At 71.0% G+C, this 115,343-nt stretch carries 88 protein-coding genes and 1 riboswitch (1 of these 89 only partly in view); of the genes, 41 read left to right on the top strand and 47 right to left on the bottom strand.

What is annotated here, in order from left to right:
- Window positions 1-298 precede the first annotated feature (298 nt).
- Window positions 299-3,127, top strand: a complete 2,829-nt coding sequence (locus ACFYPG_RS18820; RefSeq protein WP_387353082.1) for a BTAD domain-containing putative transcriptional regulator — start codon at window positions 299-301, stop codon at window positions 3,125-3,127.
- A gap of 58 nt (window positions 3,128-3,185) precedes the next feature.
- Here ACFYPG_RS18820 and ACFYPG_RS18825 read toward each other — a convergent pair whose 3' ends face one another.
- From ACFYPG_RS18825 to pseB, 7 genes are read right to left on the bottom strand one after another with little or no spacing between them, the layout of a single operon-like run.
- Entirely contained in the window at window positions 3,186-3,821 is a 636-nt protein-coding gene (locus tag ACFYPG_RS18825; protein ID WP_387353084.1) for an alpha-ketoglutarate-dependent dioxygenase AlkB, read from the bottom strand.
- A gap of 34 nt (window positions 3,822-3,855) precedes the next feature.
- Window positions 3,856-4,959: a PseG/SpsG family protein gene (locus ACFYPG_RS18830; RefSeq protein WP_387353438.1), complete on the bottom strand. Its 1,104-nt coding sequence runs from the start codon at window positions 4,957-4,959 to the stop codon at window positions 3,856-3,858.
- Window positions 4,956-5,684, bottom strand: a complete 729-nt coding sequence (locus tag ACFYPG_RS18835; RefSeq protein ID WP_387353439.1) for a cytidylyltransferase domain-containing protein — start codon at window positions 5,682-5,684, stop codon at window positions 4,956-4,958. Before ACFYPG_RS18835 ends, ACFYPG_RS18830 begins: the two co-directional genes overlap by 4 nt.
- 41 nt (window positions 5,685-5,725) lie before the next feature.
- Window positions 5,726-7,552, bottom strand: coding sequence for a class I SAM-dependent methyltransferase (locus ACFYPG_RS18840; protein WP_387353086.1), 1,827 nt, complete (start codon window positions 7,550-7,552; stop codon window positions 5,726-5,728).
- Window positions 7,542-8,390: a hypothetical protein gene (locus ACFYPG_RS18845; protein WP_387353089.1), complete on the bottom strand. Its 849-nt coding sequence runs from the start codon at window positions 8,388-8,390 to the stop codon at window positions 7,542-7,544. Before ACFYPG_RS18845 ends, ACFYPG_RS18840 begins: the two co-directional genes overlap by 11 nt.
- Before the next feature lie 10 nt (window positions 8,391-8,400).
- On the bottom strand, window positions 8,401-9,558 hold the full coding sequence (locus tag ACFYPG_RS18850; RefSeq protein ID WP_387353091.1) for a DegT/DnrJ/EryC1/StrS family aminotransferase: 1,158 nt from the start codon (window positions 9,556-9,558) through the stop codon (window positions 8,401-8,403).
- Entirely contained in the window at window positions 9,555-10,538 is a 984-nt protein-coding gene (gene pseB / locus ACFYPG_RS18855) for a UDP-N-acetylglucosamine 4,6-dehydratase (inverting) (RefSeq protein ID WP_366611567.1), read from the bottom strand. Before pseB ends, ACFYPG_RS18850 begins: the two co-directional genes overlap by 4 nt.
- A gap of 365 nt (window positions 10,539-10,903) precedes the next feature.
- On the opposite strand from pseB, the gene ACFYPG_RS18860 reads away from it, so the two are divergent.
- Window positions 10,904-12,640 carry an ArnT family glycosyltransferase gene (locus tag ACFYPG_RS18860; protein ID WP_387353093.1) on the top strand — a complete coding sequence of 579 codons (1,737 nt, stop codon included), beginning with the start codon at window positions 10,904-10,906 and terminating at the stop codon, window positions 12,638-12,640.
- A gap of 101 nt (window positions 12,641-12,741) precedes the next feature.
- On the opposite strand, the gene ACFYPG_RS18865 is transcribed toward ACFYPG_RS18860, so the two are convergent.
- Window positions 12,742-13,251: a GNAT family N-acetyltransferase gene (locus tag ACFYPG_RS18865; RefSeq protein ID WP_355007096.1), complete on the bottom strand. Its 510-nt coding sequence runs from the start codon at window positions 13,249-13,251 to the stop codon at window positions 12,742-12,744.
- 100 nt (window positions 13,252-13,351) lie between these two features.
- On the opposite strand from ACFYPG_RS18865, the gene ACFYPG_RS18870 reads away from it, so the two are divergent.
- From ACFYPG_RS18870 to ACFYPG_RS18885, 4 genes are read left to right on the top strand one after another with little or no spacing between them, the layout of a single operon-like run.
- Window positions 13,352-13,603 carry an acyl carrier protein gene (locus ACFYPG_RS18870; RefSeq protein ID WP_091401397.1) on the top strand — a complete coding sequence of 84 codons (252 nt, stop codon included), beginning with the start codon at window positions 13,352-13,354 and terminating at the stop codon, window positions 13,601-13,603.
- Window positions 13,600-14,862, top strand: a complete 1,263-nt coding sequence (locus ACFYPG_RS18875) for an AMP-binding protein (RefSeq protein WP_387353096.1) — start codon at window positions 13,600-13,602, stop codon at window positions 14,860-14,862. Before ACFYPG_RS18870 ends, ACFYPG_RS18875 begins: the two co-directional genes overlap by 4 nt.
- A complete protein-coding gene (locus tag ACFYPG_RS18880; protein WP_355007098.1) occupies window positions 14,855-15,610 on the top strand; it encodes an SDR family NAD(P)-dependent oxidoreductase in 756 nt (251 codons plus the stop codon). Before ACFYPG_RS18875 ends, ACFYPG_RS18880 begins: the two co-directional genes overlap by 8 nt.
- A complete protein-coding gene (locus ACFYPG_RS18885; protein ID WP_387353098.1) occupies window positions 15,594-16,121 on the top strand; it encodes a hypothetical protein in 528 nt (175 codons plus the stop codon). The genes ACFYPG_RS18880 and ACFYPG_RS18885 overlap by 17 nt, the downstream gene beginning before the upstream one ends.
- Before the next feature lie 237 nt (window positions 16,122-16,358).
- Here ACFYPG_RS18885 and pseI read toward each other — a convergent pair whose 3' ends face one another.
- The gene (gene pseI, locus ACFYPG_RS18890) at window positions 16,359-17,411 is read right to left on the bottom strand and encodes a pseudaminic acid synthase (RefSeq protein ID WP_357233773.1); all 1,053 of its coding nucleotides are present in this window, start codon (window positions 17,409-17,411) and stop codon (window positions 16,359-16,361) included.
- A 133-nt stretch (window positions 17,412-17,544) separates the two neighbouring features.
- Window positions 17,545-18,708, bottom strand: a complete 1,164-nt coding sequence (locus tag ACFYPG_RS18895; RefSeq protein ID WP_387353099.1) for a glycosyltransferase family 2 protein — start codon at window positions 18,706-18,708, stop codon at window positions 17,545-17,547.
- Between the two features lie 299 nt (window positions 18,709-19,007).
- Between ACFYPG_RS18895 and ACFYPG_RS18900 the strand changes: the two genes are divergently transcribed.
- The 5 genes from ACFYPG_RS18900 (at window position 19,008) to ACFYPG_RS18920 (ending at window position 24,099) form a co-directional block, all read left to right on the top strand.
- On the top strand, window positions 19,008-20,243 hold the full coding sequence (locus tag ACFYPG_RS18900) for an acyltransferase family protein (RefSeq protein ID WP_387353101.1): 1,236 nt from the start codon (window positions 19,008-19,010) through the stop codon (window positions 20,241-20,243).
- Between the two features lie 93 nt (window positions 20,244-20,336).
- The gene (locus ACFYPG_RS18905) at window positions 20,337-20,819 is read left to right on the top strand and encodes a hypothetical protein (protein ID WP_387353102.1); all 483 of its coding nucleotides are present in this window, start codon (window positions 20,337-20,339) and stop codon (window positions 20,817-20,819) included.
- 133 nt (window positions 20,820-20,952) lie between these two features.
- Window positions 20,953-21,723 (top strand): hypothetical protein, encoded by a 771-nt coding sequence (locus ACFYPG_RS18910; RefSeq protein ID WP_387353104.1) that lies wholly within the window; start codon window positions 20,953-20,955, stop codon window positions 21,721-21,723.
- Window positions 21,724-22,007: 284 nt separating this feature from the next.
- A riboswitch (cyclic di-AMP (ydaO/yuaA leader) is annotated at window positions 22,008-22,148 on the top strand.
- Between the two features lie 232 nt (window positions 22,149-22,380).
- Window positions 22,381-23,229 (top strand): C39 family peptidase, encoded by an 849-nt coding sequence (locus ACFYPG_RS18915; protein WP_355007105.1) that lies wholly within the window; start codon window positions 22,381-22,383, stop codon window positions 23,227-23,229.
- A gap of 123 nt (window positions 23,230-23,352) precedes the next feature.
- Window positions 23,353-24,099, top strand: a complete 747-nt coding sequence (locus ACFYPG_RS18920; protein WP_355007106.1) for an alpha/beta fold hydrolase — start codon at window positions 23,353-23,355, stop codon at window positions 24,097-24,099.
- A gap of 4 nt (window positions 24,100-24,103) precedes the next feature.
- Here ACFYPG_RS18920 and ACFYPG_RS18925 read toward each other — a convergent pair whose 3' ends face one another.
- The 4 genes from ACFYPG_RS18925 to ACFYPG_RS18940 form a co-directional block, all read right to left on the bottom strand.
- Window positions 24,104-25,774: a CDP-glycerol glycerophosphotransferase family protein gene (locus tag ACFYPG_RS18925; protein ID WP_387353106.1), complete on the bottom strand. Its 1,671-nt coding sequence runs from the start codon at window positions 25,772-25,774 to the stop codon at window positions 24,104-24,106.
- Between the two features lie 33 nt (window positions 25,775-25,807).
- Entirely contained in the window at window positions 25,808-27,325 is a 1,518-nt protein-coding gene (locus ACFYPG_RS18930) for a D-ribitol-5-phosphate cytidylyltransferase (RefSeq protein WP_387353108.1), read from the bottom strand.
- A gap of 146 nt (window positions 27,326-27,471) precedes the next feature.
- Window positions 27,472-28,248, bottom strand: coding sequence for an ABC transporter ATP-binding protein (locus ACFYPG_RS18935; RefSeq protein WP_112585647.1), 777 nt, complete (start codon window positions 28,246-28,248; stop codon window positions 27,472-27,474).
- A 34-nt stretch (window positions 28,249-28,282) separates the two neighbouring features.
- Window positions 28,283-29,176, bottom strand: coding sequence for an ABC transporter permease (locus ACFYPG_RS18940; RefSeq protein ID WP_355007110.1), 894 nt, complete (start codon window positions 29,174-29,176; stop codon window positions 28,283-28,285).
- A 180-nt stretch (window positions 29,177-29,356) separates the two neighbouring features.
- On the opposite strand from ACFYPG_RS18940, the gene ACFYPG_RS18945 reads away from it, so the two are divergent.
- The 3 genes from ACFYPG_RS18945 to ACFYPG_RS18955 all read left to right on the top strand — a co-directional run bounded on the left by ACFYPG_RS18945 (window position 29,357) and on the right by ACFYPG_RS18955 (window position 34,217).
- Entirely contained in the window at window positions 29,357-29,995 is a 639-nt protein-coding gene (locus ACFYPG_RS18945) for a TetR/AcrR family transcriptional regulator (protein WP_355007111.1), read from the top strand.
- Window positions 29,996-30,119: 124 nt separating this feature from the next.
- Entirely contained in the window at window positions 30,120-32,231 is a 2,112-nt protein-coding gene (locus ACFYPG_RS18950) for a DUF6077 domain-containing protein (RefSeq protein WP_387353110.1), read from the top strand.
- Window positions 32,232-32,459: 228 nt separating this feature from the next.
- Complete coding sequence (locus ACFYPG_RS18955) at window positions 32,460-34,217, top strand: CDP-glycerol glycerophosphotransferase family protein (protein ID WP_387353111.1); 1,758 nt, start codon at window positions 32,460-32,462, stop codon at window positions 34,215-34,217.
- 121 nt (window positions 34,218-34,338) lie between these two features.
- Here the strand turns inward: ACFYPG_RS18955 and ACFYPG_RS18960 are convergent, their stop codons facing one another.
- Window positions 34,339-34,677, bottom strand: coding sequence for a DUF952 domain-containing protein (locus tag ACFYPG_RS18960; RefSeq protein WP_357200336.1), 339 nt, complete (start codon window positions 34,675-34,677; stop codon window positions 34,339-34,341).
- 113 nt (window positions 34,678-34,790) lie between these two features.
- Here ACFYPG_RS18960 and ACFYPG_RS18965 point away from each other — a divergent pair, with 113 nt between their 5' ends.
- The 3 genes from ACFYPG_RS18965 (at window position 34,791) to ACFYPG_RS18975 (ending at window position 37,296) form a co-directional block, all read left to right on the top strand.
- Complete coding sequence (locus ACFYPG_RS18965; RefSeq protein WP_355007115.1) at window positions 34,791-35,102, top strand: hypothetical protein; 312 nt, start codon at window positions 34,791-34,793, stop codon at window positions 35,100-35,102.
- A 97-nt stretch (window positions 35,103-35,199) separates the two neighbouring features.
- Complete coding sequence (locus tag ACFYPG_RS18970; RefSeq protein ID WP_355007116.1) at window positions 35,200-35,856, top strand: response regulator transcription factor; 657 nt, start codon at window positions 35,200-35,202, stop codon at window positions 35,854-35,856.
- Window positions 35,857-35,865: 9 nt separating this feature from the next.
- Window positions 35,866-37,296 (top strand): ATP-binding protein, encoded by a 1,431-nt coding sequence (locus tag ACFYPG_RS18975; RefSeq protein ID WP_387353114.1) that lies wholly within the window; start codon window positions 35,866-35,868, stop codon window positions 37,294-37,296.
- Between the two features lie 10 nt (window positions 37,297-37,306).
- Here ACFYPG_RS18975 and ACFYPG_RS18980 read toward each other — a convergent pair whose 3' ends face one another.
- The 4 genes from ACFYPG_RS18980 to ACFYPG_RS18995 all read right to left on the bottom strand — a co-directional run bounded on the left by ACFYPG_RS18980 (window position 37,307) and on the right by ACFYPG_RS18995 (window position 41,741).
- Entirely contained in the window at window positions 37,307-38,206 is a 900-nt protein-coding gene (locus ACFYPG_RS18980) for a TAXI family TRAP transporter solute-binding subunit (protein ID WP_387353441.1), read from the bottom strand.
- Between the two features lie 120 nt (window positions 38,207-38,326).
- Window positions 38,327-39,079 (bottom strand): hypothetical protein, encoded by a 753-nt coding sequence (locus ACFYPG_RS18985; RefSeq protein WP_387353116.1) that lies wholly within the window; start codon window positions 39,077-39,079, stop codon window positions 38,327-38,329.
- Between the two features lie 107 nt (window positions 39,080-39,186).
- Entirely contained in the window at window positions 39,187-39,984 is a 798-nt protein-coding gene (yaaA, locus tag ACFYPG_RS18990) for a peroxide stress protein YaaA (protein WP_387353118.1), read from the bottom strand.
- A 65-nt stretch (window positions 39,985-40,049) separates the two neighbouring features.
- Entirely contained in the window at window positions 40,050-41,741 is a 1,692-nt protein-coding gene (locus ACFYPG_RS18995) for an ArnT family glycosyltransferase (RefSeq protein ID WP_387353119.1), read from the bottom strand.
- 174 nt (window positions 41,742-41,915) lie between these two features.
- Between ACFYPG_RS18995 and ACFYPG_RS19000 the strand changes: the two genes are divergently transcribed.
- Complete coding sequence (locus ACFYPG_RS19000) at window positions 41,916-42,956, top strand: App1 family protein (RefSeq protein ID WP_387353121.1); 1,041 nt, start codon at window positions 41,916-41,918, stop codon at window positions 42,954-42,956.
- Between the two features lie 66 nt (window positions 42,957-43,022).
- Here the strand turns inward: ACFYPG_RS19000 and ACFYPG_RS19005 are convergent, their stop codons facing one another.
- Window positions 43,023-47,480, bottom strand: coding sequence for a LamG-like jellyroll fold domain-containing protein (locus ACFYPG_RS19005; RefSeq protein WP_387353124.1), 4,458 nt, complete (start codon window positions 47,478-47,480; stop codon window positions 43,023-43,025).
- Window positions 47,481-47,885: 405 nt separating this feature from the next.
- On the opposite strand from ACFYPG_RS19005, the gene ACFYPG_RS19010 reads away from it, so the two are divergent.
- Together ACFYPG_RS19010 and ACFYPG_RS19015 are read left to right on the top strand one after the other, a co-directional pair.
- A complete protein-coding gene (locus ACFYPG_RS19010; RefSeq protein WP_387353126.1) occupies window positions 47,886-54,218 on the top strand; it encodes an RHS repeat-associated core domain-containing protein in 6,333 nt (2,110 codons plus the stop codon).
- A gap of 78 nt (window positions 54,219-54,296) precedes the next feature.
- Window positions 54,297-54,551, top strand: a complete 255-nt coding sequence (locus ACFYPG_RS19015; RefSeq protein ID WP_387353127.1) for a hypothetical protein — start codon at window positions 54,297-54,299, stop codon at window positions 54,549-54,551.
- Between the two features lie 119 nt (window positions 54,552-54,670).
- Here ACFYPG_RS19015 and glgB read toward each other — a convergent pair whose 3' ends face one another.
- The 4 genes from glgB to ACFYPG_RS19035 form a co-directional block, all read right to left on the bottom strand.
- Window positions 54,671-56,770, bottom strand: a complete 2,100-nt coding sequence (glgB, locus tag ACFYPG_RS19020) for a 1,4-alpha-glucan branching protein GlgB (RefSeq protein WP_387353129.1) — start codon at window positions 56,768-56,770, stop codon at window positions 54,671-54,673.
- Window positions 56,758-58,983: a maltotransferase domain-containing protein gene (locus ACFYPG_RS19025; protein WP_387353130.1), complete on the bottom strand. Its 2,226-nt coding sequence runs from the start codon at window positions 58,981-58,983 to the stop codon at window positions 56,758-56,760. Before ACFYPG_RS19025 ends, glgB begins: the two co-directional genes overlap by 13 nt.
- A gap of 175 nt (window positions 58,984-59,158) precedes the next feature.
- Entirely contained in the window at window positions 59,159-59,956 is a 798-nt protein-coding gene (locus tag ACFYPG_RS19030) for a hypothetical protein (RefSeq protein WP_387353132.1), read from the bottom strand.
- Window positions 59,957-60,090: 134 nt separating this feature from the next.
- A complete protein-coding gene (locus tag ACFYPG_RS19035) occupies window positions 60,091-60,660 on the bottom strand; it encodes a helix-turn-helix domain-containing protein (protein WP_355007126.1) in 570 nt (189 codons plus the stop codon).
- Between the two features lie 100 nt (window positions 60,661-60,760).
- Here ACFYPG_RS19035 and ACFYPG_RS19040 point away from each other — a divergent pair, with 100 nt between their 5' ends.
- The 3 genes from ACFYPG_RS19040 (at window position 60,761) to ACFYPG_RS19050 (ending at window position 63,102) form a co-directional block, all read left to right on the top strand.
- Complete coding sequence (locus tag ACFYPG_RS19040) at window positions 60,761-61,177, top strand: nuclear transport factor 2 family protein (RefSeq protein ID WP_355007127.1); 417 nt, start codon at window positions 60,761-60,763, stop codon at window positions 61,175-61,177.
- Window positions 61,174-62,049 carry an ergot alkaloid biosynthesis protein gene (locus tag ACFYPG_RS19045; RefSeq protein ID WP_355007128.1) on the top strand — a complete coding sequence of 292 codons (876 nt, stop codon included), beginning with the start codon at window positions 61,174-61,176 and terminating at the stop codon, window positions 62,047-62,049. The genes ACFYPG_RS19040 and ACFYPG_RS19045 overlap by 4 nt, the downstream gene beginning before the upstream one ends.
- 99 nt (window positions 62,050-62,148) lie before the next feature.
- Window positions 62,149-63,102, top strand: coding sequence for an inositol-3-phosphate synthase (locus tag ACFYPG_RS19050; protein ID WP_355007129.1), 954 nt, complete (start codon window positions 62,149-62,151; stop codon window positions 63,100-63,102).
- 12 nt (window positions 63,103-63,114) lie between these two features.
- On the opposite strand, the gene glgA is transcribed toward ACFYPG_RS19050, so the two are convergent.
- The gene (gene glgA / locus ACFYPG_RS19055) at window positions 63,115-64,320 is read right to left on the bottom strand and encodes a glycogen synthase (RefSeq protein ID WP_387353135.1); all 1,206 of its coding nucleotides are present in this window, start codon (window positions 64,318-64,320) and stop codon (window positions 63,115-63,117) included.
- 72 nt (window positions 64,321-64,392) lie between these two features.
- Here glgA and glgC point away from each other — a divergent pair, with 72 nt between their 5' ends.
- Window positions 64,393-65,625, top strand: a complete 1,233-nt coding sequence (glgC, locus tag ACFYPG_RS19060) for a glucose-1-phosphate adenylyltransferase (protein WP_355007131.1) — start codon at window positions 64,393-64,395, stop codon at window positions 65,623-65,625.
- 31 nt (window positions 65,626-65,656) lie between these two features.
- The gene (gene pgm, locus ACFYPG_RS19065) at window positions 65,657-67,300 is read left to right on the top strand and encodes a phosphoglucomutase (alpha-D-glucose-1,6-bisphosphate-dependent) (RefSeq protein ID WP_355007132.1); all 1,644 of its coding nucleotides are present in this window, start codon (window positions 65,657-65,659) and stop codon (window positions 67,298-67,300) included.
- A gap of 113 nt (window positions 67,301-67,413) precedes the next feature.
- Here pgm and ACFYPG_RS19070 read toward each other — a convergent pair whose 3' ends face one another.
- The 3 genes from ACFYPG_RS19070 to ACFYPG_RS19080 all read right to left on the bottom strand — a co-directional run bounded on the left by ACFYPG_RS19070 (window position 67,414) and on the right by ACFYPG_RS19080 (window position 73,615).
- A complete protein-coding gene (locus ACFYPG_RS19070) occupies window positions 67,414-68,337 on the bottom strand; it encodes an NAD(+)/NADH kinase (protein ID WP_387353443.1) in 924 nt (307 codons plus the stop codon).
- 100 nt (window positions 68,338-68,437) lie between these two features.
- Window positions 68,438-71,542, bottom strand: a complete 3,105-nt coding sequence (locus ACFYPG_RS19075) for a M14 family zinc carboxypeptidase (protein WP_387353137.1) — start codon at window positions 71,540-71,542, stop codon at window positions 68,438-68,440.
- Window positions 71,543-71,740: 198 nt separating this feature from the next.
- The gene (locus tag ACFYPG_RS19080) at window positions 71,741-73,615 is read right to left on the bottom strand and encodes a nucleoside-diphosphate sugar epimerase/dehydratase (protein ID WP_355007135.1); all 1,875 of its coding nucleotides are present in this window, start codon (window positions 73,613-73,615) and stop codon (window positions 71,741-71,743) included.
- A gap of 305 nt (window positions 73,616-73,920) precedes the next feature.
- On the opposite strand from ACFYPG_RS19080, the gene ACFYPG_RS19085 reads away from it, so the two are divergent.
- Window positions 73,921-75,240, top strand: coding sequence for a hypothetical protein (locus ACFYPG_RS19085; protein WP_355007136.1), 1,320 nt, complete (start codon window positions 73,921-73,923; stop codon window positions 75,238-75,240).
- Window positions 75,237-76,493 (top strand): hypothetical protein, encoded by a 1,257-nt coding sequence (locus ACFYPG_RS19090; RefSeq protein WP_355007137.1) that lies wholly within the window; start codon window positions 75,237-75,239, stop codon window positions 76,491-76,493. The genes ACFYPG_RS19085 and ACFYPG_RS19090 overlap by 4 nt, the downstream gene beginning before the upstream one ends.
- Before the next feature lie 73 nt (window positions 76,494-76,566).
- On the opposite strand, the gene ACFYPG_RS19095 is transcribed toward ACFYPG_RS19090, so the two are convergent.
- From ACFYPG_RS19095 to gmd, 3 genes are read right to left on the bottom strand one after another with little or no spacing between them, the layout of a single operon-like run.
- Window positions 76,567-77,691, bottom strand: a complete 1,125-nt coding sequence (locus tag ACFYPG_RS19095; RefSeq protein ID WP_387353140.1) for a DegT/DnrJ/EryC1/StrS family aminotransferase — start codon at window positions 77,689-77,691, stop codon at window positions 76,567-76,569.
- On the bottom strand, window positions 77,688-78,908 hold the full coding sequence (locus tag ACFYPG_RS19100) for a glycosyltransferase (RefSeq protein WP_387353142.1): 1,221 nt from the start codon (window positions 78,906-78,908) through the stop codon (window positions 77,688-77,690). The genes ACFYPG_RS19095 and ACFYPG_RS19100 overlap by 4 nt, the downstream gene beginning before the upstream one ends.
- Window positions 78,905-79,918 carry a GDP-mannose 4,6-dehydratase gene (gene gmd, locus ACFYPG_RS19105; RefSeq protein WP_355007140.1) on the bottom strand — a complete coding sequence of 338 codons (1,014 nt, stop codon included), beginning with the start codon at window positions 79,916-79,918 and terminating at the stop codon, window positions 78,905-78,907. The genes ACFYPG_RS19100 and gmd overlap by 4 nt, the downstream gene beginning before the upstream one ends.
- Before the next feature lie 187 nt (window positions 79,919-80,105).
- Between gmd and ACFYPG_RS19110 the strand changes: the two genes are divergently transcribed.
- Complete coding sequence (locus ACFYPG_RS19110; RefSeq protein WP_387353143.1) at window positions 80,106-81,386, top strand: glycosyltransferase family 4 protein; 1,281 nt, start codon at window positions 80,106-80,108, stop codon at window positions 81,384-81,386.
- Window positions 81,383-82,507: a non-hydrolyzing UDP-N-acetylglucosamine 2-epimerase gene (gene wecB, locus ACFYPG_RS19115; protein WP_387353146.1), complete on the top strand. Its 1,125-nt coding sequence runs from the start codon at window positions 81,383-81,385 to the stop codon at window positions 82,505-82,507. Before ACFYPG_RS19110 ends, wecB begins: the two co-directional genes overlap by 4 nt.
- Here the strand turns inward: wecB and ACFYPG_RS19120 are convergent.
- Window positions 82,436-83,149, bottom strand: coding sequence for a NeuD/PglB/VioB family sugar acetyltransferase (locus tag ACFYPG_RS19120; RefSeq protein WP_355007320.1), 714 nt, complete (start codon window positions 83,147-83,149; stop codon window positions 82,436-82,438). The two genes, wecB and ACFYPG_RS19120, sit on opposite strands and share 72 nt — an antisense overlap.
- A gap of 228 nt (window positions 83,150-83,377) precedes the next feature.
- Between ACFYPG_RS19120 and ACFYPG_RS19125 the strand changes: the two genes are divergently transcribed.
- Both ACFYPG_RS19125 and ACFYPG_RS19130 read left to right on the top strand, forming a co-directional pair.
- Window positions 83,378-84,511: a glycosyltransferase family 4 protein gene (locus tag ACFYPG_RS19125; RefSeq protein WP_387353148.1), complete on the top strand. Its 1,134-nt coding sequence runs from the start codon at window positions 83,378-83,380 to the stop codon at window positions 84,509-84,511.
- A gap of 117 nt (window positions 84,512-84,628) precedes the next feature.
- Complete coding sequence (locus tag ACFYPG_RS19130; RefSeq protein ID WP_355007144.1) at window positions 84,629-85,168, top strand: acyltransferase; 540 nt, start codon at window positions 84,629-84,631, stop codon at window positions 85,166-85,168.
- Window positions 85,169-85,181: 13 nt separating this feature from the next.
- Here the strand turns inward: ACFYPG_RS19130 and ACFYPG_RS19135 are convergent, their stop codons facing one another.
- Complete coding sequence (locus tag ACFYPG_RS19135) at window positions 85,182-87,209, bottom strand: hypothetical protein (protein WP_387353150.1); 2,028 nt, start codon at window positions 87,207-87,209, stop codon at window positions 85,182-85,184.
- A 169-nt stretch (window positions 87,210-87,378) separates the two neighbouring features.
- Between ACFYPG_RS19135 and ACFYPG_RS19140 the strand changes: the two genes are divergently transcribed.
- From ACFYPG_RS19140 to ACFYPG_RS19155, 4 genes are read left to right on the top strand one after another with little or no spacing between them, the layout of a single operon-like run.
- On the top strand, window positions 87,379-88,344 hold the full coding sequence (locus tag ACFYPG_RS19140; RefSeq protein WP_355007146.1) for an NAD-dependent epimerase/dehydratase family protein: 966 nt from the start codon (window positions 87,379-87,381) through the stop codon (window positions 88,342-88,344).
- Window positions 88,341-89,756 carry a lipopolysaccharide biosynthesis protein gene (locus tag ACFYPG_RS19145; protein WP_387353152.1) on the top strand — a complete coding sequence of 472 codons (1,416 nt, stop codon included), beginning with the start codon at window positions 88,341-88,343 and terminating at the stop codon, window positions 89,754-89,756. Before ACFYPG_RS19140 ends, ACFYPG_RS19145 begins: the two co-directional genes overlap by 4 nt.
- On the top strand, window positions 89,753-90,940 hold the full coding sequence (locus ACFYPG_RS19150; RefSeq protein ID WP_387353153.1) for a glycosyltransferase family 4 protein: 1,188 nt from the start codon (window positions 89,753-89,755) through the stop codon (window positions 90,938-90,940). The genes ACFYPG_RS19145 and ACFYPG_RS19150 overlap by 4 nt, the downstream gene beginning before the upstream one ends.
- Complete coding sequence (locus ACFYPG_RS19155; protein WP_355007149.1) at window positions 90,937-92,190, top strand: glycosyltransferase; 1,254 nt, start codon at window positions 90,937-90,939, stop codon at window positions 92,188-92,190. Before ACFYPG_RS19150 ends, ACFYPG_RS19155 begins: the two co-directional genes overlap by 4 nt.
- Window positions 92,191-92,230: 40 nt before the next feature.
- Here the strand turns inward: ACFYPG_RS19155 and ACFYPG_RS19160 are convergent, their stop codons facing one another.
- Genes ACFYPG_RS19160 through ACFYPG_RS19170 form a run of 3 tightly spaced genes read right to left on the bottom strand, consistent with a single transcriptional unit; the run spans window position 92,231 to window position 95,791 of the window.
- Entirely contained in the window at window positions 92,231-93,700 is a 1,470-nt protein-coding gene (locus ACFYPG_RS19160; protein ID WP_387353155.1) for an O-antigen ligase family protein, read from the bottom strand.
- A 58-nt stretch (window positions 93,701-93,758) separates the two neighbouring features.
- The gene (locus tag ACFYPG_RS19165; RefSeq protein WP_355007151.1) at window positions 93,759-94,751 is read right to left on the bottom strand and encodes an SDR family oxidoreductase; all 993 of its coding nucleotides are present in this window, start codon (window positions 94,749-94,751) and stop codon (window positions 93,759-93,761) included.
- Complete coding sequence (locus ACFYPG_RS19170) at window positions 94,748-95,791, bottom strand: polysaccharide biosynthesis protein (RefSeq protein WP_355007152.1); 1,044 nt, start codon at window positions 95,789-95,791, stop codon at window positions 94,748-94,750. Before ACFYPG_RS19170 ends, ACFYPG_RS19165 begins: the two co-directional genes overlap by 4 nt.
- A 418-nt stretch (window positions 95,792-96,209) precedes the next feature.
- On the opposite strand from ACFYPG_RS19170, the gene ACFYPG_RS19175 reads away from it, so the two are divergent.
- From ACFYPG_RS19175 to ACFYPG_RS19185, 3 genes are read left to right on the top strand one after another with little or no spacing between them, the layout of a single operon-like run.
- Entirely contained in the window at window positions 96,210-96,797 is a 588-nt protein-coding gene (locus tag ACFYPG_RS19175) for a sugar transferase (protein WP_355007153.1), read from the top strand.
- The gene (locus tag ACFYPG_RS19180; RefSeq protein WP_387353158.1) at window positions 96,794-97,720 is read left to right on the top strand and encodes an NAD-dependent epimerase/dehydratase family protein; all 927 of its coding nucleotides are present in this window, start codon (window positions 96,794-96,796) and stop codon (window positions 97,718-97,720) included. The genes ACFYPG_RS19175 and ACFYPG_RS19180 overlap by 4 nt, the downstream gene beginning before the upstream one ends.
- Before the next feature lie 5 nt (window positions 97,721-97,725).
- Window positions 97,726-98,967, top strand: coding sequence for a glycosyltransferase family 4 protein (locus ACFYPG_RS19185; RefSeq protein ID WP_355007155.1), 1,242 nt, complete (start codon window positions 97,726-97,728; stop codon window positions 98,965-98,967).
- On the opposite strand, the gene ACFYPG_RS19190 is transcribed toward ACFYPG_RS19185, so the two are convergent.
- On the bottom strand, window positions 98,880-99,077 hold the full coding sequence (locus tag ACFYPG_RS19190) for a sugar transferase (protein WP_387353160.1): 198 nt from the start codon (window positions 99,075-99,077) through the stop codon (window positions 98,880-98,882). The two genes, ACFYPG_RS19185 and ACFYPG_RS19190, sit on opposite strands and share 88 nt — an antisense overlap.
- A 107-nt stretch (window positions 99,078-99,184) precedes the next feature.
- Here ACFYPG_RS19190 and ACFYPG_RS19195 point away from each other — a divergent pair, with 107 nt between their 5' ends.
- Window positions 99,185-100,132, top strand: a complete 948-nt coding sequence (locus ACFYPG_RS19195) for a DUF389 domain-containing protein (protein ID WP_387353162.1) — start codon at window positions 99,185-99,187, stop codon at window positions 100,130-100,132.
- Here the strand turns inward: ACFYPG_RS19195 and ACFYPG_RS19200 are convergent.
- Both ACFYPG_RS19200 and ACFYPG_RS19205 read right to left on the bottom strand, forming a co-directional pair.
- A complete protein-coding gene (locus ACFYPG_RS19200) occupies window positions 100,062-100,598 on the bottom strand; it encodes a hypothetical protein (RefSeq protein WP_387353445.1) in 537 nt (178 codons plus the stop codon). The two genes, ACFYPG_RS19195 and ACFYPG_RS19200, sit on opposite strands and share 71 nt — an antisense overlap.
- Window positions 100,599-101,073: 475 nt before the next feature.
- Window positions 101,074-103,641 (bottom strand): Tex family protein, encoded by a 2,568-nt coding sequence (locus ACFYPG_RS19205; protein WP_387353164.1) that lies wholly within the window; start codon window positions 103,639-103,641, stop codon window positions 101,074-101,076.
- 155 nt (window positions 103,642-103,796) lie between these two features.
- Between ACFYPG_RS19205 and ACFYPG_RS19210 the strand changes: the two genes are divergently transcribed.
- Window positions 103,797-105,308, top strand: a complete 1,512-nt coding sequence (locus ACFYPG_RS19210) for a deoxyguanosinetriphosphate triphosphohydrolase family protein (protein WP_387353165.1) — start codon at window positions 103,797-103,799, stop codon at window positions 105,306-105,308.
- Window positions 105,309-105,403: 95 nt separating this feature from the next.
- Here the strand turns inward: ACFYPG_RS19210 and ACFYPG_RS19215 are convergent, their stop codons facing one another.
- From ACFYPG_RS19215 to ACFYPG_RS19245, 7 genes are all read right to left on the bottom strand, one after another.
- Window positions 105,404-106,543: an MBL fold metallo-hydrolase gene (locus ACFYPG_RS19215; RefSeq protein ID WP_387353167.1), complete on the bottom strand. Its 1,140-nt coding sequence runs from the start codon at window positions 106,541-106,543 to the stop codon at window positions 105,404-105,406.
- 124 nt (window positions 106,544-106,667) lie between these two features.
- A complete protein-coding gene (locus tag ACFYPG_RS19220) occupies window positions 106,668-107,672 on the bottom strand; it encodes a serine hydrolase (protein WP_387353169.1) in 1,005 nt (334 codons plus the stop codon).
- 112 nt (window positions 107,673-107,784) lie between these two features.
- Entirely contained in the window at window positions 107,785-108,714 is a 930-nt protein-coding gene (locus tag ACFYPG_RS19225) for an SDR family NAD(P)-dependent oxidoreductase (RefSeq protein WP_387353171.1), read from the bottom strand.
- Between the two features lie 13 nt (window positions 108,715-108,727).
- Window positions 108,728-109,912: a zinc-dependent alcohol dehydrogenase gene (locus ACFYPG_RS19230; RefSeq protein ID WP_387353447.1), complete on the bottom strand. Its 1,185-nt coding sequence runs from the start codon at window positions 109,910-109,912 to the stop codon at window positions 108,728-108,730.
- Between the two features lie 258 nt (window positions 109,913-110,170).
- Window positions 110,171-110,935: a succinate dehydrogenase/fumarate reductase iron-sulfur subunit gene (locus tag ACFYPG_RS19235; protein ID WP_355007162.1), complete on the bottom strand. Its 765-nt coding sequence runs from the start codon at window positions 110,933-110,935 to the stop codon at window positions 110,171-110,173.
- Complete coding sequence (locus ACFYPG_RS19240) at window positions 110,932-112,869, bottom strand: fumarate reductase/succinate dehydrogenase flavoprotein subunit (protein ID WP_355007163.1); 1,938 nt, start codon at window positions 112,867-112,869, stop codon at window positions 110,932-110,934. Before ACFYPG_RS19240 ends, ACFYPG_RS19235 begins: the two co-directional genes overlap by 4 nt.
- Before the next feature lies 1 nt (window position 112,870).
- Entirely contained in the window at window positions 112,871-113,554 is a 684-nt protein-coding gene (locus ACFYPG_RS19245; RefSeq protein WP_355007164.1) for a succinate dehydrogenase cytochrome b subunit, read from the bottom strand.
- Window positions 113,555-113,637: 83 nt separating this feature from the next.
- Between ACFYPG_RS19245 and ACFYPG_RS19250 the strand changes: the two genes are divergently transcribed.
- Window positions 113,638-114,570 (top strand): LysR family transcriptional regulator, encoded by a 933-nt coding sequence (locus ACFYPG_RS19250; RefSeq protein ID WP_355007165.1) that lies wholly within the window; start codon window positions 113,638-113,640, stop codon window positions 114,568-114,570.
- A 79-nt stretch (window positions 114,571-114,649) separates the two neighbouring features.
- Here ACFYPG_RS19250 and hrpA read toward each other — a convergent pair whose 3' ends face one another.
- Window positions 114,650-115,343, bottom strand: the final stretch of a protein-coding gene (gene hrpA, locus ACFYPG_RS19255) for an ATP-dependent RNA helicase HrpA (protein WP_387353174.1). 3,371 nt of this gene lie beyond the right edge of the window; the window shows 694 of its 4,065 coding nt (coding positions 3,372-4,065); the start codon falls outside the window, past its right edge; it ends in the stop codon at window positions 114,650-114,652.

Genomic DNA, 115,343 nt, shown 5'->3' on the forward strand with positions numbered 1-115,343 from the left:
CGCGCCTTGCCGGATCGCCGCCCGGACTCCGCCTCGGCTCGACTGCCCTTATGAAACAGGCCTCAGGGCCTGTTTGCTTTCTTGAGGACGCGGCGACCAGTCCCGGCGATCGGTGGTTGTGGATGGGGCGGTGAGGACGGTAGGACCGTCCTCACCGCGCCAGGGTCCCCCGTGGAGAAGGTACGGTGGGGCCGGTACAACCGCCGCACAACTAACGCATAGATCATTTACTCGCCCGCGATGTCCGGGTGTTGTTCGCGCTGCGGTACACGGCTGTGCCCACATGTGAGGTGCCTGGTTGCGTTTCGAACTCCTTGGCCCGTTCCGGGTGTACCGCGACGACCGGTCGGTTCCACTGGGCTCGGTGAAGCAGCGTCTCCTGCTGGCGACCCTGCTGCTGCGCCCGAATGAGGTCGTCGGCACCAACGAGTTGGCCGCGATGCTGTGGGGCGACGACGAGCCGGCGTCGGCCGCCGCGAATCTGCGTACCTATGTGCGCGGGTTGCGGCGGTCGCTGGGTGATGGAGCGAACTGGGATGGGATAACCGCTGCGGCAGGCGGCTACCTGCTGCGTGTGGGCCCAGGCGAACGGGACCTGGACCTGTTCGACGATGCGGCGGCGCGGGGCCGCGAGGCGCTCGCCGCGTCCGATCTGGACCGGGCTGAGGCCGAACTCTCGGCCGCAATGCGCCTGTGGCGTGGTGTTCCGCTGTCCGACCTGCCGCTGCGCTCGGCGCTGGCTCGGCGGGTGGCGCAGTTGGAGGAGCGTCGGCTGCTCGTCGAGGAGGACTACGCCGAGGCCATGCTGGCCCGCGGCGCGTCGGCCGACGTCGTGCACCGGTTGCGCGGCCTGCTCGACCGGCATCCGTTGCGGCAGCGGGCATGGGGTCAGCTGATGGTGGGCCTGTACCGCAGCGGAGACGTAGCCGGCGCACTTGATGCTTTCCGGCAGGCAAGACAGAGGCTCGCGGAGGAGACCGGCCTCGACCCCGCGCCCGAGCTCGTCAGGCTGTACGACGACATCCTGCATCACCGCCCGAGCCTGACGGCGCAACCGCAAACGGGGCCGGACCGGCCGGCGCCGGAGACGACAGGGGGGCCGCTCATTCAGCGCCCCGAGCAACTGCCGCGTGCGGTGCCGGAGTTCGTCGGACGCAGCGTCGAGTTGGCGGGCCTCGACGGGCTTCTGCACGGCGGGGCTGAGGGGCCGACGAGCGTGGCCATCTCCGTGGTGTCCGGCATGGCCGGAGTCGGCAAGACGGCCCTGGCGTTGCACTGGGCGCACCGGGTTGCCGACCGCTTTCCGGACGGTCAGCTCTATGTGAACCTTCGCGGCTACGACGAAGCCGGCGCGGTGTCCCCATCCGACGCTCTGTCCGGCTTCCTCGAAGCGCTCGGCGTGCAGCCCGCCCGGATACCTTCCGACATGGAGGCTCGGACCGGTCTCTACCGCAGCCTTCTGGCTTCGCGTCGGATGCTCCTGGTGCTGGACAACGCTCGCGACTCCGCCCAGGTGCACGCCCTGCTGCCCGGTGCGGGCAGCTGTATGGTCGTGGTCACCAGCCGTGATCGTCTCGGCGGCCTGATCGCCGCCGAGTGTGCCACGCCGTTGACACTGGACGTGCTCACGGCGGAGGAGTCGAGGAGCCTGCTCGCCAGACGTCTCGGGGTCAGCCGGCTCGCCTCCGAGTCGGTGGCGGTGGCCGACATCATCGAGGCTGCGGGCCGGCTTCCGCTGGCACTGTCGATCGTGGCGGCGCGTGTCGCGACCCATCCCACGTTCCCGCTCGGTGCGATCGCCGCCGAACTGCACTCGGCCGAGGCGACGCTTGACGCGTTGGCCGACGGTGACGTCCGGCGCGTCTTCTCGTGGTCGTTCCTGGCCCTGGGGGCGGACGCGGCGCGGCTGTTCACCCTGCTGGGGCTGCATCCGGGCCCGGACCTGACCACCGCCGCGGCCTCGGCGCTCGCCGGTGTTTCGGCTGCTGCGATCACACCGATCCTGCGGGAACTGACCCGGCTCCATCTGCTGGCTGAGCACGCGCCCGGCCGGTTCGCCTTCCATGATCTTCTGCGCGCCTATGCGGCCGAGCTCGCACAGTCGTCGGAGCGCGGGGACGAACACGTCGCGGCCCGACAGCGCCTGTACGACCACTATTTGCACGCCGCCTATCCAGCCGCCCTGCTGCTCCAGCCGCAGTGGCCCCCGATCCAGCCGGTGGCACCGCTGCCGGTACCCGCCCGGCAGCCGGTGACCGACCACGACGGCGCGCTCGCCTGGTTCACGGCGGAGCATCGGGTGCTGCTCCGCGTGGTCCGGCAGGCCGCCGAGAACGGCTTCGAGGCGTACGCCTGGCAGATCGCCTGGGCGCTGACCACCTTCGCGGCACCGCGCGGTCTCTGGCAGGACCAACTCGACAGCCAGAGTGTCGCCCTGAGGGCCGCCGAGAAGATCGACGACCTCGCCGGTCAGGCCGTCGCCAACCGGCTGCTCTCCCGCGCGCTGACCCGACTGGGCGACCGCACCATGGCCGAGTACCGGCTCAAGCGTGCGCTCGACCTGCACGAACGTCTCGGCGACCCGATCGGCCAGGCCCAGACGCTGCACAACTACTGCGAACTCTGCTACCTGGACGGCCGGCTCGACGAGGCGCTCGCACACGGTCGCGAGGCGCTGCGGCTCTACCGGCTGGTCGGCAATCACGCGGGCGAAGCCCGGACGCTCAACGCGCTCGGTTGGCTGCTCGCCAGCACAGGCGATTACGTCCAGGCCATCGCCAGCTGCACCGAGGCCCTCGACCAGCAACGACGGACCGACGACCGCAATGGTCAGGCTGCGACGCTCGACAGCCTCGGCTTCGCCTACGACCGCCTGGGTGAACGCGACCGCGCGGCCAACTGCTACGAGCAGGCGATCGAACTCTTTCGCGACTCCGCGGACCGGTATCACGAGGCGGAGACCCTCATCCGGCTCGGCGACACCCGCGAAGGGATGGGCGATCGCGACGCCGCCGCTGCCGCTTGGCGGCTGGCCGCGCGGATCTACGAGGACGTGGGCGACCCCGCAGCCGAGGAGGTCCGCAGCCGCCTTGAACGTCTGGTTCCGTCCTTGAGGCCTGTTTCATAAGAACTGGCCGGCCTCGGCTCGACCGCCCTTATGAAACAGGCCTTAGTGCGCTCCGAGGTCAGGCGACGTTGTGGGGGCGGAACTGGACGCTCACCCGGGGGCCCACCGGGCGGGTGGTCTTGGGGATGGCGTGTTCCCAGGTGCGTTGGCAGGAGCCACCCATGACGATCAGGTCGCCGTGGCCCACCGGGAAGCGCAGGCTCTCGCCGCCGCCGCGTGGGCGTAAGAGCAGCGGTCGGGGTGATCCGAAGGAGACGATCGCGACGACGGTGTCGGTATGCGCCGAGCGACCGATGGTGTCGCCGTGCCAGGCCACGCTGTCGCGCCCGGACCGGTAGAGGCACATGCCGGCGGTGACGAAGGGCTCGCCCAGCTCGGGCGCGTAGTGCTCGGTGAGTGCGGCCCGTGCGGAGGTGAGGACGCGGTGGGGGAGCTGCCTCGCGCCGTCGTACCAGCAGAGCAGGCGGGGCACGTCGACCTCGGCGTCATACATGGTGCGTCGTTCGGCACGCCAGGGCACCTCGGTGAGCAGGGTGTCGAGGACGGTGTCGGAGCCGCGCACCCAGCCGGGGAGGTGGTCGACCCAGGCACCGCGGCTGAGCTGGTGCCGGCGGATCTGGCCGGGCAGTGGCCCCAGGGTCGGCCCGGCGTCGGCAAGGTCGAGCATCGACGGCTGGTAGGCGGCCTGCGTCATATGGCCACCCTAGCAGCACTTTCGTACACCCGTGCTAGTAGCGTCTGGCGTCGACGCGTACGGCGTCGAACACCGCGTCCACCACCCGCGCCCGGCCCTGGCCGTCGACGGTGGACCAGGCGCGCGCGGCGAGCGTCGCGCGCCGCTGCGGCGAGCTGAGCAGCCCGTGCAGGGTCCGCGCCGCCGTCGCGCGAGCGGCTCGTCCGGCGACGCCACTCGCGGTCAGTTCCGGCAGCTCGCCGAGGCCGGCGGCCAGGCCGTGACGGACCACCCGGGTGTAGGACTCACGTTGGTTGTCGACCACGCAGACCAGTGCGCTGGGTGCGCCGAGGCAGCAGAGTTCCCAGGTGGACGTGCCGGCGGCGCTCACCACCAGGTCGGCTTCGGTGATCAGTGCCGGCAGCGAGGTGGTGGGCGGGACCGCTCGGATGGTCTGCCCCCGGCCGGGGGCGACATCGTCGACCTCCGCCTCGATCTCGGGTCGGCCGACGATGACAGTGAGGTCCATCGGGTGACCGGTGGCCGCCAGCACCCGGGTCAGGACCGGTGCCGCGCCGACCGCGTCGGTGCCGCCGAAGAAGGCCAGCACCCGGGGGCGGCTGACCGCCGTGGCGGGCGGGGCGACCGGCGGCCGGGCGCTGATCACGGTGTCCCGCAGCAGGGCGTACCCGCTCCCGGCGAGCAGCCGGCCGGGCAGCGCCGCGGTGGACCCCAGCTCGGGCAGGTCCGCCCCGGAACTCAAGCGGGGCAGCTCCGCTCCGAAGTTCTGGTCGAGGTAGAGGTCCGCGACCTGGCCTCGGCTGTCGCCGTCGATGATGGCGAGGGTGTGGACGCCGGCGGCGCGCACGGCGCCGGCTCCGGCCGGGTCCAGTTCGTAGGAGTCGAGGACCAGCACGTCCAGGTGGTGTCGGCGGGCCGCCTCGACCAGGTCGGCCGCCGACTCCGGGCCGGGGAGTAGCGGGATGCCCCGCGCGGCCAGCTCCGCGGTTGCCCAGTCGAGCCGTTCGACGGTGCCGAACACGCTGACGTCGGCGCCCCGGGCGAGGAACTCCTCGGCGAGCGCCAGGCAGCGGACGAGGTGGCCGACGCCGCGTCGTGGCCCGGCGTCGCAGCGCAACCCGACCCTCAGGGTGCTCAGGATTCCTCCAGGTGCTTCTGTCGTACGTCGGCGTTGAGCGCGCGCAGCCGAGGCTGGCCGTCGAGCCAGTCGGCGAGCTTGGCCAGCGGCACGCTGACGTCACCGAAGTGGTCGATGATCGCGCTGACCAGCGCCCAGTCCTGCTCGGTGTCGAGGGTGAGCCGCAGCGCGGAGCGGTCCGGGGTGAGCGTCACCCCGAGCACCCGGAACAGCTCCGGATGGGTGTACGCGTACGAGGTGACGTGCACCCGGTGGTGGTCGGTGGCGAGCCGGCCCAGGGTGCGCAGCGTCTCCGCTCGGATGATCTCGACGTCGAGCCCTCGGGGCAGGGTCCGGGCGATGGACGTGCTGGCGTAGTCCAGCCCGGGGACCGCCCGGTACACCGATGCGACCAGGGTGATGATCTCCGGGTCGAGCAGGGGGCAGTCGGCGGTGAACCGCATGACGGCGTCTCCCGGGTGCGCCGCGAGGGCGCCCACGAAGCGGTCGAGCACGTCGTCGACCGGCCCGCGGTGGCACGGCACGTCGAGCCGCGCGCACTCGGCGGCCACCGCGTCGTCGACCGCGTCGGTGCTGGTGGCAACGACCAGGTCGGCCAGGACGCCGCTGTCGGAGGCGGCGCGTACGACCCGGCCCAGCACTGAGCGTCCGGCGAGCGGGCGGAGCACCTTGCCGGGCAGCCGGGACGAACCCATCCGAGCCTGCACGATGCCGACGATCCGCAGCCCCGCGTCGTCCGTGGAGGCCTCGGGCACCGGTACGCCGGTCACTGCTGCTCCTCCTGCTTGGGGGCGAGCACCGCGGTGGCCCGGCGTTTGGCGGCGCGGGCACCCCGTTTGGCCAGCCGGGCCGGGGTGATGGCGAGCCGGCCCACCCGGTAGCTGATCGACCCGCTGAGCAGGCTGATCGTCGTCTCGGCCCGGCGCAGCGCCCGTTCCCGCGAGGTGAGCAACTCCTCGGTCCACGCGGCCAGCGCCGCCAACCGGGTGAGTTCCTCGCGCTGGCGCAGCCACGCCTCGCGTAGCTGCTGGTAGCTGTGCCCGCCGAGCGGCGCGTCGGTCGGCGTGACGGCGTGCAGTTCGGTGGCGAGGCCGACAGTGCCGTCGGCGTCCAGCCCGTGCAGCGCGGCGGCGATGGCCGCCTCGGCGTCGATCGCCTCGCTGACTGTCGCGCGGTCGAGGTCGTGGCCGGCGAGTCCGCCGAGCACCACGGTCAGGCCCGCGACGTCGAGAGTGGACGACCATGGGTGGGCGTACCCGCCGGTGAGCAGGCTCGCGGTGAAGCGCCACAGCCCGCGGGCGAGCACCACGTCGGCGGGCAACGCAGCGGTGGCCCGCCAGCTGGGGTCGAGCACCGCGTACCGCTCGCCGTCGACCACCACGTTGTCGGTGCCGGCCAGCGCCGCCGCTCCGGCGATCCGGCCGTCGGCGTCGGCCTGGCCGGCGAGCCAGCCCGCGTACCCGTGCAGCAGCGTGCGCAGGGTGGCCAGGTCGCGGCGCAGCGAGGCGTCGAGCAGCAGGGTACGCAGCAGCCGGCCGGACGGCACCGGTCCGGACAACGCGTCGGCGTCGCGGTAGGCGGCCTCGCGGCTGGCGAACGGCGCGGCGGCCGGCGTCGTCGCGTTGGTGGCCGGGATGAGCCCCCAGCGCCAACCGGACGGGCCGTGCAGCACCTCCAGCACGCCGATGCCGGGGCGACCGGTCTGCACGAGAGCCACCGGCAGGTCCGCCTCGACGACCGGCGTGGCCGGGTCCGTGGGTTCGGCGGGCCGGTGGGCGAGGGTCAGCCAGCCCGGTGCGAGGTCGGCGGCACGCCCGGCGTGCAGGGCGTCCACCGCGAGCCGGGCCGGGTCCTGCAGCACTGTGGCGCTGGTGAAACCGCCGGCGCAGGCGCCATGCAGCACCGCGTCGAACAGGCCGGAGCCCGCGTCCCGGTCGAGGTGGTCGGCGTCCAGCAGCGCCGTCGGGGTGCTGACATCGGGGTACGCGGCCCAGCACGCGGCCGGCCGCAGCCCCGCCGCGCCCAGCCGCTCGCGCAGTTGGTCCCGGTTGGCCGGGTGGGCGCGGTCCAGCACGCCGCCGATGGTCCAGGCGGAGTCGTCGCGGCGGGCGTACCAGGGGCTGGTGTCGACGAGCCGGTGCAGGCCCAGCGGGTTGTCCAGGCGCAGCAGCAACGCGCCGCCCGGCCGGATCGCGGCGACGAGTCGTGCCAGCACGGCGTCCCAGCCGAGGCGGGTGCCCTCCACCGACTCCACCGGGTCCAGCCCGGCAGCCGCGATCACCACGTCGTACGTCTCGTCGTCGGGTAGCCCGGCCGGGCCACCCACCACCACGCGGGCGGCCCGGTCCGCCAGCGCCACCGCGTCCGGGTGGCTGCGCAGCAGGCAGGTGACCTCGGCGTGGGTGAGCTGGTCGAGCAGTGCCGGGTCGTGTGGACCGGCCACCAGGACCCGGGCGCCGGGCGGCACCAGCAGTGCGGCCAGCGCGGCGAGCGGCCCACCGTTGGCCAACCGTTCCTGCGGCAGGTCCGACCAGGCCAGCATCTCGCCGCCCGGCAGGGTGATCCGGTCCGCGGGTGCCGTCTCAGTCGTCACTGTCTTCCTCTTCCTCCTGGAGGTTCGCCCAACCGAGCAGCTCGCGAAGCTCGGCGGGGGTGCAGCGGTGGTCGGTGCCCAGCTCGGCGCGGGCGATCTCGACGGCGGTGGGGAGGTCGAGAGTGGTGCCGTGCAGCTGCGGCCACTGCCGTCGGATCCGAGCGGTGCCGCCGAAGGTGGGGTCCTCGTTGGACAGGATCATCGGGTCGCCGTAGACCGCCGGCTCGCATCCGGCCGCGATGCCGTAGAAGATCGCGCTGGTCAGCCGATTGGATGCGACCCGTCGGTGACGGCGCAGTTCGGTGAGCTGTCGGTCGAGGAACTCCGGATCGGTGTCCTTCCACCAGTGTCCCCGGTAGCCGTGGCAGATCACCCGGAACCCGGCGCGCTCGTAGAGCCGGCGTACGTTGCGCATCCGGTACTCGTGCCAGTACAGGCAGACCGTGACCGGGCCGGGCTCGGTGTCCTGGATGAGGGCGATCAGTTTGCGGTGGTCGCCCTTGACGTGTTGACCCTCCCAGCCGTGGAACGGGTACCAGATGGTGCCCTGTCGCTCCTCGGCCGGTGGTTCCTCGGGTCGCATGGCCAACAGGTAGCTGAACGGCGCGCCGATGACCACCACGTTGCGTCGCCCCACCGACCAGGCCCGGCGGCGGGTCTGCTCCGACCAGAGCAGGCTGGGGGTGCCTTCGGCGTACGGGTGGCCGGGGGCCAGGCCGTCACCGATGTTCCAGCCGTGCTGCACGTACCCGTTGATCCGGGGTGGGTGCCGGTCGCCGAGACCGGCGTAGCGGGCCAGCACGTGCGCGTGGCCGTAGAAGTGGTTGGCGTGGTGCATCAGGTTCCCATCAGACGGCGAGACGCACCGGGCCGCCGCGCACCGCGGCGATCAGCGCGTCGACGACGCGGTCCTGGTCGGCGTCGCTGAGCCCCGGGTACAGCGGCAGCGACAGCTGCTGGGAGTAGAACGACTCGGCCACCGGGCAGGATCCGCGCCGGTAACCCAGGTCGGCGAAGGCCGGGTGCCAGTGCACCGGGATGTAGTTGACCTGGACACCGATGCCGGCGGCGCGCATCCGGTCGTACACCTCGCGGCGACGTCCGTCGAGCACCCGGATCGGGTAGAGGTGCCAGGCCGGCTCGGCCCACGACCGGCGGCTTGGCAGCAGCACGCCGTCCAGGTCGGCCAGCGCCTCGTCGTAGCGGGCGACCAGGGCGCTGCGGCGGGCCGTGAACTCGCCGAGCCGACGCAGTTGGCTGCGGCCCAGGGCGCAGAGCACGTCCGGCAGCCGGTAGTTCAGCCCGAACTCGTGCACCTCCTGGTGCCAGCCGCCCTCCTCCGGGAATCGCAGGTCGTCGCGGTCGCGGACCACGCCGACACCACGGAACCGGCGGGCCCGCTTCAGGATCTCCGGGTCCAGCGCCGCGACGGCGCCACCCTCGGCGGTGGTCAGGTTCTTCGTGGGAAAGAACGAGAACGTGGTGAGGTCGGCGAGCGAACCGACCGGCCGACCGTGGTACGTCCCGCCGATGGAGTGCGCCGCGTCGGCGAGCAGCAGCGTGTCGCTGCCCACGATCGACGTGCGTAACGCGTCGTAGTCGGCGGGGTGGCCGGCGTAGTCGACGGCGGCGACGACCTTCGTGTGCGAGGTGACCGCGGCGGCGGCCGCCGCCGGGTCGAGGCAGAACGTCTCGTCGTCGACGTCGGCGAACACGATCTTCGCGCCGAGGGCGACCGCGCTGCTGGCGGTCGCCACGAACGTCATCGGCGGGACGACCACCTCGTCGCCCGGCCCCACCCCGGCCGCCGCGTACGCCACGTGCAGCGCCGCGGTGCCGTTGGAGACGGCGGCGACACCGACTCCGCCGGTCCACCGGGCGAGGTCGGCCTCGAAGGCGTCGACCTGCGGACCGGTGGTGAGCCAGTCGCCGCGCAGCACGTCGGCGACGGCTGCGACGTCGTCCTCGCTGATCGACTGCCGGCCGTACGGGAGCATCCCCGTCATCCGTTGATGCCGAGCATGTCGCGCAACTGCTCGACGGTGAGCCACTCGTCGTTGGTGTCCGACTGGTAGGCGAAGCCGTCCGGCACCGGGTCGCAGTCGATCGGCGCCTGGTAGCCCCACGTGGCGATGGTCGGTTGGACGATGAACCGGCCGTCGGCGCGCAGCGTCCGCCGGCTGTCGTCGGGCGCGATCATCTCCTCGTGCAGCTTCTCGCCCGGCCGGATCCCGATCTCGTGGGTGGTGGCGTCCGGAGCCACGGCCTCGACCAGGTCGAGGATGCGCATGCTCGGGATGCGCGGTACGAACAGCTCGCCGCCCTGCATCTGGTCGAACGAGTCCATGACGAACTGCACGGCCTGGTCCAGGGTGATCCAGAAGCGGGTCATCCGCTTGTCGGTGATCGGCAGGCTCTTGCCCTCGGCGGCCAGCCGGCGGAACAGCGGGACCACCGAGCCGCGGCTGCCCACCACGTTGCCGTAGCGCACAACCGAGAACCGGGTGGGGTGCTGGGCGGCGTAGTGGTTGGCCGAGACGAACAGCTTGTCGCCGACCAGCTTCGTCGCGCCGTACAGGTTGATCGGGCTGGACGCCTTGTCGGTGGAGAGCGCGATGACCTTCTTGACGCCGGCCTCGATCGCCGCGTCGACGACGTGCTGCGAGCCGGTGATGTTGGTGGCGATGTACTCCGAGGGGTTGTACTCCGCGGTGTCCACCTGCTTCAGCGCGGCGGCGTGCACCACGTGGTCGACGCCGTGCATGGCCCGGGTGAGGCGGTGCCGGTCCCGGATGTCGCCGATGAACCAGCGCAGCCGCGGGTCGTCGCCGAGCTGCTGGCGCAGCTCGTACTGCTTGAGCTCGTCGCGGGAGAACACCACCACGCGGGCGGGGTCGGCCTCGTTGAGGATGTGCCGGAGGAACGTCCTGCCGAAGGAACCAGTTCCCCCGGTGATCAGAATGGACGATCCATTCAACTCACTCAATGTGGTGCTCCCGTGTTCGTGGATGAACGAGCGGCCCTGGGCCGGCCGACCGGGGTGACACGCTAGCCATGGCGGGTTAACTCCCCGGCGCTCGCGGATGAACCGCAACCTCTGCTCCCGTGAATGCCGAACACCGCGCAGGCGAACACTTTCGACCGCCCGGAATGCGGGCTGACCTGGCCGGACCGGGCCGTTACAGTGACCGCGCGAACGACCCGGCGGCCCGGCGCGCAGCCGGGTCAGGCGTTCACCCGACATCCACACCGGCTCGGTGCGAGCGGGCCACCCCGATCGTCTCCGACGCCGGGCGGTGGGCCCGTCGAATCCGCGCGGGCCCGGTACGGCCGGCAATTCTGGAGACGTCCATGGCACCCGGTAGTGACGTGATCGAAAGGCCGCTGGTGGCGGCTGGGACGCCGAGCGGCCTGCCCGCCCGACGGTGGCTGGTGCCGCTGCTGCTGGTCGTCGGTTGGGTGCTCAGCGTGGCCTGGCGCATGTGGTGGTCCCGGCACACGGTGCTGCCCATCGCGCACACCGACGAGGACAGCTACCTGAACACCGCCCGCGCGTTGGCCGGCGGTCCGGGGGGCTTCAGCAGCGAGAACGACCTGCTGCGCCGGGTCGGCTACCCGATGCTGATCTCGCCGGCGTTCCTCGGGGACCGGGACTTCACCGACAGCTACCGGGTCGTCCAGCTGATCAATGCGATGGTGAACTCGACGCTGCTGCCGCTGGCGTACCTGTTCGGTCGTCGTCTGTTTCAGCTGCGCCGCTCGTACGCGCTGCTCGGCGCGGTCGCGGCGGCGACCCTGCCGGCCACCGCCTTCTACGCGGGCGTCGCCATGATCGACGCGGTGATGGCGCCGCTCGTGGTCGCCTGGCTGCTCGCCGTGCACCGCTGGATCACCCGGCCCGGCCCGCTCGCCGCTGCCACAGTGGGCCTGCTCGTCGGCGGGTTCCACCTGCTGCACTCCCGCGGCCTGGTGATCGTGGCCGTGCACGCCGGGCTGGTCCTGCTGCTGTTCGTCCGCCGCCGGATCAGCCCGCCCGTCGTGCTCGCGGCGCTGCTGCCGGTGCTCGCCATGGCACTCGTCAACGAGGCCGCCATCCGCTACCTCGGCGGCAAGGTCTACCTGCTCGGCAGCACTCCCGGCGGCAGCACGCTCGACGCGATCGCCTCCGCCCAGGGCGTGGTCCGGGTGAGCGCCGCGGTCACCACCCAGCTCTGGTACCTCGTGGTGATCACGTTCGGACTGGCCGGGGTGGCCTGGGCCGGGGCAGTCCGCGAGCTGTGGCGTCCGCGGCACGGCGACGCGGCCCGCTGGACGATGGGCGTGGCACTGGTGGTGACCGTCGGGGTGGCCGGCGGCGCGTCGGTGATCCTGTCCGGCATCACCGGCAAGCCGCTGGACGCGATCTACGGCCGGTACGTGCAGATGCTCGCGCCGTTCTGGCTGCTGGTCGGCGTGGGGGTGCTGTTCACCGCCGGCTGGCGGGTGGTGCTGCGCCGGGTCGCGGTCGCGGTGGCGCTGCTGGTTGGTGGCGGCGCGCTGATCGCGGCCCGACTCGCGTACGTGGCCAGCCAGGGCCACCAGCTGCGCTACGGCGGTTTCAGCGCGCCGGACCTGGTGGCGTTGACCGGGGGCTGGCGAGAGTTGCGACCGGTGGTCGGGTCGCTGGTCGGCATCGCCGGCTGTGTGCTGCTCGTCGCCGCGGCCCGGGTGCCCCGCCTGCGGCTGCCGATCCTCGGCGCCCTCGTGGTGGCCAACCTCGTCACGATGCAGGTGATCGACCAACGGATCGTCCGACCGGCCGCCGAGAGCACCGCCCCGACACCCCTGGTGGCCGACGTCGGCGTACGCCCCGGCGAGCGCGTGTGGGCCTCGACCGGTGTGCACTACGTCCTGCGGTTCAACCTCAGCCACCAGGTGACCTGGACCGACGTCCGGTGGTTCGGCGACAAGCAGCCGCCGGCGGCGGCGCAGGTCGTGTTCGCCCGCTGGGCACCCGGGCAGGCCGACGACTGGGACGGGGCGGCCTACGGCTTCGTTCGACTCGGCGGTAACCCGGCGCAGCACTGGGCCGCCTGGCGGCGCGTCTGACCCACCGCGCCCGGTGGAAACCGCTATTCGTGAACGGCGGATGTCCACCGGGAGCACTATCGGTTAATGGTTCCCATCCATTTCGGAAAATGGTCCGCCAATCAGCGCTGGCGGCGGTCGGCCCGAGCGAGGGAAATCGGGACGACGGTGATTTCCCGGCCGTCGGACAGTTCCTGTCGCGGCGTGCCCTCGACGAATCGAAAACGTCGGTTCATCTGCCGTACGACGGTATTGTGGCCGAGCACCTCGCCGTCGAGTCGATCCAGGTGCAGCCCGTCGAAGGCGTACTCGACGGCCTCCCGCATGACCCCCAGCCAGGCCGGCAGGGTCTCGCCCCTGGCGTCCAGGCCGTCGGCGTCGAGATAGAAGCCCCACGCGCCGGTCCGAGGGCCGTCCAACCGCAGGTCGAAGAAGGTGACCACACCGCAGGGCCGGTCGTCGCGGACGTACACCAGCACCCGCCGGGACGGGTCGTCGCGGACCGCCGACCACCAGCGGGCGTGCTCCGCGGCGGTGATCTCGTGGCTGGTCTTGCTGACCTGTCGATTGGTTTCCTGATTACGCCAGGACAACATCAGATGAACGTCGTCCGCCGTCGCTTCGCGCAGCACGTGCGTCTCGCTTTCCTAGCCGTTCACTTCGGGTCCCGGCACCTTACCCGGGCCTACCGGGAAATCAGATATGCATTCGTTGGGTTGTAGACTGCGGCGCATGAACGAATTGAGTCGCGCGCAGATCCGCGACCTCATGGCTCAGGTGCTGAAGAATCAGGACAAGGAGCTGCCCGCTGACGACGCGGCGCAGTTGCGGGAGATCGGCTTCCGGTCGCTCGACTTCTCCGAGCTGGCCCTGCGGGTGGAGGACGAGACGGGGGAGGAGCTCAACTTCGACGCCCCCGGGCTGCGTCGCATCGCCACCGTCGGGGATGTCCTCGACTTCCTCGTCGAGCTTCAACACCAGTGACCGTCGCGACGTCGCGCCACCCGACCCCCGCCAGCCCGGAGCCAGCCGGTGCCGACAACCGGCTCGTCGTCGGTGGCGCCACGCTGGCCTGGCGTTCGCTGCCGACGCCCACACTGCCCGACCCGGCGGCGGTGCTCGCCCGCTCGGCCGTGCACGCGCTCACCGCGGCGCGGCAGCACGCCGTGCACGGCACCGAGTTGCTGCTCAGCACCGCGAGTCGGGTCGACGCGGTGATGCGCACCGAGCTGCTGGAGGCCGGGTTCACCGTCGGCGTCCTCGACGCCGACGGCGTGCACCCGAGCGCACCGGCCCGGCCGCGAGTCGCCGAGCCGGGCCGACTCTGGCTGCTCACCTCGGGCTCCACCGGGCGTCCGAAGCGGGTCGGGCACACCCTCGACACGTTGACCACAGTGCGTGCCGACCAGCCCGACCGGACCTGGCTCTGCCCGTACGCCCCGGGCACGTACGCCTGGTGGCAGGTCGTCACCCTGTCGCTGACCCAGCCCGGCCAGCACCTGGTGGTGGTCGAGCCCGACGAGTTGGACGACTGGCCCACCGTCGCGGCCACCCACGGGGTGGACGCGGCCTCCGGCACCCCGACCTTCTGGCGGCGCACCCTCTACCGCGACGCCGAGGCCCTCGCCCGGGTTCCGCTGCGCCAGATCACCCTCGGCGGGGAACCGGTGGACCAGGCGATCCTGGACCAGCTGCGGGAGGTCTTCCCGACGGCCCGGATCTCCTGGATCTACGCGTCCTCCGAGGTGGGGGCGTCCATTGTGGTGCACGACGGGCGGGCCGGGTTCCCGGTCGACTGGCTGGGCCGGGACATCCCGGGCCGGCCGACGCTCTCCGTCCACGACGACGAGCTGGTGGTCACCTCCCCGTACCACGGGGCCGGTCTCGCCGGCCCGATCCGCACCGGGGACCGCGTGCAGGTGCTCGACGGCCGGGTGCTGATCACCGGCCGACTCGACTCCGACGAGATCAACGTCGGTGGTAGCAAGGTCTCCGCCGGTGTGGTCCGCGGTGTGCTCGCCGGTCATCCGGCGGTGGCCTGGGCCCGGGTGACCGGCCGCCGCGCCCCGGTGCTCGGGCGGATGGTGGTCGCCGAGGTGGTCCTCGGTCCGTCCTCCGTGGACACGGACGAGACCGCGCTGGTCCGCTGGTGCGCCGACCGGCTCCCCGAGCACGCGGTGCCGCGCCGCATCCGCGTCCTGACCGACATTCCCGTCAAGGAGACCCTGAAGAGCGATGTCTGAGCCAGCCGACAACCAGCTCGTCCCGCCCAGCTCCGTGGTCCTCGTCTCCGGCGGTTCCCGTGGCCTGGGCCTGGCCATCGTCACCGACCTGCTCGACGCGGGCGTACGCGTGGCCGCGTTCGCCCGCACCATCACCCCGGAGTTGGAGAAGCTCGCCGCCGAGCACCCCGACCGGGTGCACGTGGGCTCGGTGGACGTCACCGACCTGCGCGCCGCGCAGAGCTTCGTCCGCGAGGTGGAGCAGCACCTCGGCCCGATCGACGGCATCGTCAACAACGCCGCCATGGGACAGGACTCGCTGCACGCGCACACCGCCACCGACGACATCGCCCGGATCATCGAGACCAACCTGACGGCCCCGCTGCAGCTGACCCGACTGGTGATCCGCCGGATGCTCGCCAAGGGGTTGCGCGGGCGGATCGTCAACATCACCTCGATCTGCGGGCAGCGCGGTTTCCCGGGTCTCGTCGCGTACTCGGCCACCAAGGGCGGCATGGACGCCGCCACCCGCTCGCTCGCCCGCGAACTCGGCGGCCGGATGCTGGTCAACTCGGTCGCGCCCGGGTTCTTCGCCTCGGAGATGTCCGCCGTGCTCGGTCCGACCCAGCTCGACCAGATCGTGCGCCGCACCCCGACCGGTCACCTGACCGAGCCGGTCGAGGTCACCCCGGTCGTGCGGATGCTGCTCCGGGAGCACACCAACATCAACGGCCAGGTCATCGTGGTGGACGGTGCCGCCGCCATCTGACCTGCGGTCGGTTCCCCTGCCGGTGCAACCGGCGCGGCGGATCGGCCGTACCGGGCCGGCCCAGTCGTCGGGGACGGGCGGCGGGGCCACGCCGCGTCCGGTGCCCGGGCTGCTCGCCGCCGCCGAGCAGCATCTGCGCATCGGCGCCCCCGCCGACCTGGCCGACGCGGTGACCCGTAGCCACCTCGACGACGGCCGTTGCGTCGGCTGGTACGGCCCGCCGACGCCCGGTTGGCGGGTGGCCATCGACGCGGAGCGCACCGACGCCCCGGTGCCGCAGGCGCTGGCCCGCCGGTTCGGCGCCGGTGACTTCTGGGCCCGGTGGACCCGCGCCGAGTGCTGCTGCAAGCTGGCCGACGTGCCCGTGGCGGCCTGGTGGCGGCGTCACGGCCTGGGTGCGCCGGCCGACGGCTCGGCGGTCTGGCGGACCCTCCGGCTGGCCGACCTGGTGGTCACCGTCGGCTTCGCCTCCAACGGCCGAGGTGCCGCCACCAACAGCCCACCCCGGTAACCCAACCCGCCGCACCCCACCCCACCCCACCCCACCGCCCGCACCCCACCCCACCCCACCCCACCGCCCGCACCCCACCCCACCGCCCGCACCCCACCCCACCCCACCCCGTCGATCATGGAGTTGTGGTGCCTCACAAAGCGGGCACCGGGGGTCTTACCGACCACCACAAGTCCATGATCGACACAGCCGGGCCGGGCCGGGCCGGGCCGCGTACGGGTGCGGTGGGGTTGGGGGTTAGATCTGGTTCCAGCTCAGGGGGGTGCCGCGGGGGACGTCGGTGGTGAAGGTGCGGCCCAGGACCCGGTCGATCTCCACGGGGGCCAGTCCACCGGCCGGCCGGATCGAGCGGACGTTGTGCGCGGTCACCGGATCACCGGCCCGGACATCCTCGACCACGAAGAGCGACCGGCGGAACCGGAGCCCCTCCCGCTCTGCGGGGGTCGGTCCGATCGCGGTGCCACCCAACGCCTCGAACGCGCGGCCGGACTCGGCGACCAGGGCCGTGAGCTCCGCCGGGTTCAGGGAGAAGTCCGAGTCCACACCGCCGTCGGCCCGGTCCAGCGTCACGTGCTTCTCGATGAAGCAGGCACCGAGCGCCACCGAGGCGACCGCCACTCCGATGCCGGGGGTGTGGTCGGAGAGCCCGACCGGCACGTCGAACGCGCCGGCCAGAACCGGCAATCGGCGCAGGTTGCTGTCGGCCGGCGGGGCCGGGTAGGACGCGGTGCAGGCCAGCAGGACGATGCCCGCCGCGCCGCCGGCCCGGGCGGTGCGCACGGCGGCGTCGATCTCGGCGACCGTCGCCATTCCGGTGGAGATCACCATCGGTTTGCCGGTGCTGGCCACCAGCCGGATCAGCGGCAGGTCGACAAGCTCCGACGAGGCGATCTTGTACGCGGGCGCGTCCAGCGACTCCAACAGCTCCACGGCGGTCGCGTCGAACGGCGACGAGAAGACGGTCAGGCCACGCTCGCGGGCCCTTTCGAAGATCGGGGCGTGCCACTCGTACGGGGTGTGCGCGCGTTCGTAGAGGCGGTACAGGTTCTCCCCGCCCCACAGCTCGTGCCCGCTGGAGATTCGAAAGGCCGGGGTGTCGACGTCGATGGTGATGGTGTCCGGCCGGTACGTCTGGAGCTTGAGCGCGTGCGCCCCACTCGCTGCCACCGCGTCGACGATGGCCAGCGCCCGGTTCAGATCGCCGTTGTGGTTGCCGGACATCTCGGCGACCACGAACGGTCGCTCCCCGGCACCGACCGCGTGCGGTCCGATCTTGATTGTCGCTGTCATTCCGACCTCTGCTCAGGTACGCCCGCACCGGGGTGCGGTGGTGCTGTCGTCGTCCACCCGGCGGGTGGACGACCTGGAAAATCAGGGCGCCGGGAGCAACCCCGGCTCCCGGCGTGCTCAGCGGTGGGGGCGATCACGGCAGCCGGCCGCCGGCCAGCGCGTCGCGCCGCTCCGGCGTGAGCCCACCGTCGCGCGTCGACCCCGCGCTCGCCCCTCGCCCCGGGTTCTCGTCGGCGGCGAGCGAACCGCCCTCGGCGCCGCCCACCGGGCCGGATCGACGCAGGCGACAAGCGACCCGGTGGGCCTGGCGCAGCGCCGAGTACGCCACCCAGTCACCCCGCCCGACGAGGCGGTGCTTGAGCCCGTTCGCGCCCGGGGGCAGCGGATAGCCGCCGGTGGGCAGGTAGCGACGGTAGTGCGCGGCGGCCCGGTGGAAGAAGCCGCGCCGCAGGTGTGGGTGCAGCCGGCCATCGTTGCCCACCACCACCAGGTAGTGGCTGATCATCAGCTCGAACAGCTCGGCCTGCAACCGCTCGTCCGGGTGCTTCCGGGCGACCCAGTCCATCAGTCGCTCGTACTGGGCGAAGGCGTCGAAGTGCCGGCCGCTGCGGGTGGAGGTGATCGCGCCCTGGCGGCCCTGGCGGTACAGGTAGCAGACCCGGTCCAGCACGGAGATCTTCTCGGCCCCGATCAGCAGGGGGTGGCTGAACGGGATGTCCTCGTACCAGCCGGGGAAGAACCGCAGCTCCAGCTCGTCCATGAAGTCCCGGCGGACCACCTTGTTCCAGGCGGTGTGCTGCACCCGCAGCAGTTGCGGCTGGTCGGCCAACCGGGTCACGCCGGTGATCCCGCGCAGCATCGGGCTGCTCGCGTCGACCTCCCGTCGGCCGTCCTCGTGCACCCGCAGGTGGTCGAGCATCAGCACGTCGGGCTGGTGCTGGCGCAGCCGGTCCAGCACCGCGGCGATCGTGCCCGGTGGCAACCAGTCGTCGCTGTCGACGAACCAGACGTACCGGCCGTTGGCCACGTCGAGCCCGGCGTTGCGGGCCAGCCCCAGACCCACGTTGCTGCTCAGGTGCACGACGCGCACGCCGTCGCGGCTGACCGCGTACGAGCGGAGCATGTCGCCGCAGCCGTCCGGGGAGGCGTCGTCGACGGCGATCAGCTCGACCGCGTCCGACTCGCTCGCCGGGATGTCGGCCCGAATCGACTCGAGGCACTGGTACAGGTACGCCTCGACGCCGTACACGGGCACGACGATGCTCAGCAGCGGTGCGTGCGTCGGCTCATTGACCACGTCCGCCACCTTCGACGACCCGGGTGGCCGGCCCCGGAACCCGACGTTGCCGCCGATGGTGGACTCTCTGAACTCCCGCCCAGCGGGAGGTTAACGCCGAGCCGGTGGGCGGTTTCCGGCCCGGGGAGCGCGGGCTCGTGGGGCGGGTGGGATGCGTCCGGTTCACCCGGGAGTGACCCGGTAGGGTGCCTCGGTGCGGCCCTGCCGGGTCGTCGTGGGCGTCGCCGTCGCGCCGTCCGACGCCGCGCCGAGGAGGCTACGACAGTGCTGGTGACCCTGCCGAGCGCCGGGATCCCGGCATGACGAGCGTCGCCGCGACGTCGGCCGCCCGGCCCGCACCGGCCCCGCCCCGGCTGCCCTCGCTGACCGGGCTGCGGTGGATCGCCGCTCTGCTGGTCTTCGGCTTCCACGCCGGCACCATGCGGATCATCGCCGAGCCGGACTACAAGGCAGTCATCGACGCGCTGTTCACCCTCGGTCTCTCCGGGGTGCAGTTCTTCTTCATCCTCAGCGGTTTCGTGCTGGTCTGGTCGGCCCGCGAGGGCGACTCGCGGCGTACGTTCTGGCGGCGACGGATCGCCAAGATCTACCCGAACCACCTGGTGCTGTTCGTGGCGACGCTGGTGGTCGCCTGGTGGTTCGCCGACCCGGTCCTGCCGGCGGCGGCGTTGGAGAACCTGCTGCTGTTGCAGGCGTGGGATCCCCGGCCGGGCTGGTTCTACAGCATCAACACCGTCAGCTGGTCGCTGTCCTGCGAGTTCTTCTTCTACCTCTGCCTGCCGCTGGCGCTGCCGCTGCTGCGCCGGGCCCGGCCGAAGCTGCTCTGGGCGCTGATCGTCGCGCTGCCCCTGCTGATCCTCGCGCTCTGGCCGGCGCAGGAGTTGGTGCCGGAGGTGAGCCGTTGGTGGTTCACCCAGATCTTCCCGCCGGTGCGGTCGCTGGAGTTCTGGTTGGGCGCGGTGGCGGCCGAGTTGATGCGCCGGGGGCTCTGGCGCGGTCCCAGACTGACAGTGGCCAGCGGAATCTTCCTGGTCACCTGGGTGGTGGCCGCGCAGTGGATCCGCGCCGAGCTGTGGACCACGCTGCTCGCGGTCGCGTACCTGTTGGTCATCACCGCTGCCGCGGACGCGGACGTGCGGGGTCGGCGCTCGCCGTGGCGCTCCCGGCCGTTGGTCTGGCTCGGTGAGGTCTCGTTCGCCTTCTACCTGGTACACGTGCTGGTGATGACGAGCGTGCTGCGTTGGAGCGGAACCTGGGGGATCGGCTTCGGAGGCTGGCGTGGCCCGGCCGTGGTGCTCGGTTTCCTGGCGGTGAACCTGATCCTCGCCGGGTTGCTGCACCGCTTCGTCGAAACTCCGATGATGCGCCGGCTCGCGCCGCGCCGCGCGGCCCGTCCAGCGCCCGTCCCGCGACAACGCCCGGCCGGCGACGACGACGCGCGAGACCCCGGAAGCATCGCCCGCGGCGAGGTCGACGGACCCGCCGACGAGGCCGGTCAGGCTGGCGGTCGATCAACCTACGTCGACCTGCGCTGACGGCGTCCACCCTGGTCAAAGGGGGTCGGCGCGGCGTGATCCGACACGCCCGTGGTCGATGCGCACGGGTTGGCGCGACGGTAGCGTGGGGACGTGCTTCCGGTCGCGTTCACCTGTCCGCTGTGGTGGGTGGCGCGCTGGGCGACTCGGGTGCTGACCAGCCTCGCCGTCGTCGCGGCCCTGGCGCTCGGCGCAGGCCCGGCCACGGCCGCCACGTCGACGCCTGGCACGGGGCCCACGTCGAGCGTGGTGCCGACCACTGTCGCCGGCTCGCTGGCGGCCTCCTGCCGACACGCCGCGCCAACGGAGTCAACCGTCATCTACGCCGGCCGTGCGTCGGGCGACGATGGTGCCGACGCCACCGGCTCGGGGGCACACGGCGCGGCCCGTCCGGCCGCAGCGAAGGCCACCGAGGAGTCGGTCCCGACCTGGTCGGTCGACGCGCCGGTGGCGCTCCCCGGCGATCAGGGCACCATCGCGGCCGGCGTGCTGCCGGCCAGGGCGGCCGAATCTGACCGGCTGCCCCTCGTCGCCAGTGCGAGCGGTCGGGCTTCCCGGGCCCCACCCGGGCGCTGAGCCACCGGGACGACCGTCCCGCCGCCGCGCCCTGTCGACCCACCCGCTCCCTGACCCGCCGACCCGTGGCCCGCCGTGGCCCGCTGGTCGGCGCGGCTTTCCATCGCACTGCTCTCTCCCCGAGGTGCCGACCATGGAGACCGTCGTCTTCTACCAGTTCGTGACCGAGGTGCCGCGGGCCGCCGCCATCTGGTCGACGCTGTTCCTGCTGACGCTGGGCCTGCTCACCGTGCTGGCCGCCCGCCCCGAACGGGCCCGGCCGACCGGCGATCCGGTCCCGGCCGGGCTCACCGCTCAGGAGCTGGCCGACGCCGAGGCCGTCGACAGGCGCCGCTACGCCGAGGAGGTGGCCGTTGCCGCGGCCCGCGCGGCCACCACCGCCCAGCGGCGGCGTGCCGCCTGGCTGGCCGCTCAGGAACAGCTGGAGCAGGCCTGGATCGGGTACGACGAGGCGGACGCCGCCGCGCGTCGCTTCGCTGGCGCGGGGGCACTGCCCACCCCGCAGACCCCACACACCCCCGCCGAGTACGCCGCCCGGGAACGCTATCTGCACCGGGCGGCGATGGCGGCGTACTGGCGGGGCGACCTGACCATGGCGCAGCTCGGCGACGTGTTCGGGCACCGGCGCGGTTGGGATCCCCGGCGACACCCGGTCGAGCAGGAGGTGCTGATCAGCCGGGTGATCCGGGATGCGCGGTCGACCGACTACCAGGTGGCCGCCGACCGTGAGCGGGTCGCCTGGCGCGACGCGGAGTTGGCCGCCGAGTCGGCTCGTGCCCTCGCCGAGGAGGCGTACGCGGCGGCGGCCCGGCTCCGCCCGAGCGTGGTCCCCGCGCGCCGCACGGTCGCCGGGGCGTTGCGTCCCGCCGTCGTGGCACTGTGGCGCCCGGCCCGGGTGGGTTGAGCCCAATCCGTTATGTGAGGCCGGTCACCCAATCGGGAAATCGGACGTCCGACGCGATCGACGGGATTGTTCCCGCGATTGTGGCCGCGTTCTTTACGGCCTGTCCGGTTGTCGCCCCTAGGCGTCGCCGTAACTGGTTGTCCCATCGAGTCACATCGTCGGCATTACGCGCAGAAATTGTGGCGCCAATTGGGGTTTACGCAGGTGAACCTGGCTTGGCAGGGCGTTGAGACGCCAGTAGTGTCGTCCCGTCCGGTGCGGTAACCGATCGCAAGACGCGACGCCGCATCGACCCGCTTAATCGTGATCTACGAACCGGGGACCCACCAGTAAGTCCGGGGTGAATCCGCGAGCCACGGCCCGCGGTAGGGCGTCTTCCCGCCCGAATCCGTCAGCTAACCCGGTAGGCGGTGTCGGAAGGAGTCCCATCCTCGTGCAGCACCTTTCCACCCCTCGGTTGTTCCCTCGCCTCCACGGCGCGGCGGTGCACCCGCTCAATCGTCGCGTGACGGTGAGCTGACCCCCCGGGTCATCGCCTTTCCCGCCCGGCCGATCCGGGCGTTCCCCTGAGCGGTTCACACCCGCGGACCACGGTCCGCGCGCTGGCGCCTGCCCGGATACCGGTCCGGCCCCGGTGTGCCGCTCTCCCCCCGATCCGTGGAGGACCCCGTGAAGCACACCCTGCAGCGTCAGCTCCGTCGCCTCGCCACCGAGCGCCCGTACCAGATCGTCGCCGCCTCCGCCGCAGCCCTCGCTATCGCCACCACCACCGGCGCCCTGCTCACCACTGCTGACGACGCCCCGGCCGGCCAGCGCACCGCGACCACCGTCGCCGAGATGCGCAGCGACGTCGCCGCCTCCCGCAGTGAGGCCCGGGACGCGTCCCCCTCTGCCAGCGCCGCGCCGACCACGGCCGCCCCGGCCACCAGCGCCGCGTCGCCCGCCGCCAAGGCCAAGAGCAACCCCGACCTCACCCGTAAGCCGACGCCGCCGAAGCCTCCCGCGACGAAGGTGCTCGACTACGACTACGAGGCGCAGAACACCTACTACAACTGCGGCCCGGCGGCCACCCGGAACGCGCTCAGCGCCGCGGGCATCGACCGCACCCAGGAGGAGCTCGGCGCCGAACTGGGCACCACCGAGATGGGCACCAACTCGGCCGAGGACACCACCCGGGTGCTCAACGCCGAGGTGAAGGGCTCCCCGTACCGGACCCGGATGTTCCCCGGCACGCCCAGCCCGGCCCAGATGGACCGGCTCCAGGCTGACGTGGTGAAGGCCGTCACCGACGGCCGGGGCGTGGTGGCCAACGTCGTCGGGGACGCCGTCGACACCGACGGCGGGTGGCACTCCTACGGCGGTGGGCACTACATCGCCGTGGTGGGCTACAAGGACAACGGTCGCACCGTGCGGATCGCCGACTCGGCGAACCCGGCCGACCCGTCGTACTGGATCACCACGATCGACCTGGCCAACTGGATCACCAGCCGGGGCTACTCCGCCTGACCCGGGCACCCTGACCGCCGCGGGCGCCGTCTCCCACAAGGAGCCGGCGTCCGCGGCGTTTGTCCGCCCGGCCCGCCATCGACGGCCCTCGTACCCGACCCTGAACCGTGGGAGACTGCGGCCGTGGTGGATGAAACGGGTGGTCACACCGGCCGCGGGCCGGTCCTGCTGCTGCTGCACGGGATGGGAACGACCGGGGACGTGTGGTTGCCCTGGGCCCCGTACCTTGAGCAGCACTGGCCCGGACGGTGGCTGGCACCGGACCTCGCCGGCCACGGCTGGGCGTCGCCGCTGCCGTCGTACTCCTTCGCGGGCTTCGCTCAGCAGATCGCGCGGGCCCTCGTCCCCGACGACCGGCTGGTCGTGCTCGGGCACTCGCTGGGTGGGGTGGTCGGCCTGGCGCTGGCCGCCCGCGACGCCGGAACGCCGGTGGATGCCGTGGTCGGGCTGGGCATCAAGGCACTCTGGTCACCCGCCGAGCTGAGCCGCGCCGCCGAGCTCGCCGCCCGACCGGTGAGCTGGTTCGCCACCCGCACCGAGGCGGCTCGCCGCTACCTGCGGGTCGCCGGGCTCACCGGTCTGGTCCCGCCGGACCACCCGGTGGTGGAAGCCGGGCTGCGCCAGGTCGACGGCCGGTGGCGCCTCGCCATGGACCCCGCGGCCTTCGCCGTCGGCGAGCCCGATCTGGCCGCGCTGCTGGCGGCGACCGACGTGCCGGTGGTGCTGGCGCGCGGGGAGAGCGACCCGATGGTCACCGACGAACAGCTCAAGGAGTACGGCGTACCGGTCGCCACGCTGCCCGGTCTCGGACACAACGCGCACGTGGAGGACCCGGCGGCGGTACTGGCGCTGCTGGATCCTTACCGCTGAGCGGCTATGCCGGTGCGGTCGCGGTGAGCGCCTCGGCCGGTGCCAGCTCCCGGCGGGCGGCGGCCAGGAACGCCTCGGCGTACGACTCGGCCGGGAAGTCACCCAGGTAGCGGCGGCGGGTGGCCCAGCGGGCCTCGGCCAGCGGGTCGGTGTCCAGCAGGGCGGTCAGCACGTCGTCCACGTTGGACATGTCCCGACGCAGCACGTATCCCGACCCGGCCAGCGGGAACCGCTCCACGAACCGGTCGCCCTCGTCGCCCATGTCGGTGACCGCGTACGGCTTGCCGGAGTAGAGGAAGTCCGAGATCACTCCGGACACGTCGGAGACCAGCGCGTCGGCGGAGTTGACGCACTCGGTCAGGCTCAGCTCCCGAGCCGCCGCGCCGACCACGTGCTGGCGGCCGGTGCGGGCCCGGTCGGCGACGAGCAGCTCGGTCAGGCGGCCCAGTTGCCGGGCCGAGGCCGGGTTCTGCGTGGTGTACGGGTGGGCTCGCAGGATCACCGTCGCGCCGCGTTCCAACAGTCGGCGCAGCAGGCTTTCGGCCACCGGTAGCGAGCAGTAGTCGGCGTCGGCGTGGTGCCCGGTCCAGGTCGGCGTGTAGAGCACCGTCGGGTGCGCCGATCCTCTTGCGGGCTCCGGGCGTACCTCGATCGACTCGACCTGTGGACGACCCACCACCACGAACTTGTCGGCCGGGATCTGCACTCCGGCGCGGGCGTACCTGTCGATCGCCGCCTGCCCGGCTACGAAGATCCGGTCGAAGATCCCCGACACCGGGTTGGCGCTCGGCGCCTTGTCGCTGTCGCCGTGGTGCAGCTGGATGTGGGTGAGCTGGGTGAAGCGGACGCAGTGGCTGTTCTTCGCACCGTGGTTGACGTAGAACGCCGCCCGCAGGCTCGGCACCAACGCCTGGTCCATCGCCCCGAGGGTGGGGCAGTAGACCACCGGCGCGTCGGTGGCGGCCGCGATCGGGGCCAGGAACTCCGGCTCACGCAGCACGACCAGGAACGGTCGGCCGATCCGTTCCAGGTACGGCAGCCACATGGTGACCTGGTATTCCGAGCCCGGAGGCGCGGAGAAGTAGAGCAGGAACTCCGGCTGGTGCCGGCGCAGCGCGGCGGCCACCGACCCGCCACCGGCGCGTGGCCTGAACCGTCGCCGGGCCAGGTCCAGCGCGACCGCACCGGCGCCCGCTCCGACCAGCAGGCTGGCGGCCAGTGCCACACCGGCCGGCAGGGCGAGCGCGGCGGCGAGCGCCAGGGCGGCGAGCAGCCCGAGCAGGGCCGTGCCGAGCCGATCGGCGATCAGCGGCGTCCAGGCGCGTACCGGCAGGTTGGCCGTCCGGATCTCCAGACCGCCGGCGGTGCGCAGCGGCCCCACCAGCAGCACCAGACCCAGCAGTACCAGCCCGGTGGCGACCAGCGCGAGGTCGAGCCCGTCGTCCAGCCGCCGGGAGTAACCGACCAGGATCGCCGCGGCGATCAACGCCGTCTCCGCCACCAGGTCGGCGCCGGGCCGGATCCGCTGCTCGGCGGCCGAGGCGGCCAGCGCGGCGACTGCCAACGCCAGCCCCCAGCCGGTGGCGCCGGTCAAAGCCAGCACGACGAAGGCCAGCACGGCCAACCCGGTGGTCAGGCACCGGGCGGCCAGCTTTCGGACCAGGTCGCCGCGCATGTCGCTCCGTTCGTGGTTCCGCAGCCGTCGGCGTCAGTTGGCGGACGTCGCGCCGGCCGGTGCCTCGACCCGACCCGGCCCGGACTGCGCCGGCACGCTCGGCGTGGGCCCGTCACCGGGTGCCCGGCGTACGTCGATCACCTGACCGGTCAGGTCGGAGATCAGCACGTCCAGCGACGACTGGGCGACGGCCTCAGCGGCGAGCAGGGTGTGCTCCGGCTCCTCGCCGAAGGCCCGCGTCCGCATCGGGGTGGCGGTGCGCTCCGGGTTGATGCAGTTGACGCGGACGCCCACGTCGGCCCACTCGTCGGCGAGCGCCTGGGTGAGGTTGACCAGGGCGGCCTTGGTGGCCGAGTAGAGCGCGTAGCGGGCCCGGCCTCGGGTGTAGGAGCTGGAGGTGTAGAGCAGCAACTGGCCCTTGGTCTGCTGGAGGTACGGGAGGGCCTGGCGCGCGATGGTCACCGGGCCGACGAAGTTGACCTGGAGCAGCCGGTCCATGGTCTCCTCGTCCATCTCGGCGAGGGCGCCCTTCTCCAGGATGCCGGCGGTGACCACCACGTGGTCGATCCGGCCGGTGGCCTGGAAGGCGGTCGTCAGCGCGGCCTCGACGTCCTCGGCCCGCTCCACGTGGGTGCCCGTGCTGGAACGGCTGAACGGGAAGACCTGGGCGCCATAGCGGCGGGCCAGCTCGGTCAACTCGTGACCGATGCCGTAACTGCCGCCGAACACCACGATGGTCCGGCCGGTCAGCTCCTCGCTGTAGCTGCGGTGGTCGGTCAGCCGGGGGGCCTGCGCGGCGGCGAGCTGGAAGAGCTTGTCCGCCAGGTGCACGTCGACCGGGTGGGTGACCTTGATGTTCTCGTCCGAACCGTCGATCACCTTGATCGGGGTGCCGGGAAGGTAGCGCAGCACCACGCCGCAGTCGTCGGTGGCGGCGAATTCCCTGTCGTCCTCGGCGAGCTGGTACGCCGCCCGGATCGTGGGGGAGCGGAACGCCTGCGGGGTCTGACCACGGCGCAGCCGGGAGCGCACCGGGATGTCGGTGATGCAGTCGTTCTCGTCGACCTGGATGATCGTGTCTGCGGAGGGGATGGCCACGTCCACGGCGTCGTAGCTCCAGAGCGCGTTGACGCACTCGCGCACGATCCGGCCGCTGAGCAGCGGGCGTACCGCGTCGTGGAAGAGGATGTTGCAGTCTTCCGGGCCGACCGCGTCCAGGGCGATCCGGGTGGTGGCGTTGCGGGTGTCACCGCCCTCGATCACCTTGGTGACCTTGCGCAGGCCGGCCTTCTCAACGATCTGCTGGGCGTCCTCGACGTGGCCGGTGGCCATCAGCACGATGATCTCGTCGATCTCCGGTGCCGCCTCGAAGACCGTCAGGGTGTGCTCGATGATCGGCTTACCGGCGATCTTCAGCAGCTGCTTCGGGATGCCGAGGCCCAGCCGGGTCCCGGTGCCGCCGGCCAGAACCACCGCCACTGTCCGCGAGGGCCGCCACGGCGTCGGGGTTCCCGCTTCGGCGTCCGGGCCAGGGGTCTGGTCCTGCGTCATTGCCGGATCCTCACTCTCAGGGATGCGTTAAGGGAAGGTTCCGCCCGAGCGGCGACGGAATGAACCTTAACGCGCGGACCGCGTCGCCCCAACGCGGGCGACGCGGTCCTCAGGTGCCGTGTCGATGCCGGACGTTCGCCGGAACTCTACTTGCTGTTCGCGTACGCCTCGTACGCCCGGATGACCTCGTCGGTGGGGCCGTCCATCCGGATGACACCCGATTCCAGCCAGATCGTCCGTTCGCAGGTGTCCCGGACGGAGGAGAGCTGGTGGCTGACCAGGAACACCGTCCCTGCGCCCTCCCGCAGCTCCCGCACCCGCTGCTCGCTGCGCCTGCGGAAGCCCTTGTCGCCGGTGGCGAGCGCCTCGTCGATGAGCAGCACGTCGTGCTTCTTGGCGGCGGCGATGGAGAACCGCAGCCGGGCCGCCATGCCCGACGAGTACGTCCGCATCGGCAGGCTGGCGAAGTCACCCCGCTCGTTGATCCCGGAGAAGTCGATGATCCCCGCGGCCTGCTTGGCCACGTCGTCGGGGTGCATGCCCATGGCCAGGCACCCGAGGACGACGTTGCGCTCCCCGGAGAGGTCGTTGAGCAGGGCGGCGTTGACGCCCAGCAGCGACGGTTGCCCCTGGGTGTGGATGGCGCCCCGGTTCACCGGCAGCAGGCCGGCGATGGCCCGCAGGATGGTGGACTTGCCGGAGCCGTTGCTGCCGATCAGCCCGATCGCCTCACCCCGGTACGCGGTGAACGAGATGCCCTTGACCGCGTGCACCTCCCGGACGTTCGGCGCGTGGGTGCGCTTGACCAGCCGGCGCAGCGCGGCAACCGGCGTGGTGCCACCGGCGGCGCCCTGGTGCACCCGGTAGATGATGTGCGCGTCGTCCACGACCACTGTCGGGATGCGCTCCTGGGTCCGGGTCATCGTCGCGCTCGCCTCGATGGGGGCGTCGAAGTGCTCAACCACGGCCGTACTCCTGTTCGCCGCGCCAGAAGTAGATGAAACCGCCGATGCCGGCCACCAGCGCCCAACCGGCGCCGACCAGCCAGAGCTGGGTCAGCGACTCGTTGAGCAGCGGTGCCTCCTCGAGCAGCGCGTAGCGCGCCAGCTCGATGTAGACGAGCAGCGGGTTGTACTGCACGAGGGTCGTCGCCCAGCCGGGCAGCCGGTCGAAGAGGGTGACGCTGTAGAGGACGCCGGAGCCGTACATCCAGGTCCGCATGATGAACGGCATGACCTGCTTCAGGTCGCTCGACTTGGAGCCCAGCCGGGCCACCAGCAGCACGACGCCGGCGTTGAACACCGCCTGCAGCAGCAGGGCCGGCACCAGCAGCAACCATTCCCAGGTGAGCGGTTCGCCGGTGGCGAGCACGATGCCGACCAGGACCACCATCGAGGCCAGCAGTTGCTGGAACTGGGTGATCGTCGTGGACAGCGGCAGGCTCGCCCGGGGGAAGTGCAGCGCCCGGATCAGCCCCAGGTTGCTGCTGATCGACTGGGTGCCGGCCAGGACCGCGCTCTGGGTGAAGTTGAAGATGAACAACCCGGTGGTCAGGTAGGCGATGAAGTTCGGGATGCTGTTCTGTGCGAGCACCACCCCGAAGATCAGGTAGTAGACCGCCGCGTTGGTCAGCGGGGTGAGCACCTGCCAGAGCTGACCCAGCTTGGCGTTGCTGTACGAGGCGACGAGCTTGGCATTGGCGTACGCGGCGATGAAGTGCCGGTAGGCCCAGAGTCGGCGGCTGTACTCGACGAGGCTGGGACGCTCACCGGCGACCCGTAGCCCGTGCCGAGCGGCCAGCTGCGCCTGGGTCAGGCCCGTGTCGGGGTCGACCAGCGCGGTGGTGGCCATGGAAATGGCGCTCCGATCTTTCGTGCAGACGGGGGTTGCTCGCGACGATCGAATCCTAGTGGGAAATTTGCGCGGGGCGCCGCCTCGTCGCTGCGTGGACAGTAGTCCGAAACACGTCGGGACGCAACCGTACCGTCGTTGCGCTACGCTGTCCGGCGTGACCTGCGATAAGAGCCCTCGATGACCACCGAGAAGAGGCGGGCGCCGGCCGGCGCGGCGGTGCTGCGCGACGAGATCACCACGGCGATCCGGCGGGCGCTGATGCAGGAGCTCGCCGCGGTCGGCTACGGCCGGCTCTCCATCGAGGCGGTGGCCCGGCGGGCCGGCGTCAGCAAGACGGCAATCTACCGACGGTGGAGCTCGAAGCTCGACCTGGTGCTGGAGGTCGTCGCCGCCGCGGCGCGTGGCAAGCTCCCCGCGCTCGACACCGGCACGCTGCGCGGTGACCTCGCGCTGCTGTTCCAGGCGGTGGCGCACGCGCTGCGCCACCCACTGGCGTCGCAGATCATTCCGGATCTCCTGGCGGAGGCCGCCCGCAACCCCAGCATCGACGCGACCCTGCGTCAGGTGCTGCACGCCCGGCAGCAGGAGATCGGCGGTCAGCTGGTCACCCGTGCCGTGCAGCGTGGCGAGTTGCCCGCCGACACCGAGTTGGACGCCGCGATCGACCTCATCGTCGGGCCGCTCTACTGGCGGCTCGCCATCGCCCGTCTCCCGCTCACCGACGACTACCTCGACAACCTCGTCGAATCCGTGGCGGCCGGGCTCGGCGCCGACAGCGTGCTGCCCCGTCCCCGAGCGGCCCCGATGGCGGGTTGACCGCCCTCCGACACCCGGTCGCCGGCAGCACCGGTCTCCCTGCCCGATTCCGCTACGCTGCCCCCTTGACACCCGGCCGTCACCGTGCCGATGCCCCTCATCCGCCTGACGAGTAAGGACGCCCGTGGCCAACGTCGACAGCATCGCCGTAGCGCCCGCCGAACCGGATCCGACGCCGCGGCCCGGGCAGGCATCCCGGCCCGCCGACGCCCAAGGCGGGCTGTCCCGGGTACGCGCGCTGGTGGCCGTCGCCCCGGCGGTGCTCACCGACGGCGCGGTGATCGCGTTCGCGCTCTTCACCGTGCTCTATCACCTGGCTTTCCTGGGTGACCTGCGTCCGTCGGTCACCTTCCGGATCTGGCTGGTGGCCTGTGTGGTGCTCGCGGTCGTGGCCGTGCTGCGCGCCCGCCGCCGTGCCCCGGCCGGCAGCACCGCGGCCGACAGCGCGCCGGCGGCACAGGAAGAGCCCGTCAGCCCGCGGCCCCCCGCCGACCGTCGCCTGCTCGTCGGTGTGCTGGTCGCCGCCGCCGTGGCCGCCGTCTCCGCCGGTCTGGCCAACACCAGCGTCAACGTGTCCTGGTGGATCCCGGCCGTGTCCGGCCTGCTCGCGGCCGTCGGCGGGCTGCTGCTGGTGCGCCAGGCCTGGCTGAGCGGCCCGACGCCCACCCCGGCCGCCCCGGCACCCACCCCGGCGCAGTCGGCGTACGCGCTGGTCGTCTCGGTCCTGGTCGGCATCTCGTCGTTCTTCTTGGCTCGCAACACCCCGGACGACGTCTACTACGTCGGCAAGTCGGTGTGGATCGCCGAGCGTGACCTGATCCCGCTCAACGACTTCCTGTTCTCCGAGAACGTGCTGCCGTCGATGGGCTCGCAGCCGCCCATCCCGTCGATCGAGGTGTTCGACGGCGCGTTCGCCAACGTCTTCGGCATCCACGCCAGCTCGGCTCTCTGGTTCGTCCTGCTGCCGATCATGGCGGTGCTCGCGGTGCTGGCGCTGTGGCGGCTGACGCACCGGTGGGCCCCGCGCCGTCCGGTGCTCGCCTTCACCGTGGCGATCGCGTACCTCTACCTCGTCGCGGGCGGGGACGCCGCACTGGGCACGTTCCACCTTCCCCGGCTGCACGAGGGCAAGGGCATGTTCGTCTCGGCGGTCATCCCGCTGATGTGGCTCTACCTGACCGAGTGGTTCGACAACCGGTCGCGGCGCAGCCTCCTGCTCATCGTGGCGCTCTCGATCACCGCGATCGGGCTCACCAACACCGCGGCGATCATCCTGCCGATGCTGGTCGGCGCCGCCGGGTTCGCCATGCTGCTGGTCGGCCGGTGGAAGGCGGCCGTGATCGCGGCGGTCGCCGCCCTCGCGTACCCGATCGGCTCGCTGGTGGTCTCCCGCCTGGTGCTCGGCGGGATGAGCGCGACCGGCGCGGACGACGCCTTCTTCGACGCGGCGTACACCTACCGGCGAACCCTGCTGTTCGGCGTGGTCGGGGTCATCAGCGGTCTGGCGCTGTGGTGCGGCGCGTTGCTCGCCCGTCGACGTACGCCGGCCCTGCTCGCCGCCGGCGCCGCCCTCGCGCTGAGCGTGTTGTTCGTGCCCGGCGTGCTGGAGTTGCTGAGCGCGTTGAGCGGCATCTCGGTGGTGCTCTGGCGCGTGCCGTGGCTGCTCGCCCTGCCGACGCTGATCGGTCTGCTCTGCACCGTGCGCGTGCCGGCACCGACTCCGGCGCTGCGCCGGGCGGCGTCCGGGGGGATCGCGGTGCTGCTGGTCGCCTCGTTCGCGTTGTTCGCCACCCCGATGTGGTCGCCGAAGAGTTGGGTCGACGTGCACGACCGCCCCACCTGGAAGCTTCCGCAGCAGCGTCAGGCGATCGCATTCTGGATCAAGGGCCTGGACCGTCCGCAGGGCCTGCTGCTCGCCCCGAAGACGATCATGCGCACCACGCCGATCGTCACCAGCGAGGTCCGGGTTGTCCTGCCCCGTGACTTCTACCTCGTCGAGTACGACCTCAACTCCCAGTTCGCGAAGGACCGACTGCTGCTCGCCGGCTTCGCGGACGGCGCCGAGAGCCCGACGCCGGCCGAGTTGACGCCGGCACTGGACCGCCTCGACGTGGGCACCATCTGCGTCTACAACGGCAACCGGTACGCCCGCGAAACCGCGCCGCAGCTGGGCTACCAGGAGTTCGCCAAGCGCAAGGCGCCCGGTGCGATGACCTGCTTCCGGCGGATCGGCTGAGCGCTTCACCCGCGCCGAGCGCCCGACCCCGTGAGGGGATCGGGCGCGTCCCGGTGCGGAACTTTGCCCGAAATGGTGCCGGATACCCGAGCGACACCGAGCTGTCCCCTCGCGTTAAGGTCGCAGTCACACGCAGCCGGCCGCGACTGAGCCGCTGCGCGACGGGGGAGTGACGTCGGTCCATCACGGGCACCGCCCGCAACGAAATCTCGTAGGGAGCGAACTCGTTTGTTCGGCACGTTGACAGCACGCCTCGGGGTGGCCGCCCAGAGTGCGCTACTGGTACTGGCCTACCTGGTCATGCTCGTCGGTGGCGTATTCGGTTGGATCGGCCTGTTCGCCATCGCCGGGTTGGCCGCCATCATCGGCGAGTTCGCCGTCGCCCGCTGGTCACCGCCGTCGCAACTGCTGCTGGAGAAGGTGGGCCTGCACTGGTCGTACCGGCAGCTGACCCGCGACCTCGCCGCCGTGTTGCTGGTCGTCGCCGAGGTGCGGCTCAGCGGCGGCGAGCTGACCCTCCTGCTGGTGCTGCCGGCCGCGGTGTGGGTCGTGTCGGTCTTCGCGGGCGCGCTCTCCACCATGATCGAGCGGCGTAACCCGCTCTCCGCCATGGTGCGCAACATCGAGCTGGGTCCACTGTCCAGCGCCCCCCAGCCGCCCGCCTGGGCGGCGGCGGTCGCCGGTGACCGGATGCCTTTGCTCAACCTGCTGCTGGTGCCGGCCGGCGTGGCCGCCGCGGTGCAGCACGATCCCACGCCGTTCTTCGTGGCCGGCGCGGTGGCGGTCGTGGCGACGGGTCTGGTGGGCGCCATCATCGCGCTGACCTGGCTGCGCGGTCGGGGCAGCGGGCAGGGTCCGTTGCTGCCGGCGGTCCAGCGCTGGATGGACAACTACAAGCCGGAGGTGGCGCTCTACTTCGCCGGCCCCGCCAAGGACGTGTACCAGGCGAACATGTGGCTCGCCCCGACCGAGGCGCTCCAGCAGCGCGCGGTGGTGCTGATGCGCAGCCGGGAAGCGTTCCTCGAGCTGGCCGACACCCGGCTGCCGGTGATCTGCGTACCGGCCGGCGTCGACTTCATGAACCTCGACCTCGGCGGCGTCCGCGCGGCGCTCTACGCCGCCAACGTCGGCGCGAACATCCACATGCTCCGCGAGCCGGGTACGAAGCACGTCTTCGTCGGGCACGGCGACAGCGACAAGCAGGCCAGCGTCAACCCCTACAGCAAGGTGTACGACGAGGTCTGGGTCGCCGGCCTGGCCGGCCGGGAGCGCTACGCGCGGGCCGGCGTGGGGGTGCTCGACTCGGACATCGTCGAGATCGGCCGGCCGCAGCTCGCCGGGGTGCACACCTTCGGCGCCGAGTCGGTGGACCGGCCGTTCACAGTGCTCTACGCGCCCACCTGGGAGGGGTGGCTCGACGACGACCCGTACCACACCTCACTGGTGCTGATGGGTGAGCGGATCGTCAAGGGGCTGCTCGCCACGAACCCCCGGGTGCGCCTGATCTACAAGCCGCACCCGCTCACCGGGTCGCGGTCCAAGGCGGCGAAGGCCGTGCACGAGCGGATCGTCACGGCGATCCGCACGGCCGGCGGCAACCCGGACGCGTCCTCCCTGGACGGCACCGAACACCTCGTGGTCACCGGCCGCACGCCGGCGTTGTTCGACTGCTTCAACCAGACCGACCTGCTGATCAGCGACGTGTCCAGTGTGGTGTCCGACTTCGTGCAGAGCCAGCGGCCGTACGTGGTGGCCAACCCGGCCGGCCTGTCCGAGGACGACTTCCGCCGTGAGTACCCGACGGCGCGGGCCGCGTACCTGCTCTCCAAGGACTGCGGCGAGCTGGAGAAGATCGTGTCGGTCACCCGGGCCGGTGACGACCCGATGACCGAGGCCCGCCGGGAGCTGAAGACCTACCTGCTCGGCCCGGCCGAGGCGAACCCGATGGACCGCTTCCAGCAGGAGATCGAGCGGCTCTGCCGCTGAGCCCCGCCGCTACGGCATCGCGCCCGGCCCGACACTGTCGGGTCGGGCGCGTCCGTGTCAGCCGGTGGGACGGCCACCGGGTCGGCCGCGTCCGTGTCGGCCGGTGGGGCGGGCCACCGGGTCAGCCCAGCAGGGCGGCCACCGCGTCGGCGACCGGAACGTCCGCCGGCAACGCCCGCGCCGCCACCACCGCCGCGACCGGCAGCGGGCCGTACACGTGTGGGAAGAGCTGCCCGCCGCGCGACGGCTCCCACCGCAGCGCGTCGCCCAGTCGCTCCTCCTCGACGCTGAGCATTGTCAACCCGGTCGCCCCGGTGAAGTATCGTCGCGCCGTCTCGACCACCTGCTCGGCGCCGGAGAGATGAATGAACCCGTCCTGCCGGTCCACCGCGGAGCCGGTGAAGGCGCCGGCGGCGAGGGCGTCGTCCCACTCGGCGCTCGACAGCAGTTTGTAGATCACCACAGCAGCGTACGGGGCGGCGGTCGGCGCGCCCGCCCGGTTTTCGCCGGTACCGCCGCGCCCGTCGCCTCCCGCCGGGCATGCTCAGGTCAAGGGCCGCGGAGGGATGGGCGATGCAGAGCTACGACGACGACTGGACCGACAGCCAGCGCGCGCTGTACGACGAGTGCTACCGGGCCGGCGGTGAGTGGGCCGAGGACCCGGACACCCCGTCCGAGGACGTGCAGTACGTGATCAACCTGGCGGAGGCGGACGACGACGCCTTCCAGGACGCCGAGATCGACTACCCGCCCCTGGTCGACGCGGTCACCCAGGCCGGCGGGGTCAGCGTCACCAGCGTGCCGGCCAGCCACGAGGATCCGGGTTTCCGCGGCTTCACCGACGGCGTCCGGGACGCCACCGCCGACGACACCTTCGGCCTGTAGCGGCCGGTGGCCCGCCCGGCGCGGGTGGGCGGCCTCCCGGTTCGCGCGCACTTCTGCCACCATTCGCAGAACAGCGCTGCGAGGGACGGGGGCACGGGTGCGGATCCTGCTGGTGGAGGACGACCGCCGGGTGGCCGCCGCGCTGTCGTCCGCCCTCACCCGCCGGGGATACGAGGTCGAGCACGCCGCCACCGTCGCCGCCGCGCTCTCCGCCGCCCCCTGTGACCTGGTGCTGCTCGACCTGACCCTGCCCGACGGGGACGGCACGGACCTGTGCCGGGAGCTGCGTCGGCGCAGCAGCCAGCTGGGCATCATCGCGGTGACCGCCCGGGGCGAGGAACGTGACCGGGTGCTGGGTCTGCGCCTGGGCGCTGACGACTACGTGGTCAAGCCGTTCTCGATGGTGGAGTTGCAGGCCCGGATCGAGGCGGTGTTGCGCCGCGCCGCGAACGCCGCCCCCGAGCGGCACCTCATCGAGGCTGGACCGGTCCGCATCGACGTGGCCGCGCGGACGGTGACCGTCGACGGGCGTGCCGTCACGTTGACCCGCAAGGAGTTCGACGTGCTGCTCTCGCTGGCCCGCCAGCCCGGGGTGGCGGTGCCGCGCGATCGGATCCTGCTCGACGCCTGGGGCACCACCTGGGCCGACCGGCACACCGTCGAGGTGCATGTCGGGTCGCTGCGCGGCAAGCTCGGCGACGCCCGCCTGGTGGAGACCGTACGCGGCGTCGGCTACCGGCTGCGCGACTCGTGAGGAGCTGACGTGCGCCGTCGTCTGGTGATCAGCTATCTGCTGCTGATGGTCCTCGTCCTCATCGCGTTGGAGACACCACTGGCCGCCACCATGGCCAGCCGCGAGACCGAACGGGTCCGCGCCGACCGGCTCGCCGACGCGACCCGGTTCGCCTCGCTGGCCGGACCGGCGTTGCGTGATGGCGGGCCCGGCCCGATCGAGTCGGAGCTGACCAGCTACGACGACCTGTACGCGATCAGCGCCGCGATCGTCGACCGGGACCGGAACATCCCGGTCTCGTCGCCGGGTTGGCAGGCCAGCCCGGGGACCGCGACCGTGCTGGACGTCGCCCTGTCCGGGCAGCAGACCAGCGCCCCCGAGTCGGTCTGGCCCTGGACGACCGACCCCGTGGTGGTGGCCGTGCCGATCAACGACGGCGGTGAGGTGCTCGGGGCGGTGGTGATCGTGACCCCGGCCGGTTCGATCCGCCGAGCCGTCGTCTCGTGGTGGCTGCTGCTCGCCCTGGCCGGTCTGCTCGCCGTGCTCGCCTGCGTGCTCACCGCGTTCGGGCTGGCCGGTTGGGTGCTGCGCCCGGTCACCGAACTGGACGCGGTCACCCACGAGATCGCCGAGGGCGACCGGGGCGCCCGGGTGCAGCACCGGCTGGGCCCGCCGGAGCTGCGCCGCCTCGCGGCCAGCTTCAACCACATGGCCGACGTGGTCTCCGACGTGATGGACCGGCAGCGTGCCTTCGTCGCCCACGCCAGCCACCAGCTGCGCAACCCGCTCACCGCACTGAGGCTGCGGGTGGAGGAGTTGGGGCCCAGTCTCACCGACCCCGACGGTCGGTCCGAGCACCGGCTGGCCCTGGAGGAGACCGACCGCCTCGCGCTGGTGCTCGACGCGTTGCTGACCCTCGCTCGGGCCGAACGGGAGGAGAACGAGCGCGTCACGGTGGACGCCGCCGCGGTGGCCGCCTCCCGGGTGGCCGCGTGGGCGCCGCTGGCCCGGCACCGGTCGGTCGCGTTGCGGCTGGCCACTACCGACGCCCCGGCGTACGCGCAGACCGTGCCGACCGCCGTAGACCAGGCGCTGGACGCCCTCATCGACAACGCGGTGAAGTTCAGCGGGGCGGGCGGGGCGGTGACGGTGACGGTGGCCCGTCGCGACGGCGGGGTGGCGCTGGAGGTCCGCGACTCCGGCCCCGGCATGACCGAGAGTCAGCTCGGCCAGGCGACCGAGCGGTTCTGGCGGGCCCCGGACGCGCAGAATGTGGACGGCGCGGGGCTCGGTCTGACCATCGCCGCCGTCCTGGTGGACGCCTCGGACGGGCGGCTCACCATGCGCCCGGGGGAGTCGCGGGGGCTGATCGCCGCCCTGTGGTTCCCGACGCCGGCCCTTCCGGTGGAGCCGGCGGTGGAGGAGTCGGCCGCCGACCTGCGACCCTCGCCGGCGCGCTGAGGCGCGGCCGTCACGGTTTGGTGGCGCGGTACCAGGATGCGGCGCCGGGGTGCAGCGACAGCGGCGCGGTGACGATCGCCGAGCGGGGGCTCATCCGTCCCGCCGCCGGATGGGCGGCGGCCAGCTCGGCCCGGCGTTCCATCAGCAGCCGGGTCACCTCACGGACCAACGGCTCCGGCAGGTCGGCCCGGACGATCAGGTAGTTCGGGTCGGCCACGGTGGTCACCGCATCCACCCCGTACACCGAGCGGGGGATGTCCCGGGAGACGTAGACCTGGCCGTACCGTGAGCGCAGCGGCTCGGTCCACTCGCTGAGGTCCACGATCCGGATGGCGCTGGCCTCGGCCAACTCCTCGATTCCCCGGACCGGCAACCCACCGGAGAAGAAGAACGCGTCGATCCGCCCGGAGCGCAGCGCCGCCACCGAGTCGTCCAGTCCGAGCCGTTCCCGGCGCACCTCGTCACCACCGAGGCGGGCCACCTCCAGCAGCCGGGTCGCGGTGATCTCCGTGCCCGAGCCGGCCGCGCCGACGGAGACTCGCCGACCGCGCAGGTCGGCGACGGTGCGGACCGGGCCGCCGCTCGTGGTGACCAGGTGCAGTTGGTCGTCGTACACCCGGGCGACGGCGTCGACAGCGGGGCTTCCCGCCGTGCTGGTGGGCAGCACATCGGCCTGGGTGAAGCCCAGCTCGGCCCCGCCGGAGCCGACGAGTTGGACGTTCTCCGCCGAGGCGGCGGTGATCACCACGCTGGCCCGTACGTCGGGGAGTTCCCGGTTGAGGATGGCTGCCAGGGACCGCCCGAACGCGTAGTAGACAGCGGTGGGGCTGCCGGTGGCGATCCGGATCGACGTCGGCTCGGGCGGGGCGTCCCGGCAGCTGGCGATGGCCAGGTTCGCGATCAGCAGCACCGTCGACAGGGCGGCCAAACCGGCGCGGCGGGACGAGGTACGACTCACGCGGTGCACTGTGCGCCGTCGGGCGGGTGCGCGCAAGCCCGGGTTGGCGATGCGCCGGCCGGTCGGACCCGATCAGCAGGCCGCGCGACCTGCCGGCGCCACGCCCACGCCCCGTGTCGACGCCGGGGTCATCCCGCGCGCCGTCGCCGTCCCGGGTTCCGCCATCGGGCCGCGCGCCGGCTCCAACGCCGCGCTGCGCAGGATCCGCTGCCGGTCCGGGCCGTCGGCCACGCTGACCAGGAAGCAACCGGTGCCGGGCCGGAGCCGGGCCGGTACGTCGAGCACGGCCGCTCCCCGGATCAGCACCGCGGCCAGCTCCCGGTCGGTGAGCCGGACACCGAGGATGTGCCGTCGGACGTGCCGCCCGGCGGCCAGCAACGCCGAGCGCCAGGCTGCCTCCGCCAGGCGGGTCACCAACCGTCGGCGGGCCGGTGAGGCGCCGGGCAGCGGCCCGCCGAGCAGCTCGCGTCGCCCCTGCCACCAGCCCGCGTCCAACATCCGGGTGTACGCGCCCTGGTGCTCCCGGGGCACCCACAGCCGGTGCAGCTCGTAGCGGCGACGCAGGCCGCCGACGGCCACCTCGTGGGTGACCGGGATGTCCAGCCGGTTGAGCAGTTGCCGCATCCGCTGCGCGGCGTCCTCCCGGTTGAACTCCACCCCGGCGGTGTGCTCGGCCCGGACCGCGCTGGGCCGGGCGGCGGTCGGTGGTGGTGTGCAGCGCAGCAGACAAGCAGCCTCGAACGCGTCGCCCAGGGTCAGCCAGCCCAACGGGGATGGGGTGGTCGGGGTGTGCGGCCGGTCGAGCAGGGCGGGTTCGTGGGTCAACGAAGGCTCCCTTGTCGGAGTCTGGGTTGCCCTACCGTGGCCCCTGCCACGCCGTTACGGAACTCCTCCGGCCCAGCCTTGAGCAAATCTTGCGGCTGCGGTGCTCGCTAGAGGTCGGTGACCACCAGATCCACCTGCCGCATCCGTCCGGGAGCGGCGGACTGCTCCACCACTGTGTGCTTCAGCTCCCGCAGCGCGCCGACCAGCTCCGCGGCGGTGCGCGGCCGGGCGCCGGCGACGAGCAGGTCCCGGACCAGCCGCCCCTTGGTCGCCTTGTTGAAGTGGCTGACCACCGAGCGGACCGGCACGCCGTCGACCTCCCGCTCGTGCAGCACCCGCACTGTGACAGTGCGCTCGGCCAGCTCACCGCGCGGCGTCCAGGTGGCCGCGTACGCGCCGGAGCGTAGGTCCAGCACCGGGCCGCGCCCGGCGGCGCCGTCCACCGTCGGCGTCAGCTCCCTGCGCCAGTACGTCGACAGCGCCCCGACGTCGGGCAGGCGGGCGCCGATCGGGCAGCGGTACGGCGGAATCCGGTCGGCCAGTCGGACCGCGCCCCACAGCCCGGAGCTGATCAGGATCGACCGGCGGGCCGCCCGCTGCGCCGTGGCCGGCAACGAGGCCAGGTCCAACGCCTCGTAGAGCACGCCCGTGTAGAGCCGCTCGGCCGGCGCGGTGGCCGCCTCCCGCAGTCTTGCGTTGCGCCGCAGTTCGCCCCGCTGGCCCTCGCTGAGGCCGAGCGCCGCCCGCGCGGCCTCCTCGTCCGGCCCGGCGCTCAGCGCCACCAGGGCGTCCAGCACCCGCTCGCGGGCCGGGTTCAGCTCGGGTAGCGAGAGCCGGTCCGGGGCCCAACGCCGCCCGGTGCCGGCGTCGGCCTTTCCCTCCGAGGGCGGCAACAGGATGAGCATGGGTCTCCTCGACGGGCGAAACGGCGGCGTCCCACGCGCCGGCCCGGCCAGCGTACGACCAGCCCCTACCGCCAGGGCCGCACCGGGGTGTCGGGGTGGTACACGCGATAGCCGCCGACCTCCCGCACCGGCGCGGCGTCGGCCCGGTCGGCGAGCAGCCTCCGCAACCGCCGGTCCATCGGTGAGTCGATCTCCACCACGTAGCCCGGCCGCTCGGCCCGCCCCACCTGCCGCCAGTACGGTCGGTAGCGGTTCTGCCCCGGTGACAGGTTCCCGTCGAGCACCCCGCAGACCACGGACTCATCCGTGTTGAAGATCAACCGGTTGCAGGTCCAGTAGTCCCCGTACACCTCATGGGGTCCGTCGGCGCGCAGCGCGGCGGCCAGCTCCCGGGCCTGGCGTTCCTCGGTCCGCGACGCCGCGGTGCCGGTGGCCGCGAACAGCACGGTGATCACCAGGGTGGTCACTGTCAGCGCGGCCAGCACGGCGGCGGACAGCGCGCCGGTGAATCGCCCCAGCACGCTGCTGGTGCCCCGCCAGGCGGTCAACGCCGCCACCCAGAGCGGCCAGAGCACCGCCGGCAACGACAGTTGCAGCACCGACAGGTAGCGGGCGTTGTCCAGCGGGCTGGTCGCGGCGAGCGGACTGCGCACGTACGACAGCAGTGTCAACGCCGCGCCGGCGACCAGCGCGAGCTGCACGACCGGCCCGACCCGCGCCCCACGTAGCCCGCCGGCCCCGCGTCCGACCCGCTCCGCACGCGGCGCCCCGGCCCCGCGTCCGACCCGCTCCGCACGCGGCGCCCCGGCGGCGCGCCGGTACGCGAGCACAGCGAGTGCCGCGGCGGCCAGCAGCAGCACCGGGTACAACACACCGAACCACTGCTGCCAGCGTCCGCAACCGTCCACCGGGCAGAGCCCGTGCGCCAGCGGCACGCCCTCCAGCAGGCCGCCCCGGATCCGGTCGGACCACGGCGGCTGCGGGCCGACCTTGGTGCTGACCTGCCGGAACACCGACAGCGAGTCGTCACCGGGCCCGGCCCGCAGGTTGTCGATGATCATCGGGGCGACGCCGACGGCCACCCCCGCCAGCAGCAGCAGACCGGACCAGCCGAGCAGCTCCCGCCGTACCGCCCAGACCAGGGCCAACCCGGCGACAGCGAGGTACGGCAGGATCAGCCAGTCCGACCAGACGGCCAGCCCGACGAGCAGCCCGAACAGGCCGACCGCCAACCGTCGGCGGTGGACCGTGCCGGCGGCCAGCCCCACGGTGATCAGCAGCATCAGCAGCACCGCCGGCTTCACCTCCGGACGCCCGCCGACGACGGTGAGCTGGTCGCGCACCACCCGCTCCGGCCCGAGCGCGAGCAGACCCACCACGAAGGCGGCGAACCACGGGGTGCAGAGGCGGCGGGTCAACCGGTGGATCAGGTAGAGGAAGACCGCGTACAGCGCGAGCATCGGCAGGCGCAGCACCGGCCAGCTCGGCCCGGCCACCGCCACCAGGGGAGCGGCCAGGTATGACTCCAACATCCCCATGTAGTGCTGGCCGTAGAGGAAGACCGGGCGTTCCCGGCCCTGCCCGATGTGCAGCGCGGCGAGACCGAACGTCGCCTCGTCGCTGTTCGACACCGGCACCGTGAACAGCGTCAGGACCAGCCGGTAGACGACGCCGGCGAGCCCGAACAGCAGCGCGGCGAGCGCCGGTCGATCGAGTCGCGGGCGCCATCGCCCACGGTGCTGCTCTGGATGCGACACGACCAACGCCCCCGTCGTCGTCCCGACCGGAGTGTTTCACGTTCGGTCGGGCCGCCGAGGCCGATCGGCGCAGCCCGGTGGGGCCTGGGTCGACCACACGGCCGCCGGCCCGGATCGGCGCGGCCGGGGTCGGCTCGCGTGGCCGTGGCTGTCGACGTGTGGCAGGGTTGGCGCGTGCCACCCACTCCCGCCGGCCAACTGGCCGTTCCGAACCTGCACCGGGCCGCGCGGATCGAGGACGCCGTGCACCAGCTCGTCGAGCGCCGGCTGCGCCGCACCGGCTGGCGGGTCAACATCGTCGCGTACACCGGCTATGGCGCGCCGGGTTGGGTGCGGGTGATGTGTCGGGTGCTGCTGGGCCGTCCGGACACCCGTCAGCGGGGTCGGCTCGACAAGGTTCGCGGCTGGCGCAGCTTCACGACGTTGCCGAACAAGCACGTCACGGTGACCATCGAGGCCGGCGGGGTGCGACACGAGACGCGGGCCGACCGCAGCGGCTTCGTCGACACGCTGGTCGAGGCGGACCTGCCGCCCGGTTGGGGTACGGTCCGGCTCAGCGTCCCGGACGCCGAGCCGGTCGACGCCCCGGTGCGCATCCTCGACCCGGAGGTCAAGTTCGGCATCATCTCCGACATCGACGACACGGTGATGGTGACCGCGCTGCCCCGGCCGCTGCTCGCCGCATGGAACACGTTCGTGCTCGACGAGCACGCCCGCAACGCGGTGCCCGGCATGGCGGTGCTCTACGAGCGGCTGGTCACCGCGCACCCCGGCGCACCGGTCTTCTACCTCTCCACCGGCGCCTGGAACGTGGCCCCGACCCTGACCCGCTTCCTGTCCCGCCACCTCTACCCGGCCGGGCCGCTGCTGCTCACCGACTGGGGCCCGACCGCCGACCGCTGGTTCCGCAGCGGGATGGAACACAAGCGGTCCACCCTGGCCCGGCTGGCCAACGAGTTCCCCGACGTGCGCTGGCTGCTCGTCGGCGACGACGGCCAGCACGACCAGGAGATCTACCGGGAGTTCGCCGCCGCCCACCCGGAGAACGTCGCCGGGGTGGCGATCCGCCGTCTCTCCCCGACCCAGTCGGTGCTGGCCGGCACCCTGCCCGCCCCCGCCGGCCGCCCGTCGTCGGGGCCGGTGGGGCAGAAGTGGCTCTCCGCCCCGGACGGCGCCGGCCTGTGGCAACTGCTCCGCGACGCCGGCCTGGTCTAACCGCATCGCATACACGAAACCCCCGGACACCGCTTCCGCGGTGCCCAGGGGTTTCGGCCCTTCGGACTACATGAACGACTGTGAGCCCCAGGTGACGGTGCCGGGGGCGCCGTTGCCCGGGTAGAGGTTCAGAGTGCCGTTGCTCCTGCGACGGACCATCAGATCCATCTTCCCGTCGTTGGTGACATCGCCGAGGCTGCTCATGTCGAAGTCCTTGCACTTGCCGCAGACCAGGACACGGGTGCCCCAGACGGGAGTTCCGCTGGCGACCGTGTTGGGGTAGACCCACATGTCGCCGGTGCCAGCGTTGCGCATGAACAGGTCTGGCTTACCGTCGTTGTTGGCGTCCTCGATGTTCACGTTGTCGTATCCGCCGCAGGAGGCGCACAGCAGGATCCGGGTCCCCCAGGTGACTGCGCCACCCGAGGTGCCGTTGCCCGGGTAGTAGTACATGTTCCCGGTGCTGTTCTCCCGGATGAACAGGTCCGTCTTGCCGTCGCGGTTCACATCGGCCAGGTCCGACGTGCCGAAGTTGACACAGCCGCCACAGACCAGCTGTCGGGTGGCCCAGATCGGGTCCCCGATCGCGACCGTGTTCGGGTAGACGTACATGTCGCCGGTGCTGATCTGACGCATGAAGAGGTCCAATTTGCCGTCGTTGTTGGCGTCGGCGATGTTGAACGAGTCGTAGCCCCCGCACTTACCGCACACCACCACACCGGCGTCGAACGTCAGCGTGTCGTCCAGGTTCGTTCCGCGGCGCAGCAGCACGTCGCCGTTGCTCTGCTTGATCAACATGTCGCCCCGGCCATCACCGGTGACGTCGCGGACGTTGGGTGCGAGGACCATCTGGGCGTAGTTGCCCGGCGCGGTGGCCTCGGCCGGGTTCAGGGCCCGGTCCCAGTGCTGCACGTTGCTGATCTGGCCCGAGTAGTACGAGCTCGGGGCGCCCTTGTAACGGTAGTGGCCGATGACGAACCGGCCTGTGCTCGGCCAGGACACTGCCGTGGCGGCGTGCTGTGCCGTGCCAGCGAGGTTGTTGTTGACGTACAGGGCCATCGTGCTCGTGGTGGCGTTGTAGGTCGCCACCAGGTGCGTCCAGACCCCGAGCTGCGCGTTGGGTGCGCTGATGGCTTGGTCGTACGACCAGGCGTCGCTGTCGGATCGGGCCATCCCGAAGCGCCAGGTGTTGTCGCTCTGCTCCTGCCAGAGGATGAACCGCGCCGAGCGCGTCCCCTCCTCGGAGAGGATGATCTTGCCGGCGGTGGTGGGCTTCACCCAGGCGGCGACGCTGAACGACTGGTTGGTGTTGATCAGCACCGGGCTGGCGGCGCTGACCAGGCTGCCGGTGCCGTTGGCGTCCACGCCCGTGCCGGTGCTGTCGCTGTTGAGCCGCAGGTCCGGGCTGAAGAGGTCGCCCTCGTGCCAGTAGGCGTTGCCGGTGCCGGTGAGGGTGCTGCCGCCGGAGGTGTCGGCCGCGGTCGCCGCCGTCGCACCCGCCCCGCCATCGTTGAGCCTCCAGGTGTGCTTGGCGGTCACCAGGCCCTGAGCCTGCTGAGTGGCGATGATGGGCGTGGCGCCGAGGCCACTCACCAGGTACGCCGTGGTGAGGCCGTTGCCACCAACGGTCCACAGGTCGGCGGTGCCGTCGGAGTTGACGTCGGCTGCCCGCAGGCTCAGCGTCGCACCCCGGTTCCAGTTCGTCGAGAGTGCGTACGGGGTGTAGGTGAGCTGACTGGTGTCCTGGTTGTAGGCCAGATTCGTCCAGAGGTGCAGCGCCCCGGTGCTGCGGTTCCACAGGAACATTGCGGTGCCGCCGTTGACCTGGGCGGTGGCGATGGTCCAGTTGTTCCAGTCCGTCGCACCTGTCGGGGTGAGTGCCGTGGTGCGAGCAGCCCCGAGGTAGCCGCCGATCGTGGGGATGACCGCGGAGTAGTAGGTCAGGAAGTAGCCACTGGCGGCGTCTCCGCTGGTGCCGATCAGGTCCGGATAGGCGGAATCGGTGCCTCGGGTGTCGCCAGCATTGGCCAACTGCAATGGGATGTTGCCGCTTTCATCCAGCAATTGATCAAGAGGGAGGCTCTGCTGATTGTCCTCAGGCCGGATGACAGAGCCGTCGATGCTACCCCGCAGGATGCTGGCATTGCCAGCACTGCTACCCGTTGGGTAGTAGACCAGGACGTCCTGCGTGTCAGCGCCGAAGAACTTGCCTGAAATCGCCTGCCCGCCATCGAAGTCGGACGGACTGTGCTTGCCGGTTACGCCATTGCCCTGGGCGCCGAGGTCGTTCGCGTTGGTACGTACCGCGCCGCTGTTCATGCCCGTGCCGAGCCAGAGACCCGAGGGCAACCCGTTGCTAGCGCCGACGGTCAGTAGGTCGGCTACGCCGTCGCCGGTGAGATCTGCGTCTGGGGTCGCTGCGGCGGGAACCGCGTTGAAGGGAACGACGGCGGTCTCGCCGAAGTTCCCCCCTGCGGAAAGGCTGGTGACCGCCAGGGTGTTGGTGAACCGGGTGGGCGTGACGGTCACCACCGCCGTGCCAGCGGAGGCAGAGACGGTGAATGGCGGCAGACCATTCAGTTGGTAGCTGTAACTGGTCGGCTGGGTACCGCTACTCGGTGGCGTGATGGTGAAGGTGACCTCTCCGCCGATCTGTAAGAGTCCCTGCGGCTGGCTGATGTCCGGCGCACCGGTCCGAGTGGGGTCGAACGTGAAGTTGCAGGTCGCCGACCAGTCGCCGGGCGTCCGGAAGTCGGTCGCCTGGACCTTCCAGGAGAAGTTGGTGGCCGCGCCTGCGGCCGCGGCGCGTAACGTGGCCGCCGGCACGACCAATACTCCGGTGCTACCTGACGAGTACGTGAGCAGGTTCGGGTTGGACGACGCCAGTGCGGTCTGCGAGGCGTCGGAGGTCTTCCACAGCTTGAAGCTCACTCCGAGAGTGCCGCCGTTGGGGTCGGAGACCGGGGCGTAGAGGGAGACCGGGTTGTCGCCGACCATCGACCCACCGGCGCAGGCGGTGCGGGGCGACGTGGTCATAGCGGTCGGCTTGTTCGGCTTGTGGTTGTAGCGGATTTCCAGCGTGGGGCTGGTTTCCAGGAACTCTTTCCAACTCCGGGTATCGCTGGCCTCGTTGGCGGCGATCATGCGCAAAGTGCGGGTGGCTCGCTTGTTGGCAACGTCGGTCTTGATCTGGCCGGTGATGTCGAAGGACACGCCTGTTGCGGCGCACCCGCTGTAGCCGTAGGCGAAGCTCTTCGACGCGGCGAGGGGACCGTTGCTCTGGCCCTCCCAGTAGTTCCAGGTGGCGTTGGACTTGGTCAGCGTGGCGGCGGGGGCGTAGACGTTGACAGTTTTGTTGTCGCAGTTCCACGACCGGGTGTTGGTGATCTTGAACGTGGCGTCCGCGATCTCCGCGCCGGTCAACAGGCTGTAGGGCACCGGAAAGTTGATCAAAGTGTTCGAGCGCTGCTCGCCGGAGTTGCCGACCTGCATCCGGCCGATCGGATCCGGGGTGTCGTTCCAGTAGTTGGTGGACTGGTGCTGGTAAGAGACGCTGGCCCAGCCGGACATCCGTGGACCGTTCGAGCTCCAGTTGAAGCTCGGGTCGATGTAGACCGGATAGACGGTGGCAGCATCGCTGAGCAGCTTGCGGTCCGGCTTGAGGCCGAGCTTGCCGGGGGCGATGGCCACCCCGATGGCGGCGGTTCGTGCGGCGCGGCCGGGAGCCGCGCTCGTCGACGCAGCGCCGCTGCGCGCGGTCGGTCCGCTGGTGCCACCCGCCGAGGAGTCCCACATCAGCGGCGCGGGTGCGGTGATGACCGCGTCGCCGGAGCGGTCCTGCCCGCTGATGTTTCCAACCGCGTCAGCGCCGAGGGTGAAGCCCTTGGCGGCGGTGGCCAGTTCGAGCGTTGCCAGCTTCGGGTTCGCCGCGGCCTTCGCGTCCTTGACCACGAAGACGTGGGAGAAGCCACCCTGGGCGTTGACGGTCGCGGTCAGGTCCACACCGGGCAGGACGTCGGCATATGTGGCCGTCGGCCCGGAAAGCGTGGGCACGGGTAGGGCGACTGGTGCCGTCAGTGCGAGCGAGCGATCCCCGCTGACCAGGTGTGCCATCGGTCCGGTGCCACCACCGGAGAGCGTGACCTCATGCGTGGTGGTGGTCGTGGTGATGGTGCCGTCGGCCCGCCGGATCAGGGTGGGGTCCAGCTGCTTCCAGGTGTCGCCGACGCGCTTGCGGGTCGGCACGGCGCTCTGGCTGAGCACGAGCTGGCCGTCGGGACGGGCGGTCACGGTCTCCGTCGAGGTGCCGGCGGCGGTCGCCTCGACCTGCTTGCCGGTCCGCTTGGCCTTGGCCAGCGCCGCGTCCACCCCGAGCGGCCCGGCCGGCTCGGCGGCGGGTTTCGGCTTTGCCGGAGCAGCAGCGACGGCGGCCGGCAGGGCCAGGGGCACTGCGGTCGCGGCGATGGCGACGGCGGCCACCGCACCCGATGCGACGGCGCGTAGGCGCAGTCGTTTTCTGATCATGTGAAGTACTCCCCGTGAATGTCGTGAACGCGTGGGCGCATCCGATCGAGCGGCCACAGTGAAGCAGTCGGGGCGGCCTACGGAAACGGCTCCGGTCACTTGGTGCTGTCCTTTTAGCACTCAGTGAGACGGTTTTGATGGCATCGACAGCTGATCATCGTTATCGCTCCGTGACCTCTCCGGGTGTTTGAACATGAAACATTGTTCGCGCCACGGGGGTGCATGATCGATCACTCTGCGTGGCCTCTCATTCCATCGCGCAGAGGTGAGGTCAGCATGGCCGTCCACGGGGGATCACGCCTACTCAAACGTCCCAGACGTGTGGTCGCAGTTGTCGCGGCCGCAGTTGTCGCGGCCAGCCTGTTGTCGGGATCGCCTGCCGCGGCGAAGCCCAAGGGGCCGGAGTTGGCGAAGGCGCCGGCCACGTCGCCGGGGCAGTCGGTCAAGGGTGTGAAGCCGTTGCCGACGAAGTTCGTGACGCCGCCGGATGATGCCAAGTCGACGTTCAAGCCGACGCGGACGGTGTGGCCGAAGGCCGCGTCGACTGACGTCGAGTTGCCGATTGCGACGGCGGGTGCGCGTGCGGCGTCGCCAGCGCGGGTGCGCGCTGCGGGTACGCCGGTGTGGGCCGAGTCGGTGGCGGCGAAGGCCGGACCGCGCAGCCTGAAGGTGGCGGTGGCTGACCGTAAGGCTGCGGAGGCGGCCGGGGTTGATGGTGTGCTGCTGTCGGTGTCTCCGGACGTCAGCGCCGGTGCGGTGCGGGTCGGTGTGGACTACGCGGGGTTCGCGGAGGCGTTCGGCGGCAACTACGGGTCGCGGTTGCGCCTGGTGCGGTTGCCGGCGTGTGCGTTGACCACGCCGACGCGCAGCGAGTGCCGGACGGCGACGCCGCTGCGGTCGTCGAACGACGCTGGGGCGCGGTCGGTGTCGGCTGAGGTGTCGATGGCGGCTTCCGACGCGCGGGTGCAGGCGGCCGGCGGTGTGACGGTGTTGGCGGCGGTCGCGGCAGCGGGTGAGGAGGGCGGCAAGGGCGGCACGTACGCGGCCACGGACCTGAAGCCCTCTGGTTCCTGGACCGGTGGTGGGAGCACGGGTTCGTTCTCGTACTCGTATCCGATCACGGTGCCGCCGGCGGCGTCGGATTTGGTGCCGACGGTGGCGTTGTCGTATGACTCGGGCAGTGTGGACGGGCAGACGGCGTCGACGAACGCGCAGTCGTCGTGGGTGGGTGACGGTTGGTCCACCCCGCGCTCGTACGTCGAGCAGACCTTCGCGTCGTGTATGGATGAGCCGGGTGGCAGTGCGTCGCCGGTGAAGACGCCGGACCGCTGCTACGACGGCCCGGTGTTGACGTTGTCGCTGAATGGTTCGTCGACGGCGTTGGTGTGGGATGCGGCGAAGAAGGTGTGGAAGCCGGAGTCGGACAACGGTGAGGTCGTCACCCACGTCGAGAACGCGAACAACGGTTCGGGGACGTACAACACTGATTACTGGCGGGTGACGCTGCGCGACGGCACGAGCTACGAGTTCGGTCGTAACCGGTTGCCGGGGTGGGCGTCGGGTAAGGCGGAGACGAAGTCGGTGGATCACGCGCCGGTGTATTCGCCGCACTCGGATGGCCCGTGTTACAGCTCGGCGGGGTTCTCGTCGTCGGTGTGCACGATGGCGTACCGGTGGAATTTGGACTACGTCACCGACACCAACGGCAACGCGATGGCGTACTACTACAACCAGGCGACGAACTTCTACGGCCGCAACAAGGGCGCGACGGATGTGTCCTACGTCCGCGACAGCAACCTGGCGCGCATCGACTACGGGTTCACCGATGGTGGCGCGTACGGCACTGTCGCGAACCAGGTGGTGTTCAATACCGGTGACCGGTGCCTATCTGGAACCTGTCAGCCGTTGAACTCGGCGAACAAGGCGAACTGGCCGGATGTGCCGTTCGACTTGATCTGCGCGTCAGGGGCCGACTGTGACGACTGGAGCCCGTCGTTCTTCTCCACCGCCCGGTTGACGTCGATCGAGGCGCGGCAGTACAACACGGCGACCTCTACCTACGAGAAGGTCGACTCGTACGCCCTGTCGCAGAGCATGCCGGCCACCGGTGATGGCACGTCGCCGACATTGTGGCTGACCGGGATCGTGCGGACGGGTCATGACACCAGCGCGGGTGGGTCGACGGCGGCGATCAGTTTGCCGTCGGTGTCGTTCACCGGGGTGAAGTTGCCCAACCGGGTCGACACCGCCGGCGGCCTGCCGTCGTTCTACCGGCAGCGCATCGCCACGATCACCACCGAGACCGGATCGGTGATCAGCCCGTCGTACGAGTTGCCGGTGCCGTGCACCGCCCCGGTGAGCACCGACCCGGCGGCGAACACGAAGTCCTGCTACCCGGTGTACTGGACCCCGGACGGCTACACCGCCCCGGTCAAGGACTGGTTCCACAAGTACGCCGTCACCCGGGTCACCTCCACCGACCCCACCGGCGGCGCAGCGGCTCTGTCGACCAGCTACAAGTACCTAAACGGTGCCGCCTGGCACTTCGACGAGAACGAGGTTGTCAAGACCAAGTACCGCAGCTACGGCCAGTTCCGCGGCTACGGCAAGGTCCAGACGTTCACCGGCGACGGCGTCAACGACCGCCGCACCCAGGCCGAGACCGTCTACTACCGGGGCATGTCCAAGAACAACAATTCGACCGTGGTCAACGTGACCGACTCCGCCGGCGGCACCCACGAGGACATCGACGAACTCGCCGGCAAGGAGTTGGAGAGCACCCAGTACCTGGGCGAAGGCGGCCGGGTCGACTCCTCGACCATCACCTCCTACTGGGTGTCCGGGGCCACCGCGACGCGTTCCCGCACGGGGCTGCCGGCGTTGACCGCGCAGTGGGTCGCACCCATCAAGACCTACACCCGCCAAGCGGTGACCAGCAGCGGATCGGTGACCTGGCGGTACACCGGCAGCGACAGCAGCTACGACGCGACCACCACAAGCGCCACGTTCGGTGAGCTGAAGAACACCTACACCTACACCGTGCCGATCGACACGGCGTACAACCAGTGCACCACCTACACCTACGCCCCGACCAACACCGATAAGAACCTCGCCGGGCTGGTCAGCCAAACCGAAACCGTGGCCGTGGCCTGCGGCGGCTTCACCCAGGGCAGCCCCGCCTCAGTGCCGGGCAGCGTCAACACGTTGACCGCCCCGGGCAGCGTCAACCGACCCGCCCAGGTCGTCAAGGCCGAACGCAGCTTCTACGACGTGACCGACTTCTCCACCACGTTCCCGCAGGCGGCAGCACCGTCCAAGGGCAACGCCACGATGACCCAGGTTGCCAGGGACTACACCGGCGGGGCGTACGTCTGGCAGACCACCGAGCGGTCGACCTACGACAGCTACGGCCGGGTAATCGACTCCTTCGACGCCAAGGGCAACAAGACCACCAGCGGCTACACCATGAACGCCGCCAAGCTGGTCACCGCCACGTCCACCACCAACCCCGCCGGGCACGGCAGCTCCGCAACGCTCGACACCAAGCGCGGGATCCCGCTGGTCAGCACGGATGCCAACAGCATCGTCACCACTCAGCAGTACGACGCGCTCGGCCGCGCCACCTCTGTGTGGCTGAACTCGCGCACCACAAGCGCCGCGGCGAACCACAAGTTCACCTACACCGTCTCGAAGACGGGCGTGTCCGCCACCACCACGCAGACCCTGAACAACTCCAACGGCTATCAGACCTCCGTGGCGATCTATGACGCGCTGCTGCGCACGCGGCAGACCCAGTCGATCACCCCGGCGGGCGGCCGGATGATCACGGACACGTTCTACGACACCCGTGGTGGGACTCGCGCGTCGTACAACGGCTGGTGGGACGACGGATCGTCGCCGGCGGTAAGTGCGCCGGTGTCGGCTGCGGACCTGGGTAAGCAGGTCCCGAACCAGACCTTCACCACCTACGACGGCCTGGGCCGGGCGGTCGTGGCAACCAACGCGAAGAACGGCGTGACTGTCTCAACCACCACCACCGTGTACGCAGGCGACCGCACCACAGTCGTTCCGCCGACCGGCGGGGTCGTCTCTACCACCGTGACTGACCCGCTCGGTCGGAAGAAGGAGCTGCACGAGTACAGCTCCCGTCCGACGGTGACCACGCCGACGGACACGTTCACCGGCATGTTCACCGTCACCGGTGGTACCGCGACGGTCAGCAAGTACGGCTACGACGAGCGAGGCAACCAGTCGACCCTCACCGACGCCAGCAACAACGTGTGGACCTCCACCTACAACCTGCTCGGCCAGGTCGTCGGTAGGGCCGACCCGGACGCCGGTAGCAGCAGCATGAGCTACGACGCCAACGGCAACCTTGAGCAGTCCACCGACGGGCGCGGTAAGACCCTCTCGTTCACCTACGACGCCCTCGACCGCAAGACCGGCGAATACGCGTCCACGGTGTCAAACCAGTCCACGGCGAACCGGCGGGCGTCCTGGGTGTATGACAACACCAACGGCGTCTCGGGGGTCACCAACGCACTCGGGAAGCTGACCACCACCACCGCCTACCGTGGTGGGCAGGCATATGTGACGCAGCAGAAGGCGTTCAACGTCTTCGGCAAATCGCTCGGGGCGACGGTCACCATCCCCGACAGCGAGGGTGCCCTCGGTGGGTCGTACGTGTTCGGGCACACCTATACCTCGGTGCTGGGTCTGCCCCTGACCGACACCTACCCCGCCAAGGGCAGCCTGCCCTCGGAAACCGTCCTGCACCGCTACTCCGGGGAACTCGACCTGCCCACCTCGCTTGGCGGGCTGGCTGAATACGCCCACTGGGTCAGCTACGACGCCTACGGCCGCGTCAACCAGCAGACCCTCGGCACCGGTACCAACCTGGCGTATGTCACCAACACCTACGACACGCACACCGCCCGGTTGACCAACCAACTCGTCACCCGCTCCACGGCGACACCGACCAACGTCGACGAGCAGGAATACAAGTACGACCTGGTCGGCAACATCACCCGCAAGATCAGCAAGCGGCTGGGTGCCACCACCCCGGCGGAGACGCAGTGCTACGGCTACGACGGCCTGGCCCGACTCACCGAAGCCTGGACCGGCACCGATGCCTGCGCCGCCACACCCACCGACACCAACAAGTCAATGGTCGGCAACACCATCGGCGCCGGCAGCGCCTACTGGACCAGCTGGCAGATCGACCTCATCGGCAACCGCACCAAGCAGACCGAGCACAACCTCGCCGGCGGCACCGACACGACCACCACCTACGCCTACAACGGCAACGGTCAGAACAAGCCCCACACCCTGACCTCGACCACCAAGACCGGCGGGGCGACCGGCACCACGTCGTACACCTACGACAACGCCGGCAACACCGCCGGCCGCAACGCCGCCCAGGGAAACCAAACCCTCACCTGGGACGACGCCGGCAAACTCGGCACGGTCACCGGCGGCACCAGCGGGAACAACTCCTTCATCTACGACGCCGATGGGGACCTGCTCCTACAGAAAGAACCCGGCAAGAACACCCTCTACCTGCCCGGGCAGCAGCTCACCCTCAACACCAGCACCAGCGTCGTCGCCGGCAGCCGCTACTACGCCCTCCCCGGCGGCGGCACCTGCATCCGCACCGGCAGCGGCACCGCATACTCCTTCGCCATCGCCGACCACCAGGGCACTCCGTCGCTCTACCTCGACAACACAGCCCAGTACCCGACGTGGCGGCAGTACACCCCCTATGGCGGCCCGCGAGGTGCTGCCGTCACGGCGCCCGACAACCACGGTTTCCTCGACAAGCCGACGAGCCCGATCGGACTCACCACCATTGGCGCCCGCTCCTACGACCCGAGCGCAGGTCGATTCATCTCCGTCGACCCATTTCAGGACCCAGCCCAGCCGCAGCAGTGGAACGGCTACTCCTACGCCAACAACACACCCGTCACCTCTAGTGATCCCACCGGGCTGATCCCCGAGGACTGCATGCACTTCGACTGCTATGGCTACAGCCCGACTAAGGGTTGCAATAAGGGGTGCGGTACCACCGCCAATGTGAAATGGGGTCAGGGCAGCGGAAAGAGCACGACGCGCTCTCGCAAGCGGACCGAGGGCATCAACGCGCCACCCTTCTACACCAAGGGCCATCAGGGCTGCCCCAGTTCGAATCCGTGCCGTAGTGATGAGAGTGTCAAATCCAAGCCGGCACCCACGCCTCATCCGCAGCCGCCGCTTGCCGCCCGCCAGCCGGCCTCCCCTACTCCCGCTCCACGGCCATGGGGAGATAGCCTTCCCTACGACCGGGATCCGGCGCTAGACCAGCCGCCTCCGCCGGCCGAGCCATTCACCTGGATGCTGGCAGGCTGCGTCGGGCCAAATCTGCAGGGCGGCGGTGCGGGCTCGTACTCCGTGTGCATTGGAGTGGACCATGACGGCATTGGTTGGTACCACGGTGTGAAGACGGGCATGGGCCCGGGCGCAGGTATCGGCGGCTCCGCTGGCTTCACCCTTTCAAATGGAGGCATACGAGACCAGGGAGGCACGTCGTACTACGGCCAGGCCGGAGTTGAGCAGCCCTTTGGCGTTACGGGCGGGTTATCGAAGTCTACGTCCAGCGATGTATATGGAATTAGCGGCGAGGTTTCCGCCGGGCCCGGTGTCTCTTTTGGTGAGGCTGGCGTTTCCAACTCTTGGGTTCTAGGGCATATCGATCTCTGGTAGGCATGGAGCGGGAAGTGGTGAATTGTGGACTTGGCCGAATTTCGGAATAGCCTGCCTTATAAGCTACTAGTGCGTTCAGTGCGGGTGTTTCTGCTAGGCTTCCTCGCCGCGGCGGCACTGCTCACGGCGGTTTCCTTCGGTGCTCCAGCCAAGTTTTTTGGATGGGTGGTGGTACCAGTGGTGATCACCATAGTGCTAGCATCCATGATTGCGATTCCCTGTGCCGTTGCCGCCTCGAAATTCGTGAATTCAGTGGGCGATGGCGGACGTACCATTGATGGGCAGTTAGAGTTCTTGAAAGCCTTCTTGAGGGATCTACTGCGCCTGAAGTAGTGAAGGAATTAACACCGCAAACCGGAAGGCCTCTGAGATTGCGAGGCCTTCCGGTTTGTTCCGCCGGAGCTGTTGGTCTGCCCAGGCCCGTTGTGAGCGGAGCCAACCAAGGATTTGACCTAGGCCCGGAGCCAGACGACGCCCAGCGGGGGCACCTGGAGGGCGGCCGAGGCGACCATCCCGTGCCACGGCACGTCCTCGGCCCGTACCTCGCCCAGGTTGCCCACCCCCGACCCGCCGTAGTGGTGCGCGTCGGTGTTGAGCACCTCGGTCCACGTCCCGCCGGCCGGCAGGCCGACCCGGTAGTCGTGCAGCGGCTGGGCGGAGAAGTTCGCCACGCACACCAGCGTCGAGCCGTCCGGGGCGATCCGGACGAACGACACGGTGTTGTTGGCGACGTCGTCACCGGCGATCCAGCGGAAGCCCGCCGGCTCGGTGTCCTGTGCCCAGAGCGCCGGAGTCTCCCGGTAGACCCGGTTGAGGTCACCGACGAGTCGTTGCACACCGGCGCGGGCCGGGTCGTGGAGCAGGTACCAGTCGAGCCCGCGCTCCTCGCTCCACTCCCGGTCGTCGGCCATCTCGGAGCCCATGAAGAGCAGCTGCTTGCCGGGGTGCGCCCACATGTACGCCAGCAGCGCCCGCACGTTCGCCAGCCGCTGCCAGGTGTCGCCGGGCATCTTGCCGGCCAGTGAGCCCTTGCCGTGCACCACCTCGTCGTGGCTGATCGGCAGCACGTAGTTCTCGCTCCAGGCGTACGCCAGGGAGAAGGTGAGCTGGTGGTGGTGGTGCTGGCGGTAGATCGGGTCCTTCGAGGTGTAGAGCAGGGTGTCGTGCATCCAGCCCATGTTCCACTTGAACCCGAAGCCCAGCCCGCCCTCGGCGGTGGGTCGGGTGACCCCCGGCCAGGCGGTGGACTCTTCGGCGATCATGACGACGCCGGCGTGGTGCTTGTAGACCGTCGCGTTCACCTCCTGCATGAACGCGATGGCCTCCAGGTTCTCCCGGCCGCCGTACTTGTTGGGGGCCCACTCGCCGTGGTTGCGGGAGTAGTCCAGGTAGAGCATGGAGGCGACCGCGTCGACCCGCAGCCCGTCGACGTGGAACTGGTCGCACCAGTAGAGCGCGTTGGCGACCAGGAAGTTGCGGACCTCGTTGCGGCCGAAGTCGAAGACGTACGTGCCCCAGTCGGGGTGCTCGCCGCGCCGCGGGTCGGGGTGCTCGTAGAGAGGGGTGCCGTCGAACCGCGCGAGGGCCCACTCGTCCTTCGGGAAGTGCGCGGGCACCCAGTCCAGGAGTACGCCGATGCCGGCCTCGTGCAGCCGGTCCACCAGGTACCGGAACTCGTCCGGGTCGCCGAACCGGGAGGTCGGCGCGTAGTAGCCGGTCACCTGGTAGCCCCAGGAGCCGCCGAACGGGTGCTCCATCACGGGCAGGAACTCGACGTGCGTGAAGTTCAGCTCGGTGACGTACGCGGTGAGCTGCTCGGCCAACTCGCGGTAGCTAAGGCCGGGCCGCCACGAGCCGAGGTGCACCTCGTAGACGCTCATCGGTTCCTGGTGCGGCTGCCGTTCGGCCCGCCGGGCCAGCCAGTCCGCGTCGTTCCACCGGTACGTCGAGTGGTGCACCACCGAGGCGGTGGCCGGCGGCACCTCGGCGTACGCCGCGAGCGGGTCGGCCTTGTCCCGCCACTGCCCGTCGGCGCCCAGCACCCGGTACTTGTAGCGGGCCCCGACCCGGGCGTTGGGGACGAACAGCTCCCACACCCCGCTGGAGCCGAGCGACCGCATCGGCCAGCCGTCGTCGGGGCCCCAGCCGGTGAAGTCGCCGATCACCCGCACCCCATGGGCGTTGGGTGCCCAGACGCTGAACGCCACGCCCTCGTCGAAGACCCGGGCGCCGAGCGCCTCCCACAGTCGCTCGTGCCGGCCCTCGCGGATCAGGTGCAGGTCCAGCTCACCGAGGGTCGGCGGGTAGCGGTACGGGTCGTCGTGGGCGGTCCCGTCGACCTCCACCCGGTAGTCGAGCACTGTGCCGTCGACCTGTGCCTCGAAGACGCCCACGTCGTGCACCCGCTTCATCGGGTGCCGCTCGTCGCCGACGAGCAGCGCGACGTCGCCGGCGCCCCGGCGCATCGTGCGGATCGTCGTCGAGCCGTCGGCGGGGTGCGCGCCGAGCAGCGCGTGCGGGTCGTGCGTCGCGCCGGAGATCAGCTGGTCCATCGGTCGTCCTTCGGGGCGGCGTCGGTCGGGGCGGTGTCGGTGAGGGCGCCGTTGCCCGGTGCCCGAGTGGGGGTGCGGTGCCCGCGCTTGCGGGAGCCGGACCGGCGGGGCGGGGTCGGGACGGGGGCGGACCGACGAGGCGGGTTCGCAACGGGCGGATTCGCAACCGGCGCGGTGGGCGAGGTGCCGCCGGAGAGGTCGTCGGGGACGTCCGCGACGGTCAGTTCCGGCGCGATGTTCGCGGCAGGTGCCGGCCCGGCGGGTGGCGCCGGCCGACGCACGGTCAGCACGTGCGCCGGCTGCAGGTACGGGTCGAGCCGGACCGCGTTGCGCTGACCCCAGTCGTAACTCGTGCCGGTCACCTCGTCGTACACGGTGAACCGCTCGTGCCAGTCGAAGCCGAGCGCGGGCATGTCGAGCGTCGTGTTGCCCCACTGCACGGCGCGGGGGTCGAACGAGCAGATCACGATGACCGTGTTGCCGGTCTCCGGGTCGTGCTTCGACCAGCAGAGCAGCGCCGGGTTGTCGATCTCGTGGAAGCGCAGATTGCGGAGCTGGTGCAGGGCCGGGTTGTCCCGGCGTACCCGGTTGAGGGTGGTCAGGAACGGTGCCAGCGAACGGCCCTGCGCCTCCGCTGCGGCCCAGTCCCGGGGCCGCAGCTCGTACTTCTCGTTGTCCAGGTACTCCTCGGCGCCCGGCCGGGCCACGTGCTCGAACAGCTCGTAGCCCGCGTACAGGCCCCAGGACGGGGAGAGCAGCGCGGCCAGCACCGCCCGGATCTTGAACATCGGCGGGCCGCCGTGCTGCAACGACTCGTGCAGGATGTCCGGGGTGTTCGGCCAGAAGTTCGGCCGCATGTAGTCGGCCGCCTCGATCAACTCCTCGCAGTACGCCCGCATCTCGGCGGCCGTCGTGCGCCAGGTGAAATAGGTGTACGACTGAGTGAAGCCGACCTTGCCGAGGCCGTGCATGATCGCCGGCCGGGTGAACGCCTCGGCCAGGAACAGCACGTCCTCATCGACCGCCTTCACCTCGGCGATCAGCCAGTGCCAGAAGTCGAACGGCTTGGTGTGCGGGTTGTCCACCCGGAAGATCCGGATGCCCTCGCCGACCCAGTGCAGCACCACCCGCAGCACCTCGGCCCGGATGCCCTCCGGGTCGTTGTCGAAGTTGACCGGGTAGATGTCCTGGTACTTCTTCGGCGGGTTCTCCGCGTAGGCGATGCTGCCGTCGGCGCGGGTGGTGAACCACTCCGGGTGTTCGGTGACCCACGGGTGGTCCGGCGCGCACTGCAACGCCAGGTCCATCGCCACTTCCAGGCCCTGTGCCGCCGCCGCCTGGATGAAGGCCCGGAAGTCCGCCGGCGTACCCAGGTCGGGGTGGATCGTGTCGTGGCCGCCCTCGGCGGCGCCGATCGCCCACGGTGAGCCCACGTCGTTCGGCCCGGCGGTGAGCGCGTTGTTCGGGCCCTTGCGGTTGACCCGGCCGATCGGGTGGATCGGCGGCAGGTAGAGCACGTCGAAGCCCATCGCGGCCACCCCCGGCAGCCGCTCGGTGGCGGTCGCGAAGGTGCCGGACCGGCCGCCCACCGCTCCTTCGGAGCGGGGGAAGAACTCGTACCAGGCCGAGTAGAGCGCCCGCTTGCGGTCAACCCAGATCGAGTACGTGTCACCGGCGGTGACCAGCTCCCGCACCGGGTGCTCCCAGAGCAGGTCGGCCAGGGCCAGCGCCGGGCCGACCCGCTGGGCCAGCGGCAGGTCGGTGTCGACCAGCGCGGTGAGCGCATCGGCGACCCGGGGCCGGTCGGCGGCCGGCACGAGGCCCTGGGCGGCGGCGAGGACCCGAGCGCCCTCGGCCAGATCGTTGGCCAGGTCCTCCGGCCCCTGCCCGGCGGCGATCTTCTTGGTCACCGCGTTCTGCCAGGTCAGGTACGGGTCCTGGAACGCCTCGACGGAGAAGGTCCACGAGCCGACGGCGTCCGGTGCGATGGTGGCGTGCCAGCGGTCCTGGCCGGGCTCGCCGGGGCGCATCCGGGTGAACGGCCTCGCCACGCCGTCCGGGCCCTGCCAGACCACGTTGCAGCCGAGCGCGTCGTGCCCCTCCCGGTAGGCGCGGGCCGACACCGGAACCGGTTCGTCGACCACCGCCTTGGCCGGGTACCGCCCGCACGAGACGACGGGGGAGACGTCTTCGATCGGGAACCGTCCAGTCACCCCGCCAACCTACTGCGCGAGATCCGTTCGCGCGCGGCCAAGCCTGCCGGTCCGCCCCACACCTGGGGGCGCACGGCAAGATCCGCGCACTTCCGGTGAAGTTGCTGCCTCAATGCCCCGTCCATGCAGCACATGCCCCGAAGTTGCGGATCTTCGCGGTTCCGGCGCGGTGCGATCAGGCGGGCTGCCCCCGGTCGGAGGAGAGCCCGGCGCCCCGGCCGGTGTTCGTCGCCCGCCAGGACGGCCAACCGTGCGGCCATGTGTCGGGCCAGTTGTCGATTCGGCCGACCGGCACGATCCCGGTGGGGCTGAGCGTGTCTCGGGCGACCCGGTCGGCGACCTCGCCGATCTCCACCGCGGTCAACGGTGCCCACCAGCCGAACCGCTCGAGCGCTCCGTCGACCACAATCTGCGCCTGATCCGGCGGTATGCCGGCGGCGGTGAGGAACCACCGCAGCGTGCGCTCGCAGTTCCCCTGCCAGCCGTCGTCGTCGACGACGGGGGTGGCGGCGAACGCCATCAGCTGTGCGACGGCGGCCTCCCAGGCGGCGACGACATCCGCCGCGTCAGCGGCCCGCGTCGGATCGAGCGACGGCAGAATGTGGTCGAAACGCTCAGCCAGGCTCTCCAACCAGTGCCGCCAGGCCAGCAGCGACTCGGCGACGAACGCCGGCGCATCAGCCGGCGTAGGGATGCGGTCGGTCACGAAGCCCACATGCTCCCGCTCCCAGGGCCCCCAGTGCCAGCGGTAGGCCCACGGACCGTACCTGTCGGACAGGATCACGCTGACGGACTCGACCCAGGCGGCGGCGTCTGAATACCCGGCCCACCCATCGTCGCCGGTCGGCTGGGGAGGCGGCGGAGGCACCAACGTCCGAGCCACCACTGACATCTCAACCGGGTCGAACGGGTACCGCGCCGGGTCGACGTCCGCCCATGTCTCGAGAAGATGCCTCAACCCGTCCGCCGCCATGGCTCAGCATCGTGGCAGCCGGCCATCCCAGCGTCGAGCGAATACCCGCGAGTCAGCCGGGCGGCGGACGCTGCTCGACGCGGAACGGGCCGCCCCCAGCGAGGTGCACGACCGCCCGCCGGTACGAAAGCGGGTCACGCCTGACCTCTGTCAACAGTCTCCGCGCCGTGGCCGAGTACGGAGCCGACAAGTGCGTCCAGTCCCGCGTGCCACCGAGCTTCGGGCCAGTCGCGCAGGTGCTCGACCAGGTCGCTGCGGACGGCGGCGAGCAGGGCATGAGCCAGGTAGTCCGCCGACTGCGGGCCGCGTGCCTCCGCGACGAGGTCGGCGAGCAGGGCGTGCCAGTGGTCGTACGCCTCATTGCGGTACGGACTGCCGCCCCCGGCACTCTCCAGCGCCAGCGTGAGCACCCGGTTGTCGAGCTTGAAGCGCAGCATGGCCCGTAGCAGCTCGACGGCCTGCTCCGCTGCCGGACGGGTGGGTGACACCGCGAGCGACTCCTGCAACCGCAGCCCCCGTTGCTCGTAGAGGGCGCGGATGAGCCCGATGCGGTCGCCGAAGCGTCGGAACAGGGTGCCCTTGCCGACGCCGGCTGCGGTGGCGATGTCGTCCATCGACACCTGATCGGGGTCGGCTGCCGCGTCGAAGAGACGCCCGGCGGCGGCCAGCACCGACTCCCTGTTGCGTAGCGCATCGGCCCGCACGGGCCCCCCTCTCGCCAAGCGGACTAGCGGTCCGTATAGTCGAAACGGACCGGCGGTCCGAATCTTATCGTGGCCGTCCCGGACGACGAAAGGATCGATCATGTCGGACACCCCCACCGCAGTGTTCCATCGCGGGATGGAGCTGCTGCTCGCCAGAGACATGGCCGGGTTCATCGCGCTGTTCGCCGAGGATGCGGTGCTGGAGCTCCCGTTCGCGCCGCCGGGCCAGCCGCGCCGGGTAGCCGGACGCGCCGAGCTGCACGACTACCTGATCAACTATCCCGACCTGCTCGACGTCCGCGAGATCCGCGACCGAACCGTGCACGAGACCACGAATCCAGAGGTCATCGTGGTCGAGTTCGTCGCCACCGGTCTTGTCGTCGCCACCGGTCGGCCGTACGAGGTGCGCTACATCGCCGTGCTGACCATCCGCGACGGGCAGCTGGTGCACTATCGCGACTACTGGGATCCGATCGCCGCACAGGAACTGCTCGGTGGCGGCCTGGTGCGCTCATGATTCTGGTCATCGGTGGCACCGGAACCACCGGCCGTATCGTCGCCGCCACGCTCGCCGAGCGTGGTCACCCCACCCGGATCGCCAGCCGACGCCCCTCCCCGGGAGGGTTCCGCTTCGACTGGTACGACCCGACCACCCACCCGGACGCTCTGAGTGGTGTGCGCGCGATCTACGCCATCCCACCGGTCGGCGAGGTCGACCCGGCACCGATCATGCTTCCCTTCCTTGACCGGGCACGCAGCGCCGGTGTCCGCCGGGTGGTTCTGCTCAGCTCCTCGGCCATCGGGCCCGCCGAACACGGACTGGGCCTGGTGCACGCACGGTTGGGTGAGCTGTTCCCGGAATGGGCGGTTCTGCGGCCGTCCTGGTTCATGGAGAACTTCGTCAGTGAGCAGCCGCACGCCGTGAGCGCCCGCGATCATGGCGAGATCGTCAGCGCCACCGGTGCCGGCAGGGTCGGCTTCGTCGACCCGGCCGACATCGCCGAGGTGGCGGTGCGGGCTCTCACGGACCCGACGCCGCACAACACCGACCACATCATCACCGGACCAGCGGCGCTGAGCTACGACGAGATCGCCGCCGTCCTCACCGAGGTCGGTGGTCGGCCGGTGCGACACCGGGCGGTCGACGCGGCGGAACTGGCCGGACGCCACAGCGTGAACGGCATACCGCCGGACTTCGCCCGCTTCCTCGCCAGCCTGGACACGGCGATCGCGGCCGGCGCGGAGGACCGGACGACGTCGACCGTCGCGGACGTGACGGGTCGCACGCCACGATCCTTCCGGGACTTCTGCCGGGACCGCCTACGCGGCGGCGGGTCGAGCTCTGGGGACGGACGTTGCGGTGAGCGTGATGACACAGGGGCATCATGATGACTCAGGGACATCACGCTCACCGGAGTGTTTCCTCGCGCGGAGGTCACTCTCCGTTGCGCACCGGCGCGACGCGCTGAGGTGACGTAGCCTCCCGCCATGATCGAACGGGTGCGGGTCGCGGTTGTCGGGGTCGGTAACAACACGTCGGCACTGGTGCAGGGGCTGGCTCTCTACCGTCAGACCGGCAGCCTGGTCGGAATCCGCAGACCGACCATCGACGGGCTCGGGGTGGAGGACATCGACATCGTCGCGGCCTTCGCCACCTCCGAGGAGAAGGTCGGTCGGGACCTGACCGAGGCGATCTTCCTGGCACCCAACAACTTCCCCCGGCTGGACTGCGACCTGCCCACAGCGGGCGTACCGGTCACGAAGGGCCTCGTCGACGCGACCGAGGTGCCGCGAGTGGCGGCGGCACTGGCGGGCGCGGAGGTGCTGCTCTACTCGGCGCCCAGCGGCCGGCCGGAGACCGCTCAGGCGTACGCCGAGGCGGCTCACACGGCGGGCGTCGCATTCATCAACACCACCGCCGACCCGGTCGCCCGCGATCCACGCCGGATGGAGAGGTTCGAGGCCGCCGGTCTGCCGCTGCTCGGCGATGACCTGGCCAGCCAGTTCGGCACCTCGGTGCTGCACAAGGCGCTGCTGCGGCTACTTGAGGAACGCGGCCTCACCCTGGTCAGCTCCTACCAGGTCAACCTGGGCGGCACCGAGGACTTCCGCAACCTGGTCGAGAACCCCGACACCAAGATGCGGTCCAAGCTCAACGCCCTGCCGAAAGGCCGGGCCGCCGACAGCGTCGAGGTCGCCCCGCTCGGCTACCTGCCGCACCTGCGCTCGCAGAAGGTGGCTCACCTCAACCTGGAGGCGCAGGGTTGGGGTGGGACAGCGGTGAGCCTCGACGTGAAGCTGAAGGTGCACGATCCGAGCGGTGCCGCCGGAGTCAACATCGACCTGATCCGCATCGCCGCGAGCGCGCTACGGGACGGACGTGGTGGTCACTGCGACGAGGCGACCTCGTTGTTCAAGTCGCCGCCCGGAACGGCGATCTGACGTCCGTCTCCCTCAGGCCGCGCCGACGGAGCGGTAGACCTCCAGGGTCTGCCGGGCGATGGCGTCCCAGGAGAAGTGCTCCACGGCACGCCGCCGGCCGGCCAGGCCGAACCGTTCGGTACGGGCCGGGTCGGCGAGCAGCGTGTTGATCGCCGCAGCGAGGTCGGCCACGAACGTCCCCGGCTTCAGCGGTGTCCCGGACCCGTCGGTGGCCTGCTCGATCGGCACCAGCAGGCCGGTCTCGTCGTCGGCCACGACCTCGGGGATACCACCGGTCGCGGTCGCCACCACGGCCGTCTCGCAGGCCATCGCCTCCAGGTTGACGATGCCCATCGGTTCGTAGACCGACGGGCAGACGAACACGGTGGCGTGCGTCAGCACCTGGATCACCTCGGGCTTCGGCAGCATCTCGGCCACCCAGACCACGCCGGAACGGTTGGCCCGCAGCTCGGCGACCAACTCCTCCACCTCGGCGGCGATCTCGGCGGTGTCCGGCGCGCCCGCGAGCAGGACGAGCTGGGTGTCCGCCGGCAACTCCCGGGCGGCCCGCAGCAGGTACGGCAGCCCCTTCTGCCGGGTGATCCTGCCCACATAGACCACGCTGGGGCGGGACGGGTCGACACCGAGCCGGTCGAGCACGTCGGTGCCCTGATCCGGGGCGTACTGAACTGTGTCGATGCCGTTGTAGACCACCCGGACCCGGTCGGGGTCGATCTGCGGGTACGCGGTGAGCACGTCGTTGCGCATCCCGCCACTGACCGCGATCACCGCGTCGGCGGCCTCCATCGCGGTGCGCTCGATCCAGGAGGAGAGCGCGTAACCGCCGCCGAGCTGCTCAGCCTTCCACGGCCGCAGCGGCTCCAGGCTGTGCGCGGTCACCACGTGCGGCACCCCGTGCAGCAGCTTCGCGGTGTGGCCGGCCAGGTTCGCGTACCACGTGTGGCTGTGCACCACGTCGGTGCCGGCCGCGCCGGCGGCCATCTCCAGGTCCACGCCCATCGTGCGCAGCGCGGCGTTCGCGCCGGTCAGGCCCGGCGGTTCGGCGTACGCGGTGACGCCCGGCTCGGTACGCGGCAGGCCGAAGCAGTGCACCCGTACGTCGGCGAGGCTGCGCAACTCCCGAGCCAGGTACTCGACGTGCACGCCCGCGCCGCCGTAGACCTCCGGCGGGTACTCGCGGGTGAGCAGATCGACGCGCAGCGGGGTGGGTTCGTTCATGACCCCGCACCCTAGTGCAGAAGACTCCCCGTACGAGTGGTGAAGTGGGACGCGGGTGGATAGCGTCGTGGCATGGCTGCCAAGGTGCTCGCGATCGTCCTGGCGGGTGGGGAGGGCAAGCGCCTGATGCCACTCACCACGGATCGGGCCAAGCCGGCCGTCCCGTTCGGCGGGATGTACCGCATGGTCGACTTCGTCCTCTCCAACCTGGCCAACGCCGGCTATCTCAAGATCGTCGTGCTGACCCAGTACAAGTCCCACTCTCTCGACCGACACATCACCAAGACCTGGCGGATGTCCACGCTGCTCGGCAACTACGTCACCCCGGTGCCCGCGCAGCAGCGTCGTGGCCCGTGGTGGTTCGCCGGCTCGGCCGACGCCATCTACCAGAGCTTCAACCTCATCAACGACGAGCAGCCCGACTACGTGATCGTCTTCGGCGCCGACCACATCTACCGGATGGACCCGCGGCAGATGGTGGAGGACCACATCGCGTCCGGCGCGGCGGTGACCGTCGCCGGCATCCGCCAGCCGCTGTCGATGGCCGACCAGTTCGGCGTCATCGAGGTCGGCGAGGACGGCAAGCGGATCCGGGCGTTCCGTGAGAAGCCCACCGACGCTGTCGGCCTGCCCGACGCGCCGGACGAGATCTACGCCTCGATGGGAAACTACGTCTTCACCACCCGGGCGCTCTGTGAGGCGGTCGAGCGCGACGCGGAAGACAAGTCCAGCAAGCACGACATGGGCGGCAGCATCATCCCGATGCTCGTGGAGCGCGGCGAGGCGAACGTCTACGACTTCCGCGACAACGAGGTGCCGGGCAGCACCGACCGCGATCGCGGCTACTGGCGGGACGTGGGGACGCTCGACTCGTTCTACGACGCGCACATGGATCTGATCAACGTGCACCCCGTCTTCAACATGTACAACTTCGACTGGCCGATCTACACCGAGCAGCCGCCGTGGCCGCCGGCGAAGTTCGTCCACCAGTGGGGTGAGCGGGTCGGCCGCGCGGTCGGCTCGATGGTTTCCCCGGGCGTGGTGATCTCCGGCTCGTTGGTGGAGAACTCGATCGTCTCGCCGAAGGTGCGGGTGCACTCCTGGGCGCACGTCGAGGGCTCGGTGCTGATGGAGGGTGTGGAGATCGGCCGGCACGCGGTGGTCCGGCGGGCCATCCTGGACAAGAACGTGTTCGTCCCGGAGGGCGTCGAGATCGGCGTCGACCTGGAGAAGGACCGGCAGCGTTACACCGTTTCCGACAACGGCATCGTGGTGATCGGCAAGGGCCAGAAGGTCGAGCCGTGACCGACAGGCACTCCCCGAGGAGGATCTCGCAGTGACCCACCCCCGTGCCGGCCAGCCCGCCGAGCCCGCCGACCTGGTCGACGTGCCGCGCCTGGTGACCGCCTACTACGCCGAGCATCCGGATCCCGCGGACCCGGCCCAGCAGGTCTCCTTCGGCACCTCCGGCCACCGCGGCTCCAGCCTGCGCAACGCGTTCAACTCCGACCACATCCTGGCGGTCACCCAGGCGCTCTGCGACTACCGGCGGGAGCAGGGGCTCGACGGGCCGCTCTTCCTCGCCCGGGACACCCACGCGCTCTCCGCGCCGGCCGCGGTGGACGCCCTGGAGGTGCTCGCCGCCAACGGGGTCACCGTGCTGGTGGACAGCCGCGACGGTTACACCCCGACCCCGGCGCTGTCGCACGCGATCCTCACGCACAACCGTGGGCGGACCAGCGGGCTCGCCGACGGCATCGTCATCACCCCGTCGCACAACCCGCCCGACGACGGCGGTTTCAAGTACAACCCCACAAACGGTGGGCCGGCCGACACCGACGTGACCAGGTGGATCCAGGACCGGGCCAACGCCATCCTGGCCGCCGGGCTCAAGGAGGTCCGCCGGATCACCTACGCGCGGGCGCGGGCCGCCGACACCACCGGGGAGTACGACTTCCTCGCCACCTACGTCGACGACCTGCCGGCGGCGATCGACATCGACGCGATCCGCGATGCGGGGATCCGCATTGGCGCGGACCCGTTGGGCGGGGCGAGCGTGGCGTACTGGGGTGAGATCGCCGAGCGGCACCGCCTGGACCTGACAGTGGTCAACCCGACTGTCGACCCGACCTGGCGGTTCATGACCCTGGACGGCGACGGCAAGATTCGGATGGACTGCTCCTCGCCGAATGCGATGGCGTCGCTGATCGCCGCGCGGGCCGACTACCAGATCTCCACGGGCAACGACGCCGACGCCGACCGGCACGGCATCGTCACCCCGGACGCCGGGCTGATGAACCCCAACCACTACCTGGCGGTGGCGATCGGTCACCTGTTCCGCACCCGCACCGAGTGGGGGCCGAACGCCGCGGTGGGCAAGACCCTGGTCTCCTCGTCGATGATCGACCGGGTCGCCGCCGACCTGGGTCGGCCGCTGCTGGAGGTGCCGGTCGGCTTCAAGTGGTTCGTGCCCGGCCTGCTCGACGGCGCTGTCGGTTTCGGTGGCGAGGAGAGCGCCGGGGCGTCGTTCCTGCGGCGTGACGGCTCGACCTGGACCACCGACAAGGACGGCCTGCTGCTCTGCCTGCTCGCTGCCGAGATCCAGGCCACCACCGGCCGCAGCCCGAGCGAGCACTGGGCGGAGTTGGCCGAGCGTTTCGGCGCGCCCTCGTACGCCCGGATCGACGCTCCGGCCACCCGGGAGCAGAAGGCGGTGCTCGGCAAGCTCTCCCCGGAGCAGGTCACCGCCACCGAGCTCGCCGGTGAGCCGATCACCGCGACGCTGACCACCGCCCCCGGTAACGGCGCGGCGATCGGCGGCCTCAAGGTCAGCACCGAGTCCGGCTGGTTCGCCGCCCGTCCGTCCGGCACCGAGGACGTCTACAAGATCTACGCCGAGTCCTTCCAGGGCCCCGACCACCTCAAGCAGATCCAGGAAGAAGCCAAGAACCTGGTAGACCAAGCCCTGACCCAGTCCTGACCCCCACCCTCTCCCGCCCCGTCGCAGTTGATCATGAAGTTATTGCCATCCGGCACGGCGTGTCATGGCAATAACTTCATGATCAACGAGGTCGAAGGTGGGGGTGGGGTGGGTCAGCAGGGTGGGGGGTCGGCGGGTGGGGGTAGGTCCTGGCCGCGTCGGCGTAGCTCTTCGGGGAGCAGTTCGCGGAGCTGCTCGGGGAGGAACGGCAGGTCGAGCAGCGTCATCTTCAACTGGTTGCGCTCCTGGTAGCGCAGCGGGTCGAAGCGGACCACCAGACCGGCGTCGCGCCGGTACGAGATGTCCACCGTGCCGTCCGTCGCGGCGTCGCGGAACACCAACCCGTCCATCTCCACGACGACCGGCGACGAGTTGGGCTGCAACTCCAACCGGATCTTCTCGTCCGGGGAGAGCACCACCGCCCGGGAGATGCCGGCCATCGGCGCCGCTGGCGTGATCACCACCGAGTCCGCCGCCGGGGAGATCAGTGGACCGCCGGCCGCGTAGCTGTACGCCGTCGAGCCGGTCGGAGTGGCGACCACAACGGCGTCGCTGCGGTAGTAGCCGTACTGCTGGCCGTCGATGGCGAGCGTGACGCTGACGAAACCGGCGCCCGGCTGACGGACCAACGCGATGTCGTTGAACGCCACGACGTCGTCGCCGCACACGTCACAGGCGAGGCAGGCGTGCGACTCGATCGTGAAGTCCTTCGACAGCAGCCGGCTCAGCGCCTCGGGCAGTTCCGGCGGTTCGATCTCGACGAGAAACCCCAACCGACCCAGGTGTACGCCGAGCACCGGTTTCGGGTCGAGGACGGCGGATCGCAGCGCACCCAGCATGGTGCCGTCGCCGCCGATGCTGATCAGCGCGTCGGCACGGGACGCCACCTGGTCCGCCGGCACCGGTTCGACAGAGGACGGGACGCGGTGCTGGTCTTCCTCGCGCACGTACAACGTCTTGCGGTGACGCGTCGCCCACCGTTCGATGATCCCGACCACCTCGGTGACATCCCGGGTGGGGTGCAGCACAAGTCCCAGCCCCGACACCCGTACAGCTCACCACATCGGCGGCGACCGTACCCGGCGTACACCGAAGGTGCGCCGACGGCCCGCGGACCGTCGGCGCACCTCGCCGCCGTCAGGGGCGGGGCTGCCCGGTGAGGTGGGTCAGCGAGCGGGCGACCAGGTCGTCGCGGGCCGCCGGGGGGAGGCCCTCCAACCCGAAGCCCAGATACACGGTGTCCCCGGTGACCACCACCGAACCCTCCTCGAACGCCTGCTGACTGCGCGACCAGTCGTTGGCGTTACCACCGGAGCCGGCCGGTGGCCCGGCCACCGTCCAGCCTCCCAGGTCGGCGGACTCGAACGAGGTCTCCGCCACCGTCGATCCGTCGACCACCACCCGGGCGTCGTCCAGGAAGACGCCAAGACCCTGGGTGCCCCAGTCCGAGGCGTACGTGATCGACACCTCGACCTGTTTGCCGGCGTACGCGGTCAGGTCGACGACGAACTCCTTCCAGCCGCTCGACGTCCCGGTCGCCGCGTTCCAGCTTCCGGTGCTGCCGGTGGGGGAGCAGCCCGCGCCCTGGTAGTGGGCGAGGAACGGGTGCAGTTGGCCCCAACCCGAGGCGCAGCTCTCCCCGGTGACCGTGCTGGTCTTGCCGTTGACGTCCGGCAGTGTCGTCCACTCGTCGCTGCCCACCTCGTGCGCCTCGACGAAGAGGAAGTCCCAGTCCTGCTCGATCTCGTACGAGGTGAAGAAGCGCAGTTCGCCGCTGCTCGCCCCGCTGAGGTCCACGGTGCGGGTGAGCCGCTTGTACGACTCGTCGGCCTGCCCGCTGTGCAGGTACCACTCACCCGTACGCGGGTCGAACGGCGCACCACCCGGTCGGGTCCAGCCCACCGGCGCTGAGCTGGCGAACTGGGGGAACTCGTCCGGCGGCAGGAAACTCGACGTGGTCAGGAACGCCGCGGTGTGTCCCTGGTTCTCCGCCGACCCGGAGCCGTTGAGCTGGCCGGTGAAACCGGTGAACGCGCCGTCGCTTCCGGCGACCGGGAACGCCTCCCCCTCCGGAGAGGTACCGCCGTCGCTGACGTAGGTGTGCGCCCCCAACCAGTACTGCTGGAAGTCGTTCAGCAGCGGCAGGCAGACGGGATCGTCGGCGTTCGTGCACTCCGGCGGTGCGTCCGGGTGGTAGACGTACGAACCGTTGGCGCCCTGGGCGAACAACGCGTACTGGCCGCTGACGAGGAGCTTCCCGCCCTCGTTCAGGTAGTCCCGAACGGCCAGTTCGGTGTCCAGCGCGGCTCTGGCCGTGGTGCCGGCGACCTGGCCGGGGGAGCGCATGATCACGTCGTCACCGGTCTCCCACACCACGGCCTTGTAGTGCGACAGCACCCCGAGCGGGTGCGGGGCCTTACGGCCCATCGTGTCGAAGTCGTACACGTCGCTGGTGCGCCCGGCGGCGCTCAGCGACGCAGCGACCTCGTCGGCGTACTTCGCTGTGGTGCCGGTCTGCGCCGGGCTGAGGCCGGTGACGTCCTCCGCGGCGAGGACCAGCACATCCCCTCCGATGTCGGTGTGCACCCGGTAGGTGAAGTGAACGCTTGCGACCACCCCGGAGCGGGGTTTGTTGCCGGTGAACCAGACCTCCACCCGGTCGCCCGGCTTCGTGCCGCCGACAGTGCCGCGAAGCTCGGCGTAGTAGTCGTCGTGCGTGTCGCCGTACCGCTCACCGCCGCGCCACTCGCGGACCGCGACTGTCTTCGGTCGCCCGCCGTTGACGGTGTAGTGCATCTTCACGTTCTTCAGCGCCCGCCGGGTGATCGCGGCGACCTGCTGGGTGCGCCCGTACGAGGTGTCGAAGGCGTCCACGACGAAGTCCGGGGTGCTCCGTCCGACGACCGAGACCGGCTCGTCCGGGTCCGCCGCCGACTTGGCCACGGCCAGCGCGAACGGCAGGTTCTTGCTCACCTCCCCAGCGATCAACTCCTCGTCGTCGGGGAAGATGAAGCCGCTGACGCAGTCCTCCGGGCGCCACTCGTCGTCGGGGTCGACCGCCGAGGCGGCCTCACACGTGGACATCTCCGGGGTGAAGCCCAGCGTGCCGTACCGAACGGTGGCGTGGCTGTCGGTGTCACCGTTCGTGGTGTAAAGCTCGGCGGAGATGTCCGGGTCGTAGCCGGGCACCGCCGGGTGCGCGTCGTCACCGGCCATCGCCTTGTAGATCTCGTCGTCCGGGGTGGGAGTGCTCACCTGCCAACCGAGGCCGTAGAGCAGCAGTTCGGCCGCCGAGTGGTAGTTGACGAAGAACTCGAACCCGACCCGCTTGAAGAGGCGGTCCAGTGCCTTGGTCTCCGGCTCCGAGTTGGCACCCGGACCCCGGTAGGTCTCGCTGCTCGGCTCCGGCGACGAACCCTCGTTGTCGTACCCCCACTTGTAGCTGAAGTTGCGGTTGAGGTCGACGCCGTCGCCGGAGCCGACCTGCCCGTCGCCGTTGTTGTCCCGCAGGTTCTTGCGCCACAGGCGGTTGCCGGAGGTGAAGGTGTGGTCGTAGCCGTCCGGGTTGGCGACCGGTAGGAACCACAGCTCGGTCGTGTCCAGCAGTCGGGTGATCTCCCGGTCGGTGCCGTAGCTGTCCAGGACGTGGTGCATCAGTCGGCGGGTCATCTCCGGCGTGATCCACTCGCGGGCGTGCTGCGCGCCCGCGTAGAGCACGGCGGGCCGCTTCCCGTCCTCGACGGTCCGCGCGTTCTTGGTGACCTTCACGGCGACGATCGGCTGGCCCTGCTGCGTGCGGCCGATCGTCTCCACCTTGGTCAGCTTGGGATATCGAGCCGCTGTGGCGTTCAGCTCGTCCCGCAGGCCGCCCGGCTCCCCATAGGGTCGGAACGCCGTCCAACCCGCCGCCGCCTGCTCCCGCAGCGCCTGCGACGCGTCCTTGCCGCGCACCTTCTTCACCGCCAACGGGACGCCCTGGTCGGTCAACCGTTTCGCCTGCCGGCGGCTGAGCACCGTCTCGACAGTCGTGTTGCCGGTCGAGTCCGTCTTCGCGTCGTGGCCGAGGTCGACCCCCGCCGCGCGTAGCTGATCCCGCTGTTTCGCGTCGACAGTGCCGACGTACACCTCCAGGCCGTCGCGGACGCCCGGGTCGGACGGCGGCCGCGCGCTGGCCGGTGGGGTCAGTGCCAGTGCGCCGAGCAGGGTGACCACGCCGGCGATCGCCAGTCGTCTCGGTCTCATCGCGCCTCCTTGGGTGAAGGACCTGTAGGCGCGAGCCTTCGGTGTGGACTGATCGCTGTCAATCGGTCGATGGGCGGGTCGTTGCTGCCCGTGTCGATGCCGGAGCCGGCTGTGACAGGTGGCGGGTCGTGTGGGGAGGCTCCGTCAGCTCGCGCCGGGGCCGACGCGGGGAGTGCGCCGGCCCCGGTTGCGGCGGCGTCAGCGTGCCAGCGGAATCCCGGCGCGTCGGTCGGGAAGCGGTCCGGGCAGGATGCCGCAGAGTCGGGCGAGCTGGTCGGTGACCTTGTCGGGTTCGTCGAACGGGTCCAGTCCACTCACCTCGAAGGGGTCCAGGACCGGTACCGTCACGTGCGAGATCAGCGGGTGCAGCGGTCGGTGGTCGGCCTCGCCCTGACCGAGCAGGTCCTCGTGCAGCTTCTCCCCGGGGCGTAGCCCGGTGTAGACGATCGGGACCGGGCTGGCCGCCTGCTCGACCATGCGGCGGGCCAGGTCGTCGATCCGGACCGGCTCGCCCATGTCGAGCACCAGTGCCTCTCCGTCGCGGCCGATGGCGGCTGCCTGGAGGACCAGGTGCACCGCCTCCTGCACCGTCATCAGGTAGCGGGTGACGTTGGGGTCGGTGACGGTCAGCGGCTGCCTTGCCTCGATCTGCCGTTGGAAGGCGGTCACCACCGATCCACGACTGCTCAGGACGTTGCCGAACCGGACGCTCAGGAAGGTGCCCGGGTAGGTCGCCGCTGCGTGCGCGGTAAGCATCTCGGTGATGCGCTTCGAGTAGCCGAGGACGCTGATCGGGTCGGCGGCCTTGTCGGTGGAGATGTTGACGAAACGGGCGACGTCCCGGCACGCGTCCAGCACTGTGAGCGTTCCCCAGACGTTCGTCTTGACCGCCTCGCCCGGGTGCCGTTCCAGCAGGGTCAGGTGCTTGAGCGCGGCGGCGTGGAAGACGATCTCGGGGCGGCGTTCCCGCATGATGCGCCGGACACCCTCATCGTCCCGCAGGTCGGCGAGGATGAGTTCGGGTCCGTCCAGCAGCGCCCGCCCGGTGAGTGACATCTGAAGGCTGTGCAGGGCCGACTCGTCCCGGTCCAGCATCATCAGCTCACCGGGGTTGGCGCGCATGATCTGCCGGCACAGCTCCGAGCCGATCGAGCCCCCGGCGCCGGTGACCAGAACGCGTCGACCGGTGAGCCCGTTGTCGTCCAGGGTCAGGTCGCCGACCACCTGGCGTCGGCCGAGCAGGTCACTGATCTGTACGTCCCGCACGTCGCTGACCGTGATCCGGTGATCCACCAGCTCCCGGACCGGTGGCAGGACCTTGAACGCCGTGCCGGTGCGCAGGGTCGCCTCCCGCACCTCGCGGATCAGCGTGGCGTCGGCGTTGGCCACCGCGAAGATCACCGTGGTGGCGCCGGTGCGGCGGATCACGTCGACGAGGTGCTGCCGGCCGCCCAGCACCGGGACACCGGCGATGCGCAGGTCGTGTTTGCCCGGGTCGTCGTCGAGCGCGCCGACGGGTAGGTAGCGGCCCTTCGGGTCGCTGAGCATCGCGCGTACCAGCCCCTGCCCGGCCTCGCCGAAACCGAAGAGGAGCACCGGGGTCGCCGAGCGGGCGTCCGGTCGCATCGCACGGTCGCGCCGGTGGCGGTGCAGGAGACGGCAGCTGAGCATCAACAGCAGCGCCAGCGCGGCACCGATCACGGGGGTGCTGGCCGGCACCGGACGTTCGCCCAGCGCGAGAAGGGCGACGAGGACGATAGCCGCCGTGGTGGCGGTGGTGCCGGCGAGCCCCCGAACCTCCTCGACGGTGCCGAGGGGCTGACGACCGGACCGAATGCGACGCAGTGCGCTGACGCCGACGTGCAGCACGGCGGCTCCGCCGCCGAGCAGTATCGCGTTGACCGCCTGATCGATGGTGAGAGCGAGCTCGTACCTCGCCCAGCCTGCGACCGTGAACCCGCCGACCCAGCCGAGGGCGTCGGCGGCGAGGAAGATGGCGGTCCGACGACTGACCCTGGCCCGGCCGGTGGCTGTCGACGCCGTTGGCTCAACCCGTTGTATCTCCGGCGGCATCTACGACTCCCTGTCCTGTCCGTGGCCGAAGATGACCCAGGGCAGGTCAGGGGCCACGAACGTCCCCTAACTGCTTAGCGGAATATGCGCCGCCAAATCCGGTTTTCACATTTCTATGACCGGTTGTCTGATTCGACGTCGGGAATCCCGGGGTCGCCGACGGCCATCGGCAGCGCGCCCAGCATCGTGCCGTCACCCCCGATGGCGATCAACATGTGCGGCGCGTACGCGGGGGCGTTTCGCTCGGTCGGTTGGCTCGTTGGGTCAGGAGCGACCATCCACATCCCAAAGGGGGCCCGCGCGCAATGACCTGGCCCGGGGCTGCCCTCGACCCCGGCGGGGCGACCGGTGCGACCGAGGCGCGGATGGATCAGCCAACCGGAGACCAGGCGTCTGGCGGCCGGCGGGATCTCGTCGGTCGGGTGCTCCGCTGCTATCCGGTGACCGTCGTCGTGCTCGCCCCGTACGCGCTGCTCATCCTGCCTATGGCGGCCTTCTACCGGAATCCGGAGACCGGTTTCATCGTCTCCCTGGTCGGGCTCGCGTTGCTGGGCAGCGTCGCCGTGGAGACGATCGGCTGGCTGTCCGCACGCCCCGGCCCGCGCTGGCGAGAGGGCTTCCGACGCGCCCACGCCCGCTATCCGTGGCTCTATCCGGTCGCTGTCGTGGTCACGCTGACCAGCGTCACCGCGAACGTGCTCGGGGCCCACCTTGGTCGGGGAACCATCGTCAACCAGGTCTCCGGCGACCTGTCCGGCGGGCCGCTCGCCATGGTGAGCACGCTCTTCTCGGGGTGGACGGCCCTGGGCTTCGCGTTGCTGGTGGCCAGCCACCTGAGTGGTCGGCTGTCACGGGCGAAGCTGTACGGCTGGCTGGCCGTCCTCGTCGGCGCGGAGGCCTACATCGCCGTGTTGACAGCCAGATCGGCACCGCTGGTCGCGCTGCTGTTCTTCGTGGCCTCCACCGGGGCGCTCTGTGGCGTCTTCCGGCTGCGCCACCTGGTGTTCTGTGCGGTGGTGCTCTTCCTCGCGTGGCCGGCTGTGTTCGAGCATCGCAACGCCATCCGGGAGGATCGCGGCGTCGCGGTGGACACCAAGGTCACCGCCACCGACCGACTGCGGCTGGACAGCCAGCTCAGCGTGGTGGCGGGCTTCGACGTCCCGGTCGACCTGGGCCAACCCGGGGTCAACGACTACCTGCGGTACGGGTTGGTGCCCCGGGTGCTGGATGCGGACCGGCCGCCGATCTCCACCGGGCAGCGGATCAACCAGTACATCGGCGGCGGGCCGACATCGGCCTACACCTTCCTGCTGCTGGGGAACATCTGGTTCTTCGACGGCGCGGTCGGCGTGGTCGCCGTGCATGCCTTCTGGGCCGCCGTGGCGGCGGTGCTACTGCGCTGGCGGGGGCCGCCCGGCCCGATCCGGCTGAGCCTCTTCTGCCTGGTGCTCTTCGATCCGCTGCTCTGGTCCAACACCTATCCGGACTCCACCATCGGCTTCCTGCAACACGTGGTGGCGGCGACGCCGGTCTTCGTCCTGCTGGGGCTCAGCCGCCGATCCCTGCACGGGGGCCGCAAACCGGACCATGGTCGGTTGCCCACGGTCCCGGGCGCGCCCCGGTGACCGTACGGGTAGGCCGGCACGCGGTCGGCCGGGCCGACGCGCCAGCCGGTCGACGCACCGGTCGCCGGGCGCTGCTCGCGTTGGTCGTCGGCGGGCTCTCCAGCGGCGGCAACCTGCTGCTGGCGATCACCGTGACCCGACTGGAGTCGGTCGGCGGGCTGGGTCAGTTCGCCCTCGCCTTCTCGTTCTACATCGTCGGCTCCGGGTTGGTGCGGAGCACCGTCACCGACACCGTGCTGGCCACCGGGGACGGGGTCGCGTCGGCCGCCCGGCGGGCGATCCTGCTCGGCCTCGTCGGTGGCACCCCGGTCTGCGCCGCCGGCGCGGCGTACGGCTCGCCCTACCTGCTGTTCGCGGGCCTCGCCCTGCCCGGGTTGGTCCTCTACGACTACACCAAGGCGGTCGCCGTCGGCATCGGCGCTCCCTCGGCGGCGATGGCCCAGGAGATCGCCTGGGCGGCGCTCACCGGGTGTGCCGCGCTGGCCGGCCTGCTCCGGGTGATCGACACGCCGCACGTCTTCGCGATGTGGGCCGTCGGCGGCGCCCTGATCGGCGTGGTCGTCGCGGCCCGGCGCCGGTACGCGCTGGTGCCCGGCTGGCGGGTCAGCCGGGCCGAGACCCGCGTCGCGGCGGGGTTCGGTGCGCAGTTCCTGCTGACCACCGGGTCGGCGCAGCTGGCGCTGACCGCTGTGGCGCTGGTCGCCGGCACGGCGGTGGTCGGCGCGTTGAGCGCCGGGCGCACGCTGCTGGGGCCGGTCAACCTGGTGCTGTCGACGGCGGCCACGCTGATCCTGCCGCAGTTGGCCCGCACCCGTGCCGAGTCCCGCGCGGTGCGGACGCGGGCGGCTGTCCGGCTGGCACTACTGGTGGCCGCCGCCGTCCTGCCGTTGACCGTCGCGGTCGCTTTGCTGCCGGACGCGGTCGGCAAGGAACTGCTCGGCGCCAACTGGACCGTCGCCCGGAGCCTGCTGGTGCTGCTCGCGCTGGAGAGCCTGCTCGCCGTGCCGGCCGCGATCGGCTTCGCCGGACTGCGGGTCGAGCGGGCGAGCCGGCGGGCGATCGTGCTCGGCATCCTGCTCGGCGGGCTCCGCGTACCGGCGGTCGTCGCCGGGGCGGTCCTGTTCGGCGCGCCTGGCGCGGCGGGTGCGCTGGTCCTGCTGGCCCTGTTCAGCGCGGTCGCCTGGGGCGGCAGCTACCTCCTGCTGCTGCGAGACCGCGCGGCGGACTGCGCACCAGCGGTCCAACCAGTCTGACCGCCTCCCAGGGGTCCAACCAGTCTGACCGCCGGACCCGCGCCGACACCGTCGACGCGGGTCCGGCGGCGGGTCAGGCGATGGTCGCCAGGGCGGCGCGGACCCGCTCCACCACGGCCTTGACCGCCGGTTCGGCCAGATCGGCGTACGTGGGCAGGTTGATGCCACGCCGACTCAGGTCCTCGGTCACCGGGCAGTCCGCGCCGGGATCACGATGCGCGGGTAGGTCCGGGATCGGCACGAAGAACGGGCGGGTCTCCACGCCGAGCCGGGCGAGCGCACGGGCCAGCGCGTCCCGGGACGTCGCGTCCCCCTCGGCCCCGACCAGGAAGGCCGCCATCCACGGCGCGCGGCGAACTCCGGCGGCCACCGGCTGCGCCGACAACGCCGGCTCGTCGGCCAACTGCTCCTCGTAACCGGCGATCACCCGGTCCCGCAGGGCGATGATCTCGTCCGCTCGTTCCAGTTGGGCGCAGAGCACAGCCGCGCAGAGGTTCGTCATCCGGTAGTTGTAGCCCAGCACCGGGAAGTAGTACCGCCGTTGCGGGTCCATGCCCTGGTTACGCAGCAGACGCATCCGATCGGCCAGGGCCGCGTCGGAGGTGGTCACGCAGCCGCCCTCGCCGGAGGTGAGCACCTTGTTGCCGAAGAACGAGAAGGTGGTGACGTCGGCGAGCGAGCCGGTGGGTCGCCCGTCGAGTGTGGCGCCGAACGACTCCGCCGCGTCGGCGACCAGGAGCAGACCGTGCCGGTCGCAGAGGTGGCGCAGGGCGGTGTAGTCGGCCGGGTGCCCGTACAGGTCGACGGCGATGACCGCCCGGGTACGCGGGCCGATCGCGGCGCGTACCGCTGCCGGGTCGACACACCAACTCTCCGGCAGGACGTCCACGCAGACGGCACGCGCGCCGCAGTACGCGACGGCGTTGGCCGTCGCCACGTAGGTCAGCGCGGGGACGATCACCTCGTCCCCCGGCCCGATGCCGGCCGCCGCAAGGACCAGGTGCAGCGCGACGGTGCCGTTGCTGGTCGTCAGGGCGGCGTCCGCGGCGCAACGCCTGGCGAAACGGTCCTCGAAGTCACGCAGGTACGGGCCCTGTGAGGAGATCCACCCGCTGCGCAGCGCGTCGACCACGTACCGCTCCTCCAAGGTGGAGAGGCTCGGTCTCGCCACCGGATAGCTGTCGTCCGCGATGCTCATGTTCCGTCCCCTCCGCCGGCCACGGTGTCGTTCGCGGCGGCCGTGACGAAGGGAGACCGTGGCACCGGGCCCGATCCGCCCCGCGCCGCCCAGCCCAGGACGTCCAGGTAGTCGCGGCCGGTGGCCGCCCAGGTGCGACCGGCCAGTCGGTCGTTCGCCCGCCTGGAGGCGGCGGCGTAGCGCTCCCGCTCGTCGAGCAGGTGCCGCACCGCGTCGGCGAGGGACCGCGGATCCCGCGCCCGGAAGACCGCCGCCTCGGCGCGGTTGAACACCAACTGGTCGCGCAACGGCTCGACGTCGGCGCAGGCGACCGGGAGACCCCAGGTGAACGCTTCCAGCATCGCGCCGCTGGCCGCCTCCCAGAGCGAGGGTACGACCACCGCGTCCGCTCGGGCGTAGATGGCGTTCAGCTCGTCCAGGCTGACGAAGCCGGGGAAGGAGACCCGGCCGCGTAGGTCAGGTTGCGCGGCGCGGGCCAGCAGCCGGCTCGCCTCGGGCTCGACCAGCGGCCCCGGGCAGATGAGGCGGCAGTCCGGCAGCAGCGCCATCGCCTCCAGCAGGGTCGCGTGGTTCTTGTGTTCCGCTGTGGACGACGGGTAGACCAGCAGCCCCGGTTCGGGCCGCGCGTGCGCGCGCTCCGGCGCGGGTTGGAACGCCGGAGTCGGGATGAGCACGGTCCGCTCCGCGGCCTCCGGGAAGAGGCGCAGGGTCTCCCGGTACGGATGCGGCCAGGTGACCACGATCGCCGCCGCGCGGGCGACGTTCTCCCGGACCACCGCCGCGAAGCCGGGGGCGTGGAACTCGCCACCCAGGTGGCGCGTGTCGTGCAGGACGACGACCGAGGTGCCCGATCCGATCGGAGCGGAGTGGAACGGGGACAGGGTGACGTCGGTGTCGGCGTGCCGTACGACGGACCGTTGCCGGACCGCGTTGACGGCGGTGCGAACCGTGCGGGAGTTGCGCATCACCCTCGGCGTCCACCGGCGCAGCAGTTGGCCGGTGGGGTTGTCGGAGCGGAGCGGCTGTGCCACCTCGGTCCAGCCGATCCGCGCGTCGGGCACCTGCTGCCGCCACTGGGGCAGCGTGCCCCGCAGGACGTTCACCCGCAGCTCGCAGGAGTCGTCGGTGGCCATGCCGGTCAACAGGCCGTAGGTGAAGGCTTCGAGCCCTGCGGCGTGACCGGGACGGATGGGTGCGGCGTCGACCGCGACCCTCACCGGTCCACCCGGATCAGTCGACCCATCCGCTCGTCCTCGAGCAGCTGCCGGTCGGCGTCGACCATGACCCGGACCAGGTCGCTGAAGAGCGTCTTCGGCGCCCACCCCAGGGTGCGTCGGGCCTTCGAGTAGTCGCCGATGAGGGCGTCGACCTCCGCCGGGCGGAAGTAGGCCGGGTCCAGCTCCACGTACTGCTGCCACTCCAACCCGACCCGGTCGAACGCGGCTTCGACGAACTCGCGCACGGTGTGACCCTCGCCGGTGGCGATCACGTAGTCGTCCGGGGTGTCCTGTTGGAGGGCGAGCCACATCGCCTCGACGTACTCCGGCGCGTAGCCCCAGTCCCGAACGGCGTCGAGGTTGCCCAGGTAGAGCTTGTCCTGGATGCCGGCCTCGATCCTGGCCACCGCACGGGTGATCTTGCGGGTCACGAAGTTCTCACCCCGGCGCGGGCTCTCGTGGTTGAACAGAATGCCGTTGGCGCAGAACATGTTCCAGGACTCGCGGTAGTTCACCGCCGACCAGAAGGCGTACACCTTGGCGCACGCGTACGGGCTGCGCGGGTGGAACGGGGTCTCCTCGCGTTGCGGGGGTGGGGTCGAGCCGAACATCTCCGACGAGGACGCCTGGTAGAACCGGCAGCCGACGTCGGCGGACCGGGCCGCCTCCATCATGCGCAGCGCCCCGAGCCCGGTGACGTCCGCCGTGTACCCGGGGATGTCGAAGGACACCCGGACGTGGCTCTGCGCGCCCAGGTTGTAGATCTCGTGGGGGCGGATGTCCCGAATCAGCGCGGTCAGTGAGGCCGGGTCGGACAGGTCGCTGTAGTGGAGGAAGAGGCGGGCGTCACCGCTGCGCGGATGGACGTCGACGTGGTCGATCCGCTCGGTGTTGAAAGAGGACGACCGCCGTTTGATGCCGTGCACCGTGTATCCCTTGTCGAGCAGGAACTCCGACAGGTAACTGCCGTCCTGACCGGTGATGCCGGATATGAGTGCCGTTCGTGACATGAAGTCCCTCTCCGCTGGGCCAATTTTCCCCGCGGTTCCTTATATCGCTCTCGGGCACGCCGCTTCTGAGGTTTCATGAATCTGGTGGAATATATTCTGCGCCGTCCATTTGAGAAGGTGACTCAGTCACGGATCGAGCATCCACTCGTTGAGTCAATCGATCCCGTGGCACGATCGAGGAGCGAGGATGGCCGGCGAACCCACCCCCGCGGCGGACACCCGAGAAACACTGGCGACTGTCGACGAGAACAAATTCCACGTCCTCGTCACGGCCGGCTATTTCTCTCCGGGTTGGCGTGCCGGAGGGCCTGTCCGGTCCATTTCCGAAGTGCTCGCCCTGGCCAGTGACGACATTGAGACGTCCATGCTGACCCGCGATCGTGATCTCGGATGCCGCGACCCCTATCCAGGCCTCTCCGGCCGCTGGGCCCGGGTCGGCCGGACCAACGTCTTCTATCTCGGCGTACGTCGGCCGGGGCAGTGGCGGTCGCTCTGGCGCTCGCTGCGCGCCGGCCGTTTCGATCTGCTGTACGTCAACAGCGTCTGGTCGACGTTCTCCATCCTGCCCATGGCCGCGGCCCGACTCGGTCTGCTGCGGGTGGGCCGAATCCTGGTCGCGCCCAGGGGTGAGTTCGGCGAGGCCGCCCTTCGGGTGCACCGATTCCGTAAGCGGATCTTCCTGACCGCCTGGCGCTGGATGCTGCTCGACCGTCGGGTGCTGTGGCACGCCACCACACCTGTCGAGGCAGACGACATCCGGCGGGTGCTGCCGCGGGCGCGGATCGGCGTCGTCGCGGTCAGCCGGGGCCCCGAACCGCAGGAGACGCCGGTCGAGATACCCGCTACCCACCACGCGCGGCTGGTCTTCATCGGGCGGATCTCGCCCATGAAGAACCTCGACCTGGTGCTGGCCGCGCTCGCCTTCGTGCCGGTGCCGGTGCGGCTGGACATCTACGGCCCGGTCGAGGACCAGGCGTACTGGCGACGCTGCCGGGAGCGCCTGGCCGAGCTGCCCGACTCGGTCGCCGTCAGCTACCGGGGTGAACTGCTGCCCGAGCAGGTCCGGGCGACTTTCTCCCGCTACGACGCCTTCGTCATGCCGACACGGGGGGAGAACTACGGCAACGCCATCGCCGAGAGCCTCTCCGCGTGCTGCCCGGTGCTCTGCTCTGACCGGACACCGTGGACGGCGGTGCTGCGCGACGGCGGTGGGCTGGTCCTCACCGAGCTGACTGCGGCGGCACTGGGCGCCCTCGTCACTCAGGTGGCGACCAGCACCCCCAAGCAGCGGCACGCGGCGCGGGTCGAGGCGGGAGCCGCGTACCGCCGTTGGCGGGCGAGCAGGGCTCCGATCAGCGTCCTCGACCAGGCGTGGCGGGTGATTCGCGATCCCGCGTACCGGGAGCCCTGCCAACTTCCCGCCCAGCGGGCCGAATCCGTACAACTGCCACCAGGAGGCGTCAAGTGACCCGCGTGATGACCGTCGTCGGGACCCGGCCGGAGATCATCCGGTTGGCCCGGGTGATCGACGCACTGGATCGGACCGTGGAGCACACGTTGGTGCACACGGGGCAGAACTGGGACCCCTCGCTCTCCGATGTCTTCTTCAGGGAGTTGGGGGTCCGCGCTCCGGATCTCTTTCTGCGGGCCGACACCCGGTCGCTCGGCAGCCTCCTCGGCGCCGTGCTGGTCGGTACGGAGAGGGCGATCACCGAGTTGCGCCCGGACGCGCTGCTGGTGCTCGGTGACACGAACAGCGCGATCTCGGCACTGATGGCCCGTCGGCTGAACGTGCCGGTCTACCACATGGAGGCCGGCAACCGCTGCTTCGACCTGAACGTGCCGGAGGAGACAAACCGCTGCATGGTCGACCACATCGCCGACTTCAACCTGGTCTATTCGGAGCACGCCCGGCGCAACCTGCTCGCCGAGGGGCTACACCCGCGCCGCATCCTGCACACCGGCTCACCGATGCGCGAGGTGCTCGATCACTACCGGCGGCAGGTCGACGGTTCCACCGTGCTGGCCCAGCTCGAACTCGAACCGGGCGGCTACTTCGTCGTCAGCGCGCACCGGCAGGAGAACGTCGACCACCCGGACCGGCTCCGTCGGCTGCTGGACTGCCTGCGGGCGGTCCGCGACGAGTGGCGGCTACCGCTGCTGGTCTCCACGCATCCGCGTACCCGCAAGCGGTTGGAGGCGCTCGCGGGCGACGGCCTGCACCTCGACGGCGTGGCCTTCCACGAGCCGTTCGGCTTCTTCGACTACGTGACGCTGCAACGGCATGCGAGGTGCACCCTCTCCGACAGCGGCACCGTCAGCGAGGAGGCCGCGATTCTCGGGTTCCCAGCGGTGACCCTGCGCGAATCCATCGAGCGTCCCGAGGCGCTGGACAGCGGGGCGATCGTGATGACCGGCCTGGAACCCGACGGGGTCGTCGAGGCCATCCGGGTGGTGATCGCGCAGGTGGCCGACGGCTCGGTCGCCTGCCCGCTCGACTACCAGGTTCCCGACACGTCACGCCGGGTCGTCGACTTCATCCTGTCGACCGTGCGCCGCCATCACGACTGGGCGGGCATTCGCCGGTGACCGGTCCATGGGCCGGGCCGGCACACCCGTGACCACGACTTCCGGGGCGACATCGCGCGTCACGCAGGCACCTGCGCCCACAGTGGCGTCCCGGCCAACTGTCAGCTTCGGCAGGATCGCGGCCGTGGTGCCCACCAGGACGCCGTCCCCCAGCCGGCAGTACCCGGAAACCGCGGCAAGCGGATTGACCGAGACATAATCCCCGAGCACGGTGTCGTGCCCCACCGTGCAGTTCTGGTTGAGGTGCACGTGGCGCCCCAACAGCACGTTCGTCGTCACCCGGGCGCCGCCGGCGGCGAACAGTCCCTGCTGGTAGACGCAGTCAGGGCCGATCTCGGCGGCCGGGTGCAGCACCGTGGCCGCCGGTAGGCCGTACCCGGCGATGGCCTGGTCGGTCTCGCGGCGCAACCTCGGATGCCCGACGCCGAGCGCCACATGGGTGCTTGCCGGTTGGGCTGCCAGCCATCGGGTCGGGCCGAGGAAGGCAACGCCGAGACGGTGGACCGACTCGACGTGGAGTTCGGTGGGGTAGTCGTCGACGAAGCCCAGAACCCGCCAGGGTGGCGCATTGTCCGAAATGGTGTTCAACAGCCGAATGACCCCATAAACCTCACGGCCCATCCCACCCGCGCCTACGATCACTACGTCGGTCGTCAACCGCGGCTCCCTCGGCTACGGAGAACGCTGGCCGCTCTCCGTCATCTGAACCGGATACCGGTGCCGATGGTGACGGGTGAGTGCGGGTGCCGACGCCGGGTCAGCAGTCTGGAAGGTGAGCCGAAGGTGAACGAGCTGGCAAGGACGCGTCTGCCCGGCAGCGCCGGGACAGCCAGGGGGGCGACGCGATCCGCGACCACGGCGGCTTACCGGGTGCTCGCCACCGCTCGGGTTTTCGAGCCGGGCTTTCGTGGCGGCGGCCCGATCCGCTCCCTGCGGTTCATCCTGGACACCCTGCCGGATGACCTCGACGTCACCCTGGTCACTGGAGACCGGGACCTCTGCTCGCCCAAACCCTACCCGGGCCTGTCCGGGCGGCTGGTGCGGCGCGACGAGCGCTGCGCCGTTTTCTACCTCGGCCCGTTCGCGCTGCGGCACTGGGTCCGACTGGCTCGGCACATCCGGTCCCGCCCGGTCGACCTGATCTACGTCAACAGCCTCTGGTCCCTCTTCTCGGTGCTGCCGATTCTGGCGGTGGCGCTGCGACTGGTGCGCGTCCGCGCGATCATGCTGGCCCCGCGCGGCGAGCTCTCGCCCGGCGCGCTCGCCATCAAGGCGCGCAAGAAGCGGCTCTTCCTGGCGGTCTGGGCCCCGCTGCTGCGTCAGCTCGACGTGCGCTGGCAGGCGTGCAGTGGGCTGGAGGAGAAGCAGATCCGCGCCGTCATGCCGTGGGCGCAGATCATGGTGAACGGCAACGAGTGCCCGATCCCGGAACAACCGGCACCCCCGGCCGTCGCTCACGACGGGCCGTTGCGGTTGGTGTTCGTCGGCCGGATCTCCCCGATGAAGAACCTCACCAGGGCGTTGGAGGCGGTCGCCGGCGCGACCCGCCCGCTGGAGTTCGACATCTACGGTCCGCGGGAGGACGAGCAGTACTGGGCGGGTTGCCAACGCCTCATCGACGCGATGCCCGACCGCGTCCGGGTCCGCTACCTCGGGGAACTCAAGGCGGACGAGGTGATGGCGACGTTCAGCCGATACGACGCCTTCCTCTTCCCGACGCTTGGCGAGAACTACGGACACGTCATCCTGGAAAGTCTCGCGTCCGGTTGCCCGGTGGTCTGCTCCGACGCGACGCCATTCAGCGACCTGATCGCCACCGGTGGGGGAGCGGTGGTCCGACCCGCTACCGCTGCCGCGCTGAGTGAGACCCTCGACCGGCTGGCCAACCGGTCGGCCCGGGAGCGCGCCGAGGCGAAGGAGATCGCCGGCCGGCGCTACCGACTCTGGCGACAACAGGTCCGGGAACTCAACGTGCTGGACCACGCCCGGCAGTTCTGCGCCTGATCCGGCTGGGCGCGACCGCGTCACTCGGGCTGGAGTTGCGTCGTTGCAATGGCTGGGCCCACGTTGGAGGGTCCGTCGCCCGCCACCCCGGTAGGCTCCGATGAGCGAGGACAGCACGTGCCCAAGCGCGTTCGTACGATGGTCCGACGAGTCCAGGACCACCTGGCCGCCACCCGTGACCCCGAGGCGTTCGCGCGGTCCCTGGGGGTGAACCTGACCGGGCGGGTCAGGTTCTACGGCATCAGCCGGGCGATGTTCGGCTCGGAGCCGTGGCTGATCACCATCGGAAACAACGTCTACATCACCTCCGAGGTTCAGTTCGTCACGCACGACGGCGGCACCCTGATCCTCCGCAAAGACCATCCCGACCTGGACTGGACCGCCCCGATCACGATCGGCGACGACGTCTACATCGGGATGCGGTCGATGATCCTGGCCGGTGTCACCATCGGAAACCGGTGTGTCATCGGGGCGGGCTCGATCGTCACGCGCGACATCCCGGACAACACGGTGGCGGCCGGTGTCCCGGCCCGACCGCTGCGGACCACCGACGAGTACCTCGAACGGTTGCAGGCCAGGTCGCTGGGCATCGGGCACCTTCCCGTCCCGGAGAAGCACGCGGCGATGAAGAAGATCTACGGCGTGACCACCGTCTGACCCGAGCGCCGAGTCAGGCCCTCCGGTATGCGACCCGTGGTGGCGGCAGCTGGTGGACACCGGCGATGGTGATCGCCCCCAACGCGCCGGTCGTGCCGGTCACCTCGTAACCGAACCGGTCCCCGGTCATCGCCGCCGAACTGGTGCCGAGGTTGAGGGTGGTGCCGGTGCCGGCGCTGCTGGCCCGCAGCGTGGGCGGGGTGACGCCGCTCGTCTGCCACACGTGCCCGTACCAGTGCCAGCCGGCGGGCAGCACCACGGAGCCACTCAACACCGACTCCTGGACCCCGGTGGACGTGATTCCGACGCTGCCGAAGTCGGCGATCGGGCCGAGACCGGCGGGCCGGCCGGTGGCCGGATCGTGGGCGTACACGCCGTGCCGTAGCACCCCGGAGCCCGCGGCGGTCACCTCGACGCACACCCGGTCGACCGGGGTCGGCTCCGCCAGGTACACCGGATGCAGCAGCAGCAACTGGTAGGTGCCGGCGTAGGTGACCTGCTGGGTCGGGCCGGCGAGGGCCAGGAACCAACTGCCAGGTGGGCACGTCGCGCCGGGCAGCGGCCCCACCCGCGCCGGGCCGGGTTCCGCGCGCCACATCCCGTAACCGGTGGGGACGGCCATGCTGTACGAGATCCCGCCGACGGCGACCCGGTCCGGCACGGTGAGGTTCGTCGGGCCGGCCGGGACCAGCAGCCGGTGGAACAGCTGCGGCGCCGCCATCTGGGCCTGGGCGACCGCTTCGACCCGCTCGATCATCACGAAGTCGCCTGTGGAGTCCGACACGACGATCTGGGTGGCCGCCGAGGGCGGTGCCAGGTAGCGCCGGTAGGCGGTTCCGGTCACTGATTCGCCGGCCTCCAGGGTGCGGCCCCACACCAACTGCGGGTAGTTCTTCTTCAGGCTGGAGGTGATGAACCAGCCCTTGGCCGTGGTGTGCCGGGCCCGGATCTCGGGCACGCCGTCGGCGGCCGGCAGCAGCCCCACGGCGATGCCCCACTGCTGGATCTGGCCGCTGTTGAGCACCCACTGGGTCATGCTGCTCGCCGGCATCAGCCGGTTCGTCAGGGTCGCCGGGGTGAAGTCGGTGAGGGCCGCGAGCGTGTCGATGTTGGCCCACACCGACCAGTTCAGGCCGCCGGCCGCGCCCACGTTCGGCATGAACTGCCGGCGGGTGCCGCCGGCAACCGGGGTCAACGGACCGCACTGGGTCACCCCGGCGTTCAGCGTGAACCGCTCCAACGCGGCCACCGTCTGTCCGACCAGCAGGCCGCCCTGCGACCAGCGGTAGACGTTCGAGATGCGGCACAGGGACGGGATCCGCGACATGATCGTGGCGATGGGTGTGCCGACGTTCGCCCGTGCGGTGTCGATCATCCCTTGGTAGGACGGGATCAGATACGACTCGCGGATCGTCAGCTCCTGCCCCGTGAACCGGCCGTCCGGCACCGGTCGCCCGTCGAGTTCGACAGTCACCGTGTGGGAGTGGGTGGCCGGGCGGATCTGCACGTCGGGCGTCAGACCCGTGATCGGCACTGTCGCCGTGTGGGTCGCCCCCGAGAGGTGGGTGAGCGGCGCGCCCGGCTTGACCCGGGCACCCTGCGCGATGCCGTCGACGATCGTGTACGGGTTGCCGAACAGCAGGCTGTCCGCGTTGGTGATGGCCAGCAGGGTGAAGGTGCGCGTCCCGTCGGTCCACTGCGAGCCCACGTCGACGGACGTCTTGCCGTGGTTGGCGACGACGATCTGGTTGCCGATGTTGTAGCCGTGGTTGCCGCCGACGTACGACCAGCCGGTATTGATCGGGCAGTTGTCGTCGGAAGTGTCGTGGATCTTCGTCCCGACGGCGGACATGACTGGCCACACCTGCGCGTCGGTAGCGGTGGAGGGCACCAGGGTGACCTGGGTGAGACCGGAGTGCCACATACCGACCATCGCCTCGGCGTACGCGAGGTTTGCCGGCATGACGAGGTCCCGGGTGCTGTCGAAGCGCGACCTCACGGACATCAGGGCGTTGGACCGGTAGACGATCAGCTCGGGCATGGTCGGAACCTCCACCTCGATTGCAGTGACGACGAAACCTCACTGTGCGCCGTCGGGGCGAAGCTGGTCGTTCTCGGTCAGCACCCGGACAGGGTGAAATTCCTGCTGTCGCCGTCACGCGGGCCGGGTTCACTCGATGAACAGGTGTTCTGCGTTCACGGGGGGTTTCATGCGCATTCTGATCACCGGCGGAGCCGGTTTCATCGGGTCCAATCTGGCCCGCGCCGCGATGGTCGAGCCCACAATCGGTGGGGTCACCGTCCTCGACGACTTCTCGGTCGGGCTGCGGGCCAACCTCGACGGTCTGGACGTCGAGCTGATCGAGGGCTCAATCCTGGACCCGGCCGCCCTCGACGAGGCGATGGCGGGCCGCGAGGCGGTGGTCCATCTGGCCGCGCTGCCCAGCGTCCCGCGCTCGCTGAGCGATCCGTTGGCCTCCCACCACGCCAACGCGACAGGCACCCTCATGGTGTTGGAGGCGGCGCGACGACAGGGCGTCGCGCACGTCCTCGTCGCGTCCTCCTCGTCGGTGTACGGCATGAATCCGGCCCTGCCCAAGGCCGAGCTGACCTGGACCCGCCCGATGAGCCCGTACGCGGCCAGCAAGCTCGCCACCGAGGCGTACGCCCTGGCCCACCAGGCGTCGTTCGGGCTGCCGACGATGGCCTTCCGCTTCTTCAACGTGTTCGGCCCGGGGCAGCGACACGACCACGCGTACGCGGCTGTCATCCCCCGCTTCGTGCACGCCGCCCTGCGCGACGAACCCGTGGTGGTGCACGGCGATGGGACACAGTCGCGCGACTTCACCTACGTCGGCACGGTCTGCGACGTCATCCTCGACGCACTCCGCCGCCGGGTACATCACCCCCATCCGGTGAACCTGGCCTTCGGCGCCCGGGCCAGCCTGCTGCGGGTCCTCGACGAGCTCGAGGGGTTGTGCGGCAGACCGATCGCCCGCGAGTACGCGCCTCCGCGTACCGGCGACGTCGCGCACTCCCTGGCCGACAACGCCACGCTGCGGCACCTGTTCCCGGACGTCGCGCCCGTCGCCCGTGCGGAGGGCCTACGCGCGACAGTCGAATGGATGGCCGGTCGCTTGGACGCCGAGCGCGCCGTAGTCGCCGCACCTCGGTGACCCGGGCAGCGAGTCGGCCCGCACCGGAGCCGCTGGCTCCGGTGGCGGCGGTGCCAGCCGCCGCCACCACCGTCGCGCCCGCCGCGCCGACTTCGGCGGCGTCGAAGGACCGGGACCGCACGGTCACGGTGGGCATCGCCGCCGCGATGGTGGCGAAGGGTATCGGCCTGGCCGCCCCCCTGGTCATCACCCCGGCGTGCTTCCGGTTCCTCGGCGACCAACGGTACGGCCTGTGGATGGCGGTCACCGCCCTCACCGGGATGGCGTGGTTCGCCGATCTGGGGCTGGGAAACGGGCTGCTCACCCGGCTCAGTCACCTGGCCGACGACCCCCGGCAGCAGGCCCGGGAGATCTCCAGCGCAGTCGCCACCCTCGGTGTGGTCGCGGTCGCGCTGCTGGCGGGTCTCGTGCTCGTCGTACCCGTGGTGCCCTGGAACGCACTGTTCAACGTCAGCGACCCGGGTGTCGCCGCAGAGGCGTCCGCCCTGATCCTGCTCTGCTTCGGCGCCTTCGTGGTCAACATTCCGCTCTCGCTGATCCAGCGGATCCAGTATGCCCGTGGCCAGGTGGTGCAGAGCAACATCTGGCAGTCGGCCGGGGCTCTGGCGGCCATGGCTGCCGTGCTCGCCGCCATCGCCGCCGGGTGGCGACCACTGGCGGTCATCGCCTGCGCGGTGCTGGCCGTGCCGGTGACCAACCTGCTGAACTGCGTGACGTACTTCTGGTTGCAGGATCGCGGACCGCGACCGGGCCCGAAGCTCGTGCACCGGGCCACCGCTGTCGGTCTGCTCCGGTTGGGTCTGCGGTTCTTCGCGCTCACCACGATGTCGGCGATCGCGCTGAACGTCGACAGCCCGCTGGTCGCGAACGTCCTCGGGCCCACCGCGGCCGCGCACTACGCGGTGGTGGGGAAGCTGTTCGGCGTCCTCTCGATCTTCGTCGGTCTGGTCGGTATGACGGTCTGGCCGGTGAACGGCGCCGCTCTGGCGCGGGGCGAGGTGGCCTGGGTGCGTCGCAACACGCGGCGGATGGTGCTGCTCTACGGGGTGATCGTGGGGGCGGTCGGGATGGTGCTGGTCGGCTACGGCCACCGGCTGATCGACCTGTGGGTGGGCGGCATCGATCGCACCGAGATTCCGGTCACCGTGCTGATCGGGTTGGCGATCTGGTCCCTGCTGATCGCGGTCACCTCCCCGCTGATCCTGGTACAGAACAGCATCGGGCTGCTCCGGCCGCAGTTCGTCGGCTGGGCCACGTTCCTGCTACTGGCCACCGCACTCAAGATCTGGGCGCTGCGGGAGTTCGGGCTCGCCGGCCTGCCGGCGGCGGCCTGCGTCGCGTACGTGCTCACCATGGGGCCGGCCGCGCTGGTGGGATACCGCCGGGCGCTGAGCGGGGGAGAGCCGACGTGACCGGACAGTGCCGGGTGCTGCGGGTGGTCGGCGAGCTGAACTTCGGCGGCACCGAGATGCGGACCGCCGAGCTGCTACCTCGGCTCTCCGCGGCCGGCGTCGAGGTGCACCTGGTGACGCTCAGTGACCGGATCGGTCCCGGCCCGCTGGCCGGTGTGGTCAGCCGGCACGGCGGCACTGTCACCCCGATCCCGCTGGACCTGCGCTTCGCCACCCGCTTCCTGGGCCTGCTGCGTCGACTGCGACCGGACGTGGTGCACGTCGACTGCGCCAACTTCTCCGGGGTGTTGCTCGCGCTCGCCGCCCTGTGCGGTGCGCCCGTCCGCGTCGCCCACTTCCGGGGCGACGACAACCAGCACCGCAACCTGCGCCGACGCGTCTACCGCTGGATCTGTAAACGGCTGTTGCGGATCTCCGCCACCGACATTCTCGGCGTCTCGCCCAGCTCGCTCACCTTCGCCTACGATCCGCTCTGGCGCGACGACCCCCGGTGCCAGGTGGTCCTCAACGGACTCGACCTGGACCGGCTGCGCCACCCCAGCCGCGACGACCTACGCGAGTTGATCGGGGCAGGCCCGGCCGAACTGGTCTGCGTCAGCGTCGGCAGGGCTTCGCCGGAGAAGCGGCGCTGGCTCCTGCCGCCGATCCTCGCCGAGCTGCGGGCCCGGGGCGTGGAGGCCCACGCCGTCCTCATCGGGCCGGGCGACGACGCCGACGACGAGCGCGTCCGGGTGGCGGCGGTCGCCGCCGGTCTCGCCGACCGGGTGCACCTGCTGGGCCCGCGCGACGACGTGGGCGGGCTGCTGAGCCAGGCCGACGTCGTCATCCACCCGTCCTGCCTGGAAGGGCTGCCCGGGGGCGTGCTGGAGCCCATCGCGTTGGGCATCGGCACGGTGGCCGCCGACCTGCCCGGGGTGCGCTTCATCGACGAGCACCTGCCCGGCGTGACCATCGTCGACACCGACGCCCCGCCGGGGCGGTGGGCGAGCGCGGTGTGCGCGGCGGCGTCGTACACCGGGCAGACCTCGGCCTCGGCGGCGTCGGAGCGGTTCGGGGGCAGCGTCTTCGCCATCGACACGGCGGCCGCCACCCACCTGACGATCTACCGACGGTGGGCGTCGGGCCGCCCGCACCACCCGGCGCCACCCCGGCCGCCGGCCCTCTCGACACGGGGAGAGAAATGAACGATCAGACAACTGTGATCGGCCGGCAACCGCGCCGGGAGGTGGGTTCGACCGGGCGGGCCAACCGGCCCCGTCCGCTGCTGGTGGGCGCGTACGCCTTTCCGCACGGGGACGCCACCTCCAACCGCCTGTTGCAGCTCGCCCGTTCCGCCGCGCCCGACGGCGCGCACACGCTGGTGGTCAACGACTGGCCCTGCGAGGTGGCCTTCCCGGCCGGGCAGCCAAGGGTGGCCGGCATCGACCTGGTCACCATGCGGATCCACGGTCGGCACCACCTCACCCGCGCGTCGGCCCGGCTGGCCCGACCGCTGCGCGTGCTGCGGGCCGTGCGCCGGGTCGGCGTGGGTCGCGGCGACGTGAGTGTCGTGTTGTTGCCGATGGCCCTGCTGACCCTCGGTAACTGGGCGACCCTGCGCCTCGTGCTGCGGTGCCCGGTCGTGGTGGACGCCAGCGAACGCCACGACCGACGGCAGTTCCGCCGCGGCTGGCTCACCCCGTACTTCCTCCGGCATCGCTGGTCGACGTTCCTGGCCACCCGGCTCGTCGGCCGGGCCACGGCGGTCTCCACCACGCTGGCCGACTACCTGACCGGCCATGGCCTGGACGTGCTCGTGGTGCCGCCGCAGGTGGACTGCGACGAGTTCCGGGCGCCCCAACCACCCCCGATCAGTGACGGTCTGCGCCTGCTCTACGCCGGCACTCCCGGGCGCAAGGACATGCTCGACGTGATCCTCCGAGGGCTCAGCCGGCTCGCTCCGGAGCACCAGCGGCGGGTCAGCCTCACCATTGCCGGGGTCAGCGCGCAGGACGCCGCCGCCCATTCGGATCTGGACGTCGGGGTGCTGGACGCCGTCTCGGCGGACGTGCGGTTCCTCGGGCGCGTTCCGCGTGAGACCGTGCTGACCCTGCTGTCGGAGTCGCACTTCTCGATGCTGGTCCGCCCCACCGGGGGGTACGCGGCCAACGGGTTTCCGTCCAAGGTGCCGGAGAGTCTCGCCGCTGGGTGCCCGGTGCTGCTCAACCACACCAGTGACCTCGCCGCCTACGTCCACGACGGGGTCGAGGGGTTGGTGCTCGACGGCAACGGGCCGGACGATGTCCGGTCGGCGGTCGAGCGGGCGCTGCGGCTGCGCGACGAGGAGTGGACGGCGATGAGCGGGGCGGCCCGGTTGCGGGCCCGCGAGTCGTTCGACCACCGGGCCTGGCGGGACCGGGTGAGCGCCTTCATGACGGCGGGCCGGGGCAACTGAGCCCGACACCCACCGGCCGGGGTCGCGCAGTGCGTGGGCGCTAGCGCAGCAGGGCTGTGGGTCGGCGTGGCACGCCCTCGTCGAACACGCCGGCCCGCTGATGGCGTGCCTCGGCGTGGGGCAGGTTGGCGCGGGCCGTGGCCTCCCGGTCGGCGGGGTCCGGCTTCTTCGGCAGGTGCAGCAGCGCGGCGGCGACCACGGTCCAGAACACGTACGGGTAGGTCTGGCCCGTGCCGAACATGGCCGACTCGGTGACCTGGATCAGTAGTCCGGTGACGACGAGCCAGACCAGACCCGCGCCGGCCCGGCGCACCGGTGCCCGCAGGACGACCCGCCCCGCGGCCAGGAGCAGTAGCAGCAGCGGTATCACGGCGGCGAGCCCCAGCTCCAACAGCAGTTGCAGGTAGCTGTTGTGCACCACGCTGACGCCGGCGGTGCCGAAGAACTCGTCGGCGCCGGCCAGTTCGAACAGGTGGTTGCGCGACGCGTACCCGAAGCCCAGCGTGGGGCGGTTCTGCCACCACAGGTCGACGGTCGTCTGCCACATCTGGGTCCGCCCGTTGGACAGGTCGCCGCCGGTGGGGTCGGTGAAGCGCAGGACGAACTGGCGCATCCAGGGTGCGGCGAGGACGGTGGGCAGCATGTTGAACAGGTGTGCCACCAGCAGCAGGGCGGTCACCCCCGCGGCCAGCCGCACCATCCGGCCGAGCCCGTAGCGCAGCACCAGCCAGAGCGCACCGACGAGCACGGCGATCAGCGCGGTACGCGACTGGGACAGCAGCAGGCTGGCGGCGGCCGGCACCATGCCGAGCAGCACGACCTGCCGCCGGGACTGCCGGTAGACCGCCCAGCCCAACGGGATCGTCAGGGCGCAGACGATGCCGAGCATGTTCGGGTTGTTGTAGAGGCCCTGGAACCGCGTGACACTGGAGGTCGCCGCGACGAGCGTGCCGTCGGCGAACCCGATGCCGAGACTGACCACGATGGACGCGGTGAGGACCAGGTAGACCACGCGCAGATCGGCCATCATGACCGCAGCATAGGGCCACCTACGCCGGACGAGCACGTGCACCAGGGCGGCCAGCAGCAGCAGTGCGACGCCCCGCTGGAGGGTCTCCATCGGGACCACCGACCAGGCGGAACTCAGCGTGGCGAGGCCGCCCATCGTCCAGAGCGCGGCGACGAACACGCGGGTCCAGACATCGGTGCGCGCCGGCGTGCGGCCGGGTAGGCAGAGCCCCCAGAGGACCAGGCCCGCGACCGCCGCGTACCGGGGATAGAAGCTGGCCTCGACCACCGCCGGCACATTCGACGAGGCGCACACCAGAAGGCCGATGGTCAGGGCCAGCATCCACCGCCAGCCGTCCACCCGCCGACTGAAGGCGAGCAGCAGCACCAGCGCCACCAACCCGGTGGCGACCAGCGGGGCGGTGATGGCCGCGATGGTGGTGACCACCACGAGACACGTCGCGCCGACGAGCAGGCCCAGTTGGCCCATTCGGTTTCCCACGTGAAGTCCTTTGAAGTCCGGCCGCAGGCGTTGCCGGCGGTCGTCGGGTGGACCGCTCTCAGCGAGGCACGTCCTGTAGACCCGGTTGGGCCGGTTCGACAGCCCAGCGGGCCCTGGCGGCGTGCATCGCCCGGATCATGTCCGGCCAGTTCGGTGGCCGGTAGCCGGTGGCCTGGGCGAGGGCGTCCGCGTTCATCGACCTGTCGCAGGTGAACTCGTCGTCCGGCAGGATGTCGCCGGGCCACCCGTACACCTCGGCGATCAGGCGGAGCAGGTCGTACTTGGAGATCGGCTCGGCGGCCACGTGATAGAGCCCGGTCAGCCCCGCCTGGGGCAGGATCACCGTACGGAGCAGTCGGGCGAACTCGACTGTCGTCACGCCGCTGTAGATGGCCCGGGTGAAGCCGCGTACCTGCCCCCGCTGGGAGAGGAACCAGTCCACCAGCGAGCGGTTCGTGACCAGCTCGTGCCCGATGATCGACGTACGGAGGGTGAGCGCGGACACCCCGCGCGCCTCACCCAGCAGCTTGGACCGCCCGTACAGGTCGGGTGGGTCCGGCAGGTCGTCCTCGACGTAGCCGCCCCGCCGACCGGAGAAGACGCAGTCGGTGCTGACGTGGATCAGGCGGCTGCCGAGCTGCCCGCAGGCGTCGGCGAGCAGGTGGGGAAAGAGCGCGTTGAGGGTGACCGTCTGCACCGCGTCCTGCACGTCCGGTCGTTGTTTGATCACACCCACACAGTTGACCACGACGTCGGGTCGCAGGTCGTCGATGAGCTGCCTGACCTGGCCGAAGCGGGTCGCGTCGACGGCCGTGGTGATCCGGTCGAGCAGGCGCCGGGGGAACCACCCCGCGCGGTCCTCGATGCTCCGGGCGACACCGTGCACGTCGAGGTCCGGATCGTCACCGAGCTCGCGGATGACCGCGTGACCGAGCATGCCGGTGACGCCGACGACGAGAACCCGTCGCGCCGGGCGCGGTTCCTCCGCGCCCGGGCCGCCGCGGCGGCGGGGGACCAGTTCCGGTCGCCGGCCACCGGTATGGGTGCTCATGCCGTTACGACCGCCGCCGCCGCGGCCTCGACCTGTGCCCGCACCTCGGGCAGCGTCAGCAGCAGCGCCTCGATCTCCGGTACGGACAGTCGCCGGGCGTTGTGCGAGTGGAAGTCGGCCATGTTGCCGCTCTCGACGTCGCCCTCCTCGAAGTAGAGGGAGTAGTTGAGGTCACGGCTGTCCACCGGCACCCGGAGGAACTCGCCGAGATCCTCGACGTGGGCGAGCTCCTCGCGGCTGGCCAGGGTCTCGTACAGCTTCTCCCCGTGCCGGATGCCGAGCACGTTGAACTTCGCCGGGACCCGGAACAGGTTGCACAGCGCGGTGGCCAGATCGCCGATGGTGCAGGCGTCGGCCTTGCGAATGAAGACGTCACCCGGCTGGCCGTGCCGGAAGGCGTGCTCGACCAGGTCGACCGACTGGGGCAGGGACATCAGGAAGCGGGTCATCGATGGCTCGGTGACCGTCGGCAGCCCGCCCCGCAGGATCTGCTCGATGAACAGCGGGATCACCGATCCGCGCGAGTACATGACGTTGCCGTAGCGCACGCAGCAGACCCGGGTACGAGCTTCGGGATTGTTGCGGGAATGCGCCTGTGCGACCTTCTCCATGAGGGCCTTGGTCATGCCCATCGCGTTGACCGGATAGACGGCCTTGTCAGTGCTCAGCAGCACCAGCGCCTCGACGCCGACCCGCTCACAGGCGTCCACCACGTTCGCGCTGCCGAGCACATTGGTCCGCACGGCCTCCAGTGGAAAGAACTCGCACGAGGGGACCTGCTTGAGAGCCGCAGCGTGAAAGACGAACTCCATTCCCCGCGCGGCCTTGAGCACACTGTCGTAGTCCCGGACGTCACCGACGTAGTAGCGGACCCGGTCGTCGCCGAGGCGGTGCCGCATCGCGTCCTGTTTCGACTCGTCACGGCTGAGTACGCGCACCTCTGCCGCCCCGGCGTCGAGCAGTCGGGAGACCATCGTCTGGCCGAAGGACCCGGTGCCACCGGTGATCAGGAATCGCCGGTCCGAAAGCGAGGAAACCACATCTTCTCCTGCCTGTTTCCCGGGAGGCCATCCACGGGAATCGGATTCTCGTCGAACGCGACCCTACGCGCGGATAAGTGGCACCGTGACCTCTTCCGCTAAACGGAATTGGAGTCGCGTTCGACTGTCCATGGCGGTCGTCGGCAAATAAGCGAACAAGGCTCGGCGTTGCCGAAATAGCCGTTCGGCCCCGCGTTGTCGGCGCGACGAAGTCGTTAGCGCTGAAGACGGAGTTGGCCTTCTGGAAAGGTGGTATGCGTACTCCATGCCAAAAGTTGCTCTCCACGCGGCGCACCCGCGCCCCGGTGCTTCCGACCTGACGACCGGTCGGGAAACACGTCGGGAAGGCACTGCGACACGGCGACCCTATGATCGTTGGAAGCGGCTTCTCGACGTCCTCGGCGCTCTTCTCGTTCTGGTGCTCGGCGCTCCCGTGCTGGCGCTGGTAGCACTGGTCGTGCTGGTGACGCACGGGCGTCCGGTGCTGTTCCGGCACACCCGCCCCGGGCTGCACGGCAAGCTGTTCGAGGTGGTCAAGTTCCGGACGATGCGCCATCCCGACCCGGACCGGGGGCTGGTGAGCGACGCGGATCGCCTGACCCGGGTGGGCCGCTGGTTGCGGGCCAGCAGCCTCGACGAGCTGCCGGAGTTCTGGAACGTGCTGCGGGGCGAGATGAGCGTGGTCGGTCCCCGCCCGCACCTCGTCCGCTACCTCAGCCTCTACAACCCGGAACAGGCCCGCCGGCACGACGTGCGGCCGGGCATCACCGGGCTCGCCCAGGTGCGTGGCCGCAACGCGCTGGACTGGGACGCGAAGTTCACCTACGACGTCGAGTACGTCGACCGCCGCTCGTTCCTGCTGGACCTGCGGATCGTCCTGGCCACCATATGGGTGGTGCTCAGCCGCCAGGGAATCTCCGCGCCGGGCGCGGCCACCTGGCACGAGTTCACCGGCAACGCGCCCTCGCAGGCGACCGCCGAACACGACTCCGCCCACCGGCGATGAACCGGGTCCTGCTCCTGGGCGCCGGTGGATTCCTCGGCCGACACATCCGGACGGCGCTGGCCGCCCACGCCACCGTCCGGTCGATCACCCGCGCGGAGTGTGACCTGGTCCGGGTCGAGCTGCGGGACCTGACCGCGCTGGTCGGCCGGGAACGACCGGACGTGGTGGTGACGGCGGCCGGGCGGATCGTCGGCTCCGGGTACGACTTCGTGCAGGCGCACGTCGTCGCGACCGCGAAACTGATCGAGGCGGTGGCCGCCGCCGCCCCCGGAGCCCGCCTGATCCGGATCGGCTCGGCCGCCGAGTACGGCACCGTGCCGCACGGTCTCGCCGTCGACGAGGACTACCCGGGCACACCCGTCAGCGAGTACGGGCTCAGCCACCTGGCCGCCACCCGGCTGGCGGAACTGGCCGGTGGGGCCGGCCGCCTCGACACGATGGTGTTGCGGATCTTCAACCCGGTCGGGCCGGGAATGCCGCCGGGGAACGTGCTCACTCGGGTGACCGCGATGGTGAGGTCGGCGGTCGCCACCGGAATGGAGGAGATCGCCGTGGGCCTGCACGACACGTACCGGGACTTCGTCGACGTGCGGGACGTCGCCACGGCGGTCCTCGCGGCGGCACGCTCCCGGCCGGGGCCCGCGCGGGTCTTCAACGTGGGCAGCGGAAAGGCGGTGGCGACCCGCGAGGTCGTCCAGCTGCTGGCCGAGGTGTCCGGCTTCACCGGCGAGATCCGCGACGGCAGCTTCGCGCCGGACGCCAGCCGCTCAGCCGCGGTGCCCTGGATGTGCGCCGACATCGAGCGCGCGAACCGGGTGCTCGGGTGGACGCCCGCGTACGACCTCGGTGAGTCGCTGACCACGCTGTGGCAGGCCGATGGCGAGCAGTCCGCGCGCCCTGTCGCCGGCTCAGCGGCGAGGTGAGGCCGATGCGGATCGGTCTGCTCACCCAGTGGTTCGACCCGGAGCCGGGCGCCGCCGCGCTCCCCGGGATGCTCGCCCGGGCCCTCGCCCGCCGAGGGCACGAGGTCCAGGTCCTCACCGGCTTCCCCAACTACCCGACCGGCGAGTTGGCGCCCGGCTACCGGGTGACCCGCCGACTCGACGAGGTCGACGGCACGACCCGGATCCGCCGGGTGGCCCTCTATCCCAGCCATGACCGATCCGCGCTGCGACGGATGGCGAACTACGGCTCCTTCGCCGCCTCCGCGCTGCTCTCCGGCACGCCGGCGCTGCGCGGCCTGGACGCCCTCTGGGTCGGCAACTCACCGATCAGCGTCGCCCTGCCGATGTGGTTCACCCGGTACGTGCAGCGGGTGCCGGTGCTCCTGCACGTCCTGGACCTGTGGCCCGACAGCGCGGTGGCCAGCGGCTTCATCGGCACCGACCGGGTCTCGCGGATGATCGAGCGGGGAATGGCCAGCTGGTGCGGTGGGATGTACCGCAGCGCCGGCCGGGTCGCGTACGTCTCGCCCGGCGCCGCCGACCTGCTCGCCAGCCGAGGCGTGCCCCGGGAGAAGCTCGTCCACATTCCGGTGTGGGCCGACGAGACACCGCGTACCGGCGTCGCGGACCTACGCGCCGAGCTCGGGCTCCGTGAGGACCAGGTGGTGCTGGTGTACGCCGGCACGCTCGGCGAGGCGCAGGGGCTCGACTCGCTCATCGACGCCTGCGTCCGGATCCGCGACCCGCGGCTGGTCTGCCTGATCGCCGGCTCCGGCACCACGGAGGAGCGGCTACGCCGCCGGGCCGAGGAGGCGAACGCGACACACGTGCGTTTCCTCGGGCGGGTGCCCCGGGAGCGGATGCCCGCCCTCATGGCCACCGGCGACGCGCACTACGTGAGCCTGCGACCGGGCGGCATGTCCGCGTACACGATGCCGAGCAAGGTGCAGGCCACCCTCGCCGCCGGTCGGGCCCTGCTGGTCGCCGCGGAGGGGGACGCCGCCGCTGTCGCGCGGGACAGCGGTGCGGGTATCACCGCCCGACCGGGTGACCCCGACTCCATCGCCGACGCCCTGCGGGAACTCTGCGACCTGGGCCGGGAGAAGCTTGAGCTGCTCGGCCAGGCCGGACAGGCGCACTACGACCGGGTCTTCTCCGTCGCCGCCGGTGCCGAGCGGGTCGAGCGGGCGCTTTGCGAGGCGGTGGAGAGCCACCGGCGGCGCTGACCCCGGTGCAGCACGTTCCAGAGCGTGGGCAGCTCGTCCAGACTGGTGGCGCGTAGCCAGCGCCCGAGCGGGGTGAGTCGATCGCGATCTTCGACCAGGCCGAGGTTCACGTTGCGAACTCGGCCTCGTGCAGTTCCTGGCCTCGACGGAGCGAGCTGTAGAGTCGCGACGGCCGGTCGGCGAGGGAAGAACGGCCGGACCTGCGAGGGGATGGCGCGTGCTGCACCTGAGGGTGATCGCCCCGGAAAGCAGGTCGACGGAGGTCGTCGACCTGCTTTCCGCAGAGGCGGGGGTAACTCACCTCGCCGTGCTGCCTGGTGCCGCCCGGCAACCGCAGGGGGATCTCATCCTCTGCGACGTGGTGCGGGAGAGCGCCGACCGCGTGCTGCGGGGGTTGCGGCGGATCGGCGTGGACACCAGCGGCGGCATCGCGGCCGAGGACGTCGAGTTGACCATTTCCGCGGCGGCCGACCGGGCGGCGGACCGGGCACCGGGCAGTGGCGCGGACGCTGTGGTCTGGGACGAGATCGCCGCGAAGACCGGCGAGCAGACGGAACTGTCCGGCACGTACCTCGTGCTTATCGTGGTGGCTACCATGATCGCCGGCATCGGCGTGCTGCTGGACCAGCCGATCCTCATCGTCGGGGCGATGGTGGTCGGCCCGGAGTTCGGCCCTCTCGCCGCGCTGTGTGTGGCGCTGCTGCGCCGTCAACTCGGGGTGGTCGGCCGATCCGTGCAGGCTCTCGCGGTCGGCTTCCTGGCGGCCATGGTGGCGACCGTGCTGAGCACCTGGGCGCTGACCGCCGTCGGTCTGGTCAGTCGGGAGATGCTGCTGGCCGACCGTCCGCTCACCGATTTCATCTGGCGGCCGGACGCGCTGTCCTGGGTGGTCGGTCTACTCGCCGGTGTCGCCGGCATGCTCTCGCTGACGTCGAAGAAGTCCGGCAGCCTGGTCGGCGTGCTCATCTCGGTCACCACGGTTCCGGCGGCGGCGAACGTGGCGGTAGCGGCCGCCTACGGAGTGTGGGACGAAGCGGGCGGCTCGGCGCTCCAACTGGTGATCAACCTGAGCGCGATCGTCCTTGCCGGCCTGCTCACCCTCGTGGTGCAGCAGGCCTGGTGGTGGAACCTGGCCCGGCGGGCCCGTCGTCCAGCAGCCGGGTGAGCAGCGTCCGCAGCGGGATCGACTCACCGTCGCGGCCACCGGCCCCGACCACCAACGGCGCCGGGCTCGGCTCCGGGTCAGCGCCGAACAGCCGGGCCCGCAGACCGCCCGGCACGGTCAGCAGGTGGAACCGACCGGCCACGTCCACCGCCCGGGTCTCGGCCCGGTCGACGTACCAGCCGGTCAGCCTGGTCCGGTAGCGCCCACGCCCGTCGTACCCCCGGGCGACCAGCCGGGTGGTGCGCAGCCCGCGCCGGGCCGCCTCGGCCACGAACCAGGCCACCAGCTTCGCTGCCTCGGCCTGCTCGGCGGCCCGCCGCCGCGCGTCCGCGTCGGCGTGCGCCCGCACCGCCTGCCGCTGCTGATCCCGCCACTCCCGGGCGTCTCGCTGAGTCACGACGCCGACGGTACGCGAGCCGACTCGGTCGAGCACGGCGCGCAGCGTCTGCCGGGCGATGCCGACCATCACCGTGTTGGTCTCGACGTAGTACGGCAGCGCGTTGATCGCCTGCTCCAGGGCCCCGCCGCGCCCCCGCTGCCAGGTCGAGTCGTCCACGCCCAACGCCCGCCGGTACGTCTCCCGGGAACCCGCGGCGAGCATGTTCCACGCCGACATCAGGTCCACCGCGGGGTCGCCCCCGCCGCCCGAGCCCGCCGCCCGAGCCCGCCGCCCGAGCCCGCCGCCCGCGCCCCGCGCCCCGCGCCCGCGGCCCGCCGCCCGCGCCCGCCGCCCGCCGCCCGCGCCGATCTTGCGTTTTCGGTCGTCGATACGCATGGAATGACCGCTCATGTCGGCACAGTAAGTGCAAGATCGACGGAGCAGATCACCTCGGCTTCGTCGATCATGGAGTTGTGGTGCCTGGGTTGGCGCTGTGCGGGTGATTTGTCACCCACCACAACTCCATGATCGACGGGACGGCGCGGGGTTGACGTGCTGAGGGTCAGGCCAGTCCGGCGCGGCGCAGGGCCTCCGCCATCGCGTCATTGGCCGGCGCCGGTGCGCCCTGCCGCTGCCCGCCGCGACCTCCCTGCTGCCCGCCGCCGCGACCGCCCTGTCCGCCACGACCGCCCTGTCCGCCACGACCGCCCTGTGAGCCGCCACGACCGCCCTGTCCGCCACGACCGTCCTGTGAGCCGCCACGACCGCCCTGCCCGCCGCGACCGCCCTGTGAGCCGCGACCGTCCTGCTGTCCGGTGCCGCGACCACCCTGCGGGCCGGCGGATGCGCCCTGCCCACCGCGGCCACCCTGCGGCGCGCGCTGCGCCGGGCCCCCACGCCCCTCCTGGCCCGCCCGACCACCACCACCGCCACCACCGGCGGCGGGTTCGTCGTCCAGGCGCAGGGTCAGCGAGATCCGCTTGCGGGGTACGTCCACGTCGAGCACCCGGACCTTGACCACGTCGCCGGACTTCACCACCTCGCGGGGGTCCTTCACGAAGGTCCGGGACATCGCCGAGACGTGCACCAGACCGTCCTGGTGAACTCCGACGTCGACGAACGCGCCGAACGCGGCCACGTTGGTGACCACGCCCTCCAGCACCATCCCCGTCGTCAGGTCGCTGATCTTCTCCACCCCCTCGACGAAGGTGGCGGTGCGGAACTCCGGGCGGGGATCCCGGCCCGGCTTCTCCAACTCGGCGAGGATGTCGGTGACGGTGGGGAGGCCGAACCGGTCGTCGACGAAGTCGGTGGCCCGCAGCCCGCGCAGGATGCCGCTCTTGCCGATCACCGAGCGCAGGTCCTGGCCGGTGGTGGAGAGGATGCGGCGCACCACCGGGTACGCCTCGGGGTGCACGCTGGAGGAGTCCAACGGGTCGTCGCCACCGGGGATGCGCAGGAAGCCGGCGCACTGTTCGAACGCCTTCGGCCCGAGCCGGGCCACCTTCTTCAACTCGGTACGCGTACGGAACGGCCCGTTGGCGTCCCGGTGCAGCACGATGTTCTCGGCCAGCCCGGCGCCGATCCCGGAGACCCGGGTCAGCAGCGGCGCGGAGGCGGTGTTGACGTCCACCCCGACCGCGTTCACGCAGTCCTCCACTACCGCGTCCAGCGACCGGGACAGCTTCACCTCGGACAGGTCGTGCTGGTACTGGCCGACGCCGATCGAGCGCGGGTCGATCTTGACCAGCTCCGCGAGAGGGTCCTGGAGGCGGCGGGCGATGGAGACCGCGCCGCGCAGCGACACGTCCATCCCGGGCAGCTCCTGGGAGGCGTACGCGGAGGCGGAGTAGACCGACGCGCCGGCCTCGGAGACCATCACCTTGGTCAGGTTGAGCTGCGGGTGCCGGGCGATCAGATCACCGGCGAGCTTGTCGGTCTCGCGGGAGGCCGTGCCGTTGCCGATCGCGATCAGCTCCACCCCGTGCGCCCCGGCCAGCCGGGCGAGGGTCTCCACCGACGCGTCCCACTGCCGGCGCGGCTCGTGCGGATAGATCGTGTCGGTGGCGACCACCTTGCCGGTGGCATCCACGACGGCCACCTTCACGCCGGTCCGTAGGCCCGGGTCCAGGCCCATCGTGGGCCGGGTGCCGGCCGGCGCGGCGAGCAGCAGGTCCCGTAGGTTGGTGGCGAAGACCCGGACGGCCTCCTCCTCGGCCGCCTGCCACAGCCGCATCCGCAGGTCCGCGCCGAGGTGGATGAGGATCCGGGTACGCCACGCCCAGCGGACCGTGTCGGTCAGCCAACGGTCGGCCGGGCGGCCCGCGTCGGACACCCCGAACCGGCCGGCGATGGCCGCCTCGTACCGGGTCGGGCCGGCCGGTACGGCGTCCGCCTCGCCCGCCTCCTCCGACTCCATGGTCAGGTCGAGCACGCCCTCCTTCTCGCCCCGGAACATCGCCAGGATCCGGTGCGAGGGCAGCTTCGGGTACGGCTCGGAGAAGTCGAAGTAGTCGGCGAACTTGGCGCCGGCCGTCTCCTGACCCTCGCGTACCCGGGAGACCAGCCGGCCCCGCGACCACATCTGCTCGCGCAGCGTGCCGATCAGGTCGGCGTCCTCCGCGAAGGTCTCGATCAGGATGGCCCGGGCGCCCTCCAGCGCGGCGGCGGCGTCGGCGACGCCCTTGTCCGCGTCGACGAACCCGGCGGCCGTGGCCTTCGGGTCCTGACCCGGGTCGGCCAGCAGCGTCTCGGCCAACGGGGCCAACCCGGCCTCGCGGGCGATCTGCGCCCGGGTCCGCCGCTTCGGCTTGTACGGGAGGTAGATGTCCTCCAGCCGGGACTTCGAGTCGGCGGCCATGATCTGCGCTTCCAGGGCCTCGTCGAGCTTGCCCTGGGTGCGGATCGACTCCAGCACCGCGGCCCGCCGCTCGTCCAGCTCGCGCAGGTAGCGCAGCCGCTCCTCCAGGGTGCGCAGCTGGGTGTCGTCGAGCAGGCCGGTGGCCTCCTTGCGGTAGCGGGCGATGAACGGCACTGTCGAGCCGCCGTCGAGCAGCTCCACGGCCGCCCGCACCTGACGCTCGGCCACGCCGAGCTCGTCGGCGATCCGCTGATGAACAGACTGGGTCACGATCTCGATCCGCCTTCGGGAGTGGGTACCGGTTGCATTCTGCCGGGCGGCCCCGGTCGCTGTCGCCGCGCCCGGCCGGGGCGGCAGACCGAACCGCATCGCCCGGCCGGGGTGACCGGCGGCGGTCCCGTCGGGCCTGCGCTAGCGTTGCGATCATGGAATCTGCTGCGGAGCCGCGCGCCCGGCGGCTCTTCGGCGGCAGCGCCCGGGCCCTCGGCGACCTCACGGCCAACCCGTTCCGTGCCGACCGGGACCGGATCGTCGGCTCGCCGTTCTTCGCCCGCCTCGGTGGTGTCACCCAGGTGATCAGCCCGGTCGGCTCCGGGCTGCTGGTGCACAACCGGCTCACCCACAGCCTCAAGGTCGCCCAGGTGGCGCGGGCGGTCGCCGAGCGGTTGGGCGCCGACGAACGGTGGCGTGACCTGCTGGACAAGCTCGGCGGCTGCGACCCCGACGTGGTGGAGGCGGCGGCGCTCGCCCACGACCTCGGCCACCCACCGTTCGGGCACCTGGGGGAGCGGGTGCTGGACCGGCTGGCCCGCCAGCGCCTCGGCCTCTCCGACGGTTTCGAGGGCAACGCGCAGTCGTACCGCATCGTCACCAGCACCGAGATCCGTGGCGCGGCCACCACCGGGTTGGACCTGACCGCGGCGGTCCGCGCGGCGATGCTGAAGTACCCGTGGACCCGGCTGGACCACCCCGACCCGCACCCGCGCACGATGGACCCGCCGCCGCGCGGCGCCACCCCGCCGCCGGACGACCCGGAGAGCGGGTCGTCGAAGTTCGGCGCGTACCGGACCGAGCTGGACGACCTGCGGCAGGCCCGAGCCCCGTTCGCCGGCCGCATCCCGGACTGGCAGCAGACCGTCGAGGCGTCCGTGATGGACACCGCCGACGACATCGCGTACGCCATCCACGACGTGGAGGACTTCTACCGGGTCGGGGTGCTCCAGCAGGGTTCGGTCTCCGCGGAGTTGATGGCCTGGCAGCGCGAGAGTGGGCAGCTGCGGGCGATCACCGACGCGGCGCTGGCCACGGCCGCCCGGCGACCCGGGGCGGCGATCGAGCGGCTACGCCGGCAGCTGCACCGCAAGGACGCCTGGATCGCCGACGACGACGCGTTCGCGGCCGCCGTCGAGCACGTCCGCGAGGAGTTGGTGGACGGGCTGCTCGCGATGCCGTTCGACGGCTCGATCGAGGCCGAGCAGTACGTGGCCCGGTTCTCCGCGCGCTGGTCAACCCGCTTCGTCGAGGCGATCATGGTCACCGAACAGCCGTCGGTGCGCTCCGGGCACGTGCTGCTGGGCTGCGCCCAGTGGCACGAGGTACAGGTGCTCAAGTTCGTCCACCACCGGTTCGTGCTGGCCCGCCCGGATCTCGCCCTGCACCAGCGCGGCCAGGCCCGGCTGCTGGGCACCCTGGTCGAGGCGCTGTGGGAGTGGCTGCTCGACCCGGAGGAGGAGTCCCGGCTGCCCCGCCGGTTGCACGACCTGGTCGAGCTGGCCGAGGCGGAGCTGCACCCGCGTACCCCGGACCGGATCGGTCGCGCCCGGGGCCGGGCCATCGTCGACTTCGTCGCGCAGCTCACCGATGGTCAGGCGGTGGCCATGCTCGACGCGCTCTCCGGCCGGTCCGGCGCGCTCTGGACCGACGCGTTCGTGCTCTGACGACCCGACGGCCGCCTCAGGCGATGCCTGCGACGGCCCGCCTCAGGCGATGTCTGCCGCGGATTCCCCCAGGGGACGGCCTGCTGTGGCCTGCCTCAGGCGACGGCCTGCCACCACCCGTCGACGGCGGGCGGCTCGTCGACGACGACCCGCTCACCGGGACGGGGCACGGCGAGGCGCACGTCGCGGGCCTTCGCCTCGGCCCACAGCCGGTCGACGGGCTCGGACCAGTCGTGCAGGGCCAGGTTGAACGTCGCCCAGTGCACCGGCACGAACAGCCCGCCGCGCAGGTCGAGGTGGGCGCTGACCGCCTCCTCCGGGAACATGTGGATCGTCGGCCAGGCCCGGTCGTACGCGCCGATCTGCATCAGCGTCACGTCGAACGGCCCGTGCTCGGCGCCGATCTCGGCGTACCCGTCGAAGTAACCGGAGTCGCCGGTGTAGAAGACCTTGCGGCGCGCCCCGGCCACCACCCACGAGCTCCACAGGGTGCCGTCGCGGCGCAGCCCGCGTCCGGAGAAGTGCTGGGCGGCGGTGGCGGTGATCTCCAGGCCGGCCACCCGGTGCGACTCGGACCAGTCCAGCTCGATGATCCGTTCGGCGGGTACGCCCCAGCGGTCCAGGTGCGCGCCCACTCCGAGCGGCACCAGGAACGGCGCGGACTGCCCGGCGAGCAGCGCCCGCACCGTGGCCATGTCGAGGTGGTCGTAGTGGTCGTGCGAGATCAGGATGGCGTCCAGCGGGGGAAGCTCGTCGATGCCCACCGGCGGCTCGTGCAGCCGGCGTGGGCCGACCAGACCCGAGGGGGAGCACCGCTCGCTCCAGACCGGGTCGAGCAGCACCCGCCGGCCCTCGATCTCGATCAGCGTCGAGGCGTGGCCGTACCAGACGATGTTGAGCTCGTCGGCGGCCTCCGGCCCTTCGGCGCTGGGGCGCAGCAGCGGGACGGCCGCGGTCGGACGCCGCTTCTGCTTGCCGAAGATCAGCTCGCGGACCAGGTTGCGCCCCGGCTCGGCGACCATCGTGCGGGTGCCGGCCCGGTTGTGGAAGGTGCCCTCGCGGAACTGCGGCGAGCGGGCCGCCCGTTCGGCCCGTGCCCCGCTGAGCCGGCCACCCAGGGCCGCCGGCACATCCCGGGCGACCCAGGCCAGGCCGGCCAGCGCGGCCAGGCCGGCGGCGCCTCGCATCCGCCGCCCGAGCGACCGTTCGACGTCCGTGTTCTGCGCTCGTGCCATTGCCGTCCCTCCGACGTGTCCGCCCTACACGGTAGTCACCCGGACCGACCCGTGCCTCGGTGGTCGCCACGCCGGGTCGGCCACCGGCAGCGGCGACCGACCCGGGACGAGGTTCAGAGCGTGCTCAGCCGCCGTTGCTGGGGCGCCGGGCGGTGATCCGGAACGTCTTGCCCACGCCCGCGATCCGGTCCACCGCCGCCAGGAACTTCGGGCCCATGGCGGCGCGGGCCTGCACCGCCGGGTGGGTCGCGCCGAAGTCCTCCGGGTTGGCCTGCCCGTCGGCGAAGAGGGCGTAGGTGAGCACCGCCGCGCCGGAGCGGTCGAAGATCACACCGGCCTCGTGCCGGGCGTCGGCGTACCAGCCGCCCTTGGTGGCGATCCGGGCCCGCTCGTCGGAGGACATGGTGCGCCGGATGCCGTCGGTGAACGCCACCGGGGAACGCAGGAGACCCAACAGGTACGTCGTGGAGGCGGGGGAGAGCAGCGTGCCGGCGACCAGGGCGCGCAGCAGGTCGTGCGTTTCTCGGGGGGTGCTGGTGCCGAGGAAGAACCGGTTCGGGTTGGCCACCGGCTGGACCTGGGTGTTCGGGAAGCCCTTGGCGACCAGGATGGAGTTGATCTCGGCGGCCGGGGCGACCAGCCCGCACAGCCGCACCGCCGTGTCGTCCGAGACGGTCAGCAGGTTGGCCAGCACGTGCCCGATGGTGACCAGGCTCGGGTACGCGCCGTCCAGGCTGAAGATGCCGTCGCCGCCCGGCACGACGATTGTCGAGCTCACCTCGACCTGCTGGTCCAGGGTGAGCAGGCCCCGGTCGACCTTGTCGAGCACCGCCGTGGCGACGGCGATCTTGTTGACGCTGTACGCCTCGATCCGCCGGTCCGCGTCAGTCTCGACCGCTACCACCGGCGCACCGGCCGGGTCGGCGACGCTGACGTACGCCTGCCAGTTGCCGCCGGCCTCGGCGCTGTGCTTGGCGAAGACGGAGGCGACCCGACGGGCGGCCCGAGCGGGGGTGGTCGGCGACGCCTCGGTGGTCTCGGCTGCGCTCGCCGGGGCGGCGGCGCCCAGCACGGTGCCGGCGGTGGCCACAGTGCCCAGTCCGAGTGCCGTTCTGCGGTTCAGTCGCATGGTGAATCGTCTCCCCGATCGTGGTGTGCCTGAGCGCTTGCTGGCCCACCACCCTAGGCGAGTTGATCGATGCACGTTGCCCCCGAATTTGTCCCGAACAGTCCCGAACAGGTCAGCCGAACCGTCGGCGCAGCGCGGCGCCCACCGCGCCCACCGGCCCGGACACGAGTTGCCGCAGGTCGGGCAGGTGACCACCGCGTACCGCCTCGCCGGCCGGGTTCGCGGTGAAGACCGAGCCGTCGTGCGGGGCGACCGACCGTCCACTCAGGCCGGCCGCGCGCATCAACGGACCGACGAGGACGTCGTAGACCCCCGGCAGTACGGTGAAACCGGCCCGCAGCACCACGTTGAGCCTGCCCACCGACACCTCCCGGCGGGGTCGGTCCACACAGTGCACGATGGCCCGGGCCACCCGCTGCGGCCCGGCCACCGGTGGCGGAGGTCGCCCGATGCGGCCCAGGTAGTTGGCCGCCTGCTGGTACACCGGTGTGTCCACACTGCCCGGGTTGACCAGGCACAGCCGGATCTCCGGGCTGTCGCGCAACTCCTGCTGCACCGTCCGGGCCAGACCCTGCAACCCCCACTTGCTCGCCACGTACGCGCTCATGTACGGCGCGGTGATGTGCCCGAGCACCGAACCGGTGAGGATCACCGTGCCGGCCCCGACGGCCCGGAAGTGCCGCAGCGCCACCCGCACCGAGCCGGCAGCGCCGAGCAGGTCGGTCCGTACCACCTGGTCGAAGACCCGTTGTGGCAACTCGTCGAAGCGACCGTAGGCCATCACCGCCGCCGTGTGCACCCACACGTCGACACGGCCGAAGCGGTCGATCGCGGCCTCCGCGAGCGCGTCCAGCGCGTCCGGCTCGGTCACGTCGGTCGGCACGGTCAGCACGTCGACGTCGGCGCACTCAGCGCGTACCTCGGCCAGGGTCGTGGTGGCGCGGGCGGCGAGGACCAGGCGGTCGCCGCGCTCGGCGAACGCCCGGGCCGTCGCCCGGCCTATGCCGCTGGTCGCGCCAACGATCACGACCACCCGGCTCACGGCACTCTCGCACTCATGGTTCGAGCACGACCTTGATGCAGCCGTCCTCCTTCTTCTGGAACATCTCGTACGCCTGCGGCGCCCGGGCCAGCGGCATCCGGTGGGTACGCAGGTCCTCCACGCCCAGTGGGTCGTCGTCGCCGGAGAGCAGCGGCAGGATCTCGTCGGTCCACCGGCGCACGTGACACTGCCCCATCCGCAGCTGGACACCCCGGTCGAACATCTCCATCAGCGGCATCGGGTCCGCCTCGCCGCCGTACACCCCGGAGACCGACACGGTGCCGCCGCGGCGAACCCCCTTGAGCGCGGCGTGCAGGACGGACAGCCGGTCCACGCCGGCCCGGTCGGTCATCGTCTGGGCCAGCTTGTCCGGCAGCAGGCCGACGGCGGTGTGGGCAAGCTTGCCCACCGGCGACCCGTGCGCCTCCATCCCGACCGCGTCGATCACGGCGTCCGGGCCCCGGCCGTCGACCAGGTCGATCAACGCGCCCGGCACGTCGGACAGTTGGCTCACGTCGATCACCTCGATGCCGTGCCGGCGGGCCAGCTCCAGCCGCTCCGGCACGAGGTCCAGCCCGATCACCCGGCCCGCGCCGAGGTGACGGCCGATCCGCGCGCAGAACTGCCCGACCGGACCCAGACCGAAGACGGCCAGGGTGCCGCCCGGCGGGGTGTCGGCGTACTTCACCGCCTGCCAGGCGGTGGGCAGGATGTCGGACAGGTAGAGGTAGCGCTCGTCGGCGCCGGTCTCCGGGATCTTGATCGGCCCGAAGTGGGCCTGCGGGACACGCAGGTACTCGGCCTGCCCGCCCGGCACCGAACCGTAGAGCGAGGTGTAGCCGAACAGGGACGCGCCCTTGCCCTCGCTGGTGACCTGGGTCGTCTCGCACTGCGCGTAGAGCTGGCGCGAGCACATCCAGCAACTGCCGCAGGCGATGTTGAACGGCACCACCACCCGATCGCCCGGCTTGAGCCCGGTCACCTCCGACCCGACCTCCTCGACGATGCCCATCGGCTCGTGGCCCAGGACGTCACCCGGCTTCAGGTACGGCCCGAGCACCTCGTACAGGTGCAGGTCGGAACCGCAGATCGCGGTCGAGGTGATCTTCACGATCGCGTCGGTCGGTTCCTCGATCCGGGGGTCCGGGACCTCCTCGACCCGTACGTCCCGCTTGCCCTGCCAGGTGAGCGCCTTCATGTCCCTCATCCCCTTCACGCTGCCGTCTCGAAAGACTGCTACCCGCGCTCGGGCACTTGAACCGGCTGCCTGTCCCCGGCGGGCTTTGTCGGTGGCGGGGTTGATCCACTCGGGTTCCTTGAAGTCGCGGCATCCGAGGCCCGCCAACAGGCCGATTTTCTGAAACCCGAGTGGATCCTCCCGGAGCCGCGAGAAAGCAAGACCGCCGTACCCCCGAGGAAAGCGGGGTACGGCGGTCTGGTGTCGTGCGGCGGACCCTCAGGAGCCGGGGGTGTTGTTCGCTCCCTTGGCGGTGGCCGCGAGGTAGTCGCGGTTGAGCCGGCCGATGGTGTTCAGCGGGATGCCCTTCGGGCAGGCCGGGGTGCATTCGCCGGCGTTGGTGCAGCCGCCGAAGCCGGCCTCGTCGTGCGCGTCGACCATGCCGATCACCCGGGTGTAGCGCTCGGGCTGGCCCTGCGGCAGCAGGGAGAGCTGGGTGAGCTTGGCGGCGGTGAAGAGCATGCCGGAGCCGTTCGGGCAGGCTGCCACGCAGGCGCCGCAGCCGATGCAGGCCGCCGACTCGAAGGCGGCGTCGGCGTTGGCCTTGGCGACCGGGGTGGAGTGGGCCTCGGGCGCGCTGCCGGTCGGCGCGGTGACGTAGCCACCAGCCGCGATGATCGTGTCGAAGGCACTCCGGTTGACGACCAGGTCCTTGACCACCGGGAAGGCGCTGGCCCGCCACGGCTCGATGTCGATCGTCTCGCCGTCCTTGAACTGCCGCATGTGCAGCTGGCACGCGGTGGTGCCGCGCTGCGGCCCGTGCGCGTCGCCGTTGATCATCAGGCCGCACATGCCGCAGATGCCCTCGCGGCAGTCGTGGTCGAATGCCACCGGGTCATCGCCCGCGAGGATCAGCCGCTCGTTGAGCACGTCGAGCATCTCCAGGAACGACATGTCCGGGGACACGTCGTCGACCGGGTAGGTCACCATCCGACCCTTGTCCTCAGGGCCCTTCTGGCGCCAGATGCGCAGGGTCAGGTTCACTTGTAGCTCCGCTGCGTGGGGTGGACGTATTCGAACTTGAGGTCTTCCTTGTGCAGCACCGAGGGCTCGCCGTCGGCGGTGAACTCCCAGGCCGCCACGTACGCGAACCGGTCGTCGTCGCGCTGCGCCTCACCGTCGGGGGTCTGGTGCTCGGCCCGGAAGTGGCCGCCGCAGGACTCCTCGCGGTGCAGGGCGTCGATGCACATCAGCTCAGCCAGCTCGAAGAAGTCGGCCACCCGGCCGGCCTTCTCCAGCGACTGGTTGAGTTCCTCGCCGGTGCCGGACACCTTGACCCGCTGCCAGAACTGCTCGCGCAGGGCACGGATCTCGTCGATCGCCTTGCGCAGCCCGGCCTCGCTGCGCTCCATGCCGCAGTGTTCCCACATGATCTGGCCCAGCTCCCGGTGGAACGAGTCCACGGTCCGGTCGCCGTCGACAGCGAGTAGCCGCCGAATGCGGTCCTCGACGTCGGTGCGCGCCTCGATCGCCGCCGGGTGGGTGGCGTCGACAGTGTCCAGCCCGCCGGAGGCCAGGTAGTTGGCGATGGTGGTGGGCAGCACGAAGTAGCCGTCGGCGAGGCCCTGCATCAGCGCCGAGGCGCCGAGCCGGTTCGCGCCGTGGTCGGAGAAGTTCGCCTCGCCGATCACGAACAGGCCGGGGATGTTCGACTGGAGGTCGTAGTCGACCCACAGGCCGCCCATCGTGTAGTGCACGGCGGGGTAGATGCGCATCGGCACCTCGTACGGGTCCTCGCCGGTGATCCGCTCGTACATCTCGAAGAGGTTGCCGTACTTGGCCTCGATGGCCTTGCGGCCCAGCCGGCCGATCGCGTCGGCGAAGTCGAGGTAGACGCCGAGCTTGGTCGGCCCGACGCCCCGCCCCTCGTCGCACACGTTCTTCGCGGCGCGGGAGGCGATGTCGCGGGGGACCAGGTTTCCGAAGGAGGGGTAGATCCGCTCCAGGTAGTAGTCCCGCTCGTCCTCCGGAATGTCCTTCGGGCTGCGGTCGTCACCCTTGGTCTTCGGCACCCAGACCCGGCCGTCGTTGCGCAGCGACTCGCTCATCAGGGTCAGCTTCGACTGGTGGTCGCCGGAGACCGGGATGCAGGTCGGGTGGATCTGCGTGTAGCACGGGTTGGCGAAGTACGCGCCCTTGCGGTGCGCGCGCCAGGTGGCGGTGACGTTGCAGCCCTTGGCGTTCGTGGAGAGGTAGAAGACGTTGCCGTAGCCGCCGGAGCCGAGCACCACGGCGTCGGCCATCTCGGTGCTGATCTCGCCGGTGACCATGTCCCGGACGACGATGCCGCGGGCCTTGCCGTCGACGAGGACCAGCTCCAGCATCTCGTGCCGGGTGTTCATCTCGACGTTGCCCAGGCCGATCTGCCGTTCGAGGGCCTGGTACGCGCCGAGCAGCAACTGCTGGCCTGTCTGGCCCCGGGCGTAGAAGGTGCGCTGCACCTGGGCGCCACCGAAGGAGCGGGTGTCCAGCAGGCCGCCGTACTCGCGGGCGAACGGCACCCCCTGGGCGACGCACTGGTCGATGATGTTGACCGACACCTCGGCGAGCCGGTGCACGTTCGACTCCCGGGAGCGGAAGTCGCCGCCCTTGACGGTGTCGTAGAAGAGCCGGTGGACGGAGTCGCCGTCGTTGCGGTAGTTCTTCGCCGCGTTGATGCCGCCCTGTGCCGCGATGGAGTGCGCCCGGCGCGGGCTGTCCTGGTAGCAGTAGGACTTGACGTGGTAGCCCTGCTCGGCCAGGGTCGCGGCGGCGGAGCCGCCGGCCAGGCCGGTGCCGACCACGATCACCGTCATCTTGCGGCGGTTGGCGGGGTTGACCAGCTTGGCCTCGAAGCGCCGGGTCTCCCAACGCTTCTCGACCGGGCCGGTGGGAGCCTTGGTGTCGGCGATCGGGTCGCCCTCGGTGAAGAGTTCCATGTCAGGACACCAATCCGGTGAGTACGGCGAACGGGACCACCAGGTACCCGGCGCAGAGCAGCACGGCGAAGACCAGAGCCGCGGTACGCGCCCTGCGCTCACCGCGTGGCGTCTGCTGGCCGAGGCTGCGGAACGCGCTGAACGCGCCGTGGCGCAGGTGGAAGCCGACCGCGAGGATGGCGAGGGTGTAGAAGAGCGTGACGTACCAGCGCTCGGGCGCGAAGTCGGCGACGACGTTGCCGTACGGCTTGCTCTCGTTGCCGACCGGGTTCAGCGTGCCGGTGGTCAGGTCCAGCAGGTGGTAGATCACGAAGAGCAGGATGATCACTCCACCCCAGCGCATCGTGCGGGCCGCGTAACTGCCGTTGACCTTCTTGCGGTGGGCGTACTTGACCGGGCGGGCGGCGCGGGCGCGCCGGGCCAGCACGGTGGCGGCCACGATGTGGGCGACGACCGCCACGACCAGCACGGTGCGCAGGATCCACAGGAACCAGACGCCGGGCAGCAGTGGCTTGCCGATGTCGCGCAGCCAGTGCGCGTAGTGGTCGAACGAGGTCTCCCCCGTGAACACCTTCAGGTTGCCGAGCATGTGGGCGATGAGGAACAGCGCCAGCAGGATGCCCGTCACCGCCATGACGGCCTTGAGGCCGACGTTCGAGCGGATGGGCGACCGAGTTTTCGTCATTACCACGCAACCGACGCTAGGAGCACTTCGATCAGTCGTCCAATGCATCAAACTCGCAGTGTTGATAGCCGTAGGCTATGTAGATGCAGCTCCATCAGCTCCGGTACTTCGTCGCGGTGGCCGAAGTACGACATTTCACCCAAGCGGCCGACCTCGTAGGCATCACTCAGCCTTCTCTCAGTAAGCAAATTCACGCTCTGGAGGCCGACCTCGGGGCACCCCTGTTCGAGCGGGTAAGGGGCAACATCACCCTCACCGCAGCCGGCGAGGTGCTGCTGCCGTTGGCCACCCGGATCCTCGCCGACGTGGAGACCGCGACCCGGGAGGTCCAGGAGTTGGTCGGGCTGCGCCGGGGCCGGGTCCGGCTCGGGGCCACCCCCAGTCTGGCGACCTCGCTCGCCCCGCCGGTGCTGCGCCGCTTCCGCGACGCGCACCCCACCGTCGACCTCAAGGTCGAGGAGGGTGGCTCCCAGGACCTGGTCCGCGACCTGCTCCGCGGTGACCTCGACCTGGCCCTCATCATCATGCCGGCGCAGGGGGCCGACCCCGGGCTGCGGGTCGACCCGATCCTGCGCGAGAGCCTGGTGGTGGCCTCGGTGGGGGAGGTGGCGACCGCGTCGCTGACCGGGGAGCTGCGGATCACCGACCTGCGGGACCAGCCGATGGTGATGTTCCGGGAGGGGTACGACCTGCGCGACGCGACCATCCAGGCGTGTCGGGAGGCGGGCTTCGAGCCCACCTTCGCGGTGGACGGCGGCGAGATGGACGCGGTGCTCAGCTTCGTCGAGGCGGGACTCGGCATCGCTCTCGTCCCCGGCATCGTGTTGGCCCGCCGACCGGGCGTGCGGATCACCCCGCTCGCCCCGCCCGGGGTGCGGAGGACCATCGCGGTGGCCCGTCGGCGCGACGTCGTACCCACCCACGCCGGTCGGGAGCTTCGGCGCATCCTGCTCGACTACATCCAGTCGGCGATCAACCTCGGCGAACTGCCCCCCGGCGTCGAGCCACTGACCTGAGCCGCCGGGGACCGCCGCCGCGAGGAAGCCGGACGGGGCCGCCGCCGCGACCAGGTCGGCGGCGGCCCTGCGGTCCGGCTCAGCGGCCCTCGGCGTCGTCCATCGCCCGGTAGATCCGCTGCTCGGAGACGGGGTACGGGGTGCCCAGCGCCTGAGCGAAGACGTTCACCCGCAACTCCTCGATCATCCACCGGATCTGCCGGACGGCCGACTCCTGGCGGCGGGCCGGTGACAGGTTGGCGAGCAGGTCGGCGTACTCCTTCTGCACCACAGCGATCCGGTCCTGCTGCTGGCGGTCCCGCTGCGGGTTGCCGCCCAGCCGCTCCAGCCGACGCTCGATGGCGGTGAGGTAGCGCAGCAGGTCGGGCAGGCGCGCGTACCCGGTCTCGGTGATGAAACCGGCGTGCACCAGCCCGGCGAGCTGGTTGCGGATGTCGGCCAGCGCCGCCACCACGGCGAGGTTGCGGGTCGCGCCGAGCCGCTGCTCGACGGCGTACGCGGCGGCGAGGACCTTGCGGACCCGGTCCATCACCTCGACCACTGTGTCGACCAGGTCGGCGCGGACCTTCTCGCGCAGGGCCGCGAAACCGTCGGCGTCCCACGCCGGCCCACCGGCCACACCGATCAGCCGGTCGATGGCGGCGCCCGCCGCGTCCTCGATCAACTCCTGCACGCCGCCGTGCGGGTTGCGGCTCAACGCCAGCTTGGCCTCGTTGTCCAGCCGCCCCTGCAGGAACCGCGCCGGGGACGGCACGGTGAGCCGCAGCAGCCGG

Origin of the sequence: Micromonospora sp. NPDC005553 (assembly GCF_042871765.1) — a bacterium.
GTDB lineage: Bacteria > Actinomycetota > Actinomycetes > Mycobacteriales > Micromonosporaceae > Micromonospora.

Coding starts and splice junctions, on each gene's coding strand:
- ACFYPG_RS19240 (WP_355007163.1), bottom strand. CDS start 112,869: ATGGAACTCTTCACCGAGGGCGACCCGATCGCCGACACCAAGGCTCCC.
- ACFYPG_RS19135 (WP_387353150.1), bottom strand. CDS start 87,209: ATGCCCGAGCTGATCGTCTACCGGTCCAACGCCCTGATGTCCGTGAGG.
- ACFYPG_RS18880 (WP_355007098.1), top strand. CDS start 14,855: ATGTCTGAGCCAGCCGACAACCAGCTCGTCCCGCCCAGCTCCGTGGTC.
- yaaA (WP_387353118.1), bottom strand. CDS start 39,984: ATGCTCATCCTGTTGCCGCCCTCGGAGGGAAAGGCCGACGCCGGCACC.
- ACFYPG_RS19095 (WP_387353140.1), bottom strand. CDS start 77,691: ATGAGCATCGCGGACGACAGCTATCCGGTGGCGAGACCGAGCCTCTCC.
- ACFYPG_RS19250 (WP_355007165.1), top strand. CDS start 113,638: ATGCAGCTCCATCAGCTCCGGTACTTCGTCGCGGTGGCCGAAGTACGA.
- ACFYPG_RS19245 (WP_355007164.1), bottom strand. CDS start 113,554: ATGACGAAAACTCGGTCGCCCATCCGCTCGAACGTCGGCCTCAAGGCC.
- ACFYPG_RS19030 (WP_387353132.1), bottom strand. CDS start 59,956: ATGGCGGCGGACGGGTTGAGGCATCTTCTCGAGACATGGGCGGACGTC.
- glgA (WP_387353135.1), bottom strand. CDS start 64,320: ATGAACGAACCCACCCCGCTGCGCGTCGATCTGCTCACCCGCGAGTAC.
- ACFYPG_RS18925 (WP_387353106.1), bottom strand. CDS start 25,774: ATGCGCGGCGACCTGGTCCGAAAGCTGGCCGCCCGGTGCCTGACCACC.
- glgC (WP_355007131.1), top strand. CDS start 64,393: ATGGCTGCCAAGGTGCTCGCGATCGTCCTGGCGGGTGGGGAGGGCAAG.
- ACFYPG_RS18845 (WP_387353089.1), bottom strand. CDS start 8,390: ATGCACCACGCCAACCACTTCTACGGCCACGCGCACGTGCTGGCCCGC.
- ACFYPG_RS19085 (WP_355007136.1), top strand. CDS start 73,921: ATGACCTGGCCCGGGGCTGCCCTCGACCCCGGCGGGGCGACCGGTGCG.
- ACFYPG_RS19140 (WP_355007146.1), top strand. CDS start 87,379: ATGCGCATTCTGATCACCGGCGGAGCCGGTTTCATCGGGTCCAATCTG.
- ACFYPG_RS18930 (WP_387353108.1), bottom strand. CDS start 27,325: ATGACGCAGGACCAGACCCCTGGCCCGGACGCCGAAGCGGGAACCCCG.
- ACFYPG_RS19040 (WP_355007127.1), top strand. CDS start 60,761: ATGTCGGACACCCCCACCGCAGTGTTCCATCGCGGGATGGAGCTGCTG.
- ACFYPG_RS19075 (WP_387353137.1), bottom strand. CDS start 71,542: ATGAGACCGAGACGACTGGCGATCGCCGGCGTGGTCACCCTGCTCGGC.
- ACFYPG_RS18870 (WP_091401397.1), top strand. CDS start 13,352: ATGAACGAATTGAGTCGCGCGCAGATCCGCGACCTCATGGCTCAGGTG.
- ACFYPG_RS19180 (WP_387353158.1), top strand. CDS start 96,794: ATGAACCGGGTCCTGCTCCTGGGCGCCGGTGGATTCCTCGGCCGACAC.
- glgB (WP_387353129.1), bottom strand. CDS start 56,770: ATGGACCAGCTGATCTCCGGCGCGACGCACGACCCGCACGCGCTGCTC.
- ACFYPG_RS19215 (WP_387353167.1), bottom strand. CDS start 106,543: ATGGCACGAGCGCAGAACACGGACGTCGAACGGTCGCTCGGGCGGCGG.
- ACFYPG_RS18860 (WP_387353093.1), top strand. CDS start 10,904: ATGGCACCCGGTAGTGACGTGATCGAAAGGCCGCTGGTGGCGGCTGGG.
- ACFYPG_RS18965 (WP_355007115.1), top strand. CDS start 34,791: ATGCAGAGCTACGACGACGACTGGACCGACAGCCAGCGCGCGCTGTAC.
- ACFYPG_RS19165 (WP_355007151.1), bottom strand. CDS start 94,751: ATGAGCACCCATACCGGTGGCCGGCGACCGGAACTGGTCCCCCGCCGC.
- ACFYPG_RS18940 (WP_355007110.1), bottom strand. CDS start 29,176: ATGGCCACCACCGCGCTGGTCGACCCCGACACGGGCCTGACCCAGGCG.
- gmd (WP_355007140.1), bottom strand. CDS start 79,918: ATGTCACGAACGGCACTCATATCCGGCATCACCGGTCAGGACGGCAGT.
- ACFYPG_RS18945 (WP_355007111.1), top strand. CDS start 29,357: ATGACCACCGAGAAGAGGCGGGCGCCGGCCGGCGCGGCGGTGCTGCGC.
- ACFYPG_RS19050 (WP_355007129.1), top strand. CDS start 62,149: ATGATCGAACGGGTGCGGGTCGCGGTTGTCGGGGTCGGTAACAACACG.
- ACFYPG_RS18900 (WP_387353101.1), top strand. CDS start 19,008: ATGACGAGCGTCGCCGCGACGTCGGCCGCCCGGCCCGCACCGGCCCCG.
- ACFYPG_RS19155 (WP_355007149.1), top strand. CDS start 90,937: ATGAACGATCAGACAACTGTGATCGGCCGGCAACCGCGCCGGGAGGTG.
- ACFYPG_RS18910 (WP_387353104.1), top strand. CDS start 20,953: ATGGAGACCGTCGTCTTCTACCAGTTCGTGACCGAGGTGCCGCGGGCC.
- pseI (WP_357233773.1), bottom strand. CDS start 17,411: ATGACAGCGACAATCAAGATCGGACCGCACGCGGTCGGTGCCGGGGAG.
- ACFYPG_RS19230 (WP_387353447.1), bottom strand. CDS start 109,912: ATGAAGGCGCTCACCTGGCAGGGCAAGCGGGACGTACGGGTCGAGGAG.
- ACFYPG_RS19005 (WP_387353124.1), bottom strand. CDS start 47,480: ATGATCAGAAAACGACTGCGCCTACGCGCCGTCGCATCGGGTGCGGTG.
- ACFYPG_RS19080 (WP_355007135.1), bottom strand. CDS start 73,615: ATGCCGCCGGAGATACAACGGGTTGAGCCAACGGCGTCGACAGCCACC.
- ACFYPG_RS19200 (WP_387353445.1), bottom strand. CDS start 100,598: ATGGTCGGCATCGCCCGGCAGACGCTGCGCGCCGTGCTCGACCGAGTC.
- ACFYPG_RS19185 (WP_355007155.1), top strand. CDS start 97,726: ATGCGGATCGGTCTGCTCACCCAGTGGTTCGACCCGGAGCCGGGCGCC.
- ACFYPG_RS18850 (WP_387353091.1), bottom strand. CDS start 9,558: ATGACGGGGATGCTCCCGTACGGCCGGCAGTCGATCAGCGAGGACGAC.
- ACFYPG_RS18825 (WP_387353084.1), bottom strand. CDS start 3,821: ATGACGCAGGCCGCCTACCAGCCGTCGATGCTCGACCTTGCCGACGCC.
- ACFYPG_RS19210 (WP_387353165.1), top strand. CDS start 103,797: ATGGAATCTGCTGCGGAGCCGCGCGCCCGGCGGCTCTTCGGCGGCAGC.
- ACFYPG_RS18935 (WP_112585647.1), bottom strand. CDS start 28,248: ATGACCCGGACCCAGGAGCGCATCCCGACAGTGGTCGTGGACGACGCG.
- ACFYPG_RS19045 (WP_355007128.1), top strand. CDS start 61,174: ATGATTCTGGTCATCGGTGGCACCGGAACCACCGGCCGTATCGTCGCC.
- ACFYPG_RS19220 (WP_387353169.1), bottom strand. CDS start 107,672: ATGCGACTGAACCGCAGAACGGCACTCGGACTGGGCACTGTGGCCACC.
- ACFYPG_RS19110 (WP_387353143.1), top strand. CDS start 80,106: ATGGCCGGCGAACCCACCCCCGCGGCGGACACCCGAGAAACACTGGCG.